At 71.4% G+C, this 115,060-nt stretch carries 99 protein-coding genes and 2 riboswitches (2 of these 101 only partly in view); of the genes, 43 read left to right on the top strand and 56 right to left on the bottom strand.

Annotated features, from left to right (window positions below):
* Together ACZ60E_RS01165 and ACZ60E_RS01170 are read left to right on the top strand one after the other, a co-directional pair.
* Nucleotides 1-22 carry the end of a DinB family protein gene (locus ACZ60E_RS01165; RefSeq protein ID WP_384803074.1) on the top strand. Its footprint begins 566 nt before the window's first position, so the window shows 22 of its 588 coding nt (coding positions 567-588); the start codon falls outside the window, past its left edge; it ends in the stop codon at nt 20-22.
* 3 nt (nt 23-25) lie between these two features.
* Nucleotides 26-1,144: a winged helix DNA-binding domain-containing protein gene (locus ACZ60E_RS01170; RefSeq protein ID WP_469436782.1), complete on the top strand. Its 1,119-nt coding sequence runs from the start codon at nt 26-28 to the stop codon at nt 1,142-1,144.
* Nucleotides 1,145-1,235: 91 nt separating this feature from the next.
* On the opposite strand, the gene argG is transcribed toward ACZ60E_RS01170, so the two are convergent.
* On the bottom strand, nt 1,236-2,690 hold the full coding sequence (argG, locus tag ACZ60E_RS01175) for an argininosuccinate synthase (RefSeq protein ID WP_107014911.1): 1,455 nt from the start codon (nt 2,688-2,690) through the stop codon (nt 1,236-1,238).
* Nucleotides 2,691-2,882: 192 nt separating this feature from the next.
* On the opposite strand from argG, the gene ACZ60E_RS01180 reads away from it, so the two are divergent.
* On the top strand, nt 2,883-3,491 hold the full coding sequence (locus tag ACZ60E_RS01180; protein WP_469436786.1) for a YciI family protein: 609 nt from the start codon (nt 2,883-2,885) through the stop codon (nt 3,489-3,491).
* A gap of 31 nt (nt 3,492-3,522) precedes the next feature.
* On the opposite strand, the gene ACZ60E_RS01185 is transcribed toward ACZ60E_RS01180, so the two are convergent.
* The 3 genes from ACZ60E_RS01185 to ACZ60E_RS01195 all read right to left on the bottom strand — a co-directional run bounded on the left by ACZ60E_RS01185 (nt 3,523) and on the right by ACZ60E_RS01195 (nt 6,082).
* Nucleotides 3,523-3,864, bottom strand: coding sequence for an SCO4225 family membrane protein (locus ACZ60E_RS01185; protein WP_469436788.1), 342 nt, complete (start codon nt 3,862-3,864; stop codon nt 3,523-3,525).
* 156 nt (nt 3,865-4,020) lie between these two features.
* Nucleotides 4,021-5,118, bottom strand: a complete 1,098-nt coding sequence (locus ACZ60E_RS01190) for a M23 family metallopeptidase (RefSeq protein WP_453792074.1) — start codon at nt 5,116-5,118, stop codon at nt 4,021-4,023.
* Nucleotides 5,119-5,425: 307 nt separating this feature from the next.
* Complete coding sequence (locus ACZ60E_RS01195) at nt 5,426-6,082, bottom strand: TetR/AcrR family transcriptional regulator (RefSeq protein WP_469436792.1); 657 nt, start codon at nt 6,080-6,082, stop codon at nt 5,426-5,428.
* A gap of 187 nt (nt 6,083-6,269) precedes the next feature.
* On the opposite strand from ACZ60E_RS01195, the gene ACZ60E_RS01200 reads away from it, so the two are divergent.
* On the top strand, nt 6,270-7,301 hold the full coding sequence (locus ACZ60E_RS01200) for a medium chain dehydrogenase/reductase family protein (RefSeq protein ID WP_469436794.1): 1,032 nt from the start codon (nt 6,270-6,272) through the stop codon (nt 7,299-7,301).
* Nucleotides 7,302-7,349: 48 nt separating this feature from the next.
* Here the strand turns inward: ACZ60E_RS01200 and ACZ60E_RS01205 are convergent, their stop codons facing one another.
* The 3 genes from ACZ60E_RS01205 to ACZ60E_RS01215 form a co-directional block, all read right to left on the bottom strand.
* On the bottom strand, nt 7,350-8,465 hold the full coding sequence (locus ACZ60E_RS01205; RefSeq protein WP_384805545.1) for an AI-2E family transporter: 1,116 nt from the start codon (nt 8,463-8,465) through the stop codon (nt 7,350-7,352).
* A gap of 95 nt (nt 8,466-8,560) precedes the next feature.
* Nucleotides 8,561-11,779 carry an alpha-L-rhamnosidase gene (locus ACZ60E_RS01210; RefSeq protein WP_469436798.1) on the bottom strand — a complete coding sequence of 1,073 codons (3,219 nt, stop codon included), beginning with the start codon at nt 11,777-11,779 and terminating at the stop codon, nt 8,561-8,563.
* Between the two features lie 462 nt (nt 11,780-12,241).
* Entirely contained in the window at nt 12,242-12,760 is a 519-nt protein-coding gene (locus tag ACZ60E_RS01215; protein WP_469436800.1) for a P-loop NTPase family protein, read from the bottom strand.
* A gap of 516 nt (nt 12,761-13,276) precedes the next feature.
* On the opposite strand from ACZ60E_RS01215, the gene ACZ60E_RS01220 reads away from it, so the two are divergent.
* Nucleotides 13,277-13,420 (top strand): hypothetical protein, encoded by a 144-nt coding sequence (locus tag ACZ60E_RS01220; RefSeq protein WP_225890861.1) that lies wholly within the window; start codon nt 13,277-13,279, stop codon nt 13,418-13,420.
* 95 nt (nt 13,421-13,515) lie between these two features.
* Nucleotides 13,516-13,743, top strand: coding sequence for a hypothetical protein (locus ACZ60E_RS01225; protein WP_385837413.1), 228 nt, complete (start codon nt 13,516-13,518; stop codon nt 13,741-13,743).
* Nucleotides 13,744-14,017: 274 nt separating this feature from the next.
* On the opposite strand, the gene lysA is transcribed toward ACZ60E_RS01225, so the two are convergent.
* The 8 genes from lysA to modA form a co-directional block, all read right to left on the bottom strand.
* Complete coding sequence (gene lysA, locus ACZ60E_RS01230; protein ID WP_469436804.1) at nt 14,018-15,400, bottom strand: diaminopimelate decarboxylase; 1,383 nt, start codon at nt 15,398-15,400, stop codon at nt 14,018-14,020.
* A 13-nt stretch (nt 15,401-15,413) separates the two neighbouring features.
* Nucleotides 15,414-15,860: an SAV_915 family protein gene (locus ACZ60E_RS01235; protein ID WP_469436806.1), complete on the bottom strand. Its 447-nt coding sequence runs from the start codon at nt 15,858-15,860 to the stop codon at nt 15,414-15,416.
* Nucleotides 15,861-16,067: 207 nt separating this feature from the next.
* Nucleotides 16,068-16,487: a TOBE domain-containing protein gene (locus ACZ60E_RS01240; RefSeq protein ID WP_469436809.1), complete on the bottom strand. Its 420-nt coding sequence runs from the start codon at nt 16,485-16,487 to the stop codon at nt 16,068-16,070.
* A 133-nt stretch (nt 16,488-16,620) separates the two neighbouring features.
* Nucleotides 16,621-17,664: a zinc-binding dehydrogenase gene (locus ACZ60E_RS01245; RefSeq protein WP_469436812.1), complete on the bottom strand. Its 1,044-nt coding sequence runs from the start codon at nt 17,662-17,664 to the stop codon at nt 16,621-16,623.
* A 112-nt stretch (nt 17,665-17,776) separates the two neighbouring features.
* Nucleotides 17,777-17,956 (bottom strand): hypothetical protein, encoded by a 180-nt coding sequence (locus ACZ60E_RS01250; RefSeq protein ID WP_469436814.1) that lies wholly within the window; start codon nt 17,954-17,956, stop codon nt 17,777-17,779.
* A gap of 248 nt (nt 17,957-18,204) precedes the next feature.
* The gene (locus tag ACZ60E_RS01255; protein WP_469436816.1) at nt 18,205-19,323 is read right to left on the bottom strand and encodes an ABC transporter ATP-binding protein; all 1,119 of its coding nucleotides are present in this window, start codon (nt 19,321-19,323) and stop codon (nt 18,205-18,207) included.
* The gene (gene modB, locus ACZ60E_RS01260) at nt 19,320-20,192 is read right to left on the bottom strand and encodes a molybdate ABC transporter permease subunit (protein ID WP_453792062.1); all 873 of its coding nucleotides are present in this window, start codon (nt 20,190-20,192) and stop codon (nt 19,320-19,322) included. The genes ACZ60E_RS01255 and modB overlap by 4 nt, the downstream gene beginning before the upstream one ends.
* Nucleotides 20,189-21,037 carry a molybdate ABC transporter substrate-binding protein gene (gene modA, locus ACZ60E_RS01265; RefSeq protein ID WP_384805525.1) on the bottom strand — a complete coding sequence of 283 codons (849 nt, stop codon included), beginning with the start codon at nt 21,035-21,037 and terminating at the stop codon, nt 20,189-20,191. Before modA ends, modB begins: the two co-directional genes overlap by 4 nt.
* 443 nt (nt 21,038-21,480) lie before the next feature.
* On the opposite strand from modA, the gene ACZ60E_RS01270 reads away from it, so the two are divergent.
* The 3 genes from ACZ60E_RS01270 to ACZ60E_RS01280 all read left to right on the top strand — a co-directional run bounded on the left by ACZ60E_RS01270 (nt 21,481) and on the right by ACZ60E_RS01280 (nt 24,268).
* Nucleotides 21,481-21,915 carry a molybdopterin-dependent oxidoreductase gene (locus ACZ60E_RS01270; RefSeq protein WP_469436819.1) on the top strand — a complete coding sequence of 145 codons (435 nt, stop codon included), beginning with the start codon at nt 21,481-21,483 and terminating at the stop codon, nt 21,913-21,915.
* On the top strand, nt 21,912-23,210 hold the full coding sequence (locus ACZ60E_RS01275) for a methyltransferase domain-containing protein (protein WP_469436821.1): 1,299 nt from the start codon (nt 21,912-21,914) through the stop codon (nt 23,208-23,210). Before ACZ60E_RS01270 ends, ACZ60E_RS01275 begins: the two co-directional genes overlap by 4 nt.
* Before the next feature lie 89 nt (nt 23,211-23,299).
* A complete protein-coding gene (locus ACZ60E_RS01280; RefSeq protein ID WP_469436823.1) occupies nt 23,300-24,268 on the top strand; it encodes a LysR family transcriptional regulator in 969 nt (322 codons plus the stop codon).
* Between the two features lie 15 nt (nt 24,269-24,283).
* Here ACZ60E_RS01280 and ACZ60E_RS01285 read toward each other — a convergent pair whose 3' ends face one another.
* Complete coding sequence (locus ACZ60E_RS01285; protein ID WP_469436826.1) at nt 24,284-24,676, bottom strand: TOBE domain-containing protein; 393 nt, start codon at nt 24,674-24,676, stop codon at nt 24,284-24,286.
* A 59-nt stretch (nt 24,677-24,735) separates the two neighbouring features.
* Nucleotides 24,736-26,124, bottom strand: coding sequence for a glycoside hydrolase family 43 protein (locus ACZ60E_RS01290; protein ID WP_469436828.1), 1,389 nt, complete (start codon nt 26,122-26,124; stop codon nt 24,736-24,738).
* Nucleotides 26,125-26,467: 343 nt separating this feature from the next.
* On the opposite strand from ACZ60E_RS01290, the gene ACZ60E_RS01295 reads away from it, so the two are divergent.
* The 3 genes from ACZ60E_RS01295 to ACZ60E_RS01305 all read left to right on the top strand — a co-directional run bounded on the left by ACZ60E_RS01295 (nt 26,468) and on the right by ACZ60E_RS01305 (nt 29,615).
* A complete protein-coding gene (locus tag ACZ60E_RS01295; RefSeq protein ID WP_469436830.1) occupies nt 26,468-27,391 on the top strand; it encodes an SDR family oxidoreductase in 924 nt (307 codons plus the stop codon).
* Nucleotides 27,392-27,460: 69 nt separating this feature from the next.
* A complete protein-coding gene (locus tag ACZ60E_RS01300) occupies nt 27,461-27,937 on the top strand; it encodes an SRPBCC family protein (RefSeq protein WP_453792056.1) in 477 nt (158 codons plus the stop codon).
* Between the two features lie 43 nt (nt 27,938-27,980).
* Nucleotides 27,981-29,615 carry a phytoene desaturase family protein gene (locus tag ACZ60E_RS01305; protein WP_469436833.1) on the top strand — a complete coding sequence of 545 codons (1,635 nt, stop codon included), beginning with the start codon at nt 27,981-27,983 and terminating at the stop codon, nt 29,613-29,615.
* Nucleotides 29,616-29,624: 9 nt separating this feature from the next.
* Here ACZ60E_RS01305 and ACZ60E_RS01310 read toward each other — a convergent pair whose 3' ends face one another.
* Nucleotides 29,625-30,797: a PucR family transcriptional regulator gene (locus ACZ60E_RS01310; RefSeq protein WP_469436835.1), complete on the bottom strand. Its 1,173-nt coding sequence runs from the start codon at nt 30,795-30,797 to the stop codon at nt 29,625-29,627.
* A gap of 234 nt (nt 30,798-31,031) precedes the next feature.
* Here ACZ60E_RS01310 and ACZ60E_RS01315 point away from each other — a divergent pair, with 234 nt between their 5' ends.
* Nucleotides 31,032-32,825: an FAD-binding dehydrogenase gene (locus ACZ60E_RS01315; RefSeq protein WP_469436837.1), complete on the top strand. Its 1,794-nt coding sequence runs from the start codon at nt 31,032-31,034 to the stop codon at nt 32,823-32,825.
* A gap of 129 nt (nt 32,826-32,954) precedes the next feature.
* Nucleotides 32,955-33,404: a DUF6069 family protein gene (locus ACZ60E_RS01320; protein ID WP_469436839.1), complete on the top strand. Its 450-nt coding sequence runs from the start codon at nt 32,955-32,957 to the stop codon at nt 33,402-33,404.
* 93 nt (nt 33,405-33,497) lie between these two features.
* On the opposite strand, the gene ACZ60E_RS01325 is transcribed toward ACZ60E_RS01320, so the two are convergent.
* The 6 genes from ACZ60E_RS01325 to ACZ60E_RS01350 are packed head-to-tail and all read right to left on the bottom strand — an operon-like array spanning nt 33,498 to nt 39,652.
* Nucleotides 33,498-34,460, bottom strand: coding sequence for a fumarylacetoacetate hydrolase family protein (locus ACZ60E_RS01325; RefSeq protein ID WP_469436842.1), 963 nt, complete (start codon nt 34,458-34,460; stop codon nt 33,498-33,500).
* A 27-nt stretch (nt 34,461-34,487) separates the two neighbouring features.
* The gene (locus ACZ60E_RS01330) at nt 34,488-35,426 is read right to left on the bottom strand and encodes a VOC family protein (protein ID WP_469436844.1); all 939 of its coding nucleotides are present in this window, start codon (nt 35,424-35,426) and stop codon (nt 34,488-34,490) included.
* Complete coding sequence (locus tag ACZ60E_RS01335) at nt 35,423-36,448, bottom strand: amidohydrolase family protein (RefSeq protein WP_469436846.1); 1,026 nt, start codon at nt 36,446-36,448, stop codon at nt 35,423-35,425. Before ACZ60E_RS01335 ends, ACZ60E_RS01330 begins: the two co-directional genes overlap by 4 nt.
* A complete protein-coding gene (locus ACZ60E_RS01340) occupies nt 36,445-37,605 on the bottom strand; it encodes an FAD-dependent oxidoreductase (RefSeq protein WP_469436848.1) in 1,161 nt (386 codons plus the stop codon). Before ACZ60E_RS01340 ends, ACZ60E_RS01335 begins: the two co-directional genes overlap by 4 nt.
* Before the next feature lie 23 nt (nt 37,606-37,628).
* Nucleotides 37,629-38,654, bottom strand: a complete 1,026-nt coding sequence (locus ACZ60E_RS01345; protein WP_469436850.1) for a cyclase family protein — start codon at nt 38,652-38,654, stop codon at nt 37,629-37,631.
* A complete protein-coding gene (locus ACZ60E_RS01350; RefSeq protein WP_469436853.1) occupies nt 38,651-39,652 on the bottom strand; it encodes a fumarylacetoacetate hydrolase family protein in 1,002 nt (333 codons plus the stop codon). The genes ACZ60E_RS01345 and ACZ60E_RS01350 overlap by 4 nt, the downstream gene beginning before the upstream one ends.
* A 176-nt stretch (nt 39,653-39,828) precedes the next feature.
* On the opposite strand from ACZ60E_RS01350, the gene ACZ60E_RS01355 reads away from it, so the two are divergent.
* Nucleotides 39,829-40,746: a LysR family transcriptional regulator gene (locus tag ACZ60E_RS01355; RefSeq protein WP_469436855.1), complete on the top strand. Its 918-nt coding sequence runs from the start codon at nt 39,829-39,831 to the stop codon at nt 40,744-40,746.
* A 271-nt stretch (nt 40,747-41,017) separates the two neighbouring features.
* On the opposite strand, the gene ACZ60E_RS01360 is transcribed toward ACZ60E_RS01355, so the two are convergent.
* A complete protein-coding gene (locus ACZ60E_RS01360; RefSeq protein ID WP_384805489.1) occupies nt 41,018-41,728 on the bottom strand; it encodes a FadR/GntR family transcriptional regulator in 711 nt (236 codons plus the stop codon).
* A 248-nt stretch (nt 41,729-41,976) separates the two neighbouring features.
* Here ACZ60E_RS01360 and ACZ60E_RS01365 point away from each other — a divergent pair, with 248 nt between their 5' ends.
* The 5 genes from ACZ60E_RS01365 (at nt 41,977) to ACZ60E_RS01385 (ending at nt 47,110) form a co-directional block, all read left to right on the top strand.
* Complete coding sequence (locus ACZ60E_RS01365) at nt 41,977-43,218, top strand: aminotransferase class V-fold PLP-dependent enzyme (protein ID WP_469436859.1); 1,242 nt, start codon at nt 41,977-41,979, stop codon at nt 43,216-43,218.
* Between the two features lie 106 nt (nt 43,219-43,324).
* Complete coding sequence (locus tag ACZ60E_RS01370) at nt 43,325-44,629, top strand: ABC transporter substrate-binding protein (protein ID WP_469436861.1); 1,305 nt, start codon at nt 43,325-43,327, stop codon at nt 44,627-44,629.
* A 2-nt stretch (nt 44,630-44,631) separates the two neighbouring features.
* Nucleotides 44,632-45,636: a carbohydrate ABC transporter permease gene (locus tag ACZ60E_RS01375; protein WP_384805483.1), complete on the top strand. Its 1,005-nt coding sequence runs from the start codon at nt 44,632-44,634 to the stop codon at nt 45,634-45,636.
* Nucleotides 45,633-46,469, top strand: coding sequence for a carbohydrate ABC transporter permease (locus tag ACZ60E_RS01380; protein WP_384805481.1), 837 nt, complete (start codon nt 45,633-45,635; stop codon nt 46,467-46,469). Before ACZ60E_RS01375 ends, ACZ60E_RS01380 begins: the two co-directional genes overlap by 4 nt.
* A gap of 188 nt (nt 46,470-46,657) precedes the next feature.
* Entirely contained in the window at nt 46,658-47,110 is a 453-nt protein-coding gene (locus ACZ60E_RS01385; protein WP_453792043.1) for a MerR family transcriptional regulator, read from the top strand.
* Between the two features lie 13 nt (nt 47,111-47,123).
* On the opposite strand, the gene ACZ60E_RS01390 is transcribed toward ACZ60E_RS01385, so the two are convergent.
* The 8 genes from ACZ60E_RS01390 to ACZ60E_RS01425 all read right to left on the bottom strand — a co-directional run bounded on the left by ACZ60E_RS01390 (nt 47,124) and on the right by ACZ60E_RS01425 (nt 56,850).
* Nucleotides 47,124-47,558, bottom strand: coding sequence for a cupin domain-containing protein (locus ACZ60E_RS01390; RefSeq protein ID WP_385838127.1), 435 nt, complete (start codon nt 47,556-47,558; stop codon nt 47,124-47,126).
* 138 nt (nt 47,559-47,696) lie between these two features.
* Complete coding sequence (locus ACZ60E_RS01395; protein ID WP_384805475.1) at nt 47,697-47,963, bottom strand: hypothetical protein; 267 nt, start codon at nt 47,961-47,963, stop codon at nt 47,697-47,699.
* A gap of 58 nt (nt 47,964-48,021) precedes the next feature.
* On the bottom strand, nt 48,022-49,017 hold the full coding sequence (locus ACZ60E_RS01400; protein WP_384805473.1) for an AraC-like ligand-binding domain-containing protein: 996 nt from the start codon (nt 49,015-49,017) through the stop codon (nt 48,022-48,024).
* Between the two features lie 214 nt (nt 49,018-49,231).
* On the bottom strand, nt 49,232-51,550 hold the full coding sequence (gene metE, locus ACZ60E_RS01405) for a 5-methyltetrahydropteroyltriglutamate--homocysteine S-methyltransferase (protein ID WP_469436868.1): 2,319 nt from the start codon (nt 51,548-51,550) through the stop codon (nt 49,232-49,234).
* Between the two features lie 165 nt (nt 51,551-51,715).
* Nucleotides 51,716-51,933: riboswitch (cobalamin riboswitch) on the bottom strand.
* Between the two features lie 30 nt (nt 51,934-51,963).
* Nucleotides 51,964-52,743, bottom strand: coding sequence for an SDR family NAD(P)-dependent oxidoreductase (locus ACZ60E_RS01410; RefSeq protein WP_469436871.1), 780 nt, complete (start codon nt 52,741-52,743; stop codon nt 51,964-51,966).
* A gap of 159 nt (nt 52,744-52,902) precedes the next feature.
* On the bottom strand, nt 52,903-53,556 hold the full coding sequence (locus ACZ60E_RS01415; protein WP_384805565.1) for a maleylpyruvate isomerase N-terminal domain-containing protein: 654 nt from the start codon (nt 53,554-53,556) through the stop codon (nt 52,903-52,905).
* Between the two features lie 98 nt (nt 53,557-53,654).
* Nucleotides 53,655-55,823, bottom strand: coding sequence for an RNA polymerase recycling motor ATPase HelR (gene helR, locus ACZ60E_RS01420; protein WP_469436875.1), 2,169 nt, complete (start codon nt 55,821-55,823; stop codon nt 53,655-53,657).
* Nucleotides 55,824-56,001: 178 nt separating this feature from the next.
* Nucleotides 56,002-56,850, bottom strand: a complete 849-nt coding sequence (locus ACZ60E_RS01425) for an alpha/beta fold hydrolase (RefSeq protein WP_469438287.1) — start codon at nt 56,848-56,850, stop codon at nt 56,002-56,004.
* 207 nt (nt 56,851-57,057) lie between these two features.
* Here ACZ60E_RS01425 and ACZ60E_RS01430 point away from each other — a divergent pair, with 207 nt between their 5' ends.
* Nucleotides 57,058-57,465 (top strand): winged helix-turn-helix transcriptional regulator, encoded by a 408-nt coding sequence (locus ACZ60E_RS01430; protein WP_469436877.1) that lies wholly within the window; start codon nt 57,058-57,060, stop codon nt 57,463-57,465.
* An 82-nt stretch (nt 57,466-57,547) separates the two neighbouring features.
* On the opposite strand, the gene ACZ60E_RS01435 is transcribed toward ACZ60E_RS01430, so the two are convergent.
* Nucleotides 57,548-59,080, bottom strand: a complete 1,533-nt coding sequence (locus ACZ60E_RS01435; protein WP_469436880.1) for a glycoside hydrolase family 43 protein — start codon at nt 59,078-59,080, stop codon at nt 57,548-57,550.
* Between the two features lie 505 nt (nt 59,081-59,585).
* Nucleotides 59,586-61,064 (bottom strand): glycoside hydrolase family 76 protein, encoded by a 1,479-nt coding sequence (locus ACZ60E_RS01440; RefSeq protein ID WP_469436882.1) that lies wholly within the window; start codon nt 61,062-61,064, stop codon nt 59,586-59,588.
* Between the two features lie 277 nt (nt 61,065-61,341).
* Here ACZ60E_RS01440 and ACZ60E_RS01445 point away from each other — a divergent pair, with 277 nt between their 5' ends.
* The 10 genes from ACZ60E_RS01445 (at nt 61,342) to ACZ60E_RS01490 (ending at nt 73,800) form a co-directional block, all read left to right on the top strand.
* Nucleotides 61,342-62,445, top strand: coding sequence for a LacI family DNA-binding transcriptional regulator (locus tag ACZ60E_RS01445; protein WP_469436885.1), 1,104 nt, complete (start codon nt 61,342-61,344; stop codon nt 62,443-62,445).
* A 142-nt stretch (nt 62,446-62,587) separates the two neighbouring features.
* Nucleotides 62,588-64,201: an FAD-dependent oxidoreductase gene (locus ACZ60E_RS01450; RefSeq protein ID WP_469436888.1), complete on the top strand. Its 1,614-nt coding sequence runs from the start codon at nt 62,588-62,590 to the stop codon at nt 64,199-64,201.
* 94 nt (nt 64,202-64,295) lie between these two features.
* Nucleotides 64,296-66,440 carry a hydantoinase/oxoprolinase family protein gene (locus tag ACZ60E_RS01455; protein ID WP_469436890.1) on the top strand — a complete coding sequence of 715 codons (2,145 nt, stop codon included), beginning with the start codon at nt 64,296-64,298 and terminating at the stop codon, nt 66,438-66,440.
* On the top strand, nt 66,437-67,030 hold the full coding sequence (locus tag ACZ60E_RS01460; protein WP_384805453.1) for a hypothetical protein: 594 nt from the start codon (nt 66,437-66,439) through the stop codon (nt 67,028-67,030). Before ACZ60E_RS01455 ends, ACZ60E_RS01460 begins: the two co-directional genes overlap by 4 nt.
* 3 nt (nt 67,031-67,033) lie before the next feature.
* Nucleotides 67,034-68,320: a TRAP transporter large permease gene (locus tag ACZ60E_RS01465; RefSeq protein ID WP_469436893.1), complete on the top strand. Its 1,287-nt coding sequence runs from the start codon at nt 67,034-67,036 to the stop codon at nt 68,318-68,320.
* 52 nt (nt 68,321-68,372) lie between these two features.
* Complete coding sequence (locus tag ACZ60E_RS01470) at nt 68,373-69,410, top strand: hypothetical protein (RefSeq protein ID WP_385838820.1); 1,038 nt, start codon at nt 68,373-68,375, stop codon at nt 69,408-69,410.
* A gap of 187 nt (nt 69,411-69,597) precedes the next feature.
* The gene (locus tag ACZ60E_RS01475) at nt 69,598-70,785 is read left to right on the top strand and encodes a glycoside hydrolase family 64 protein (RefSeq protein WP_385838819.1); all 1,188 of its coding nucleotides are present in this window, start codon (nt 69,598-69,600) and stop codon (nt 70,783-70,785) included.
* A 107-nt stretch (nt 70,786-70,892) separates the two neighbouring features.
* Entirely contained in the window at nt 70,893-71,405 is a 513-nt protein-coding gene (locus ACZ60E_RS01480) for a hypothetical protein (protein WP_469436899.1), read from the top strand.
* A 155-nt stretch (nt 71,406-71,560) separates the two neighbouring features.
* Entirely contained in the window at nt 71,561-73,072 is a 1,512-nt protein-coding gene (locus ACZ60E_RS01485) for an MFS transporter (RefSeq protein WP_469436901.1), read from the top strand.
* On the top strand, nt 73,069-73,800 hold the full coding sequence (locus ACZ60E_RS01490) for a TetR/AcrR family transcriptional regulator (RefSeq protein ID WP_469436903.1): 732 nt from the start codon (nt 73,069-73,071) through the stop codon (nt 73,798-73,800). Before ACZ60E_RS01485 ends, ACZ60E_RS01490 begins: the two co-directional genes overlap by 4 nt.
* Nucleotides 73,801-73,878: 78 nt before the next feature.
* Here the strand turns inward: ACZ60E_RS01490 and ACZ60E_RS01495 are convergent, their stop codons facing one another.
* The 6 genes from ACZ60E_RS01495 to ACZ60E_RS01520 all read right to left on the bottom strand — a co-directional run bounded on the left by ACZ60E_RS01495 (nt 73,879) and on the right by ACZ60E_RS01520 (nt 82,276).
* Entirely contained in the window at nt 73,879-75,903 is a 2,025-nt protein-coding gene (locus ACZ60E_RS01495) for a flavin monoamine oxidase family protein (RefSeq protein WP_469436905.1), read from the bottom strand.
* A gap of 246 nt (nt 75,904-76,149) precedes the next feature.
* Complete coding sequence (locus ACZ60E_RS01500; protein WP_469436908.1) at nt 76,150-77,346, bottom strand: exo-alpha-sialidase; 1,197 nt, start codon at nt 77,344-77,346, stop codon at nt 76,150-76,152.
* 88 nt (nt 77,347-77,434) lie between these two features.
* Nucleotides 77,435-78,952, bottom strand: coding sequence for an arabinosylfuranosidase ArfA (arfA, locus tag ACZ60E_RS01505; RefSeq protein WP_469436910.1), 1,518 nt, complete (start codon nt 78,950-78,952; stop codon nt 77,435-77,437).
* A gap of 59 nt (nt 78,953-79,011) precedes the next feature.
* Nucleotides 79,012-79,899, bottom strand: a complete 888-nt coding sequence (locus ACZ60E_RS01510; protein WP_469436912.1) for a carbohydrate ABC transporter permease — start codon at nt 79,897-79,899, stop codon at nt 79,012-79,014.
* A 2-nt stretch (nt 79,900-79,901) separates the two neighbouring features.
* The gene (locus tag ACZ60E_RS01515; protein WP_384805433.1) at nt 79,902-80,810 is read right to left on the bottom strand and encodes a carbohydrate ABC transporter permease; all 909 of its coding nucleotides are present in this window, start codon (nt 80,808-80,810) and stop codon (nt 79,902-79,904) included.
* Between the two features lie 98 nt (nt 80,811-80,908).
* Nucleotides 80,909-82,276 (bottom strand): extracellular solute-binding protein, encoded by a 1,368-nt coding sequence (locus ACZ60E_RS01520; RefSeq protein ID WP_469436915.1) that lies wholly within the window; start codon nt 82,274-82,276, stop codon nt 80,909-80,911.
* A 336-nt stretch (nt 82,277-82,612) separates the two neighbouring features.
* Here ACZ60E_RS01520 and ACZ60E_RS01525 point away from each other — a divergent pair, with 336 nt between their 5' ends.
* From ACZ60E_RS01525 to ACZ60E_RS01535, 3 genes are all read left to right on the top strand, one after another.
* Nucleotides 82,613-83,635 carry a LacI family DNA-binding transcriptional regulator gene (locus ACZ60E_RS01525; protein WP_385835308.1) on the top strand — a complete coding sequence of 341 codons (1,023 nt, stop codon included), beginning with the start codon at nt 82,613-82,615 and terminating at the stop codon, nt 83,633-83,635.
* A 126-nt stretch (nt 83,636-83,761) separates the two neighbouring features.
* Nucleotides 83,762-84,457, top strand: a complete 696-nt coding sequence (locus tag ACZ60E_RS01530; protein ID WP_469436918.1) for an HAD family hydrolase — start codon at nt 83,762-83,764, stop codon at nt 84,455-84,457.
* On the top strand, nt 84,454-85,116 hold the full coding sequence (locus ACZ60E_RS01535) for a hypothetical protein (protein ID WP_384805425.1): 663 nt from the start codon (nt 84,454-84,456) through the stop codon (nt 85,114-85,116). Before ACZ60E_RS01530 ends, ACZ60E_RS01535 begins: the two co-directional genes overlap by 4 nt.
* 31 nt (nt 85,117-85,147) lie before the next feature.
* Here the strand turns inward: ACZ60E_RS01535 and ACZ60E_RS01540 are convergent, their stop codons facing one another.
* From ACZ60E_RS01540 to ACZ60E_RS01555, 4 genes are all read right to left on the bottom strand, one after another.
* The gene (locus ACZ60E_RS01540; RefSeq protein WP_469436920.1) at nt 85,148-85,993 is read right to left on the bottom strand and encodes a class I SAM-dependent methyltransferase; all 846 of its coding nucleotides are present in this window, start codon (nt 85,991-85,993) and stop codon (nt 85,148-85,150) included.
* Nucleotides 85,994-86,082: 89 nt separating this feature from the next.
* Nucleotides 86,083-88,029: a glycoside hydrolase family 9 protein gene (locus ACZ60E_RS01545; protein WP_469436922.1), complete on the bottom strand. Its 1,947-nt coding sequence runs from the start codon at nt 88,027-88,029 to the stop codon at nt 86,083-86,085.
* Between the two features lie 85 nt (nt 88,030-88,114).
* The gene (locus ACZ60E_RS01550; protein ID WP_469436924.1) at nt 88,115-89,482 is read right to left on the bottom strand and encodes a cation:dicarboxylate symporter family transporter; all 1,368 of its coding nucleotides are present in this window, start codon (nt 89,480-89,482) and stop codon (nt 88,115-88,117) included.
* A 69-nt stretch (nt 89,483-89,551) separates the two neighbouring features.
* On the bottom strand, nt 89,552-90,718 hold the full coding sequence (locus tag ACZ60E_RS01555; protein WP_469436926.1) for a mandelate racemase/muconate lactonizing enzyme family protein: 1,167 nt from the start codon (nt 90,716-90,718) through the stop codon (nt 89,552-89,554).
* Between the two features lie 110 nt (nt 90,719-90,828).
* Between ACZ60E_RS01555 and ACZ60E_RS01560 the strand changes: the two genes are divergently transcribed.
* On the top strand, nt 90,829-91,521 hold the full coding sequence (locus ACZ60E_RS01560; RefSeq protein ID WP_469436928.1) for a GntR family transcriptional regulator: 693 nt from the start codon (nt 90,829-90,831) through the stop codon (nt 91,519-91,521).
* Nucleotides 91,522-91,553: 32 nt separating this feature from the next.
* Here the strand turns inward: ACZ60E_RS01560 and ACZ60E_RS01565 are convergent, their stop codons facing one another.
* Both ACZ60E_RS01565 and ACZ60E_RS01570 read right to left on the bottom strand, forming a co-directional pair.
* On the bottom strand, nt 91,554-92,867 hold the full coding sequence (locus ACZ60E_RS01565) for a sensor histidine kinase (protein WP_469436931.1): 1,314 nt from the start codon (nt 92,865-92,867) through the stop codon (nt 91,554-91,556).
* A gap of 32 nt (nt 92,868-92,899) precedes the next feature.
* Complete coding sequence (locus tag ACZ60E_RS01570) at nt 92,900-93,607, bottom strand: winged helix-turn-helix domain-containing protein (protein WP_469436933.1); 708 nt, start codon at nt 93,605-93,607, stop codon at nt 92,900-92,902.
* A 170-nt stretch (nt 93,608-93,777) separates the two neighbouring features.
* On the opposite strand from ACZ60E_RS01570, the gene cbiE reads away from it, so the two are divergent.
* Together cbiE and cobM are read left to right on the top strand one after the other, a co-directional pair.
* Nucleotides 93,778-95,109, top strand: a complete 1,332-nt coding sequence (gene cbiE, locus ACZ60E_RS01575) for a precorrin-6y C5,15-methyltransferase (decarboxylating) subunit CbiE (protein WP_469436936.1) — start codon at nt 93,778-93,780, stop codon at nt 95,107-95,109.
* Nucleotides 95,106-95,855 carry a precorrin-4 C(11)-methyltransferase gene (cobM, locus tag ACZ60E_RS01580; protein ID WP_469436938.1) on the top strand — a complete coding sequence of 250 codons (750 nt, stop codon included), beginning with the start codon at nt 95,106-95,108 and terminating at the stop codon, nt 95,853-95,855. Before cbiE ends, cobM begins: the two co-directional genes overlap by 4 nt.
* 34 nt (nt 95,856-95,889) lie before the next feature.
* Here the strand turns inward: cobM and ACZ60E_RS01585 are convergent, their stop codons facing one another.
* Nucleotides 95,890-97,056, bottom strand: a complete 1,167-nt coding sequence (locus ACZ60E_RS01585) for a cobalt-precorrin-5B (C(1))-methyltransferase (RefSeq protein ID WP_469436940.1) — start codon at nt 97,054-97,056, stop codon at nt 95,890-95,892.
* Between the two features lie 18 nt (nt 97,057-97,074).
* On the opposite strand from ACZ60E_RS01585, the gene ACZ60E_RS01590 reads away from it, so the two are divergent.
* Entirely contained in the window at nt 97,075-97,818 is a 744-nt protein-coding gene (locus ACZ60E_RS01590; RefSeq protein WP_469436942.1) for a cobalt-precorrin-6A reductase, read from the top strand.
* An 82-nt stretch (nt 97,819-97,900) separates the two neighbouring features.
* Here the strand turns inward: ACZ60E_RS01590 and ACZ60E_RS01595 are convergent, their stop codons facing one another.
* The 3 genes from ACZ60E_RS01595 to cobG are packed head-to-tail and all read right to left on the bottom strand — an operon-like array spanning nt 97,901 to nt 101,441.
* Entirely contained in the window at nt 97,901-99,391 is a 1,491-nt protein-coding gene (locus ACZ60E_RS01595) for a precorrin-2 C(20)-methyltransferase (RefSeq protein ID WP_469438289.1), read from the bottom strand.
* Between the two features lie 14 nt (nt 99,392-99,405).
* A complete protein-coding gene (locus ACZ60E_RS01600) occupies nt 99,406-100,068 on the bottom strand; it encodes a precorrin-8X methylmutase (RefSeq protein ID WP_385835295.1) in 663 nt (220 codons plus the stop codon).
* 35 nt (nt 100,069-100,103) lie between these two features.
* Nucleotides 100,104-101,441: a precorrin-3B synthase gene (gene cobG, locus ACZ60E_RS01605; protein ID WP_469436945.1), complete on the bottom strand. Its 1,338-nt coding sequence runs from the start codon at nt 101,439-101,441 to the stop codon at nt 100,104-100,106.
* A 101-nt stretch (nt 101,442-101,542) separates the two neighbouring features.
* A riboswitch (cobalamin riboswitch) is annotated at nt 101,543-101,617 on the top strand.
* 92 nt (nt 101,618-101,709) lie between these two features.
* On the opposite strand from cobG, the gene cobN reads away from it, so the two are divergent.
* Both cobN and ACZ60E_RS01615 read left to right on the top strand, forming a co-directional pair.
* Nucleotides 101,710-105,303 (top strand): cobaltochelatase subunit CobN, encoded by a 3,594-nt coding sequence (gene cobN / locus ACZ60E_RS01610; protein ID WP_469436947.1) that lies wholly within the window; start codon nt 101,710-101,712, stop codon nt 105,301-105,303.
* A 167-nt stretch (nt 105,304-105,470) separates the two neighbouring features.
* Entirely contained in the window at nt 105,471-106,112 is a 642-nt protein-coding gene (locus ACZ60E_RS01615) for a superoxide dismutase (protein WP_384805395.1), read from the top strand.
* A 22-nt stretch (nt 106,113-106,134) separates the two neighbouring features.
* On the opposite strand, the gene ACZ60E_RS01620 is transcribed toward ACZ60E_RS01615, so the two are convergent.
* Nucleotides 106,135-106,587, bottom strand: a complete 453-nt coding sequence (locus tag ACZ60E_RS01620) for a flavodoxin family protein (protein WP_384805393.1) — start codon at nt 106,585-106,587, stop codon at nt 106,135-106,137.
* A gap of 258 nt (nt 106,588-106,845) precedes the next feature.
* Nucleotides 106,846-107,001 carry a hypothetical protein gene (locus ACZ60E_RS01625; protein ID WP_469436950.1) on the bottom strand — a complete coding sequence of 52 codons (156 nt, stop codon included), beginning with the start codon at nt 106,999-107,001 and terminating at the stop codon, nt 106,846-106,848.
* 370 nt (nt 107,002-107,371) lie between these two features.
* Between ACZ60E_RS01625 and ACZ60E_RS01630 the strand changes: the two genes are divergently transcribed.
* On the top strand, nt 107,372-107,701 hold the full coding sequence (locus ACZ60E_RS01630; RefSeq protein WP_384805389.1) for a hypothetical protein: 330 nt from the start codon (nt 107,372-107,374) through the stop codon (nt 107,699-107,701).
* An 11-nt stretch (nt 107,702-107,712) separates the two neighbouring features.
* Here the strand turns inward: ACZ60E_RS01630 and meaB are convergent, their stop codons facing one another.
* The 3 genes from meaB to ACZ60E_RS01645 are packed head-to-tail and all read right to left on the bottom strand — an operon-like array spanning nt 107,713 to nt 112,690.
* A complete protein-coding gene (gene meaB / locus ACZ60E_RS01635; protein ID WP_469436952.1) occupies nt 107,713-108,711 on the bottom strand; it encodes a methylmalonyl Co-A mutase-associated GTPase MeaB in 999 nt (332 codons plus the stop codon).
* Nucleotides 108,708-110,882 (bottom strand): methylmalonyl-CoA mutase, encoded by a 2,175-nt coding sequence (gene scpA, locus ACZ60E_RS01640; protein WP_469436954.1) that lies wholly within the window; start codon nt 110,880-110,882, stop codon nt 108,708-108,710. Before scpA ends, meaB begins: the two co-directional genes overlap by 4 nt.
* A complete protein-coding gene (locus ACZ60E_RS01645; protein ID WP_469436956.1) occupies nt 110,882-112,690 on the bottom strand; it encodes a methylmalonyl-CoA mutase family protein in 1,809 nt (602 codons plus the stop codon). Before ACZ60E_RS01645 ends, scpA begins: the two co-directional genes overlap by 1 nt.
* 352 nt (nt 112,691-113,042) lie before the next feature.
* Here ACZ60E_RS01645 and ACZ60E_RS01650 point away from each other — a divergent pair, with 352 nt between their 5' ends.
* Together ACZ60E_RS01650 and ACZ60E_RS01655 are read left to right on the top strand one after the other, a co-directional pair.
* On the top strand, nt 113,043-113,285 hold the full coding sequence (locus tag ACZ60E_RS01650) for a hypothetical protein (RefSeq protein WP_469436958.1): 243 nt from the start codon (nt 113,043-113,045) through the stop codon (nt 113,283-113,285).
* Nucleotides 113,285-115,060 carry the 5' portion of a heavy metal translocating P-type ATPase gene (locus ACZ60E_RS01655; protein WP_469436960.1) on the top strand. 558 nt of this gene lie beyond the right edge of the window, so only the first 1,776 of its 2,334 coding nucleotides appear in the window; the start codon lies at nt 113,285-113,287; its stop codon lies off the right edge, out of view. The genes ACZ60E_RS01650 and ACZ60E_RS01655 overlap by 1 nt, the downstream gene beginning before the upstream one ends.

Consider the following 115,060-nt stretch of genomic DNA (forward strand, 5'->3'; position numbering starts at 1 on the left):
CGACGGCCAGAAGTCGACCTGAGCGGTGGGTACTTCGACCGCTCTCGTGCTCGGCACCCGGGCGCTCAACCGCGCGACGCTGGCTCGGCAGCTGCTGCTCGACCGTGCCGGCCCGCCGGTCCTCGACGCGGTCGCCCACCTCGGCGGTCTGCAGGCGCAGGAACCGCAGGAACCGTTCGTCGGGCTCTGGTCCAGGCTGTCCGCGTTCGACCCGTCGGAGCTCTCGGACCTGCTGACCGGGCGCAAGGTGGTGCGCACCCACCTCATGCGCCGGACCGTCCACCTGGTCACCGCCGACGACGCCCTGGCCTGGCGGGGCCGCCACACGGCCATGCTGCGCCAGCGTGTGCTCGGGACGTACCGCCAGGAACTCGGCGGGGTGGACCTCGACGAGCTCGCGGCGGCCGGCCGGGCCGTCATGGCCGACGGCGAGCCCCGCACGATGACCGAGCTGGCGCGGGCGGTCGCAGAGCGCTGGCCGGAACCGGGGCCGCGGGCCCTGGGCGAAATGCTGATCGCCGCCCTCGTCCCGATGGCGCAGCTCCCGCCGCGCGGGCTCTGGCGGACGAGAGCGGGGGTCCGCAATGTGACGCTCTCCGCCTGGCTGGGGCGCGAAGCCGACCCGCCGGACAGGGACGGTTCCGATCCGGTGGGCCAGGCGCTGGTCCGGCGCTATCTGGCCGCGTTCGGCCCCGCCGCCTCGGCCGATCTGCGCGCCTGGTGCGGCCTGGCGGGCCTGCCCGCCGCGATCGCGGCCGTCCGCGGAGAGCTGGTCGCCTTCCGTGACGAGCGGGGCCGGGAGCTGCTGGACCTGCCCGACGCGCCGCGTCCCGACCCGGACACACCGGCCCCGGTGCGGTTCCTGCCGGCGTTCGACAACGCGATCCTCGGCTACCAGGACCGCGGCCGGATCATCGACGACGCACACCGCGGTCTGTCGGTCGCCGGTGAGCGTGTCGTCCTGGTCGACGGCCGGGTCGCCGCGACCTGGACGGTCGGCAAGGACGCCACCGTGACGGTCACCCCGTTGCACGGTTTCTCCCGGACCGACCGCACCGCCGTGGCGGACGAGGGGGAGGCGCTGGCCGCGTTCCTGTCCGACGGCGACAGCCACGACGTCCGGATCGCGGAGGCCGCCCGCTGATCGATCCGGCCGCTGAACAGACTGATGGGTGGGCCCGGCGCCAACAGCGCCGGGCCCACCCATCAGTCGTTCGTCGCGCTGCGGGGGGACATCAGTCCGTGCCGAACTCCATCGCCGCGCGGTCCAGCAGCTCGTCGTCCTCGGAGACCTCGCCGCGGGAGGCGATGGCCTCGGCGCCGCCCTGCGGCATCTCCGGCATGCTGCCGATCAGCCCGGTCGAGGCCGCCTGGGCGGCACCGATGGAGGGGCTGCCCGTGCCGATCAGACCGAGACCGGCGTACTGCTCCAGTTTGGCGCGCGAGTCCGCGATGTCGAGGTTGCGCATGGTGAGCTGGCCGATCCGGTCCACCGGGCCGAACGCCGAGTCCTCGGTGCGCTCCATGGACAGCTTGTCCGGGTGGTAGCTGAACGCCGGGCCGCGGGTGTCGAGGATCGAGTAGTCCTCGCCGCGCCGCAGCCGCAGGGTCACCTCGCCGGTGATGGCCGCGCCGACCCAGCGCTGCAGCGACTCGCGCACCATCAGGGCCTGCGGGTCCAGCCACCGGCCCTCGTACATGAGCCGGCCGAGGCGCCGTCCCTCGTTGTAGTACTGGGCGATCGTGTCCTCGTTGTGGATCGCGTTGACCAGACGCTCGTACGCGGCGTGCAGCAGGGCCATGCCCGGTGCCTCGTAGATACCGCGGCTCTTGGCCTCGATGATCCGGTTCTCGATCTGGTCCGACATGCCCATGCCGTGGCGACCGCCGATGGCGTTGGCCTCCATCACCAGATCGACGGCGGAGGCGAACTCCTTGCCGTTGATCGTGACCGGGCGGCCCTGGTCGAAGCCGATCGTCACGTCCTCGGTGAGGATCTCGACCTCGGGGTCCCAGAACCGGACGCCCATGATCGGCTCCACGGTCTCGACGCCCGTGTCCAGGTGCTCCAGGGTCTTGGCCTCGTGGGTGGCGCCCCAGATGTTGGCGTCGGTGGAGTACGCCTTCTCCGTGCTGTCGCGGTAGGGCAGGTCATGGGCGACCAGCCACTCCGACATCTCCTTGCGGCCACCGAGCTCGGTCACGAAGTCCGCGTCGAGCCAGGGCTTGTAGATCCGCAGATGCGGGTTGGCGAGCAGCCCGTACCGGTAGAACCGCTCGATGTCGTTGCCCTTGAAGGTCGAGCCGTCGCCCCAGATCTGGACGTCGTCCTCAAGCATCGCCCGCACCAGCAGGGTGCCGGTGACGGCACGGCCCAGCGGCGTGGTGTTGAAGTAGGCACGCCCGCCCGAGCGGATGTGGAACGCCCCGCAGGTGAGCGCGGCGAGTCCCTCCTCGACCAGCGCGGCACGGCAGTCGACGAGACGCGCGAGTTCGGCACCGTAGGCCTTGGCGCGGCCGGGCACCGAGGCGATGTCGGGCTCGTCGTACTGGCCGATGTCGGCGGTGTAGGTGCAGGGAACGGCGCCCTTGTCGCGCATCCACGCGACCGCGACCGAGGTGTCGAGTCCGCCGGAGAAGGCGATACCGACGCGCTCGCCGGCGGGAAGGGAGGTAAGGACCTTAGACATAGGAAGATTATGCATCAGTTCGCATGAACATGCAACGAGGGTCGAACGGCGGGCCCCGGCCCATGGATGCCCGTCTCCGAGGGCCGCTGTCCGCCGTAATTCCGTGCCGCGCGGAACGGGCGTTGGTACGATCCGTTGCCGCCCGGCGCGGCCGAACGGGTGAGCCTGTGGAGGGTGAGGTGCGGAGGCGGGATGGAGTACTTCTTCTACTGCCGTGACCGGCCAGGATCCATGCCGCTGCGGTGGGAGCTGAACGAGGCGCACTGGGCATTCATGGACCGCTACGCCGAGGAGATGATCGCGCGCGGTCCCACGCTCGGCGCCGACGGCGAGACGGCGACCGGCAGCATGCACATCGTGGACCTCCCCGGCGCGGCAGCCGCGCACGCGTTCGCGTTCGACGAGCCCAACTACAAGGCCGGTGTCTACGAGGATGTCCTTATACGCCGCTGGAAGAACACCCTCGGCCGCACGATGTGGCAGTACGGGAGCGGGACGCCCGGCTTCCGGCGCTTCCTGGTCATCGCGCACGGGGTGCCGGGCGCGACCGCGGCCCGCGACGCCCTGGAGGCGGACCACCACCGCCATCTCGACCACGGCCACCGTGAACGCCTCATCGCGTACGGCCCGTTGCTCTCCCAGGACGGCACCGACTGGATGGGCACCGCCCTGCTGGTCGAACTGCCGGACCGGGACGCCGCCGAAGCCATGATGGCGGACGAACCGTACGCACGAGGCGGGCTGTACCGGAGCGTCGAGATCCACGACTGGCGGTTCGGCGGGCGCCCCGCCGCCGAGTGAGGCGCCGGACCCGGCCGCATCCGGGCCGGGTTCAGGCGCGGTGCTGGCGGAACCTGCCCCGCAGGCGGGTGCGTACGGACTGCTGGAGCAGGCCGAGGGCGAACGACTGGAACAGGCCGGAGGTGACCATCCCGGCCGTGTTGAACGCGACCGACGCCCTGGTGTCGAGCATCGGGTCGAGCCAGATGTCCACCACCGTCACCAGGCCGGAGGCGGGCGCGGTGAAGAGCGCCGGCCACACCCAGATCAGGCCGGGATCCTCGGCGAACCTCGTGACGGCCGAAGCGACGACGATGGACCCGCCCACGACGGTCAGGTAGACCGCCGACGTGGGATTGGCGAAGGTCAGACGGGCGACGGTACGCGTGTTCATGAAGTCCTCCCCCAGGACTCGGAACGCGGATCTGCCCTCATGGTCCGGCGGAGGCACGGCTTCGTCCTGAGTACGCGTACTCAGGACGAAGGGCGGGGGACGGCGGACGAGGGACGGCGGGAGGACCGCCGGGTCACCGCGCCGGAACCGCCAGGCTCAGGCGCTGGGCCTGAGCCACGGCAGGGGATCCGTGTAGTACCCGTCGAGAACCACCTCGAAGTGCAGATGCGGGCCGGTGGACAGACCGGTCGAGCCGACCAGCCCGACCGGCGTCCCGGCGTCCACCGCCTGGCCGACGGACACCTGGAGGGCCAGCAGATGGCTGTACGTCGTCTCCAGCCGCTTGCCGTCGATGGTGCCGTGGTCGATCACCACGCGGTTGCCGTACGCCTTGGTCATCGCCGCGAACACGACCTGGCCCTTCGACGCGGCGGAGACCTGCGCCCCCTGGGGCGAGGCGAAGTCGACGCCGGTGTGCAGTTTCGTCACGCCGGTCAGCGGGTGTTCGCGTGATCCGAAGGGCGAGGTGACGGTGAGGTTCGCGACCGGCGCGGCCAGTACGGCGCCCGGCACCTGGTTCACGGCGCCGCCGCCCGAACTCTCCCGGTCGACCGACTTGTAGCGCGAGGACAGCGACTTCACCTCGTCGATGTAGGCCTCCGCGTCGCCGGGTACGCGGCCTGCCTTCACCACGGCGTCCGTGCCCGACGCGTACGCGGCGAGGGTGAGGTTCACCAGGTCCCCGGTGACGGTTCCCTCGGTCCTGAGGTCGGTCACCTTCTCGGCGAGGGAGCAGTCCTGCCGGCCGAGCGCCATCATGGCGTCCGCCGGATCGCGGGGGGAGGAGCGGCCGTTGCCGTCGTCGTCCTTGCCCCACTTCTTCCACTGGGCGTCCGTGAACGCGGCGATGCCCTTCTCGCCCGACAGTGCTCCCGTGTCGTTGCTCCACCCGGAGAGCCGGTCGATCTGGGCGGCCAGCACCGACGGCTTGACGACCTTGCAGTCCGCGACCGCCTTGCGGAGCCAGGGGATGTACGAGGCGTCCACATGGGTCGTGGCGGTCGGATCGGGGTCGGACCCCTGGGGCCAGGCGTCGTCGAGACCGCCGGTGTAGGCCAGGAAGCCGGCCACCCCCATCAGGGCGACCAGCCCCGGCAGGACGAGCAGCGTGAACGGTCCGGGGCCGCGGCGGGCGCGCTTCGGGCGCTGTTTCTGTGACTCCTCGACGGGCTCACCGGCCGCCGCTTCGGCCACTGGCCCGGATACCGGTGCGGCTGCCTGTGCGGCTGCCGGTCCGTCCCCGTCTCCGGATACCGGTCCGGCTGTTTTCCCTACTGTCTCCTCGGCTTCACTCCCGCCGGCCGGTGCCGTGCGGGTGCCGGCCGTCCCCGTTTCGTCCAACCGGCCGTCAATCACCGGCGAACTCCCCCTGCACCGCGCCGAGTTCCGCGGCGATCCCTGTGGTCATGATGCTCACGCGCACGAGGCTAACGTGCCGCCCCGCGGGTATCACGAGCCGCAGAGGCACAGGCGCTTGCCCGAACGGGCAGACCTTCCGGGGTCAGTGTGCCGACGCCTTGATCAGCTCGTCGAGTTCGGCCGCGAAGAACAGCGCGGGGTCGAACTCCATGCCGGTGAACTGACCCGCGAGTTCCAGGGACAGCACACCGTGCAGCCGGGTCCAGAAGGTCAGCGCCCGGTGCAGGGTCGCGGGCCCGGCGGGATGGTCGCCCGCCCACTGCCGGTGCTCTTCGAGGTGCGAACCGAACGCCGTCGCGGGGGAGTCCGAGGGCAGCGCGGCGCAGGCGTCCAGCAGGGTCGTCATGATCTCGCGCGCGATCCCGGTGATGTCGTCGGGCGCGTGGTAGCCGGGCACGGGCGTGCCGTAGATGAGGAAGTAGCGGTGCGGGTCCTGAAGGGCCCAGCCGCGCAGGGCGTACGCCAGCGCGGACACGTCGGGGCCGTCGGCGGCGGTCGCGCGGAAGGTGTCGGCGAGGCTGCGGTACGCGTCCCGGATCAGCTCGGTGATCAGTTCGTCTCGGTTGGCGAAGTACCGGTAGAGCGCGGGTCCGCTCATGCCCATCCGCTTGGCGATCGCGTTGAGGGAGAGCGCGGACGCCCCCGCCGCGGCGAGCTGTTCCCAGGCGTGCGCCTTGATCTCCGCGCGCACCTGGGCGCGGTAGCGCTCGCGCGGGGTCTCGGTGCCCGTGTCCGCCATGGCCTACCGCCTTCCGTGTCCGTCTGTCTCTGTGCCTGCCGGTGTCTGTGTCTGCGCATCGTATTTAGTTAGAGGCTATCACCAATGTTATTGACTCTATCGCTCTTCTTGCGTTACAACTTCTAACGAACGCAAGAAGCAGTCAGTCGAGCGTGGTGCAGTCGAGTGCGCCGCGATGGAGGTCGTCATGAACGCCGAAGGACTCGTCGAGGTCGTCCTGCCGGGCAAGGTGGCGCCGGAAGGGCTTCAGATCAGGCGCGGAGCCGTCCCCGTCGCGGGTCCCGGCCAGGTCCTGATCCGGATGGAGGCGACCGGGGTCTCCTTCGCCGAACAGCAGATGCGCCGGGGCCGCTACTACGACCAGCCGCCGTTCCCCTTCGTACCCGGATACGACCTGGTCGGGACGGTGCTGGCCACGGGTGAGGGCGTCGAACCGGGCCTGACCGGCACCCGGGTGGCGGCCCTGCTGAAGGTCGGCGGCTGGTCCACCCATGTGCTCGTCGACGCGGCCGACGTGGTGGAGGTGCCCGACGGGATCGGCGCGGCACAGGCGGAGACCCTGGTGCTCAACGGCATCACCGCCTGGCAGATGCTCCACCGCAAGGCACGCGTCAGCGCGGGCCGGACCGTCCTGGTCCTCGGTGCCAACGGCGGTGTCGGCTCGGTCCTCGTCCAGCTCGCCCTGGCCGCGGGCGTGAAGGTGATCGGCACGGCGTCCGCACGCCACCACGAGGCGCTCGTCGCGAAGGGAGTCGTCCCCGTCGACTACCGCACGGAGGATGTCGCCGCGCGCGTCCGGGAACTCGCCCCCGGCGGAGTGGACGCCGTCTTCGACCACGTCGGCGGCCGGGGCATCGTCGACTCCTGGCGCCTCCTCGCACCCGGCGGGACCCTCGTCGCCTACGGCAGTGCCTCCACCCGCGACGACGAGGGCTCCAAGCAATGGCCCGTGTTCAAGCTGCTCGGCCGGGTGTGGCTGTGGAACGCGCTGCCCAACCGCCGCCGCTCCTACTTCTACAACGTCTGGGCCGGCCGGGCCCTGGGCAAGAACCGGTTCAGGGCCCGGCTGCGCACCGACCTCACCCAGGTCTTCGCGGCGTTCCGGCGCGGGGAGGTCACGGCCCAGATCGCCGCCCAACTCCCTCTCGCCAAGGCCGCCGACGCACTGCGCCTGGCCGAATCCGGCACGGTCGCCGGCAAGGTCGTACTGAACCCGTAGGCGGCCGGGTCGCGCCTACGGCAGAGACCGGCCGCGGCGCGGGGGCCCTCAGGAGGGAACGGTGCCGTCGCTCTGCGGTTCTCGGGCGTCCGGTTCCTGGGGTGGCTCGCTGAGCTGCTCGCGCAGGTAGTTCCAGAACACGGCGATCATCGCGGCGACCGGGACGGCGAGGAGACTGCCCACCACGCCCGCCAGGCTGCCGCCGAGCGTCACCGCCAGCAGGATCACCGCCGCGTGCAGCCCGAGCCCACGGCTCTGGATCATGGGCTGGAAGACGTTCCCCTCCAGCTGCTGCACCGCGAGGATGATCGCCAGCACGATCAGCGCGTCCGTCAGACCGTTCGACACCAGGGCGATGAGCACCGCGACGAACCCGGCGAACAGGGCGCCCACGATCGGCACGAACGCCGAGACGAAGGTCAGCACCGCCAGCGGGAGCACCAGCGGCACGCCCACGACCCACAGGCCGATACCGATGAACACGGCGTCGAGCAGACCCACAGCGGCCTGTGACCGTACGAACGACCCCAGGGTGTCCCAGGTGCGCGAGGCCACGGTCGGGACGTCGACGGCGAGCCGGCCGGGCAGCTGACGGGCGAGCCACGGCAGGAACCGCGGGCCGTCCTTGAGGAAGAAGAACATCAGGAACAGCGCGAGGACGGCGGTGACCAGACCGTCGACGACGGCGCTCACGCCCGAGACGACGGTGCCGACCATACTGCCGGCGCTCTTCTGGAAACGCTCCACCGCACTGTCCACGGCACCGGAGATCTGGGCGTCCTCGATGTTCAGCGGCGGTCCTGCGGCCCAGTCACGGAGCTTGTGCACGCCGTCCACGACCCGGTCGGTCAACTCCCCGGACTGGGAGGCCACCGGGACCGCGATCAGCGCGACCACCGCGGCGGCGAGCACCAGGAACAGCACGGTCACCAAGGACGCCGCCAGGGCGGGAGGCCATCCGCGCCGGCGCAGGAAGCGGGCCATGGGCCAGGTCAGTGTGGTCAGCAGGAGGCCCACTATGAGCGGCCAGACCACGGACCACATCTGGCCCAGGAGCCAGAGAGCCACCGCGGTCATCACCAGAACCAGCAGCAGCTCGACGGAAATACGCGCCGATGCGCGCAGCGCGGCGCGGGATCTGGCGGAACTCAACGAGGCAGACATGCGAGCACCTTATGGGCAGGTCGGCGCGCTTCCGCGGAGCCCCGCCAACGCGGCGGCGTCCAAGGTGTGTTGGACTCCGCCGCGTGACGGCCGTTCTACGCCCTGAAGCGGTGGGTGCCGGAACCGACCCGGTACACCGCGCAGCCGTCCTCACTGCGGAGGAAGGCCGCGGTGGTGTGGGTGACCTTGTTCGGAGCGTCCGCGGGGATCCACACCTCGGCGGTGGTGTTGGGCGGCACGGAGCACGTCAGGACGAACGTGCCGGACCGCAGCCGCCACTCGGTGGAGACGGGCCCGCGGACCGAGGCGAACGTGGCGCGGGCGGAGGTGACGCCCCCGCCCGGCCGCGGCCGGACGACGATCTCCCGGTAGCCGGGCCGGCCCGCCGCGATACCGGCGATGTTCGTGTACATCCACTCGCCCACCGAGCCGTAGGCGTAGTGGTTGAAGGAGTTCATGCCCGGGTCCTCGAAGCTGCCGTCGGGCCGGATGGAGTCCCAGTGCTCCCACATCGTGGTCGAGCCCTTGTCGATCTGATAGCCCCAGCTGGGATAGGAACGCTGCGCGAGCAGCCGGTGGGCGACATCGGTGTGCCCGGTCTCGGTGAGCACGGGCAGCAGCCGGGGCGTACCCAGGAAGCCCGTCGACAGATGCCAGTCCCTGGCCTCGATCAGCGCGACGAGCCGGTCGGCCGCCGCCGTCCGCAGCCCGTCCGGCAGCAGATCCATCGACAGGGCCAGCACGTACGCCGTCTGCGTGTCGCCCTTCACCCGGCCCTCGGCGGTGACATAGGCCTTCTGGAACGCGGCGCGTACCCGCCCGAAGAGATCGGTGTAGGGGGCGGGGTCCTTGTCGAGTTCCTTCGCGATACGGGCCGCGAGGTCGGCGCTGTGGGCGAAGTAGGCGGTGGCGATGACGTCCTTGGGCGTCTCGTCCTCGACGTTCAGCCAGTCCCCGTACCCGGCGGCCGGCCGCAGCAGCCCGCTGCTGTTCTTCTCCAGGTACTTCAGCCAGGCCTGTACGGAGGACCACGCGTCCTCCAGGACCTGCCGGTCGCCGTACGCCTGGTACAGCGACCAGGGGACCGTGACACCGGCGTCGCCCCAGCCCGCCACACCGTTGCCGACCGTGCCCACCATGGGTGCCACGTCGGTGAAGGCGCCCTCCGCGGTCTGTCCGTCGCGCAGGTCCACGAGCCACTTGGTCAGGAAGCGGGCGGACTCCATCGTGTAGGCGGCCGTCGGCGCGAAGACGTTGATGTCACCCGTCCAGCCCAGACGTTCGTCACGCGCGGGTGTGTCCGTCGGGATGGAGAGGAAGTTGCCGCGCTGCCCCCAGGTGATGTTGCTGTGCAGGGTGTTGAGCATCGGGACATCGGTCTCGAAGTCGAACGTGAAGGGCGCGGACGTGTGCATCACCCGGCCGGTGAGGTCTCCCGCCGAGGGCGTGCCCGGATACCCGGTCACCTCGACATAGCGGAAACCGTGGAAGGTGAACCGCGGCTCGTACGTCTCCCGCCCACCGCCCTTGAGCGTGTACGTGTCGGTCGCCGCGGCGGTGCGCAGGTTCGCCGTGTAGAGGGTGCCGTCGGAGTTGAGCACCTCGGCATGCCTCAGCCGGACGGTCGTGCCGGCCGCGCCCGAGACCCGCAGCCGCACCGAACCGACCATGTTCTGGCCCAGATCGAAGACGAAGACACCCGGCTTGGGCTGGGTCACCTTCCGGACCGCGAGTTCCTTGGCCACCCGGACCGCGCCGTCCACCTGGGCCTCGATCCGGGGCGGAGCGGCGTCGGCGGCGGTGCGCACCGCGTCGAGCCAGGCCCCGTCGTCGAAGCCGGGCGAGGTCCAGCCGGCGGTCTCCTTGCGCGCGTCGTACGTCTCACCGCTCAACAGGTCGGCGGCGACGATCGGCCCCGCGGCGGCCCGCCAGTCGCTGTCCGAGACGATGCTCTCGCGCGTCCCGTCGGTGTACTCGACCTCCAACTGGGCCAGCAGCGCCGGGCGTTCGCCGTACTGGTGCGGCCCGAACATACCGACGTTGCCCGCGTACCAGCCCGGTGCCACATACGCGCCGATGGCGTTGGCCCCGGACCGTACGAGCGAGGTGACGTCGTAGGTCTGGTAGTGGACGCGTTCGCGGTAGTCGGTCCAGCCGGGCGCGAGCTGGTCGCGGCCCACCCGGCGGCCGTTGAGGTGGGCTTCGTAGACGCCGAGGGCCGTGGCGTACAGCCGGGCGCGTTCGACCTTCTTGCGCGGGAGCCTGAACTCGTGCCGCAGCTGGTTGGCCGCGTACGAGGCGGGGACGACCCTCCCCCACGGGCCGGCGCCCCACGCGGCCGCCACCTTCGCCGCCGGCCAGGCACCGTCGTCGAAGTCGGTGCCGCGCCAGCCGGCCGCGGGCTCCTTGTCGGTCGATCTCCAGGCGTCGTTGGTGACGATCCGCCGCTCGCCGGACGCCGTGTGGAGGGTGAGGGTCGCGACCAGCCCGGCAGGCCCCTCGGACGCGTTGGTCGCCGACACCGCGAGAACGTTCTTGCCCGTACGCAGTTGGGCGAGGACCTCGACGACGGCCGGGCGGCGCCAGCCGTCGTGGTCCGTCTCAAGATCGGTGCGGGCCACCTCGGTGCCGTTGACGGAGACGGTGTAGACGTTGTCCGCGCTGATGGCCAGCGTCGCCGCCGTGACCGCGTCGGGGAGATCGAGGGTGCGGCGGAACCAACGGGTGACCGCGGGGGCGCTGTTGGCGGGATCGCCCTCGGGGAACCAGATCCAGGAGCTGCCTTCGAGCGTCGGCGCGTCGGTGAGGACCGGGGGAGCGGAGACCCACTTCGCGGTCCACTGCGCGGAGTCCAGGAGCCCGGTCTCCCACCACGACGGCTCGCTCCAGTCCGAGGCGCCGCCGTTCGCGTCCCACACGCGCACGGACCAGAAGTACCGGGTGCGCGGCTTGAGTTGCGGGCCCGCGTACGGGACGAGGACGGACTCGGCGGACACGACCTTTCCGCTGTCCCAGACATCCGGCTTCGGCAGCCGCGAGGCGCTGGAGGCCACGCGTATCTGGTAGCCGCTCTGGCGCGCGCCCGGCTCGTCCGAGGCCATCGGCCAGCTCAGCCGGGGGTGTTGTGCGTCGATGCCCAGCGGGTGTCGCACGTACTCGACGGTCGGCGCGGTGACGCGCAGGGCGCTGCGACGGGCACTTGCCCCGGCCGGTGCGGACGAGGGGGCGGCCATGGCGGATCCGGCGCCGGCGGCGGTCGCCGTGACGGCCATCGCCGCCGCCGTACCCGCCAGAATGTTCCTCCTGCTGATCACTGCGGCTCCTCAGGAAGTAATGATGAATCGATTCACTGCGGGTGAACGTAGGGGCGTGCGAGGCGAGGGTCAATGAGCGTGCAACACATTCTTGACGGGACGTCGGATGCGGTCGCTGCTCCGGAGAGGCCTGATGCGTCGGGGGCGTCGGCGATTGAACGGTTTCAATCGGTCGGCGCTTTTTCGATGCTGTCGCGATGGTTGCGCTCGGCCGTGCGGAGGTGATTCTGTGAGCGGTCGGTGAGCCGGAAAGCGCCCTGGGTGCGGGGGAGTCCACCGGCATGTCGAGGGCTGCCTCGGCGCTGTGGCGAGGCCGTGGCGAGGTTCTGGCCAGGTAGGATCGGAGACCGCTGGAGGGTGGTGGCGGCCGGGGGTGGAACCGGTGGGGCTGTCGGCCGGGTGCGTTTCGTGCATGATCCCGCGCCGTGTCATGCCGTGTCGCGTCGGGCCGCTTCGGTCAGATCACATGGACGCCAGCCACGCCGCGGTGTCGCGGGGGCGGGAGAACCGGAGCGTGTCGAGGGGCGTGAAACGGGGATCGCGCGTCCGGCGTTCGATCTCCTGGCGTCGGCCCGCGTGTTGGGACCAGGCCCACCAGGCCGGGTGCTCCTTGCTCAGCCAGCCCGCCCAGGTCTCCCTGTTGCCGCCGAAGAGACTCTCGCGGGTGACGGTGCGCCGCACGGAGCGGCGAAGTACCCGGGGCATGACCACGCGCTTCCCGTAGTCGAGCCACAGGACGGTGTCCGCCCGGTCCCAGAGCAGATCCCGCACCTCGGGATAACCGAGCGAGTCGACGATCCAGCGGGGTTCGGACGTGAGGTGTGCAACCTCCTCGGTCAGGGTGTCGTTGGCAGCCCAGTCCGGACCCGTGAAATAGAGCGCGTCCATCTCGTAATAGGGCAGGTCCAAGCGCTCGCCCACCGCCCGGGCGAGTGTGGACTTGCCCGCACCCGTGACACCCACTACCAAGATCCGATTCACGGGCGCAGCCTATAGCGGTGCCGGTTCGGCCGAATCGGGGGTCTTCGCACCGGGTTGCGCGGCGGACACGGCGGCGCGCAACCCGGCACGAAACGGCTGGGCTCCCGGCCGGCCCGGCGGCCACCCGCGGTGGATCACCGCGCGCGCCGGTCGGGCCGACCCGCTCCGGCGCCGATCGACCAGAAAATGGCCCTGACCTGCTGAAACGAGGCTCGGAAGCCCGCTCCGGCGGGTGGTTCGCAGGCGCCTTCGACGCCCCGCGGCCTCGGCCGCGAGCGTCGCCCCGGAGACACGGATCACCCATCCACATCACTTCGCGCACCGCGCCCTTTCGTTCTCGGGGCGCCGATAGGATCTAATGGGCAGTAGCGCGCGAGGTAGGCAGGTACCGATGCTCATCGGTCGACAGCTCCGCCTCTGATCCGCGCGACTCCCGACTCCGGATGGTTTTGGATGCCTGCCTCTTCGCATCGCGACCCTGCACGTCCCGTTCAGGACGCGGCGGCCTCGTCTGCCGTGCCCCAGCACCACGGTCTGTTCCTCCAGCCGCAGTACACCATCGAGCTGCCGCCGCTGGACGAGGACGAGGGCGACGACACCTTCTCGCCGCCTTCGCCCCCGCCGGCGCAGCGGCGACGGGGGGCACCCCGGGCCCGCTGACCGCTCCCGCCGCCCGTCCCACCGTGCTGTGACCAGCGATGTGTGTGCCCGGACCGGGCGGCATCGACCTGAGGGGGAGAGACACCCTGGATCCCGTGGAACGCGCACTGATCGTGGTGCACCGGCCCGCCGCGAGCGGCGGCCGACGCGTGAGCGTGCACCGGGACGGCGGGGCCGAGATCCTGGGGCTGGCCCACTCCGACCACGATCTGATCGTGTTCCTGGAGGCCGCCGGACTGTCCTCCCCGGCCGAGCTGCTGGACGATCCCGGCTGGGTGGAATGGCGTGGCGGGGGACCGCACGAGTGGGGGTCCGCGCCGTAGGCGCGGTTGCCCCCGATGTCAGCTCGTCTCCGAGCGTCCCGCACGAATGTGTATGAATCGGCGCCGGTCTGTGCGTGCGTCGTTCCCCGCGCCCCTCAGGGGGTGAGGGGAACGTTTGTCCGTTGGCTGCGGACCGGTCGTGGCCGGGCGCGCAGTTCCTCGCGCCCCTTGGGTGCGTTGAAGCCGCTGCCCTCAGGGGGTGAACCCGGCCCTCCGTCGGGGAATCGGCGGGGGCCGGGGTGGTGCTGAGGGGTGTCGCGGGCGTATCCGGGTGCTACAGCCCCACGTCGCGGCGGCTCATGTCGTCCAGTGACTCGCGGCGCACCAGCACGCGTGCGATCCCGCCCGACACCGCGACGACCGGGGGACGGCCGACCAGGTTGTACCCGGACGCCATGGACAGGTGGTAGGCGCCGGCCGCCGGGACGGCGAGGAGATCGCCGGGGCGTACGTCGCCCGGGAGCTCCACCTCGTCCGCGAGGACGTCACCCGCCTCGCAGTGCCGGCCCACGACCGTGACCGTACGGGGCGGCGCGGACGAGTGGCGTCCGATCAGGCGGGGCGCGTACCGGACCCCGTACAGCGCGGGTCTCGGGTTGTCGCTCATGCCGCCGTCGACGGCGACGAAGGTGTGCGCGCCGGTGCGCTTGACCGCGAGGACGTGGTAGACCGCGACCCCGGCGGGTCCGGCGATCGCCCGGCCCGGTTCCAGCATCAGCCGCGGTACGGGCAGGCGGGCCCGGGCGCAGCCGTCCGCCAACTCCGCGTGTACGCGGTCCGCGAGGACGCGCACGTCGAGGCTCGCCTCGCCGGGCCGGTAGGCGATGGCATGCCCGCCGCCGATGTTCAGCCGGGGCAGCACGACGCCGTGCTGGTCCCGGATCCGGGCCAGCAGCCCGACCAGCCGCCGTACCGCGGCCACGTAGGGCTTCACCGAGTCGATCTGCGAGCCGATGTGGCAGTGCAGGCCGACGAGTTCCAGGTGCGGCTGGTCGAGTATCCGGGCCACCGCGTGCTGCGCCGACCCGTCCGTGATGGACAGGCCGAACTTCTGGTCGTCCGTACCCGTGCGTACCTTGGCGTGCCCGCCGGCCGCGATCCCCGGCACGACCCGCACCATGACCTCCTGGCGGACGTCGGCGGGCGTGATCGCGGCCAGCCTGGCGATCTCCGAGGCGCTGTCCACGACGATGATCCCGACGCCGAGCCGCAGCGCGGTGCGCAGGTCGTCGGGGCTCTTGGCGTTGCCGTGCAGCACGATCTTCCCCGGCGGGAAGCCCGTGGTGACGGCGAGCGCCAGTTCTCCGGCGGAGCAGACGTCCAGGCCCAGCCCCTCCTCCCGCACCCAGTGCGCCATCGCACGGCACAGGAACGCCTTGGCCGCGTACACGACGTCGGCCTCCGGGAACGCGGCGCGGTAGGTACGGCAGCGCTCCCGTACCTCCTGTTCGTCGAGGACGTACACGGGGGTGCCGAAACGGTCGGCGGCCTCGGTGAGGGAGACGCCGCCCACGGAGACGTCCCCGCCGGTCTCGGGGCGCGCGGAACGGGGCCAGACGGACAGTCCGTCGGTCCCACCGCCGCCGGGGAGCCGGGACAGGGCGCCGGCGTCAGCGGGCAGGGAGGACGGGAGGGACGAGTGAAGGGAAACGGTCATGGCGGGCGCCTCCTCAGCCGATCAGCAGGTTCAGGTACGAGACGACGGCGGCGGCGCCGGTCACGCGCAGCGCACGGGTGTGCGGCGGGCGCCGGGCATGCCACGGACGCCTCAGCCTGCGGGCACCTGCACCTGCACCTGCGCTGGCGTCGGCGAGGGAGGCCGCGGCTGCGACCGGGGGAGCGGAGAGCTGCGGGTCGACCGTGAGGGCGGTGATGCCCAGCGGTGCGGCGAGCGCGCGCAGCGCGGGTTCGGAGAGCCTGATGCAGGGCTGCTCCGTGCCCAGCGTGGCGGCCAGCCGCGCCGCCGAGGTGAATCCGACGGCCGTACGGCCGCCCAGGGGAGTGCGGAAGAACCGGGCCGTGCAGCCCGCGGGCCCCGACCGGACGGGGACGAAGAGAAGTCCGGCCGGGACGCGTTCGGAGGGCTCGGGGTCCTCGCAGTGGTCGATCGCAGACATCAAGCTGCTCCTCGCAGAAGGCGATGTGCGCCGCGCGGCCGGATCGGCCGGGCGCTCCAGCGAAGCTATGCCCGCCGACCGGGGGCCGAGCCGCCTCCCTGACGGATGCTTGACGCGCGCCCCCGCTCTCGTAACGCGATCATGACGCGGGTGCCGACGCGGACGAAGGCGCGGACGCCGATGTTCTGGCTCCCCCGGCGCCGTCTCTCACGCCGTCGCGAGCGAGACCTCCGTCGACTTCATCAGGGCGACGACGGAGGAGCCGGTCGTCAGACCCAGGTCGGTGACGGCGTCCTTGGTGATTGCCGCGGTCAGTTCGCCCCCGTCGACCGTGATCCTGACGGAGGCCATGGCGCCGCCGGTGGTGACGTCGGTGACCGTACCGGGCAGCTGGTTGCGGATGGACAGGCCCTCCACCGGGCCGGTGGCCACCGAGACCTCCGTCGCCTTCACCAGCGCGCGGACGGCGGAACCCTCGGTGAGGCCGAGATCCTTGACGGACTCCAGCGTGATGGCCGCGGTGAGGACCTGGCCGCCGTCGAGGCGGACCTTCACCGTCGCCATCGCCTCACCTGCCGTGACGGAGGTGACGGTGCCGGGGATCTGGTTGCGGATGCTCAGGCTCATGACGGAACGCCTCACAGGGGAAGGGGTGGTTTGTCGCCTTTGGGTGTTGCTGGGGCCACCGTAGCCGGGCCCGACCGGGTGGCGGTTCAGGCTCCGGCGACTTCCGCGCGCCCGCGCCCGCTCAGGCTCCGGCTCAGGGCTCGACCAGGACCTTGAGACTCCTGCGGTCGGCCATGTCCTGGTAACCCGCCGGAACGCCGTCGAGGTCGGTGGTGGCGTCGAAGACCTTCCCGGGCTCGATGACTCCGTCGAGGATGTCGGGCATCAGTTCCTCGATGTAGGCGCGGACGGGCGCGGGTCCTCCGGCGAGTCGGACGTTGTGCCGGAACAGGCTGCCGAAGCCGATCGGCGCCTCCTCGTACTGCGGGACGCCGACGCGGCTGATGACACCGCCGGGGCGGACGACCCCGAGGGCCTGCTCGTACGCGGGCAGATGGCCGACGGCTTCGAGGACCACGTGCGTGCCGTGGCCGCCGGTCAGGTCGCGGACCGCCTCGATGCCCTCCTCGCCCCGGGCCGGCACGACGTCCGTGGCGCCGAACGCGCGCCCGAGGTCCGTACGTGCCTGGTGGCGCCCCATGAGGATGATCTGCTCGGCGCCCAGGCGCTTGGCCGACAGGACCGCCAGCAGGCCGACGGCCCCGTCGCCGATGACGGTGACGCGGGTGCGCTCGCCGACGCCGCCCGCCACGGCGGCGTGATGGCCGGTGCCGAAGACGTCCGAGAGCGTCAGCAGGGACGGGAGCAGGGCCGAGTCCGGGGCGACGGGCAGCTTGACGAGGGTGCCGTCGGCGAGCGGGACACGGATCGCCTCGGCCTGGCCGCCCTCCGCCGGTTCGCCGTCCCAGAAGTTGGCCTGCGGGTGGGAGCAGGAGGTGTGCAGGCCCTCGCGGCAGAACGCGCAGGTGTTGTCGGAGATGGCGAACGGGGCGACGACCAGGTCGCCGCGCCGGACCGTGGTCACCTCGGAACCGGTGTCCTCGACGACGCCGATGAACTCGTGGCCCATCCTGGCGGGACCGTCCTCGGGTTTCATCGAGCCGTAGGGGTGCAGGTCGCTGCCGCAGACGCAGGACGCGGTGATACGCACCAGCGCGTCGGTGGGCTGCTTGATGACGGGGTCGGGCACGTTCTCGACGCGGACGTCGCCGGCGCCGTACATGAGGGTCGCGCGCATGAGGTGCTCTCCAGTGCGGTCAGTGACGGTGATGGCGTTTCGGCCAGGGCGTGGGGGAGTGGTCGGCGGGTGACAGGGCCGGGCGCGGCCTCGCCTTCGGCCGTGCCTCGGGTCAAGCCTGTTCGGCACCGGCCGGGGCCGCACTTCGGACGCCCGCAGGACCGGGCGCGACGGAGCGGTGTCGCCGGCGCACGGCGATGGTGAGGGCGACGGTGGGGACGAGGGCCAGCGCGGCGATGGCGGCCACAGTGGGATCGGTGGCCCCGAACGGCGTGCCGAGGGAGAGCCCCACGAGCCAGGAGCCGACGGCGGTGCCGGGATTGAACGCCGGGGCGGTCCGCGCTGACGCCAGGAGAGGGGCTCTACCGGCGTGCCGGACGGCCGGGGCCGTCAGCACCGGTTGCCGCCGAGCCTGGCAGCACCTCCGCGGAACGCCTCAAGATCCTCGCCGGCCTGGCAGTCACCCAGGTCCCGGCGGCCACCCCGGCGCCTCTGGCCGTGCCCACCGACCGGCCGCGCTGAGCGTCCCGCGTAAGCCGGTCAGACCGGATACGCGTGGGTCTGTGTGGCCTTCACCGCCGCCCAGACCGCCGCGCCCGGGTGCAGGTCGAGTTCGGCGGCGGCGACCGTGGTCAGGTCCGCGGCGAGCGGCAGTTCTCCGGTGAGGTCGGCGCGGATCTGGTCGCCGTGGGTCTCGAGCCCCGCGACCTCGCAGGCCCAGAGGTTACGGGCGCTGACCCCGGTGGGCCGGTCGCGGTACAGGGTGACCGAGCCGGGCGGGAAGGCCACGAAGACCGGGCCGCGCAGGGCCTCCGTGGTCGTGATGGACGGACCGGCGTCGAGCTGGACGGCATGCCCGTCGGCCTCGCCCCGATAGAGGTTCAGGCCGACGAGCTGGGCGATGTAGTCCGTACGGGGACGGCGGGCGATGTCGGACGGGGCGCCCTCCTGGACGACCCGGCCGTCCTCGACCACGACGAGCCGGTCGGCCAGCACCATGGCGTCCAGCGGATCGTGCGTGACCAGCACGGCGACCGCCTCGAACTCGGCGAGATGGCGGCGCAGCTGGGCCCGTACCTCCAGCCGTGTCCGGGCGTCCAGGGCGGCCAGTGGCTCGTCGAGCAGGAGCAGCCGGGGGCGGGTGGCGAGCGCGCGGGCCAGGGCGACCCGCTGGGCCTGACCGCCGGAGAGCCGGCGCGGCTTGGCGCCGGTGTGGTCCGCGAGCCCCAGGCGGCCCAGCCACTCGGCGGCCTGCGCCCGCGCCTCGGCCTTGCTTGCGCCCTGGCAGCGCGGTCCGAAGGCCACGTTGTCCAGGGCGGTCAGGTGGGGGAACAGCAGGTAGTCCTGGAAGACGACGCCGACCGGGCGGGACTCCGGCGGCGTACGCTCCAGCGCCGTGCCGTCCAGCCGCAGCCGGCCGCCGGTGAGCGGTGTCAGACCGGCCAGGGCCCGCAGGGCGGTGGTCTTGCCGGCGCCGTTCGGGCCGAGGAGGGCGACGACCTCGCCGGGTGCGACGCGCAGCGCCACATCGAGTCGGAAGGTGCCGCGCTCGACGACGAGATGCGCGTCGAGACCCGCGTCGAGGCCCGCGTCGGAGATGTCGGCGCGTACGTCGGGGGTGGCATCGGCGGCGTCGGAGGCGTAACGGGGCTCGGTCATCCTGCTGTCATCCAACGGTCGCGCAGGCCCGCCAGCACCGCGACGGACACGGCCAGCAGGACCAGACTGAGGGCGATGGCGGCCTCCGGGTCGCTCTGCAGGGCCAGGTACACGGCCAGCGGCATGGTCTGCGTACGGCCGGGGAAGTTGCCCGCGAAGGTGATCGTCGCGCCGAACTCGCCGAGCGCCCGCGCCCATGCCAGGACCGCGCCGGCCGCGATACCGGGCGCGATCAACGGGAGCGTGACCCGGCGGAACGCGGTGAAGCGGGAGGCGCCGAGCGTGGCGGCGGCCTCCTCGTAGCGCGGGTCGGCGGCGCGGAGCGTGCCCTCGACGCTGATCACGAGGAACGGCATGGCGACGAACGCCTCGGCGATGACGACCCCGGTGGTGGTGAAGGGGAGCGTGACCCCGAAGGAGGAGTCCAGCCACTTGCCGACGATGCCGTTGCGGCCGAGCGCCATCAGCAGGGCCACACCGCCGACGACCGGCGGCAGCACGAGCGGCAGCGTGACCAGGGCCCGTACGAGGCCGCGGCCGGGGAACTCGACGCGGGCCAGCAGCCAGGCCAGCGGCACGCCGATGACCAGGCTCACCGCGGTCGCCGCCGTGGCGCAGACCAGGGACAGCCGGAGCGCCTGCCACACCTCGGCGCTGGTCAGCAGGTCCGGCAGACTCCGCCAGGGGGCGCGTACGAGCAGGGCGATCAGCGGGACGATCAGGAACGCCAGGCCGATCAGCGCGGGCACCAGCAGAGGCAGCGGAACGCCCCGGCCACCGGCGCCGTCGCCCGTCCGGACACGCCGGCGCCGCGGCCCGCCCCGGAGGGTGTCGGCCGCGGCGCCGGACTTGTCGACGGGGACGGTCACGGCTTGAGGAACCCGGCCTCGGTCAGGACCTTCTGGCCCTCGGCGGACTGCACCAGCGCGATGAACGCCTCGGCGCCCTCGGTGTTCTGCGCGTCCTTGAGGGGGACGATCGGGTAGTCGTTGATGGCGTCGTCGGACTCGGGGAACTCCACGCCCTCCACCTTGTCACCCGCCGCGTGCACATCGGTCTTGTAGACGACCGCCGCGTCGGCCTCCTTCAGCTCGACCTTCGTCAGCGCCGCCTTGACGTCCTGCTCGTAGGAGACGGGGGTGAGCTTGAGCTTGCTGGCGTCAAGGGCCTTCTGCGCGGCGGCGCCACAGGGCACCTCCTTGTCGCACAGCACGACCTTCAGGCCCGACTTGGTGAGGTCCTTCAGGGAGGCGATCTTGTCGGGGTTGCCCGGCAGGGTGGCGATCTCCAGTTCGTTGCGCACGAAGGTGGCGGGCGTCCCCGACGCGTCCCCGGCGTCGGTGACGATCTTCATCGTCTTGGGGCTGGCGGAGGCGAACACGTCCGCCGGGGCGCCGCCCGTGATGCTCGCGGCCAGCGAGTCGCTGCCGCCGAAGCTGAAGGTGACCTTCGTGCCCGGGTGCTCCTTCTCGAACTGCTCGCCCAGCGTCGTGAAGCTCTCCTTGAGGGAGGCGGCGGCGAACACGGTCACCGTGCCGGACAGCTTGTCCGACGAGGAGGCGGACGCCGACGAGTCCGACTTCGCCGACGAGGAGTCGGACGCGTCGTCGTCGGACGACGAGCAGGCGCTCAGCGCCAGCAGGGCGGCGGCGCCCGCACCGGCCGCCTGAAGGGTCCGACGGGTCCTACGGGTCCGGCGCGCGGTACGGGTCATTACGGGTCCACTCCCTCTGGTCCTCACGGACACCATCATCTGTGGTCCTGGCGGACCTTGTGCCATCTGTGGTCCTGACGGACCGTTCGCGTCGTTCCCCGCGCTCCTGAAAGGCGGGGCTGCGCCCCGGCCTGGCCCTTCGTCTGCGGGCCGGTGGGGGTCGTTCGCGCAGTTCCCCGCGCCCCTCAAAAGCGGGGCTGCGCCCCAGCTTTTGACCTTGGGCGCAGCCCTCACCGGCCGGACGGGGAACAGCAGGTGTGCACGCGTAGATGATACTGCCGCAGATGCAAGGTCAAAGTCTCTTGTCGCTTCGCACCAGCGGGGTCAGGGATCAGACCAGCTGGCATGTGCGTTTGCACGGGGCGTGCGTCCGGGTACGGTCATCCGGGAGGTGGTGCCCGTGAGTCAGTTCCCTCGCAGTCGCCGGTACGGCCGCCGGTCCGGTGGCGGAGCTCGCCCTCGCCGGTGATCTGAGCCGTCCGGCCCGGCTGACGGTGTCCGACCTGCTCGCCTGGCCGCAGCACGAGACCGAGGTCAGCTTCGAGTGCGCGACCAGCGGCATCCAGCGGCACCGGTTCACCGGACCCCTGCTGCACGACGTACTGATCGCGGCGGGCCCCGGCTTCGACCCCGCCCGCCGCAAGGAACGCCTGCGCTTCCTGATCGCGGTGTCCGGCAGGGACGGCCACCACGCGCTGCTGTCCTGGGCGGAGATCGACCCCGACTTCGGCCGCGCCCCCGTCCTGCTCGCGGCCACCATCGACAACAGCCCGCTCGACGGTCCGGGACCGCAGCTGGTGCTGCCTCAGGACCGCTGCGGCGCCCGGCACATCAGCGGCATCAGCGCGATCCGCGTGGACGGTGGCTACCTTCTGTGAGCTGGACCGAACCGACGGGCGTCCTGGTCGTCCAGCACCTGCCCCACGAGGGCCCGTACGCGCTCGGCACCGCGCTGGAGGCGGCGGGACTGCCGGTGCGCGTGTGCCGGACCTGGGCCGGGGACCCGGTGCCCGGGTCACCCGCGGGACTGGCCGCGCTGGTCGTCATGGGCGGCCCCATGGCGGCGTACGACGACTCCCCGGCCTTTCCGACCCGCGCGGCCGAACTGTCGCTGCTGCGGGCCGCGCTGGACGCGGAGGTGCCCGTGCTCGGGGTGTGTCTCGGCGCGCAACTGCTGGCCGTCGCGGCGGGCGGCACGGCCCGTCCCGGCGCGAGCCGGCAGGTCGGCTGGGGAGAGGTGCGGACGGCTCAGGCCGCGGTCACCGATCCGCTGTTCGCCGAAGTGCCCGAGCGCCTGCGCGTGTTGCACCGGCACGACGACACCATGGACCTCCCGGCCGGCGCGACCCTGCTGGCGTCCTGCGACCGTTACCCGGTCCAGGCGTTCCGGATCGGCGGCTCGGCCTGGGGTACACAGTTCCACCTGGAGGTGGACAAGGAGGCGGTCGGCGCCTTCGCGACGGCTTTCCCGGGAGAGGCGGCGACCGCCCCGGACCTCCAGGACGCCGCTCCCGCCGAACTCGCGGCACTGGCCCCGCACCGGGACACCGCCTTCGAACGCTTCGCCACCCTGGCCGCGTCCCGGGCGACCGCGACCACGACCCGCGCCTTCTTCACCCCCCGGGCCGCCGCGTGGGAGGAGCGCTTCGCCGTCGACGGCCCCCGCTACACGGCCGCCGTCTCACGTATGCGACTGCGCCCCGGAAAAAGGGTGTTGGACGTGGGCTGCGGCAGCGGCCGTGCCCTGCCCGCGCTGCGCGCCGAGGTCGGCGCCGGGGGTGTCGTGCTCGGCGCGGACCTCACCCCGGCGATGCTCACGGCCGCCGCAGGGAAGGGACGCACCGGACTTCTGCTGGCCGACGCGTGCCGACTCCCCCTGCCCGCAGGGTCGTTGGACGGCATCTTCAGTGCGGGCCTGGTCGACCATGTCCCCGATCCCGCGACCGCCCTGCGCGAATGGGCCCGGGTGACCGCTCCCGGCGGTGTCCTCCTGCTCTTCCATCCCTCCGGCCGCGCCGAACGGGCCGCCCGCCACGGCCGCGCCCTGGACCCCGACGACCCGCTGGCCGAGGAGAACCTGGGTCCGGCGCTGCACGCGGCGGGCTGGGACCTGGACTGTTACGAGGACGCGGCCCACCATTTCCTGGCACGGGCCGTGCGCCGCACGGACTGACGCGCACCGGCCGGCTCCTACGTCTCCTTGCCGAGGCGCGGATGCCGGGATCCGGACACTGAGGGCCCGGTGCCCCTGGGAGGTCACGCGTGCAACTGCGCCAGCTTGAATACCTCGTCGCGCTCGCCCGGGAGCGTCACTTCGTCCGCGCGGCGGCCGCCTGCCATGTCTCCCAGCCCTCGCTGTCCGCGGCGATCCGCCGTCTCGAACACGAACTGAACGTGCCGATCGTGCGACGCGGCCGGCGCTACGAGGGCCTCACCCCGGAGGGCGAGGTGGTGCTGGCCTGGGCGCACCGCATCCTCGCCGAGGGTGACGCCCTCCGCCAGGAACTGTCCGCCCTGGGTGACGGACTGACCGGCACCCTGCGCCTGGGCGTGGTCCCCACGGCCCTGCCCACCGCCTCGCTCCTGACCACGCCGTTCTGCGACCGCCACCCCCGGGCCAGGGTCAGCATCGAGTCGCTGTCCTCGGTCGACATCACCCACGGTCTCGCCGAGTTCGAGCTGGACGCTGCCATGACCTACCTCGACGACGACTCCTTGCGAGGGGTGCGACGGCTTCCCTTGTACGAGGAGCGGTACATGCTGCTGACCCCGGTCGCCGGCCCACTCGGGAGCGCCCCGACGGCGAGCTGGTCGGCCGCCGCCGCGCTCCCGCTGTGCCTGCTCAACTCCCGTATGCGCAACCGCCGCATCATCGACGAGTGCTTCGCCGCCGACGGGGCCACCGCGGCCCCCGCGATCGAGTCGGACAGCGTCGCCGGCCTCTACGCGCACCTCCCCGGCGGTCGTTGGTCGAGCGTGATCTCGCACGCGTGGCTGCACATGTTCGGCGTACCGGACGGAATGCGGGTGGTACCGCTGGACGGACCGGCGCACGGGCCGCGGGTGGGCCTGGTGACCGGCCCCGACGACCCGCCGTCCGTACTCGCCGGGGCACTCCTGACGGAGGCGCGCCGGGCAGGCGTACGGGAGGCACTGGACGTACTGCTGCGGACGTATCTCGACTCGACCGCCACCGGTTCCCCGGGACGGTCGGACGCGAACCGGACCTGACCGCCCGCGAACCGCTCAGGCCCGGTCGATATGTACGTTCGTCGACTTGACCCGGGCGGTGGCCTCCACCCCGACCTCAAGACCCAGCTCCTCCACGGCCTCCCGCGTCAGCAGCGACACCAGCCGGTGCGGCCCGGCCTGGATCTCCACCTGGGCGGCGACATCACCGAGCTTCACCGCCGTGACGATGCCGGGAAAGGCGTTACGGACGGAGGTGTACGAGGTGTCGTCCTCGCAGTCGCTCTTGGCGAGCTCGACGGAGAAGGCGGCCAGGTCCTTGCCGTCGATGAGGCGCCGCCCGCCCTCGTCCCGGTGCGTGACCATCCGGCCCGCGTCCGCCCAGCGCCGTGCGGTGTCCGGGCTCACCCCGAGCAGACGCGCCGCCTGGCCGATCGTGTATGACTGCATACGCGCCAAGATAGGCGATCACTGACGCGCGGTACGCGACGCGCCCGGTTGCCCGGTTGTCAGTACCCGACGCGGAACGTGGCGTCCTGCTGCTCGGTGGCCGTGGAGACCGGATCGATGCGCAGCACGTAGTTCGAGTGGCGGATGTGGCGCGTGGGGTTGTTGTACGAGCGGAACGACGCCCAGGAGGAGTCGGCGAGGCCCGCCGTACGGTAGAAGGTCGCGTCGCCCGCGAACGCCGACGTGCTGTCGTTGACGTCGAGTTGGAGTGCGTAGTTGTAGTGCCGCAGATAGCGGGTCGGGTAGTTCACCGACTGGAAGGAGACACCGGAGCTGTCGGCCAGGCCCGGGACGAGCTTCCACTGCGAGTCGGTGTACAGGTCGAAGGGGTAGGTGTCGATGCGGGCGGCGTAGTTGGCGTGGCGGACGTAGCGGTCCGGGTAGTTGTACGACTTGAGCCGGTTCCAGGCCGGGGCGCCCCACTTGGTGAGCAGGTTGTTGTACTCGGTCGTGGTGATCGTCGCTATGCCGCAGTGCTTGGAGTTGACCGGCTGGGTGTAGGTCCTCTGGTCGAGCGCGGTCCAGGTGCCGGAGGCCAGGTTGCTGGACTGCCAGGCGTAGAAGACCCCGTTGGGTGTGTAGGTGTCACCCCAGAGGTACCAGTTGTTGCTGGTCAGCGACTTGAACACGGTCGGGGCCTCGGTGCCGCCGTGCGCGACGCCCGCGCTGAACTCGGTGAAGCTGCCCGGGTTGAGGGAGGTGGACCTCGCCGCCACCAGCGTCCCGCTCTTCTTGAAGAAGAGGTAGTTGTAGCCGTTCACACCGACGGCCATGTCACCGTCGATGACGTCGTACCCGGGGTCGAAGAACACCTGAGGCGCCGACGCGGTCACGAAGTCGCCGGTGTAGTTCACCATGATGACGTTGTGGCCGCTGGAGTTGACCGACGAGTAGATGACCGCGTACTGACCCCGGCCGGCGTCCCAGAACGCCTCGGGTGCCCAGCTGTGCGTGGTCATGTCGTGCAGCTTGAGCCGGCGGTAACCGGTGAGGGTGCGCAGGTCGGCGGAGTCCCAGACATGGATGTACTGGCTGTTGTAGCTCCAGTCCGTGCCCTTGAGGTCGGTGGCGATGACGACGAACGTGCCGTCCTGCTTGCGCATGAGGAACGGGTCGCGCAGGCCGAGGGCGCCCGCCGTGGGGGTGACCAGGGGGTTGTTCTGGTTGAGCGGCGTCCAGTTGAGGGAGTCGGTGCTGACGGCGAGATGCAGCCCGTAGTCGGTGCCGAGGCCGAGGCTGGTCGACTCGGTGAAGTAGCACATCACGTACGCCGAGTCCGCAGCGTGGGCGGTACCGGCGCCGAGGGTGAGTACGCCGGACGCGGCCAGGGGAGTGGCGGCGGCCATGCCGAGGAAGAGGCGCCGGGACGGCTGGGGTCGTGCGCTCATCGTGGTCTCCAAGCGGGTGCGGGCGTGACGAAGGGCCCCGGCGAATGCCGTGGGTCGGTATGTCGAACGCGGTTCGGGAGATCGATCAGAAATTAGGGTCCAGCCCCGACCACGTCAATGACTCTGACGAGACCCCTGAGTTCCCTGATACCGCCGCGCCCCCGTCCGGGCCGCGACAGGCCCCCACCGGCCCGCAGCCGACGCACGACCCGACGCCGGGCGGTGCACACCGACTCGTGGTCCGATGGAAACGGGCGCCCCCACCCGCATCCGGACAAGCCCGTCACCGGGAATCGTCCCCATCGGATCGGGAGCCGACAGGAGCCCGTACGAAGGGAGACCCGTGCAACACGACCCCCTGCGCGGCCGGACCGTGGTGGTGACCGGCGCCGCCCGCGGCCTGGGCGCCGCCCTGGCACGGGACCTGGCCCGCCGAGGCGCCCACCTCGCACTCCTGGGTCACGAGAAACCGGCCCTGGAGGCCCTGGCGGCCGAACTGCCGACCCGCGCGGTCGCCTGGGAGGTGGACATCACCGACGACGCCGGTATGGCCGACGCGGCCCGAGGTGTGCGCGCGACCCTCGGCAAGCCCTCCGCGGTGATCGCCAACGCGGGGATCGCCGAGGGCGGCCCCTTCGCCGAGTCGGACGCCGCGTCCTGGCGCCGGGTGATCGACGTCAACCTCACCCGCAGCGCGATCACCGCACGCGCCTTCCTGCCGGACCTGGTGGACACGGCGGGCTACTACCTCCAGGTCGCCTCCCTGGCCTCGATCGGCGCGTCACCGATGATGAGCGCCTACTGCGCCTCCAAGGCGGGCGTGGAGGCCTTCGCCCACTCCCTGCGGGCCGAGGTGGCGCATCAGCGTGTCGCGGTGGGCATCGCCTACCTCAACTGGACCGACACCGACATGATCCGCGACGCCGACCAGCACGCCGTGCTGCGCGAACTGCGCGGCCACATGCCGCCCCCGGCCCGCCGCGTCCATCCCGTGGAGCACGTCGCGGCCAGGCTGGTGCGGGCCGTCGAGCGCCGCCGCACCGCGGTGTACGTGCCCGGCTGGCTGCTCGCCGCCCAGCTCGGCCGGGTCGCGCTGCCGCCGGTCGTGCTGCGCGTGTCGCGCCGTGCGCTGCCCCGGCTGGCGGCCCGGGAGGCCTTCCGCCCCACCGGCCTGCTCGGCGCGGGCGGCCGGGCGGACGACTCCGGCAGCACCGGGACCCCCGGCGCCCCCGACGGCATCGGCAGTGGCAGGTCGCCGGTCGGTTGAACCGCGGATGCCGGGGGACTCGGCACCGATCACTCCGCTACCGACGGGTGCGACACGAGGGAGGCAGAGGTGGCCGTACGCCACAGGCTCATCAAGAAGAGCCCGCGCGAGGTGTGGGCCGTCCTGGCCGACGGCACCCGGTACGCGGACTGGGTCGTGGGGACGGCGTCCTCGTACCCCGTGCGCGGTCGGTGGCCGCAGGTGCACGCCGCGATCGGTTACGAGGTGCGGGTCGGGTTCTGGACCCTGCGCAACGAGTCCGTCGTCCGGGCGTGCGTCGAGGAGCGCGAGCTGGAACTGGAAGCGATCGCGGGCCCCCTCGGCACGGCTCGTATCGCCATCGAACTGCGGCCCTGGGGCGAGTACACGCTGGTGATCATCGACGAGCATCCGCTGCAGGGGGCCGGCGGCGCCCTGCACAACGTGGCCGTGGAGGGGCTCATCCAGGTGCGGCACCGGGCCATGCTCAAGCGGCTGGCCGACGTGTGCGAGGAGAACGGGACGAGCGAGTCGCGGCCCGCCCGCGCGGAGCCGAGGCCGGCATGACCGGCGTCGGCCGTGCGACACGGGACCGGGACGGGAGGCATTCATGCCGGACGCGGTAGTCGTCGGAGCCGGTCCCAACGGGCTCGTCGCCGCCAACCTCCTGGCCGACGAGGGCTGGAGCGTCGAAGTCCTGGAGGAACAGGACGAGCCCGGAGGCGCGGTCCGGCACGACCACGGGGTCGACCCGGACTTCACGAACGACCTCTTCAGCTCGTTCTACCCCCTCGCCGCCGCCTCCCCGGTCCTCTCCGGACTCCACCTGGAGCGGTACGGGCTGCGCTGGAGCCATGCGCCCCGCGTACTGGCCCACCCGCTGTCCGACGGCCGGTGCGCCGTGCTCGGACGAGACCTCGACGACACCGCCGCGTCCCTGGACGTCTTCGCCGACGGCGACGGCGACGCCTGGCGCGAGCTGCACCGGGTCTGGGAACGGCTGCGCCCCGACCTGCTGGAAGCGCTGTTCACCCCCTTCCCGCCGGTCCGCGCGGGCGCCCGGCTCGCCCTGCGCCTGCGGACCGCCGGCGGGCTGCGCCTGGCCCGGTCGATGATGCTGCCGGTACGGCGGCTCGGCGAGGAGGAGTTCCGCGGCGAGGGCGGCAGACTGCTGCTGGCGGGCAACGCGCTGCACGCCGACCTCGCCCCCGAGGCCGCGGGAAGCGGCGGCTTCGGCTGGCTCATGTCGATGCTGGGCCAGACATACGGGTTTCCCGTCCCCGTCGGCGGTTCGGGCGCCCTCATCGGGGCGCTGACCCGGCGGCTGGAGGAGCGCGGCGGGGTGCTCCGGTGCGGGGAGCGCGTGAGCCGCGTCGTCGTCCGGGAGGGCAGGGCCGTGGCGGTGCGCACGGCCGGTGGCGAGACGGTGCCCGCAGCCCGTGCCGTACTCGCGGACGTGTCCGCCCCCGCGCTGTACGGCGAACTGGTGGACAGCGCCGACCTGCCCCCGCAGGTGCTGGCGGATCTGCGCCGGTTCCAGTGGGACTTCGCCACCTTCAAGGTCGACTGGGCCCTCGACGGCTCCGTGCCGTGGCAGGCCCCCGGGGCCGTCGGCGCGGGGACCGTGCATCTGGCGGACGGTGTCGACGAGTTGACCCGGTTCGCGGCACAGGTCGCCATGGGACAGGTACCGGACCGGCCGTTCGCGCTGTTCGGGCAGATGACGACCGCCGACCCCACCCGGTCGCCCGAGGGCACCGAGTCGGCCTGGGCGTACACCCATGTCCCGCACCGCATCAAGGGCGACGCGGGCGACGACGGACTGACCGGGAGCTGGGACACCAAGGAGCAGGAGCTGATGGCCGACCGGGTCGAGCGGCAGGTCGAGCGCTTCGCGCCCGGGTTCCGCTCCCTGATCCGGGCCCGGCGCGTGCTGGCACCACCCACCCTCCAGGCTCTCGACGCCAATCTGCACGGGGGCGCCATCAACGGCGGCACCACGGCCCTGCACCAGCAGCTCGTGTTCCGGCCCGTCCCGGGCACCGGGCGCCCGGAGACCCCGGTCAAGGGCCTCTACCTGGCGTCGGCCTCCGCGCATCCGGGAGGCGGGGTGCACGGGGCCCCGGGCTCCAACGCCGCCCGCGCCGCGCTGCGCAGGAACCTCCCGAACGGTCTGACGCGCGCCCAGCGTCTGCTGGCCCGCCGCGACCGCAAGGGGGACCGCAGGCCCGAACTCGGCAGCTGACCGCGGTGGTTACAGCGGTTCCGGGTCCTGCCGCAGCCAGGTGGTCAGGGCCCACCACCAGTGCAGGGTGCTCAGCGGTTCGGCCAGGGGGCCGGACGCGAGGTCGGTCAGCGGGTGCCCGGTGATCTGCTGGAGGCGGCCGAGCCGGTAGCGGACGGTGTTGGGATGGGTGAACAGGGCCGTCGCACTCTGGTCGAGACGGCGGCCGTTGTCGAGGAACGTCAGTGCGGTGACCGCGAGTTGGCGGTGGAAGGCGTCCGACTCGTCGAGGGCGCCCAGGAGTCGGGCGCTCAGGTGCGCGCCCAGGAGCGGCTGGTCGGCGAGGGCGATCTCGGCGGCGAAGTCGGTCAGTTCGTACAGGCCCTGACGCCCCTGCCGTACACCGATGTCGACGGCCCGGACGCAGAGCCGGTACAGCGGGCGGATCTCCTCCAGAGGGGCGGCCGGCGAGACCACGACCAGCGCCGACGTTCCCGCTTCCCCGATCCCGGGCATCCGCCGGCACAGGCCGGCCGGTCGCCCCTCGATCAGGCCGGACACCGCGCCGAGACCGGAGAGCCGGTCCGTGAGGAGGCGTACGGCCGCGGGGTTGCCGGCGTCCGCGACGACGCAGTGGTGCGGTCCGCCGCCCGGCCGCATCCCGGCGCCCGCCATCTCCAGGGGCGACGGCACGACTCCGCCGACCAGCAGCCTGCGGAGGACGTTCGTGCGGACCTCGGCGCTCTCGTGCGGGGTGGCCCGCTCGGCGGCCCGGTAGCCGTTGATCACATGGCGTTCGATCGCGTTGCCGTACTCGTTGAGGCGCAGGACGACGCCGAGCAGGGTGCCGTCGGGAACTCCCGCCGCCCGGCAGCGCTCGACGGTGATCTCCAGTGCCCGGCCCAGCCCGGCCTGGACTCCGCGCAGCACCGCGGTCATCGCGACACCCTGGCCCGCCCGGTCGGCCCCCAGTAACAGGGCTGCTGTGAAGTCCTGTTGCTCGACCCCGTCGAAGGTGGCGAACCACTCGCCGGCGGCGCGGATCATGGCCCTCACGTGGGAGCGGCTCTCCGCCTCGGTGAGCCGGGCGACCTCGGGGGAGTGGGCACGGGCCGCGCGGACGAGTTCGCCGCACACGTCGTCGTCGACGGCCATCGTCCGCAGGATCTCGGTGACCGGTTCGCGCTCGTGGACGACAGCCATGCGTCGATTCTCCCTCCGCGGTCCGCGCGTGGTCGGTCGGCGCCGCTGTCGCCGGGCCACAACGAAGCCGTCCGCACGTTGGTGTCCGGCCACTACCACATCGCTGTGACGACCTGGTTCCCTGTGGGCTACCGACGGTAACAGTGCGGCAGTCCCAGGAACATCCCCCGTATCCCGTATCCCGTCTCACCTTTCCCGTCCTGCAGCTCCTCCGTCTCCTCCGGAAGGCAGTCCATGGAGAACTCACCGGCCCTGGCCGCGATCACTCGGCGCCGTGCCCTGACGGCGGCGGGCGGCGCGCTCGCCGCCACCGCCCTCGCGCAGGCCACCGCGCCTGCTTTCGCGGCCTCGGCCGCCGCCTCGGACGCGGACGCGATCGTCGTCGGAGGCGGACTGGCCGGCCTGGTCGCCACGGCGGAACTGGCCGCGGCGGGCCGCAGGGTGCTGCTCCTCGACCAGGAACCGGCGACCAACCTCGGCGGTCAGGCGTTCTGGTCCTTCGGCGGCCTGTTCCTCGTCGACTCCGACGAACAGCGGCTGATGGGCATCAAGGACTCCCAGGAACTGGCCTGGCAGGACTGGCTGGGCACCGCCGGCTTCGACCGCGGCATCACCGAGACGTCGGGGCAGGACCACTGGGCCTACAAGTGGGCCGAGGCGTACGTGGACTTCGCGTCCGGGGAGAAGCGCTCCTGGCTCGCGGGTCTGGGCGTGCAGTGGTTCCCGATCGTCGGCTGGGCGGAGCGCGGCGGCGGCCTCGCGGACGGACACGGCAACTCGGTGCCGCGCTTCCACGTCACCTGGGGCACGGGTCCTGCGGTCGTCGAACCGTTCGAGAAGAAGGTGCGGGCGGCGAACGCGGACGGGAAGGTCACCTTCAAGTTCCGGCACCGCGTAGACGGGCTCGTGACGACCAACGGGGCCGTCACCGGCGTCCGGGGCGCCGTTCTGGAGCCGAGCGACGCCGCCCGCGGGAAGCCCAGTTCCCGCACGGTGGTCGGTGAGTTCGAGCTGCGCGCCCCGGTCGTCATCGTCACCTCCGGTGGCATCGGCGCCAACCACGACCTCGTACGGCAGAACTGGCCGACCCGGCTCGGCACCCCGCCCAAGACCATGATCACCGGCGTGCCGGCGCATGTGGACGGCCGGATGCTCGCGATCACCGAGAAGGCGGGCGGCCGGATCGTCAACCCCGACCGGATGTGGCACTACACCGAGGGCCTCAGGAACTACGACCCCATCTGGCCGGGGCACGGCATCCGTATCCTGCCGGGCCCGTCGTCCATGTGGTTCGACGCCACCGGCAAACGGTTCAGCGCGCCGGACATGCCCGGCTACGACACCCTGCACACGCTGAAGTCGATCACCGCCTCCGGGTACGACTACTCGTGGTTCGTCACCACGCAGAAGATCATCGCCAAGGAGTTCGCGCTCTCCGGCTCCGAGCAGAACCCGGACCTGACCGAGAAGAACATCTGGAAGCTGCTCTCGCGCATCTGGCAGACGCCCGAGCCGATCGAGAAGTTCAAGAAGAACGGCGTGGACTTCATCGTCGCCACGACCCTGTCCGAACTCGTCCGCGGCATGAATAAGCTGACCGGCGACGGACTGATCGACCTGGCCGGCCTGCAGCACCAGATCGAGGCGCGCGACCGGGAGATGGACAACCCTTACACCAAGGACCTCCAGGTCATGGGCATCCGCAACGCCCTTTCCTACCCCGGGGACAGCATCAGCCGGACGGCGGCGGCGCACAAGATCCTGGACTCAAGTGCCGGTCCGTTGATCGCCGTTCGCCTCAACATCCTCACCCGCAAGACCCTGGGCGGCCTCCAGACCGACCTCTCCGGCCGGGTCCTGAACGCGGCCGGCACGCCGGTGCCCGGCCTGTACGCGGCCGGGGAGGTCGCCGGGTTCGGCGGGGGCGGCGTCCACGGCTACCGGTCCCTTGAGGGAACGTTCCTGGGCGGGTGCCTCTTCTCCGGACGGGCGGCGGGGCGGGCCGCCGCGGCGGTGACGGGAACCTGAGCCGGGGCCCGACCCGGCCCCGGCCCGACCTGAAAAATGTTGCCCGGTGACCGCTCAGTTCCTGGCCTCGCTCCGGTCTGACTCCATGTAAGGCCAACCACCCAGGAATTGCCGACAGGAGACTCTGCCATGAGCGTCATCGCGTCCCGGAACCAGTCCTTCGCCCAGTCCCTCGGCACGCGTCCCGTGTGGCAGGTCGGCGTCCTCGCGGTGCTCGCCGGAGCCGTGGTGACCGAGGTCTTCGCTCTCGTCGCCCGCGGCGCCGGTGTGCCGATGGAGGCGGCCGGTCCCGGGGCGACGGAGGCCGCCGAGATTCCGGTGGGCGGCTTCGCCATGGGCGTGCTGTTCTGGTCGGTCGTCGGGGGCGTCCTGGCGATGGCTCTCGCCCGCTGGGCCGGGCGGCCCGCCCGCACCTTCGTGGTGATCACCGTCGCGCTGACCGTGCTGTCCCTGGCGGGCCCGGCCGTCGCCCCGCACACCGCCACGTCCACGCAGATCGTGCTGGCCGTGTCCCATCTGGTGGCCGCGGCCGTCGTCATCCCGCTGCTGGCGGGGCGGCTCGCCCGTGGGCGGGCCTGACCGGCGCGCCTGAGGGGCGCTTCTGAGGGGCGCGGGGGACTGCGCGGCCGGCCACGGCGGACCCGCGGCCGGCCGGACAGTCCCTCGCGCCCCTCAGGCGCGCCGCTGCCGGGCCGGTGGCAGGGGGACCGGCTCCACCCCCGGGACGACGGTGTTGGTGAGTGTGCCGATGGCCTCGGCGGTGAGGGTGACCGTGTCTCCGGGCTTCAGCGGTGGCGGGTCCTGCTCACCGCGCAGGCCCCACAGTTCGGCGAGGCAGCCGCCGTTGCCGCAGGTGCCGGAGCCGAGGACGTCACCCGGTACGACACGGGTGCCGCGGGACGCGTACGCGGTCATCTCCTCGAAGGTCCAGCTCATGTGGGACAGCAGGTCCCTGCCGACCACCCGGCCGTTGATCTCGGCGGTCAGGGCCAGCCGCAGGAAACCCTCGGCGTCCCGGTGCGGCTCCAACTCGTCGGCGGTGACGAGGTACGGGCCCAGCGTGGTCGCGGTGTCCTTGCCCTTGCACGGACCGAGCCCGACCTTCATCTCGGCGGACTGCAGGTCGCGGGCGGACCAGTCGTTGAGGACGGTGTAGCCGACGATGTGGTCGCGGGCCCGTTCGGGTGTGAGGTCCCGGCCCTCCCGTCCGATGACGGCGCCCACTTCGAGTTCGAAGTCCAGGGCGACCGACCCGGGTGGCACGGGTACGTCCTGCCCGGGGCCGTGGATGGCGTGCGGGTTGGTGAAGTAGAACGTCGGCGCCGCGTACCACTGCTCGGGCACGCCGGAGGTACCGTCCACGGCACGGCGTACGCCTTCGACGTGTTCCTCGAACGTGACGAAGTCCCGTACCGACGTGGGCCGCAGCGGCGGCAGCAGCCGTACCTGGGAGACATGCGGTCCGGGCGGCCCGCCGAGAGCCGCCGCCCCCGCCGCCAGCAGTCCTGGCAGACCGTCCGTCGCGTCGAGCAGGTCGGTCAGGGAGCGGACGGCGGGCAGGGGGTACAGGGTGTCGTCCGCCGCCACCACGGCGACCTGGGTCCGGTGGTGGTGGACGTACGTGGCGAAGCGCATACGGGCTCTCCTGACGGGCCGGGCGGATCAGACCGGCGGGGCGATGAACACACCCCGGTCGGGGTCGTTGAAGGACTCCTTGGCGATCAGTTCGTTCATCGGGTTGGCGGTGCCCCACTGGTCGGTGACCTCGGGCTGCGAGAAGTCGTAGACGTGCGGATGCCAGGTGTCCTCGTCCAGCTCCTCCAACTCCGTCGTGTACTCGACGGTGTTGCCGTGCGGGTCGAGGAAGTACGTGAACGTGTTGTCGCCCGCCATGTGCCGTCCCGGCCCCCAGATCTTCTTGAAGCCCGCGCGCATGACACGGCCCGAGCCGCGCATGTACTCGTCGAGGCCGCGCATCTCGAAGGAGACGTGATGCAGGGCGGTGTGCGGGCCCTTGGCCAGCGCCATCGAATGGTGCTGGTTGCTGATCCGCATGAAGTGCATGACCTCGCCCATGTGCGGCGAGCTGAGCGTGTCGGAGAGCAGGAAGCCGAGGTGGCGCTCGTACCAGCGCCGGGTGCGGTCGAGATCGGGGGAGTTGAGGACCACGTGCGACAGCTTGACCGGAATGGCCTCCTTCTCCTCGATCCTGCGGTGCCCGCGCACCTCCACGTCCGCGGAGACCTCGACGGTGCGGCCGTCGACGTCGAAGAAGCGGAAGCCGTAGCCGCCGCCGGGCGTGTCGACCCTGCCCGGCCGGGATATCAACTGCACGCCACCGGCGAGTAGTTGCTCGGCGAGAGTGTCGACGTCCGCCGGACTGGCGGCCCCGTAGGAGACGAGGTCGAGGCGCTTCTCCTCAGCCCTGCGCAGCCGCACGACGTACTGCTCCGGGGAGCCCTCGGCGGCCAGGAAGGAGATACCGGAGTCCTCGGCGACCTTGGTCAGGCCCCAGACGCCGGAGTAGAAGTCGAGCTGCTTGTCGTAGTCGGGCACGGCGAGGTCGACGTGCCGCAGATGGGTGAGCAGGCGTGCGCTCATGGGTGTCGGTCCTTCCTCAGGAGGGCGGTCGCGTTGCCGCCGCGTACGGCCTCGAAGTCGGCGTCGGGGAGCCGGGCCGCGCGCAGGGCGCCGACCGGGTCCTCGGTGCCCATGTCGAAGGGGAAGTCGGAGCCGAGCAGCACCCGGTCCGCGCCGGCCACCCGCACCAACTCCCGCAGGATGTGCGGGTCGTGGACGAGCGAGTCGAAGTACAGGCGCCGCAGGTAACTGCTGGGCCGCTGGGCACAGGCGGCACCGGCGTCGGAACGGGTCGACCACGCGTGGTCGGAGCGGCCGATATGGGTGGGCAGGTAGCCGCCGCCGTGGGCCGCCAGCACCTTGAGACGGGGATGGCGGTCCAGTACGCCCGAGAAGATGAGGTGGGAGAGGGCGACCGCGTTCTCGGTGGGCTGGCCGACGGTGTTGGACAAGTACCACCGGTCCAGGCGCTCGTCGAGCGTGCACCCGAAAGGATGCAGGAAGACGACCGCGCCGGTCTCCTCGGCTCGCCCCCAGAAGGGTCCGTAGGCCGGGTCGGACAACTCCCGGCCGGGCGCGTGGCTGGAGATCTCCACCCCGGCCAGGCCCTGCGCGAGGGCGTGGTCGAGGGCTTCGACCGTCCGGTCCGGGTGTTGCAGGGGTACGAGCCCGAGGCCGCGCAGCCGGTCCGGTGCGGCCGAACAGTGCGCCGCCGTCGCCTCGTTGGCCGTCCTGTACACCTTTTCGGCCGTGTCCTCGTCCGCCCAGTAGTGGTAGTGCGACGGGGAGGGGCTGACCAGCTGGATGTCCACGCCCTGGGTGTCCATGGCGGCCAGACGTACGGCCGCGTCGGTCAGCCGGGGCAAGCGGTCGCGCACCATGGGTCCGCTCACCGCGAGGGCGGCCGGACCGTTGCGGCGGGCGTCCACGCCCCGCGCCTCGGCGAGCCCCGGACGCCCCTCCACCAGCGCCTCGATCTCGGGGATCAGGACGTGGGCGTGGACGTCGACCGTGGGGGCAGCGGCTTGGCCGTGGGCGGTCACGGCAGCTCCCGCAGCATGGTCATGGTGCGGTCCATCAGGCCGGGCACATCGGCGTCGCGGACCCCGTCCAGCTGCCACTGCCCGAGCTGTACGGACGCCTCCACGACCGGACGCACCCGGGCGATCCGCCGCTCGTAGTACGCCTTGAAGAGCGCGTCGTCCCACGGGTCGGACCCGGTGAGCAACTGGGCGAGCACCCAGGCGTCCTCCAGGGACAGTGCGGCACCCTGCGCGAGGGTGGGCGGACAGCAGTGGGCCGCGTCGCCGATCAACACGACCCGGCCGCGATGCCAGGAACCCTCGACCAACAGCCTTTCGAACCAGGTGTAGTTGACCTGCGCCGGATCGGTGATGTGCGCGGTGATCTCCGGCCAGAAACCGCCGTACGAGCGGGCCAGGCGCCGCATCTCGTCGGCGTGCGACCTGGCCGGTATCGAGGCGCGGTCGCGGTTGGCCTCGACGACATAGGCGTACAGGGAGTCGTCGCCGGTGGGGCAGTAACCGGCGATGTGGGCGGGACCGCCGTAGGCGAGGTCGGTGCGGGTCAGTCCGGCCGGGCGCGGGGCGGCGATCCGCCAGATCGCCATGCCGGTCGGCTCGGGCCTGTCCGCGATGCCGATCGCGGCGCGGGTCGCGGATCCCAGGCCGTCGGCCGCGATCACCAGGTCGTAGCGCCTTGCGGTGTCCTCGGGTGCCTCGGAGCCGTCGTCCGGGCTTCCGCCGAAGCGGACGGACACACCCTCCGCGTCCTGGTCCAGGATCTCGGCGGTGGTGCCCAGACGGACCGAGGCGCCGCTGGCGCGCACGGCCTCGATCAGGATCCGCTGAAGGCGGGGGCGCTGCATACCGACGGTGGCGGGCAGGTCGTCGCCGCCGGTCCGCAGGTCCTCCTGCACATGCAGCACGGTGCCGTCGGGAGCGGTGATGCCGACCGAGGCGAAGCCGAAACCGGACGCCTCCACCTCGTCCCAGACGCCCAGCTCGCGCAGTACGCGCAGGGCGTTGCCCTGGAGGGTGATGCCGGAGCCGGCGGTGGCGTTCCAGTCGCTCCTGGCCTCGATCAGGTCCACCGCGAGGCCGGCGCGGCGCAGCAGGATCGTCACGGCGCTGCCGGCCGCGCCGCCGCCGATCACCAGGACCTTGCGGGGTGTGTTCATGGGGAACTCCCTTGTTCCTGTTGCTACTTGATGGCGATGGGGTTGACGGGGGAGCCGACCGCGCCGGTGATGGGCAGGGGTGCGGCGGTGAGCCAGAACTCGTACACCCCGTCGGCCGCGCAGTCCCGCGCGAGCGCGTCCAGGTCCCACATCTCGCCGATCAGCAGGCCGATGTGCGGGATGGCCACCTGGTGCAGCGGCTGGAAGGCGTGCTCGAACTCGTTGGGCCGTACCTCGAAGCCCCAGGTGTCGGTGGCGATCGCCGCGATCTTACTGCCATGCAGCCAGCCGGCCGTGGTGAAGGACAGGCCGGGCGCGGGACCGCCGGCGTAGTCGCCCCAGCCGTCGCGGCGGGCCCGGGCGAGCTGCCCGGTGCGGACGAGCACGATGTCGCCGCGGCCGATCGCGACCCCCTGGGCCTCGGCGGTCGCGGTCAGGTGGCGCTCGGTGACGGCGAACCCGTCGGGCAGTTCGCCGACCGCACCGCCCGAGCCGCCCGCCCCATCTGCACCGGCCATCCCCTCCACGCCACTCACGCCGTCCGCGCCGATCATGCGGCCGACGTCCAGCAGTACGCCCCGCCCGGCGACGTGCGACGCCATGTGTTCGATGCCCGTCACCAGATCGCCGTCGGAGGTGACGACCCGCTCGGCCGGACGCCCGTTCCACGCCTTGCCGTGGTCGAAGATGTGCCCGAGCCCGTCCCACTGCGTGGAGCACTGCAGCGGCATGGCGATCACGTCGTCGGCGCCGCCGATGCCGTGCGGGAAGCCCTGGTTGCCGAGCGCCGCGTCGGTGCCGGTGTCCAGCATGGTGTGCACCGGATTGGTGCGCCGCCGCCAGCCCTTCTGCGGGCCGTTCATGTCGAACCGCTGGGAGAGGGAGAAGCTGACACCCCTGCGCACCAGCGCGGCACCCTCGCGGCGCTTGGCCTCGTCGAGGTGGTTCAGTGTGCCGAGCACGTCGTCCGCGCCCCAACGGCCCCAGTTCGAGTACGCCTTGGCGGCCCGCGCGATCGTGCCCTCGGGGTCGGCGGGGTCCAGGTTCACCGGGCCGCCTCCGCCACACAGCGGGTGCGCTGGGCGCCGAGACCCGTGATGGAGCCGTCCATGACGTCACCGTCCCGCAGCAGCCGGCCGTGATGCATGCCGTTGCCCGCCGGGGAACCGGTCAACACCAGGTCGCCGGGCAGGAGCCGGGCGGTCCGGGAGGCGTAGGACACCACCCGGGCGACGTCGAAGAGCATGTCCTCGGTGGACTCGTCCTGCATGGTCTCGCCGTTCAGCCTGAGCACCAGGCGCAGGTCGCCGGGGTCCGCGACGGACTCGGCCGGCACGAGCCAGGGGCCGAGCGGGGTGATGCCGGGGGCGTTCTTGCTGCGCAGCCAGTCGGTGCCGATCTGGGGCATGTCCCGGCGGAAGACGGTGGCCCGGTCGGTGAGGTCGTTGGCGATCGTGTACCCGGCGACATGGTCCAGCGCCTCCTCGACGGACACCTGATGCGCAGGCCGGCCGATCACGGCGGCCAACTCCAGCTCCCAGTCCGGCTTCTCGGCCCAGGAGGGCAGCACGACCTCGTCGTACGGGCCGGTGATCGCGCTCGGCAGCCCGACGAAGACGTACGGCAGGTCCTGGGCCGCCCGGCGGTCCATGATCTCGGCGGCCTCGGCGCGGCGCTCCTCCTCGGACCGGTCGTCGGCCGGGTCGCGGTGCGCCACATGCAGGTCGATGACGTGCTGCCGGTAGTTGGCGCCGGACTGGAACACCTGACGCGGCTCCACGGGGGCGTGCACCCGGAAGTCCGCCAGCTGCCCGCTCCGCGGACCACCCTGGCCGGCCAGCGCCGACAACCGCTCCTTCGCCCCGTCCCAGTCCTCCAGGAGAGCGCGGACGGTCAGGCGCTCGTCGCCGAAGTCGGTCCGGAGGTCGAGCACCCTGGCGTCCGCCGTGACGAGGGCGGGGAAGGGCGGCCCGTCGGGGACCGAGAGCGTGGCGAGGGCGAAACGTCCGGCGAAGGGTGCGGACGCGGCTTCGGGTTTCACGGACATGTCCTCCTGATTGCGGTGGGACCAATCTGGACCCGGCGCCCGTGATCAGGGAAATAGATTGTGTGGATGACAAGCATCCACGGGGTTTATTCCTCCCTGGTCAACGCCATACTGTCGGCCGTGTCGCCAAGGGAACCGACAAGTGAAATGCCAAGGGAAGTGGCAAGGGAGACGCCGTGAATCTGGCCCGCCTCGATCTCAACCTCGTCGTCGCCCTGCGCGCCCTGCTGGAGGAGCGCAACGTCACCCGCGCCGGCGAGCGCATCGGGCTCAGCCAGCCGGCCATGAGCGCCGCCCTCGCCCGGCTGCGCCGCCACTTCGACGACGACCTGCTCGCACGGGTGGGCGCCCACTACGAACTCACCGCCCTCGGCCAGGTACTCCTGGACCGCACCTCCACCGCCTACGACCTGCTGGAACGCCTCTTCGCCAGCCAGGCCCACTTCGACCCGGCCAAGGAGAACCGTGAGTTCAGGCTGATGGCGTCCGACTACGCCGTCGCCGTCTTCGGCACCGAACTGGCCCGTGTCGTGCACGAGGAGGCCCCCGGTATCCGGCTGCGATTCAGCCAGACACCGCCCACCGTGGTCGACGACACCGCCACCCTGCTCAGTGCCACGGACGGACTGCTCATGCCGCACGGGGTCGTCAGCGGCTTCCCGGCCACCGACCTGTACGAGGACCGCTGGGTCTTCGTCGTGTCCGCGGACCACCCCGGTGTGGGGGACCGCCTGACCCGCGCGGACCTGGCCCGGCTGCCCTGGGTCACCTATCAGCGCACCTACGACTCGCCGGCCGTACGCCAGCTGGGCATGCTCGGGATCGAGCCCCGCGTCGAGGTCTCCGTCGACAGCTTCCAGCTGCTGCCGCTGCTGGTCGCGGGCACCCGGCGCATCGCCCTGGTCCAGGCACGCCTCGCCCGCCTCCTCGCACCCCTCGCGGCCGTCCGCGTGGTGCCGCCCCCGTACGAGGCGGTCCCCCTGCGCGAAGCCCTGTGGTGGCACCCCGTACACACCCACGACGCGGCCCACATCTGGCTACGTGAGACCGCGGCGAGGGTGGGCAAACGGCTGACGGAAACGCCGGGCGTCTAAGGGGCGCGGGGAACGGCGCGAGCAACCACGAGGCACCCGCAGACAACGATCCACCCCGTCAGGGGCGCGGGGAACGGCGCGAGCAACCACGACGCACCCGCACCCGACGATGCACCCCTTGAGGGGCGCGGGGAACGGCGCAATCAACCACAACGCACCCGCACCCGACGATGCACCTCTTCAGGGGCGCGGGGAACGGCGCAATCAACCACAACGCACCCGCACCCGACGACCCACCCAACGTTCCAGCCGCCGCCGCCCAAGGCACCCGTCACGCAGGGACGCCGTCGTCGTCCACCTCCTCCACGGGCGGCATGAACGCCCGCAACCACCGCTCGGTCTGAGCGACATGCGCCTCCGCCGCGCCGGCGGCCGCACCGGGGTCCCGGTCGGAGATCGCGGTCGCCAGCACGCGATGGTCCGCGTCGCTCTTGCGCCGCAGCTCCGGCCCCTCGGGCAGCGTGAAGATCTGGTACTTGCGGGAGCGGGCACGGAAGACCGCGAGCAGCGACGCCAGCGTGGGATTCTCGGCCGCCCGCGCGATCTCCGCGTGGAAGCGGTGGTCGAGGTCCGACGCCTCGGTGGGATCCTCGGTCGCCTCCATGGCCTCGATGAGGGAGAAGAGCGACTGCACCGTCTCGGGGGTCCGCCGCGCGGCGGCCTTGGCCGCGACATGCGCCTCCAGCACCCGCCGGATCTCGTACACCTCCAACAGGCCGGTCAGCGGCAGGAGTTCGAGGGTCAGTGAGAGGCTGCCGATGATGTCCTCCGGCCTCAGCTGGGACACATAGGTGCCCGAGCCGTGCCGTGGTTCGACCACGCCCAGCGCCGAGAGCATCCGTACGGCCTCGCGCAACGGGCCCCTTGAGACACCGAGTTCCTCGCCCAGCTCCGCCTCGGGCGGAATGCGTTCACCCGGCCCGAGCCGCCCTGTCGCGATCATGTGGCGCAGGCCGTGGAACGCCCTGTCGACTGCGGACATCCGATTCCTCCCGTGGCGGGCCGGCGGCAGCACCGTAACCCTCGGGCACTCTAGCGACTCCGAGTCGTCAGATGTCTCCGATGTATCGGTCCAAAGTCATCTGATGACTATCGCTGCACACCTCTTGCGTGGCGCAAAAATGCCGTGCAGGATGCCGAGTCATCATACGTGTCCCACCCGATGTCAGATGTCTGCGGACTGCAGACGGGATGTCGGCGGGCACTCGGGTTCGGTAGATGTGGAGTGATGTGAGCGAGACCGAGGTCACCACCGCCCCGCGTCCCTTGCTGCTGGCGGACGGCCGCCCCGCGGCGCGGGCGTGGTCGCTGGACCCCGTCATGAAGCACCTCAACCATGGCTCGTTCGGAGCGGTGCCCCTGGTGGCCCAGGAGCGGCAGAACGAGTTCCGGGCCGAGATGGACAGTTCGCCGGTGGTGTGGTTTCCGGCCCTGCCGCAGCGGATCGCCACCGCCCGGATCGACCTCGCGGCCTTCCTGCGGGTCGCCCCCGACGACGTGGCCCTGGTGCCGAACGCGAGCGCCGGCATCAGCGTCGTGTTCGCCTCGCTCCAGCGGCGCAGGGGCGGCGCGATCGTCGTCACCGACCACGGCTACGGCGCGGTGACCATGGGCGCCGAGCGCCTCGCCAGGCGCTGGGGCGGCGAGGTGCGTACCGCCAGGGTGCCGCTGGAGGCGAGCGAGGAGGAGGCGTACGAGGCCGTCATGGCCGCGGTCGACGACGACACGGACCTGATCGTCCTCGACCAGATCACCTCCGCCACCGCACGCCGGCTGCCGGTGGAGCTGGTCGGCGCGGAGGCCCGGCGGCGCGGTATCCCGCTCCTGGTGGACGCCGCCCACGCCCCCGGTCTGATCGAGGCCCCGCTGGATGGCCTGACCTGCGACTTCTGGGTGGGCAACCTGCACAAGTGGGGCTGCACGCCCCGCGGCACCGCCACGCTGGTCGCCCGTGGTGAGCTGCGCGAGGAGCTGTACCCCCTGATCGACTCGTGGGGCGCCGCCGATCCGTACCCCGACCGCTTCGACCAGCAGGGCACGATCGACGCCACCGGTTATCTCGCGGCCCCCTCGGCCCTGGACTTCGTCGAGAGCACCTGGGGCTGGGACACCGCCCGCCGGTACATGGACGAGCTGGCCGGCTACGGCGAGCGTGTCATCGGCGCCGCCTTCGCCGAACTGACCGGTGTCAACGGCACCGTCGACGTGGGCATGCCGGTCCCGGGCATGCGGCTGGTACGCCTGCCGGACGGTTTGGCCGGCACCCGGATCGAGGCCGACGCGCTGCGCGACCGGGCCGCCCGCGAACTCGGCGTGGAGGCGGCCTTCACCAGCTTCGACGGCATCGGCTACATGCGGCTGTCCGCGCACGTCTACAACACCGCCGCCGACTACGAGTACTTCGCCGAGGACTGCGTCCCCCTCCTCGGCCGCTGGGCCCGCGCGGCCCGCGAACAACCGGGCGCGTCGTAGCCCCCCCGGCACCCCGCCCCCGGCACCCCGCACCGGCATCCCGAACTTTCCCCGGCGCTCCGTAACGCCTGTCCCCGGCACAGCAGCACAGAAAGAGGTCGGCACGATGAGAAGAAGGACGGCAGCTCTCGCCCTCGGCACCGCCGCCGCGATGGTCCTGACCGGCTGTAGCAGCATGAGCGGCTCCCAGGCCGACGGCACGGTCACCCTCAACATGGTGGAGAGCCTGACGAACCCGGCCCGCACGGACCTGATCAAGGGCCTGATAGCGGACTTCCAGAAGCAGAACCCCAAGATCAAGGTCAACCTGATCTCGCCGCCCACCGAGCAGGCCGACCAGAAGATCCAGCAGATGCTCCAGTCCGGCAGCGGCGTCGACACCCTCGAAGTACGGGACACGACCGTCGGACCCTGGTCGAACAACGGCTGGATCTACGACATGAAGAAGGACCTCACCGGCTGGAAGGGCTGGGAGGCGATGACGGAGAACGCCGTCAAGGCCTCCCAGGACGCCAAGGGCAAGACGTACTTCGTCCCGTACGGCTTCTACGGTCTGAGCGTCTTCTACCGCACCGACCTGATCAAGGAGGCCGGCTTCAGCAAGCCGCCGGTCACCTGGGACGACCTGCTGGAACAGGCCTCGGCCATCCACGACCCGGGCAAGCGCAAGTACGGGTACGCCTTCCGCGGCGGAGCCAACGCCCAGGGCAACGCCACCGCCATCATCGAGGCGTACGTCGCCGACGAGATCGACGCGGCCGACGGCTTCAAGCTGAAGAGCGGCAAGACGATCTTCTCCGCGCCCGAGGCGCTCGACGCGATGGAGACCTACCTCAAACTCTTCAAGGACGCGTCCCCGAAGTCGTCCGTCTCCTGGGGCTACCCGGAGATGGTCGAGGGCTTCTCGAACGGCTCGACGGCCTTCCTGCTGCAGGACCCCGAGGTCATCGCGACCGTCTCGGAGTCCAAGTCCATCAAGAAGGACCAGTGGAGCACCGCCCCGCTGGTGGCGGGCCCCAGCGGCAAGACCGTACAGCCGCTGGCCACCGCCGGATGGGGTGTCGCCAAGGGCAGCAAGCACAAGAAGGAAGCGGTCAAGCTCGTCGAGTTCCTCTCCGAGGGGGAGGCGTCGACGAACTTCACCAAGACGAACAGCCTGGTGCCGATCCTGAAGTCGGCCGCCGAGGACCCGTTCTACAAGACCGGCCCGTGGTCCAGCTACGTCACCATGACGGAGAACCCGGACACCTACCTCAACGTCAGCCAGCCGCGCGGGGTCGCCTGGTGGGCCGAGTGGCAGCAGCGCGCCGACGCCGACATCCAGAAGATGGTCCTCGGCAAGACGACGCCCAAGGAACTGCTGGCCGGCTGGGACACGTACTGGACCGAGAAGCGGCAGCAGGAGAACTAGCCATGCCCACCGCGTCCGAAACGACGTCCACGACGGAGACGGCGAAGACGGCCTCGGAGGGGGCCTCCGGCAACGGGGGCTCCCGGCCCGTCCGCAAGGTTCAACCAGGCCGCCGCAAGCCCGAGTTCACCGCTCGGCGCGGTTTCCTCATCACCCTCTTCATGACCCCGGCCGCGATCTTCGTGGCGGTCTTCACGTACTACCCGATGATCGCCGGCAGCCAGATGGCCTTCCGCCACTGGAACCTGACGGACCTGACCGACACCTCGTGGGTGGGTCTGCAGAACTTCCGCGACGTCTTCGCCGACCCCGCCTGGGGCACCGTACTGAGCAACACCGCCATCTGGGTGTTCGGCTCGATCGTGCCCCAGCTGGTCATCGGCTTCGCCCTCGCCCTGTGGCTGCGCCGCAGGTTCCGCTTCCGCGGCCTCTACCAGGCCCTCATCTTCTTCCCCTGGGCGATCTCCGGCTTCCTCATCGGCATCCTGTTCCGCTGGATGTTCAACAGCGAGTTCGGTGTCGTCAACGACCTGCTCCAGAAGGTCGGCCTGATCGACGAGCCGGTCGCCTGGCTGGCCGACCCGAAGACCGCGATGTTCGCCGTCGTGGTCGCCAACATCTGGTACGGGGTCACCTTCTTCACGATCATGATCCTCGCCGCGCTGCAGTCCATCCCCGAGGAGCTGTACGAGGCCTCGGCCCTGGACGGCGCCGGCAAGGTGCGCACGCTCTTCCAGATCACCATTCCGTACATCCGGGTCACCCTCGCGCTGACCGTGCTGCTGCGCGTCATCTGGATCTTCAACTTCCCCGACCTGATCTTCGGGATGACCGGCGGCGGACCGAACAACGAGACGCACATCGTGACCACGTGGATGATCAAGATCACGCAGCAGGGCGACTACGGCAGAGCCTCCGCGCTCGGCCTCATCGTCGTCGCCACCCTGCTGGTGTTCGCGGTCTTCTTCCTCCTGGCCACGCGCGAGAAGCGAGAGGTGAAGCCGTGATCGGCAAGGAGTCCACGGCGGGCCGGGTCACCAAGTTCACCTTCCTGGGGCTGTGGCTGGTCTTCACCGTCTTCCCCCTCTACTGGATCACCATCACCTCGCTCAAGGCGCCCGGCGACATCTTCGCCTTCCCGATCGCCTACTGGCCCGAGCACTTCTCGCTGGAGAACTACAGCGGACTGTTCGGCAAGGCCGACTTCGGCGTCTACCTCACCAACAGCCTCATCGTGGCGACCGTCGCCGCCTCGATCGCCACGGTCATCTCGATGCTGTCGGCGTACGTACTGGCCCGCTTCGAGTTCCGTACGAAGTCGGCGCTGCTGATGGCCGCCCTGGTGACCCAGATGATTCCGACGTTCATCGCGCTGGGGCCGCTGTACCTGCTGATGACCGACCTCAAGATGGTCGACAACCGGCTCGGGCTGATCCTCGTCTACATCGCGGTCTGCATCCCGTTCTGCACGGTGATGCTCCGGGGTTTCTTCGAGAACATCCCGGACGCGCTGGAGGAGGCCGCGATGATCGACGGCCTGTCCCGGTTCGGGGCGCTGTTCCGGGTGCTGCTGCCGGTGATGCGGCCCGGGATCATCGCGGCGTTCATCTTCAACTTCGTCAACTGCTGGAACGAGCTGTTCCTGTCGGTGACGCTGATGAACAGCGACAGCAACAAGACCGTGCCGACGGCCCTGAACGGCTTCATCTCCAGCTTCAACATCGACTGGGGTTCGATGTCCGCGGCGGCGGTCCTGACCATCCTGCCCACGATGGTGCTGTTCGCCTTCGCCAGCCGGCACATCGTCCAGGGCCTCACGGCGGGGGCGGTGAAGGGCTGAGGGACTGAAGGGCTGGGGGGGGCTGGAGGGCGCCACGGGAACTTTTCTTCCGTCCCACGGAGTGGGAACGACATGGAACCGACCTGATGATCACATACTTTACCTCGACGTCACGGTAGCGATCGACGTCTACCGCCCCATGGCAAGGGCGACGGACACAGACGAGACAGACGAGGTAGGGCGCCCGGATGAGCAGCGAGCACATGCAGATCGGCGAGGTCGGCGCGCGCACGGAGCTGGCACTGCGCACGATCCGCCACTACGAGGCGACCGGCCTGGTCGCGCCCTCCGCCTGCTCCCAGGGCGGCTTCCGCCTCTACACCAGGGAGGATGTCGCACGGCTGAAGGCGATCCGCCGTATGCAGCCGCTCGACTTCAGCCTGGAGCAGATGCGCGACCTGCTGGCCGTCACCGACCGCCTCGACTCCGACGAGGAGATGACGGCGTACGAGCGGCAGTCCCTGCTGCGGCGCGTCCGCGAGTACGAGGAGCATGCCGTCTGGCAGGTGGAGAAGCTGCGCGCGCAGCTGGCGGAGGCGGAGGAGTTCGCCCAGACGCTCCGCAAGCGCCTGAGCCGGGACCGTGACCGGGATCGGGACCGCGGTCGGGACCGGAACCGCGACCGGGCCACCACGGCCTGAGCCGGCTGCGCCGCTACTCGAACGCGCACCCGGGATTCGGGGCGTCCTCGGAGAACGGGGCGCCGTGCGGCAGTACGTACAGCACCGTCAGGACGACCGGTGTGTCTCCCAGGTTGCGGCCTATGTGGACATTGCCGGCGCCGGCCGGCTCCTGGATGCTGCTGCCGCGCGGATACACACCGTCCGAGGCGCACGTGGAGTCGAAGTGGCTGAGCGTGCCCTGCTTCACGTACGCGTAGAGCGGGCCGTCGTGGTAGTGCCAGCCGGTGGCCTGGCCGGGCGGCACGGTGATCTCCCGGACGACGTAGTCGGTGCCGCCGACCGTTTTCTGGGCGATCAGGGTGCCGGTCACTCCGGGACCGGGCGGAGTTGCCCGGGCCGTTCCTCCGGCCAGGACGGTGACGGCGGCGACCGCGCCGACCACCGCGGTGCGGAACGAGGTGCGCATGGGCAGGGCCTCCAGGTTCGTGGGCTGTCGTGACGACGTGCCGCAGCGAACATAGAGGCGAGTGCCGCCCGTTGGTGCGAGAACCCGCGAATTCGAGCCGCACGTAAGGCAGTTGGCGGTGGCCGGCCGCCCGTCCGCTCAGTCCAGGACGCGCAGACGCCAGGCGCCCACGTCGTCGCAGGCCCAGGCCTTGGCCCAGCCCAGGGAGACATAGAGCTTCCCCCAGGCCTGGCATTCCGAGAGCGTCTCGTAGTAGCCGATCGTGTGCCAGACGGCGGCGGCCGAGGCCTCGGCGGTCGGCCTGACCCGCTCGACCACCCCGGACGTCGCCGCGGTGGCGACACCCGCTCCCGCGAGGCTGATTCCGATGGTCACCGCGACAGCGGCGATGAATTTCCTGAGCACGTCTACCTCCAGTCGTGACCCTTGCTCAGAAGGGTGCGCGCCACGACCGGACCTGTCGTTACGTGTGAGCGCACAGGTCTTTCGTCTCCGTGCACTGCCTGCGGAACTCGCGCGGGGACAGGCCGTAGGAGCCGCGGAACACCTGACTGAAGTGCGCGGGACTGGCGAACCCCCACCTGGCGGCGATCGCGCCGATCGGCCGGGTGGCCAGCCGGGCGTCGGCGAGATCGCGGCGGCACTGCTCCAGGCGACGCTCACGCACCCAGCCGGCGACGGTGTGCCCCTCGTCGTGGAACAGCTTGTGCAGATAGCGCAAGGAGATGTGGTGCGCCGCGGCGATCGCGTCCGGAGTCAGGTGTGCGTCGCCCAGGTTCTCCCGGACGAAGGCATGGATCCGGGCCATGAGCGCCCGCCGTGCGGTGTGCGGCGGCACCGAGCTGCGGGCATCCAGCGCGTTGGCCAGCGCGGCCGTCAGCACATCGAGGGTGAGGGTGGACAGCCTGGCGGTGTCGGCGGGACTGAGTTCCCTCATGCGCCGCGCCAGTTGCATCAGGAAGTGCGAGGACAGCGCGCCGACACCCGTCCCGCCCGGGATGCGCACCGCGCTCAGCCGCCGCACGTCCCGGTGGGGCAGTGGAAGCAGTGAACGGGGGAAGCGCAGGAGCAGCAGTTGCTGACTTCCCGGCACCTCCGGCGTGAACCCGGCGAGGTAGGGGCGGGAGGGGTCGAACAGCATCAGGTCCCCGACCCCGAAATCCGTGCACCGGCCGTCCTGGGTGATCCTGCCGCCACCGCGCACGATGCAGCCCAGCTTGAACACCTCGGGATCCGCCTGGCGAATGAGCTTGGGCGTACGGTGCACCGAGTGCGCCAGCGTGGTCATCAACGTCGCCTGCACCGGCCCGAGTTGGCTGATGCCGACCTGCGCCCGGAACGCGCCCGCCACCCGCCGCTCGCAGTGTGCTTCATAGGGCACCCAGAGCTTCGAACTCACCTCACGCCAGAAACCGAACCGCTCCTCCCGCGGTACCTCCGCGGTACTGACCACGTCCATGACTCACCCCCCCCGTGAGGTCCGCGCCTCGTCACCGGCGCGGACTGCTGTCCGGTGACCGTGCCGCCCCGCCCCCCGGCGGGGCGAGCACCGGCACGTTCAGGTGTAGCAGCTCCAGGATCGTGCGAGTCGGACATTTTGGCGACAGCCGAATAGCCCTGGTACGGGCCGGGAGCCCGGGGCCCGCGCCCCCGCTCCCGGCCCGCCGCGCGGATCAGGACGTGGACAGTTCCGTGCGGATCGTGCGGGCCGCGGCGACCAGGTTCTCCAGGGACGTGCGCGTCTCGGGCCAGGCCCGGGTCTTCAGACCGCAGTCGGGGTTGACCCAGAGGCGCTCGGCGGGGATGGCCTCAAGTCCCTTGCGCAGCAGGGCGGCGGCCTCGTCCGTACTCGGCACCCGGGGCGAGTGGATGTCGTACACACCGGGCCCCGCCTCACGCGGATAACCGTGTCCGGCCAGCTCGCGGGCGACCTGCATGTGCGAGCGTGCCGCCTCCAGGCTGATGACGTCGGCGTCGAGGTCGTCGATGGCCTGCACGATGTCACCGAACTCGGCGTAGCACATGTGCGTGTGGATCTGGGTGTCCGGGCGTACGCCGCCGGTGCTGAGGCGGAACGCCTCGGTGGCCCACGCCAGATACGCCGGACGGTCGGCGGCCCGCAGCGGCAGCGTCTCGCGCAGGGCGGGTTCGTCGACCTGGATGACCGAAGTCCCGGCCGCCTCAAGGTCGTTCACCTCGTCGCGCAGGGCGAGGGCGACCTGGCGGGCGGTGTCGCCGAGCGGCTGGTCGTCGCGGACGAAGGACCAGGCGAGCATGGTGACGGGCCCGGTCAGCATGCCCTTGACCGGCTTGGCGGTGAGCGACTGGGCGTACGTCGTCCAGCGCACCGTCATGGGTTCCGGGCGGGAGATGTCCCCGGCGAGGATCGGCGGGCGGACGTACCGCGTGCCGTAGGACTGGACCCAGCCGTGCTGGGTGGCGAGGTATCCGGTGAGCTGTTCGGCGAAGTACTGGACCATGTCGTTGCGTTCGGGTTCGCCGTGCACGAGCACATCGAGGCCGGTCTTCTCCTGGAACGAGATCACCTCGCCGATCTCGGCCCGGATGCGCTCCTCGTACCCGGCGCTGTCGATCCGCCCGGCGCGCAGGTCGGCCCGTGCCGTGCGCAGTTCCGTGGTCTGGGGGAACGAGCCGATGGTGGTGGTCGGCAGCAGCGGCAGGCCGAGGTGGGCGCGCTGGGCCGCGGCCCGCTCGGCGTACGGCAGGGAGCGGCGGGCGTCGGCGTCCGTGACGGCGGCGGCCTGGGCCCGTACGGTGGGGTCGCGGGTGATCGCGGACCCGGCGCGGGAGGCCAGGTCGGCCCGGTTGGCGGCGAGTTCGGCGGCGATAGCGCCGGTGCCGCCCGCGAGGCCCTTGGCGAGAGTGACGATCTCCGCGGTCTTCTGCCGGGCGAAGGCGAGCCAGCGGCGGATCTGCGGCTCGATGTCGCGTTCCGCGGAGGCGTCGAGGGGGACGTGGAGGAGGGAGCAGGAGGCGGCCACGTCGACCCGGTCGGCCAGCCCGAGCAGGGTGCCGAGCGTGCCGAGGGACTTTTCCAGGTCGTTGACCCAGATGTTGCGGCCGTTGACCACTCCGGCGATCAGACGCTTGCCGGGCAGTCCGCCCACGGCGGCGAGCGCGTCCAGGTTGGCGGCGGCCGACTCGGTGAAGTCCAGCGCGAGACCTTCCACCGGGGCCTTGGCCAGCACCGGCAGGGCGTCGCCGAGCCGGGCGAAGTAGGACGCGACCAGCAGCTTCGGGCGGTCGGCCAGGGCGCCGAGGTCACGGTAGACGCGGGTGGCCGTGTTCAGCTCGGCGGGTGTGCGGTCCTGCACCAGGGCGGGCTCGTCGAGCTGGACCCACTCCGCCCCCGCGGCGCGAAGATCGGCGACGATCTCGGCGTACACGGGCAGCAGCCGGTCGATGAGGGTGAGCGGGTCGAAGTCGCCGGCGACACCCGGGGCGGGCTTGGCGAGCAGGAGGTAGGTGACGGGTCCGACGAGGACGGGTCGTGCGGTGAGCCCGAGCGCCAGGGCTTCCTTCAGCTCCGCGACCTGCTTGCTCGAGTCGGCCGTGAAGACGGTGTCCGGACCCAACTCGGGCACCAGATAGTGGTAGTTCGTGTCGAACCACTTCGTCATCTCCAGCGGCGCCACGTCCTGGGTGCCGCGCGCCATGGCGAAGTAGCCGTCGAGCGCGTCGGCCTCGACGGCGGCGCGGTGGCGTGCGGGGATCGCGCCGACCATGACACCGGCGTCCAGGACGTGGTCGTAGTACGAGAAGTCGCCGGTGGGAACCTCGTGGATGCCGGCCTCGGCCAGCTGCCGCCAGTTGGCCCGGCGCAGCTCGGCGGCGGTGGCCCGGAGGGCGTCGGCGTCGACCCGGCCCTTCCAGTAGCCCTCGACGGCCTTCTTCAGTTCCCGGTTCTGTCCCTGGCGGGGGTAGCCGTACACGGTGGCCCGTGCCGCCGCGGCTGCGGACTGCGCTGTCACGGAAATCTCCTTCGCGAGATATCTCCCTGGGATCCCGGGACGGGACGCGAGCGCGAAGGGGTGACGGACCGGGCGGAAACCGAACCGCGCGCAGAGCGCGGTCGTCCGCCGGATCAAGTACGCCGACCCGCCCACGAGGTCACCGGGATCTCCGCGCACGAATGGTTCGCGCACGGGCAGTTGGCAGGTCTTCGGACTCGCGGGCACGTCCTCCCTGCGGAGGACACCTACTGGCCGTCGCTTCCCAGACCCGGCCGGGCCCAGTGCGTGTGACGGCGGTCGTTCCCACTCACCGCTGCGGGGCAGTCCCGGATTCCCACCGGGTTCCCTCTTGCGACGCACCCGTCTGGCGGACGGGGCGAACCAGCTGCACCGGCCACCCTACGGGGCACACCCCGGTCGTGGAAAACTTTTCAGTGCACGGAGAAGCCGCCGTCGACGAAGACCGACTGCCCGGTGACATACGAGGAGGCGGCGCTCGCCAGGAAGACCGCCGCGCCCGCGAAGTCCTCCGCGAGGCCGTTGCGTCCGACCATCGTGCGCGCCGCCAGGGCCGCCACCTTCTCCGGGTCGGACGACAGCCGCCTGTTCAGCGGTGTCATCACGAAGCCCGGCACCAGCGTGTTGACGGTGACCCCGTACGGCGACCAGGCCTCCGCCTGTGAGCGGGCCAGTGACTCCAGCGCCCCCTTGGAGACGCCGTAGGCACCGCTCTGGACGAAGGCGCGGTGGGCCTGCTGCGAGGTGATGTGGATGATCCGCCCGAAGCCCCGCTCGGCCATGGCCGGGCCGAAACGCCGGCCCAGCAGGAAGGGCGCGTCCAGGTTCAGGGCCATGGTGGTGTCCCACACCTCGTCGCTGAGCTCGCTCATCGGCGGCCGGAGGTTGACGCCGGCGCAGTTGACGAGGATGTCGGGTTCACCGAAGGCCTCGACCGCCTGCTCGGCTGCCTCGCGCACGCCTTCACGCGTACCGAGATCCGCGCCGACCCAGGCCGCACGGCAGCCGAGCGCATGCAACTCCTCGACCGTCGCCCGCAGTTCCGCTTCCTTGCGTGCCACGACGACGACGCTCGCCCCGGCGCGGGCCAGCGCCTCCGCCATGCCCCGCCCGATGCCGGAGCTGCCGCCGGTCACCAGGGCGACCCGGCCGTCCAGGGAGAACAGTTCTGAGAGGTAGTGCTGCGAGTCCATGGCGGCACCCTAGAAGGGCAGCGCCGGGAGCGCACCGGCGGGGGTGCGATGCGGCCGTACGGTAACGGTCCAGGTCAGGCGCTTGCCCCCAGGCCGGGAGCCTGGCACGGCGGGGCTGCCGATCGGCCGGCCTATCTCGTACCCGCCCCGGGTGCCGGCTCAGCCCAGTACGAGCGGCAGCCGCCCGGCGAGGGTGCCAAGGGCGGTCTTCTCCGCATCGGTCGGCGTCCGCCGTCCGGTGCCGATCAGCAGCGCGGCCTTGTCGGAGAACGAGGCCGGGAACGGGGTCCCGGCGATCTGCTCCAGCGACGCGCGGGCCGCCGCCAGGGTCGCGGCGGGCGGCTGGGTGGTCGAGGTCAGCCGGGAGATCAGGTCGAGGTGGTGCAGGGTCGCTTCGAGGACGTACACGGACAGGTAGTCGCCGACGGTCAGCACCTCGTCGCGGGTGCCGACGCGGGCCGTGGGATCGGCGAGTCCGGCGGCGCGGCCCGCGGCGGAACCGACGTCGTCGAAGTGGAACTTCAGCAGCTCCGGCTCCCCGTACGCGGCGGCCAGCCGGGGGATCAGCGCGTCCAGCGGATCCTCGCCGGCCGGGGTTCCGCCGAGCTGCCAGTAGGTGACCGCGTCCACGGTCGGTCCGGTGTCGGCGGGGGTGACCAGGGTGATCAGGATGTCCTGGGCGTCGATGACCAGGTGGCACACCAGATCCCGCACGAGCCACCCCGTACAGCCCGACGGCTGCTCGAAGTCCTCGTCCGGGACTTCGGCGACCGCCGTGCGCAACGCGGTCCAGGCGAGCGAGAAGAGCTTCACCGCGGCACGGTAATGCCGGACCACGGCGGCGGACAAGCGCATACGGGCGGCGGGGCCCTTGTGGTCACCGCCCGGCGACCACAAGAACCCCACCGGCCTCAGCCGCTGGTGAGGACGACCAGTTGCCGGGTCGCGCGGGTCATCGCGACATAGCGGTCGACCGCCCCCGCGACACCCGTCCCGTACGTATGCGGGTCGACGAGGACGACCAGGTCGAACTCCAGCCCCTTCGACAGCTCCGGGGTCAGCGACCGGACGCGAGGCGTGGCCCGGAACGTCGGATCGCCGATGACGCACGCGATCCCGTCCGTGTGCGCGGCGAGCCAGGTGTCCAGGACCGCGTCCCGGTCCGCGACCGATCCGTGGACCACGGGGATGCCGTTGCTGCGGATGGAGGTCGGCACGTTGGCGTCCGGGAGCGCGGCCCGGATGACCGGCTCGGCCTCCGCCATGACCTCCTCCGGAGTCCGGTAGTTGATGCTCAGCGAGGCCACCTCGATCCGGTCGAGACCGACCCGCTCCAGCCGCTCCCGCCACGACTCGGTGAACCCCTGCCTGGCCTGCGCGCGGTCCCCGACGATGGTGAAACTCCGCGACGGGCAGCGCAGGAGCAGCATCTGCCACTGCGCGTCGGTCAGCTCCTGGGCCTCGTCCACGACGACGTGCGCGAACGGACCGGCGAGCAGATCCGGTTCGGCGGTGGCCAGTTCGGACTCGTCGACCATGCTGACCTTGGCGTCCTCGCCGCGCAACATCGTCACCAGGCCCTCGCCGTCGTCACCGTCGGCGCCCGAGTCGGCCGCGGCCTCTATCAGGTTGTCGACGACCTGGGCCATGCGCTCGCGCTGGGCGGCGAGGGTGGCCTCCTGCCGGCGCCTGCGCCGCGCCGACTCCGGATCGCCGAGCCGCTGCCGCGCCGCGTCCAGGATCGGCAGATCGGACACCGTCCACGCCTGCGGCTCCGCGCGCTGCAGCCTGCGTACGTCGTCGGGGCCGAGCCAGGGAGCACACATCCGCAGATAGGCGGGCACCGACCACAGGTCCCCGACGATGTCGGCCGCTTCGAGCAGCGGCCACGCGCGGTCGAGGGCCCCGGTCAGCTCCTCGTCGTGCAGCAGAGCCCGGCGGAACAGGTCGGGCGGTACGTCGTCGTCGTGCTTGTCCAGCAGGATCGTCAGCAGGGCCTCCCAGATCTGCTCACGCGCCTCGTTGTGCGGGACGCCGGGGCCCGGCGTCCCGAACGCCTCGGTCCAGTCGTCGGCGCTCAGCCGGACGTCGGACCAGGGGGTCGAGACCGTCATCCCCTTCGCGGGCGGCTCCTCGTAGAACCTGACGGCCGTCTCGACCGCCCCGACCATGTGCGCGGACGACTTGAGTGAGGCCACCTCCGCATCGGTCTCGTCCGGCGCTCCGGCTCCCTCGGCGACGAGGTCCCGCAGCGTGCAGGTCTGCACACCCTCCTCCCCGAGGCTGGGGAGGACGTCGGCCACGTACGCCAGATAGGGCTGGTGCGGGCCGACGAACAGCACTCCGCCCCGACGGTGACCGAGACGGGGGTCGGAGTAGAGGAGGTAGGCGGTCCGGTGCAGGGCGACGACCGTCTTGCCCGTGCCGGGACCGCCGTCGACGACGAGCGCGCCCCGGGATCCCGCGCGGATGATCGCGTCCTGGTCGGCCTGGATGGTGGTGAGCACGTCCCGCATCCGGCTGGAGCGGGTGCTGCCCAGACTGGCGACGAACGCCGAGTGGTCGTCGAGCGCCGCATGTCCTTCGAGGCCGTCGGCGGTGAACACCTCGTCCCAGTAGTCGCTGATCCGGCCCCGGGTCCAGCGGTACCTGCGACGGCTCGCCAGCCCCAGCGGGTTGGCGTGGGTCGCCGCGAAGAACGGCTCGGCCGCGGGGGAGCGCCAGTCGATCAGCAGCCGTCGCCCGGCGCTGTCGGTGAGGCCGAGCCGTCCGATGTACAGCGGTTCGGGGTCGTCCGCACCGACGACGTGCCCGAGGCAGAGGTCCAGGCCGAAGCGGCGCAGGGCGCGCAGCCGAGCGGTCAGCCGATGGATCTCCGCGTCACGCTCCATCGCCTCCCGGCCGATGCCTCCCGGTGCCTTGCGCTCGGCGTCCAGCCGGTCGGACAGTTCGGTGATCGCCTGGTCGAGGCTCTCCGCGATGGCCGCGAAGTGCCTCTCGTCGCCGCCGATCAGCAGCGGATCGGCCTTGGGGGAGAGATGGTCGGGAAGGTCGAACGCGCTCGTGAGCAAAGAGTCCATGTCACCGGCTCCTCCCGGTTCGACGTCACCGCGCGGACCGTCGAGCGGCAAAAACGCACGCACTTCGTGAATCACCTTTTTCCGCAGTTACTCGCCTTGAGTGCGAGATTCTGCAGCAGAACGGGGGCCTTGCCGCAAGCCCCCCGGTGCGCTATAAGTTGAGAGTGGCGAGGAGTGGCTATACCTGCTTGCCCTCATCGCCCGCCGCCAGGAAGGGCCTCAGAAGCCCGAGCAGTTCGTCGGGGCGATGCAGCGGAATGATGTGGCCGCAGTCCTCGATGACATGGCCCACCAGATGATCCGCCACAGGCCGTAGCTGCTGTTCCAGCGCTCTGCCCACCGGCCGGGCGCCGATGGCCAGGGTGGGGACGGTCAACCGCGCCGTACGGACGGCTTCCTGCACCTGCCGGGCGCTCGTGGGCAGTGCGCGATAGTACGAGAAGGCACAGCGCAGGGCCTCGGCGCCGGTGTACGCGTCCACGAAGGCGTCCCGGAGAGCGGGGCGCACGCCGTGCCCGAGCGTTCCGGCGTCGAGGAACCAGTCGATGTACTCGCCCTCGTGCCCGGTGAGCACGGATTCCGCGAGGCCGGGCGCCGAGTGGAAGCCGAACCACCACGGTGCCCCATGGGCGAGGAACTCCTCGGCACCCGGCAGTGTGCCCAACAGCGACTCCATGAGCACGAGTTGCCGGACGAGACCTGGACGGCGCATGGCGAGCAGGAAGGCCGGCGGGGTGCCCGCGTCGATACCGATCACCGCCGCGGAACTCACCCCTAGGGCGTCGAGAACGGCCTCGGCGTCGGTCGCGAGCGTCCCGGCGTCGTACCCGCTCTCCTCCCGCGCGCTCGCACCGAATCCTCGGAGGTCCGGTGCGATCACCCGGTAGCGGCCGGCCAGCTCGGGGAGGACGTCGGTCCACAGCTGCCAGGTGTGCGGGAAGCCGTGGAGCAGCAGGACGGCCGGGCCCTCACCGGCCAGGGCCACGTTGAGGTCGACGCCGTTGGCGGTGATCCGCCGGAGTTCCACGGCGGGCCGGTCATGACTGGGCGGTGCGGACGGGCTGGACGGGCTGGGCGGGCTGGACGGGCTGGACGGGCTGGACGGGCTGGACGTACGGCTCGATGTGGCGGGCACATGGACCTCTCAGGTGGTTACCAATGGTGACGACAAAACGATAGGTGCGTAGTGTGAGAGATCCAAGACCGCACTTCTTCGACAGGTGGTGAGCCCGAGGTGACCCCTCCGTCCGTGCCCGCGACCGGGCAAGGTCGGGGAGACCTGTTCTCCCCGCAGTGTCCGACCCGCCGACTGCTCGACCGGATCGGCACCAAGTGGACGTCGATGGCCGTCAAGGTGCTGGCGGAGGCCTCTCCGGACGAGGTGCGCTTCGCCGAGCTGCAGCGCAGGATGGCCGGCGTCTCACAGAAGATGCTCTCGGTCACCCTGCAGAACATGGCCCGCGACGGCTTGGTCAGCCGCCGGGTGGAACCGACCGTGCCGCCCCGCGTGCACTACCGGTTGACCCCGCTGGGCCTCTCACTGGAAGGGCCGCTGGCCATGGTCCGCGCCTGGGCCGAGGAACACATGGCGGAGATCGACCTCGCCAACCGGCGCAGCGAGGAAGCCTCCGCGACCGGCTGAGGCGACCAGGAGCGGGGTCGTCCGCGATCCCTGACGACCCCGGGCGACCCCTGAGGACTCCGACGACCCCTGACGGGCCCTGTCAGGCGGACCGCAGCTCGAACCAGTCGAAGGCCGCGCTGCCCCGGGTGGCGTACATGCCGAGGACGCGGCCCGTGAAGCCTCCGGCGACCTCGGTGGTGAGGTAGCGGCCGTCGAGTTCGGCGAGGACCTCGAAGGCGCCGCCGTCCGTCTCGTACCCCAGGCGGAGGGTGTCGGGGCCGCCCGTGCGCAGGCCGGGCGGGGGAGGTGTCGCCGGGTCGCGGGAGGTGACCGTGGGCGGCAGGACGTCGGAGGTGGTGATGTCGATGCGCAGCCTCAACGGACCTGCGGGCACGGCCCGTTCGGCGACCGACCGGCTCAGCGGGCCGATCCTGGCGACCGCGCGGACCGTGCCGTCGGCCACCTCCACCTCGTAGTGGTGTGCCTCGTCCAGGCGTACCGCGAGCCCGCCCCGGCCGCCGTCGGAGACCTCGATCTGCGTGCGCGCGGTGCAGTCGGGGTCGCGCTGCCGCCGTCCGACGAAGAGCGCGCCCGGTGTGTCGAGACTGTCCGCGCGGGCGTGCAGGGTCAGATGGCCCGGGCGTTCGTCGAGCCGTACGGCCTCCGGGTCGCTCCGTCGCAGTGACACCCAGCACGGCGCGAGCGCGGGGGAGTCGAAGTCGTCGCGGTCCGCCTCCCGCGGCCAGGGGTGAGGGGTGAGCGCCGGAGCCTGCGCACGCGGTTCCAGCGGTCCGGGCAGTGGCCAGCCGTCCTCCCACCGCACCGGCGCCAGGAACGTCTCCCGGCCCATGCCGTGGTACATCGGCGTGTCACCGCGGGGCCTGGTGCCCAGCAGCACCATCCACCAGGTGCCGTCCTGCGCCTCCACCAGATCGCCGTGGCCGGTGTTCTGCACCGGATGGTTCGTACTGCGATGGGACAGGACGGGGTTGGCCGGATGCGCTTCGAAAGGACCCGGCAGCGTACGCGACCTGGCCACCGACAGCGCGTGACCGCGCTCGGTGCCGCCCTCCGACAGCAGCAGGTACCACCAGTCGTCGATCCGGTAGAGGTGCGGGCCCTCCGGGTACTGCAGTCCGCTGCCCGACCACATCGGCACGGGATCGCCTCGCAGCTCGCCGGACTTCGGGTCGATGCGGACGCCGTGGATCCCACCGTCCGAGAACACGCACCAGCAGGTTCCGTCCTCCTCCCAGGCCAGGTCCGGGTCGATGCCCGGAACGCCGACCGGCACCGGATCCGACCAGGGCCCCGCCGGGTCCTCGGCGGTCACGAGAATGTTGCCCGCCCCGGCGACCACGGTCGTGATCAGCCAGAACAGTCCGTCGTGATGGCGCAGCGTGGGCGCGTACACCCCTGTGGAGGCGGCGGCCGTGTCGGGCAGCGCCAGCTGCGACGGCCGGTCCAGCGCATGCCCGATCAGCCGCCAGTGCACGAGGTCACGGCTGTGCCACAGGGGTACGCCGGGTACGTACTCGAAACTGGACGTCGCCAGGTAGTAGTCGTCGCCGACCCGGCAGATGCTGGGGTCGGGGCTGAAGCCGGGTATGACGGGATTGTCGAAGTACGTCATGTCCGTCCCTGAGGAGTGCGGCCGGGCGAGTGCCCTCGGGAGCCTATGTCGAAGCGCTTCCGCAAGCACCGCCCTTTCCGGAAAGGCCGTCGAGATGAGCGGCCCTTCAGGGACGCGGGGAACGGCGCGCCCAGCCACGACGGACCCGCACGGCCGCGACTCCGCCCGGCGCCGGTCGCCGGTCGCCGGGCGGTGCAGGGTGCGCGGCCCTTCAGGGGCGCGGGGAACGGCGCGCCCAGCCGCGACGGACCGGCAGGTTCGTGACTGCGCCTGGTGCTGGTTGCTGGGTGGAGGTGGTCAGGTCCGCGGGCACTGGCTTGTCGGGGAATGCCGCCAGGGTGCGCGGCCCTTCAGGGACGCGGGGAACGGCGCGCCCAGCCACGACGGACCCGCACGGCTGCGACTCCGCCCGGCGCCGGTCGCCGGGCGGCGGGCGGCGGGCGGTGGTCGTCGCGTCCACCGGCCCGGCCCGCTGGGCGACCCGCCGGACGGACGCCGCGTAACCTCAGGACGCCGCGTTCATCAGATCGAGAGCACTCTGCTGCCGCGCGGCATCCGTCTTGTCCAGCGGGCCGTACCAGCGCAGACCGTACTGGTCGAGCGGATTGCGGTCGGCCGCGTACGCCTGGGCGGCCTGCTTCTTGAGGTACGCGGTGTACGGCCGGTCGGAAAGCGCAGCGTTCAGCTTCGCAAGACCGCGCACGTCGGCGCCCTTGAACGACGCTCCGTCCGCGCCGCAGTCACCCGACTCGCAGGGGTCCCTGAGGATGCCGGCCGAGGTGTTGAGCTTGCCGGAAACGGTGTTGGCGTCGGCGATCCGGCGGGCGGCGGCGAGCACCGAGGAGTCACCCGTGGCCTTGTGCAACTCCACCAGGCCGCCGACGAGTTGGCCCTGGTTGTAGGACCAGACCGTGCTGTCGCCGACCTTGCAGGTGCTCATGCTGAGGCCGTCGCTCACCGTCTGATCGGCGTTGATCATGCCCGTCCCCTGGAACCAGCTCCAGTCCGCCTTCGCACGCTGAAGATAGGTGGTGTCGCCCGGGATGCGGTTGTGCAGGGCCGCGTTCAGCTCGATGTACAGGGAGTTGGGGATGGCGTTCTTCACCGTCTTCGCGGTGCTCCACCACACCCCGCCGCCGCAGGTGCTGTCCCAGTAGGAGGCCATGTAGTCCGCGTCGGCCCGTGCCGTGGCCAGATAGCGGGGATCGCCGGTGAGGTCGTACGCCGCGATCCAGGTCAGCCCCCACCAGCCGGTGTCGTCGATGTAGTCGTTGCGGAACTGCCCGTCGGCCGCGCCCAGTTGCAGGTCGTAGGTGCGGCCGACGGCGTACGCGTAACTCTGCATGCCGGTGACCCGGATGTTGTCGATGATCGCGTGCAGCGCGTTGGCGGAGTTCCACCAGCCGGTGGTGTCGAACAGGCCGGTGCCGTAGTTGTAGAACTGCATCTGTGCGGTGGCCGCCGCGGTGCGCCGCTCGCCGGCGTTCCAGGTGGACCGGGCCCACGGTGTGCAGACGATGTCGGTCCGGTCGGCGGCCTTGCCGCAGGCGCGCAGCGCGCCGACGCCGTGGCCCGCCCAGTCGTCGACGTTGTACATCAGCGTCCGCCAGCCGGTCTGGCCGGCCGGGATCTTCGTGGCGCCGAGACGGCTGTTCGCGGACCAGCTGCGCCCGCCGTCGTAGGAGCGGTCCAGCCACACCTCGTCCCCGGGGCTGCCGTTGCCGACGGAGGCCCAGCCCATGGCGTCGGCGTCGTTGAAGTGCAGCTCGAACGTCCGCGAGAAGAGCGTGGCGGTGACAGGTCTGCGGTCCTGCCCGCTGAGGGCCGGATCCCGCGCGTCGCAGTACTTGTTGCACACGGTCGCCGCGGGCGCCGCCGCCGTCCCGGAGGCCGCGACGGAGGAGGGGGCGGCCTGGATCAACAGGGCCGACATCGTTGTCAGAGCAAGGGCGAGGGCTGCGAGTGGGGATCGTCTGGCGCGCATGGATGAACTCCCGAAGGCTTGCCGAACACTGCGGTGGGGGCACAGGGGCTGGTCCTTGGAAAGGCTCGGCGTGGACGTTAACCGGAACCGGTTGACGGGTCAATGGCCCGGTTGAATCTTCATGTTCGACCGCCCTCCGCGGGAGAGCCCGTCGCGCGAAGAAGTCGTGTCACACCTCTTGACCGTTGCGGTGAAAGCACTCCACAGTTCTGGCTAATGCGCATTACTTATACGCATTAGCAAGCTGGTGTCGGCCCTCCGCGGCCGGGTGAGGAGCATGGTGGAGCAGCCCAGGAAGGGACCCAGGCGCGGGCGGACCCCCGCGGCGGCCGGACGTACGTCCCGGCCGCGGCAGGCGGAGGTCGCCCGGCTGGCCGGAGTGTCCCAGGCCACGGTGTCGCTCGTGCTGTCGGCGAAGGCGCAGGGTGCGGCGATCTCGGACGAGACACGGCAGCGGGTGCTCGACGCGGCCCGCAGCCTCGGCTACGTACCGGACCCGGCGGCCCAGCGGCTGGCGGCGGCGCGCAACAACCTGCTCGGCGTCTACAGCTTCACGGCCACCTTCCCGACGGACGTGGAGCACTCGTACTACCCCTTCCTCGTGGGGGTGGAGCGGGAGGCCGCCGCGCGCGGTTACGACCTGGTGCTGTTCACGGGTTCGAGTTCCGGGGGTGCCAAGGCGACCGGACCCGAGGCGCTCAACCGGGTCCGGTTGGCGGACGGCTGTCTGTTCCTCGGCCGCCATGTACCGATCGCCGAGCTGAAAAGGATGGTCGCCGACGGGTTCCCGGTGGTGCACCTCGGCCGCCGCGAGGAACTGGAGGGACTGTCCTGGGTCGGCGCCGACTACGTGAGCGCCAGCAGCGAAGTGGTCCGGCACCTGGCGTCCTTGGGGCACCGCCGGATCGTCCTGGTCCGTGAGGACGACGACGCACCCGCCTCCACCGACCGTCAACAGGGCTTCCTGGAAGGGCTGGAGGCGGCCGGACTGCCCGGCGGGTCCGAGGCCGTCTTCCGCTGCGCCGACCCCCGGCGCGACGTCACCCCCGAACGGCTGCGGAGCTGGCTCGCCGAGGGCGTCACCGCCTTCGTCGCGGAGGAGACCGACACCGGGGGCGCCTGGCGGGCCCTGCGCACCGCCGCCGACGAGGCCGGCCTCACCTGCCCGGGTGACCTGTCCCTCGCGCTCCTCGGCAGCCCGCCGTCCGACCTCGCCGGGGACCCGCAGCCCACCGGATTCGACGTCCCACGGCACCAGTTGGGCGCCGCAGCGGTCCGCATGCTCGCCGCACTCGTGGCGGGGGAGGCGGCCGAAGAACCCCTGGTCGCCTGTGCCTTCCGGCCCGGTGCGACCACCGGGAGCCCGCCCGAGCAGCCCTGACACCGGCGCGCGTTGCACGAGATCAACCAGCAGACGAGACCAGCAGACGAGACCAGCAAACGAGACCAGCAGACGAATCACCGGCCGCACCAGCGGGCGAACCACGGCTGAATCAGCAGCTGAACCACCAGCAAGGAGAAGCGTGATACCGAAAGCCGACATCCTCATCGTGGGCGGCGGACTCGGCGGCGTGGCCGCCGCGCTGGCGGCCTGCCGCGCCGGACGCACCGTCGTGCTCACCGAGGAGACCGACTGGCTCGGCGGACAGCTCACGTCGCAGGCCGTGCCGCCCGACGAGCACCCCTGGGTCGAGCAGTTCGGCACCACCGCCTCGTACCGCCGACTGCGCGAAGGCATCCGGCAGTTCTACCGGCAGTGGTATCCGCTGCGCGCCGAGGCGCTGGCCCTCACGGACCTCAACCCGGGCGCCGGACGCGTGAGCAAGCTCTGTCACGAGCCGCGCGTCGCGCTCGCCGTCATCGAGGCGATGCTCGCGCCCCACCGGGCCGCCGGCCGACTCACCGTCCTCACCGACCACCGGCCCGTCGCGGCCGAGGCCGACAACGATGTCGTACGGTCCGTGACGCTGGAGCACCGCCAGGACGGCGGCCGGCAGGTCACCGTCTCCGCCCGGTACGTGATCGACGCGACCGAGACCGGTGAACTCCTCGACCTCGCGGGTGTCGAGCACGTCACCGGGGCCGAGGCGCGGTCCGAGTACGACGAACCGCATGCCCCGGACGAGGCACAGCCGCTCAACCAGCAGGGCATCACCGTGTGTTTCGCGCTCTCCCACCACGAGGGCGAGGACCACACCGTCGAGCGGCCCGCCGACTACGACTTCTGGCGGGCGTACCGGCCCGACTTCTGGCCCGGACCGCTGCTGGGCTTCCAGGCACCGGACCCCCGTTCGCTGGAGTCCGTACCGCGGACCTTCGAGCCCAATCCTGAGCTGGACCCGCTCGCCGTGAGCGCCGACCAGAGCGCGGACGCCGGTGACAAGGAACTGTGGGGCTTCCGCCGCATCCTGGCGCGCAAACTGCACAGCCCCGGCGCCTTCGACTCCGACATCACCCTCGCCAACTGGCCCCTCAACGACTACTGGCTGAAGCCGCTCGTCGGGGCGGACGCGGAGACCGGAGCCGAAGCGGTCGCCGGAGCACGGCAGTTGTCGCTGTCGGTCCTGTACTGGCTGCAGACCGAGGCGCCCCGCCAGGACGGCGGCACCGGATTCCCGGGCCTGCGCCCGCGCCCGGACGTGACCGGCACCCCGGACGGCCTCGCGAAAGCGCCGTACGTCCGTGAGTCCCGCCGCATCAAGGCCGTCACCACCGTCACCGAGCACGATGTGGCGATCGACCTGGTCGGACCCTACGGCGGCACCAGGTACCGGGACTCCGTCGGAGTCGGAAACTACCGCATCGACCTGCATCCCTCGACCGGTGGTGACAACTACATCGACATCGGCTCGGTGCCCTTCGAGATACCGCTGGGCGCACTCGTACCGAGGCGGGTCCGCAACCTGCTGCCCGCCGGCAAGAACATCGGCACCACCCACATCACCAACGGCTGCTACCGGCTCCACCCCGTCGAGTGGAACATCGGCGAGGTCGCCGGCGCGCTCGCCGCCCACTGCCTGGCCGAGGACGTCGAACCCCACCAGGTGCAGGCCGAGGACAAGCGGTTCGAGGAGTTCGCCCGCGGCCTCGACCGGGCCGGCGTACAGCGCCACTGGCCCGACGTACGGGGCTACTGAGATCGAGGGGAGGGCCGGACCGGCTGCTCGGCGCCCGCGTCCGGCCCCACCCGGTGTCGCGCATGACTGACAGAGCACAAGGAGGTGCCCAGACATGACCACCCACAGAATCCGCGTCGGCATCGACGTCGGCGGAACCTTCACCGACGCCGTGGCCGTGGACGCCACGACACTGAGCCTGCTCGGACAGGTCAAGGTCCCCACCAGCCACCACCACGAGGACGGTGTCGCCCACGGCATCGTCGAGGCGCTGGACCGGCTGCTCCGGCAGATCGGCCGCGATCCCGCCGACGTCGCGTTCCTGGCCCACGGCACCACCCAGGCGACCAACGCCCTGCTGGAGGGTGACGTCGCCACCGTCGGACTGATCGGCATCGGCACCGGCCCCGGCGCCGTCCTCACCCGCCGGCTCGCCGCCCTCGGCCGACTCGAACTCGCCCCCGGCAAACGGCTTCCGCTCGCCTACGCCCACGTGGCCGACCCCGACGACACCGGCGCCGTACGCGCCGCGGTCGAGCAGGTCACCGCTGCGGGGGCCCAGGTCCTCGTCGCCACCGAGCCGTTCGCCGTCGACCGGCCCGAAGGCGAGCAGACCGTACTGGAGACCGCGCGCACCGCCGGGCTCCCGATGACGGCCGCGCACGAGATCACCTCGCTGTACGGGCTGCACAAGCGCACCCGGACCGCCGTCGTCAACGCGGCCATCCTGCCGCGCATGCTCGCCACCGCCGACCTCGTCGACGCGTCCATCACCAAGGCGGGCATCACCGCGCCGCTCATGGTCATGCGCTGCGACGGCGGAGTCATGGCGCTCGACGAGATGCGCCGGCGCCCCCTGCTGACCGTGCTGTCAGGACCGGCGGCCGGAGTCGCCGGCGCGCTGATGCAGGAGCGGATCAGCGAGGGCGTCTTCCTCGAAACGGGCGGCACCTCCACCGACATCAGCGTCGTACGCCGGGGCAAGGTCGCCGTCCGGCACGCCACGATGCTCGGCAAGAGCTCCTACCTCAACGCCCTCGACGTCCGCACGGTCGGTGTCGGCGGCGGCTCGATGGTCCGCGTCGACCTGAACCACGGCGGCCAGGCCCGCGTCACGGCCGTCGGACCGCGCAGCGCCCATATCGCGGGGCTGCCCTACGCCTGCTTCGCCGACCCGGACGAACTGCGCGACGCCACCCTGGCCACCGTGCGTCCGATGCCCGACGACCCGGCCGACCACGCCGTCCTGGACGCGGCGGGCGGCCGGTACGCCCTCACCATGACCTGCGCCGCCAACGCGCTCGGCCGCGTCCCGGAAGGGGACTTCGCGCGCTGCGACCAGGAGGTGGCGAAGGCCGCGATCGCCCCGCTCGCCGCCGCCCTGGGCGTGGACGTGCCGACGGCCGCCGCCCGCATCCTCGACGCCGGCGCCGAGCAGGTGAAGTCGGTGGTGGACAAGATCGTCCGTGACTACCGGCTCGACACCGACACCGCGGTCCTCGTCGGCGGCGGGGGAGGGGCCGCCACCGTCACCCCGCATCTCGCGGCGCTCACCGGCATGGAGGGCAGGATCGCCCGGCACAACGAGGTCATCAGCCCGATCGGGGTGGCCCTGGCCCTGGTGCGCGAACAGATCGAACGGATCATCCCCGGCGCCACCCAGGAACAGATCCTCGCCGTACGCGCCGAGGCCGAGCAGGCCGTCGTCGCCCAGGGCGCCGCCGCCGACGGGGTCGAGGTCGAGGTGACCGTCGACCCGCAGACCAGCACCGTCCGCGCCATCGCCACCGGCGCCACCGAACTGCGTACCCAGGACCGTTCGCACAGCGCCGACGACGGCGAACGCCTCGCCGCGGCGGCCGCCAGCCTCAAGACCGACCCGGACCGGGTCAGCGTCCTCGCCGGCACCCCCGCCCACACGGTCTACGGCACCGAGGTGCGCCGCAGGCTGCGGGCTCCCCGGCATCCCGTGCGTGTCGTGGACGCCGACGGTGTCGTACGGCTGCACGCCTCCGACGCGCAGGTGGCCGCCACCACCGTCGGGGCCGCCCCCGAACTGCTGAGCAACCTCGTCCGCGAGGCCACGTCGTACGGCGACGGCGGTGTCCGGGCGCCCGCGCTGCGGCTGCTGCTCGGCTCCCGGATCGCCGACCTCTCCGGGGTCCTCGACCCGCAGCCGCTGCTCGCCCTGGCCCGCAGCGAGATGCGGGACCGGGCCGCCGACGAGCCCGTGGTCGCCGTGGTGGAGGTGCGGTCATGAACCGCGCCCTCGCGACCACCGCGGACCCGGCCGCTCACCAGGCCACCGACGACCTCGATCTCGCGGTACGCCTGCTCGCCGGCACCCCCACCCACGAGGGCCGCGACCCCGCCCTCCTGCGCCGGTGGGCCGAGGCCGCCGACGCGTTCGGCGCGGCCCTCGAACCCGGGCCGTGCCGCGCCCGGATCGTGGAGCGCGACGACGGCCTCGAAGAACTGCTGCTCGCCCGCTACACCTCGCGTCCCGCCACCGTCGAGATCTACACCGACACCGTCGACCGCGCCGAGCGGCTGATCGACGATCTCGGCTGGCGCTCCTGGTACCCCGAGGGTTCCGTGCGGGCCGCGGCCCTCGCGCACGAGAGTGCGCACGAGCACTTCCACCACAAGGACACGCGGGCCGCGCTCAAGGAGGCGATCGGGCACACCGCGCTGCGGCTCGGCCGCCTCCGGGTCCTCGCCCATGTCGCGGGGGCCGAGGAGATCGCCGCCCACGCCTACGCCCGTACCGTCTGCGGACTCGGCCGCAGCCCCCTCCTGCTGACCGCCGCGCTGGCCGCCGCGGTCGGCGCGCCAAGAAGAGAGAACTGAGCCATGGGTGTCGTCATCCTGCTCGTCATGGCCGCGGGTGTCGCCGCCATGCTGACCCGCAAACTGCCCACGGCGTTCGCGCTCGTCCTCCTCGCCGTCGTCATCGCCTTCGTTGCCGGCGCACCGCTGACCGGCGAGAACAGCGTCATCGACACCGTGCTCCAGGAGGGCGCGCCCGCGCTCGCCGCCACCATGATCGCGATCGTGCTGGGCTCGTGGCTCGGCAAGCTCCTGGAGGAGACGGGGGTCGCCGCCACCCTCGTACGCAAGATCGTCGAGTTCGGCGGGGACCGCCCGGTCGTCGTGGCCCTCGGTGTTCTCGCGGTCTCCGCGCTCGTCGGCACCGTCACCGGGTCCGCGCCCGCCGCGATGCTCGCGGGCCTCATCGGCATCCCCGCGATGATCGCGGTCGGTATCCCGAAGGTGACCGCCGCCGGGACCATCCTCATGGGCATCGCCGTCGGCATCCCCTTCGAACTGCCGCTGTGGCAGTTCTTCTCCACCGCCCTGGAACTGCCCGTCCCGACCGTCCGCGGCTTCATGGTGAAGCTGTTCCCGTTCGCCCTGGTGGCCGCCGTCCTGTACGTGTTCGTCGAGTCGCGGCGGCGGGGCGTCGAACACACCTGGTCCCTCAAGTCCGTTCAGGACAAGCCCCGTTCACCCAGCCGTCGGCAGCGGCTCGGCGACGCCCCCTGGTACGCCCTGTTCACCCCGGCCGTGCCGCTGATCCTCGCCCTGGGCTTCGAACTCGCCATCATCCCCTCGCTGTTGGCCGGCGTCCTGTACGCGCTGGTCACCACCACCCGCCCCCGCGAGATGAACAAGCGCCTCCTGCGCACCCTGTACGGCGGATTCGAGGTCGCCGCCCCGCCGATCGCCCTGTTCATCGCCATCGGCATCCTGCTGGCCGCGGTGAAACTGCCCGGCGCGGTCGAAGCGCTCGAACCGCTGGTGAAGGCGGTCAGCCCGCAGAACGCCGTGCTGTTCGTGGGTGTCTTCACGCTGCTCGTGCCGCTGTGCCTGTACCGGGGGCCGCTGAACGTGTTCGGGCTGGGCGCCGGTATCGCCGGTGTCCTCATCTCCACCGGGATCTACCCGGCCGCGGTCGTCCTCGGCATGGCCACCTCGTACAACCAGGTCTTCGGCGTCGCCGACCCCACCAGCACCCAGACCGTGTGGGCCGCCCAGTACGCGGGCGTCACCCCGCAGCAGGTCATGGTGCGCACCCTGCCGTACGTGTGGGCCGTCGCGCTCGGCGGGCTGTGCGTCACCGCCGCCACCTACCTCTGACCCGTCTCCGACCCACCTCCGACCACTTCCGCTTCTCTTCCTGGAGTCGACCATGAATGAGCCGCGTCCCGCCCGTCGTCTGTTCCTGCGTGCCGGTGCCGCCACCGGCGCCGCCCTGACCGTGGGCGGGCTCACCGCCCCGGCCGCGTCGGCCCTCACCGCGGAGGGGGCCGCCGCCCCTGCGGTGGCTGCCGCACCCGGCGGATTCCCCGACTACAAGTACGTCCGCACCCTGCTCACCCCGTCCCAGCTGAAGTACAACCCGACGGGCGAGATCATCTTCCCGTGCATCCGGGGCACGGCCGGCCGGCTCGCCAACCCGCTGGGCAGGTACTACCTGTACTACGGGCCGCACGACGCGCCCGGCGGCATCTGCCTGGCGTACGGCGACTCCCTCGAAGGCCCGTTCACGGAGTACCCGAACAACCCGATCGTCTCCAACAACTGGCAGCCGCACTACAAGGTCAGTCATGTCGCGTCCGCGCACGTGATGTGGATCGAGGCCTCCAAGGAAATGTGGATGTACTTCCACGGGGAGAACACGACGACCCGCCTGGCCCGCTCCAAGGACGGCATCAACTTCACCTACGACAAGGTCGTCCTGTCCACGTCCATGCTGCCCAGCGGTACGACCGAGACCTCGTACGCCCGGGTCTTCCCGCACGAACTCCCTTCGCGTGGCGCCCACTTCGTGATGGTCTTCATGCTGAACAACACCTCCAACCACCGTGACATCCACTGGGGCTGGTCGGCCGACGGACGCAACTGGACCTTCGACCAGCAGCCGCTCGTCCGGCACGCGGACGTCGGCGCCGTCAACGTCGGCGGTCCCCACCTGCTGTACCGCAACAACAGCACGTACGTCGTCTACAACAAGGACAAGGCGAGCGGCGGCGACATGATGATCACCGAGGTCGGCAACGACTTCAGCAAGCGCACGCACCTCGGGATCTTCTACAACTCCCGCAGCGCCGCGCCGGAGAACGGCCGCGCCGCCGCCCCGTCGTTCGGTACCGACGGTGGCGTCCCGTACATGATCTACGAGGCGGGGGAGCGGCTCGCGGGGTCGATCGCGATGGCCCGCGGCTGACGTATCCGCATCCGCACCGCACGCATCTGCACACGCATCGGACCCGTTCCGCCGAGGTCGGCCCACCAGCACCAGTCGATGTTGGTCTAGACCTTGACGTGTTCGCCTCATGGGAGCACTCTGAGAGCGCTCTCATGAGGATCCGAACGGTCCGCTTCCACCTGTTAGGAGGACGAGCGTGCTAGCCATGCGAAAACTGCTGGTGCCCCTGGTCGCCGCGGCGGCTGTCGCCACGGGACTCACGACCGTGGGACCCGTGTCCCACGCCGAGGCCGCGGTGCCCACGACCATCCCGCTCGAACTCAAGAACAGCTCCGGGCGCGGCGACCAGGTCTACGTCTACGTCATCGGGACCCTGCTCTCGACCGGCCAGCAGGGATGGGCCGACGCGAACGGCACCTTCCACGCCTGGCCCGCGGGCGGCAACCCGCCGACCCCCGCACCCGACGCCTCGATCGCCGGACCGGCCAACGGCCAGACCAAGACGATCCGCATGCCGAAGTTCTCCGGCCGGGTCTACTTCTCGTACGGCCAGAAGCTGGTCTTCAAGCTGACCACCGGCGGTCTCGTGCAGCCCGCGGTGCAGAACCCGTCCGACCCGAACGCGAACATCCTCTTCAACTGGACCGAGTACACCCTGAACGACGGCGGGCTGTGGATCAACAGCACGCAGGTCGACATGTTCTCGGCCCCGTACGCGGTCGGCGTCAAGACGGCCGCCGGCACCGTCAAGACCACCGGACACCTCAAGGCCGGCGGCTACAACGCCTTCTTCAACTCCCTGCGGAGCCAGTCCGGCGGCTGGGCCAACCTCATCAGGACCCGCTCCGACGGCACCGTCCTGCGCGCGCTCGCACCCGGGCACGGCATCGAGGCCGGCGCCCTGCCGAGCACCGTCATGAACGACTACATCAACCGGGTGTGGACCAAGTACGCGAGCTCCACGCTGACGGTGACACCGTTCGCCGACCAGGCCGGCACCAAGTACTACGGCAGGGTCTCCGGCAACGTCATGAACTTCACCAACAGCGCCGGCGCGGTCGTCACCTCGTTCCAGAAGCCGGACTCGGACAGCGTCTTCGGCTGCTACAAGCTGCTGGACGCGCCCAACGACCTGGTCCGCGGCCCGATCTCCCGCACCCTGTGCGCGGGCTACAACCGCTCCACGCTCCTCACCAACTCCAACCAGCCCGACAGCGGTTCGGCCGGCTTCTACCAGGACGCGGTGACCAACCACTACGCCAAGAAGATCCACGAGCAGATGGCCGACGGCAAGGCCTACGGCTTCGCGTTCGACGACGTCGGTGCCCACGAGTCGCTGGTCAACGACGGCAACCCGCAGACGGCGTACATCACGCTCGACCCGTTCAGCTGAGCGAGCCGACAGCTGAGCGAGGCCGGTGAACGGCCGGCACTCCTTCTCCGTATCCCTCTGGAACACCTGCCCGCTCGCGCGGGACCGGAGCGGATACGGAGAGGCACGTGCCACAGGAGCGACAGCAGCCACAGCGAGGACGTACCGGCCGCCCCCTCGTCGCCCGCGCGGTGCGCGGCGTCGCCCTGGTCGGCGGCCTGGCCCTGCTGCCGCTGGCCACGGCCTGCGGCGGGGGCACGGACAGGAGCGCGGACGACAAGCCGTCGGAGACCTCCGCGATGTCCGCCCCCTCCGCCGGCGTGGTGGCCCCGGCCAAGGTCGAGGTGATCGCGGACCTGACCGGCTGCAAGGTCAAGATCCGGACCGACGCGGACGAACTGCGCGAGGGCGTCTGCGACACCGCCGACGGCGACTACCTCATCACCACCTTCCCCGCCGAGAAGTACAAGCTGACCTGGCTCGACAGTGCCTCCATGTACGGAGGCAAGTACCTCGTCGGCCCGCAGTGGGCCATCAGCGCGAAGCCGAAGATGCTGGAAACGCTGCGCACGAAGGTCGGCGGGACCATCCAGGACCTGGACGCCGCGCGCACGGCGGCCCCCGGCCCGAAAGCCTCGTAACGAGACGCATTTCCCCGGATCCGGGATCATGAGCAGCTGGTGAATAGGAATTCACCGGCCATCCGAGCCCGACCTCATTGGGTTGGTGAACGGCCATTCATCCGCTATGTTGAATGGCCGTTCACCTTGCCATGTCTCGTGCCCGAGGAAGTGCCATGCAGGAGCCGATACCCAGGGAGCCCGCCCGCGCCGGGGGCTCCGCCACCCTGGAGAAGCTGCGCACGCGTCTGACGGTCCCGGTCCTCGCGTACGGCGGCATCCTGATGGCGGTGATGCAGACCGCCGTCGTACCGCTGCTCCCCGACCTGCCGCGGCTCACCGGATCGACCGCCGCCGTCGTGTCGTGGACCGTCACCGCGACGCTCCTCGCGGGCGCGGTGCTGACGCCGGTGCTCGGCCGCGCCGGAGACATGTACGGCAAGAAGCGCGTCCTGCTCCTCGCCCTCTCACTGATGACCGCCGGGTCGGTGCTGTGCGCGCTGACCTCGGACATCCGGGTGCTCATCGCGGCGCGGGCACTCCAGGGGGCCGCCGCGGCCGTAGTGCCCCTGTCGATCAGCATCCTGCGTGACGTGCTGCCGCCCGAGCGGACCGTCTCCGCCGTCGCCCTGATGAGTTCCACGGTCGGTATCGGCGCGGCGCTCGGCCTGCCGCTCGCGGCGCTCATCGTGCAGTACGCGGACTGGCACACCATGTTCTGGGTGTCGGCCGCGCTGGGCGCGGCGGGCGTGGCACTCGGCTGGTGGGCGGTGGACGAGTCGGCCGTACGCCACCCGGGCCGGTTCGACATACTCGGGGCGCTCGGCCTGGCCACGGTTCTCATCTGTCTGCTGCTGGCGGTCTCGCAGGGCGGTGAATGGGGCTGGGGCAGCCTGCCGGTGATCACGCTGTTCGCGGGCTTCGTGGTCACCCTCGCCCTGTGGTGGTGGCAGCAACTGCGCGCCGAACGGCCGCTGGTCGACCTCAGGCTGGCCGCCCGGCCCCGGGTGGCGATGCCGCACCTGACCGCCCTGCTGGTCGGATTCTCCTTCTACGCCAACTCCCTGGTCACGGCCCAGCTCGTCCAGGCGCCCACGGAGACCGGGTACGGGGTCGGCCTGTCGATCGTCGGCGCCGGACTGTGCCTGCTGCCCAACGGCGTGCTCATGCTGTTCCTGTCACCGGTCTCCGCCCGGATCTCGACGTCGCGAGGTCCCCGGGTGACGCTCGCCCTGGGGGCCGTCGTCATCGCGTGCGGGTACGGCATACGGATCCTGGACAGCCGCGACCTGTGGGTGATCATCCTGGGCGGAGCCATCGTGTCGGCGGGTACGGCTCTCGCCTACTCGGCGCTGCCCACGCTGATCCTGGCCGCTGTGCCCGCCGCGCAGACCGGCTCGGCGAGCGGCGTCAACGTGCTGATGCGGACCATCGGCCAGGCCGTGTGCAGCGCCGCCGTGGCCGCCATACTGGTGCACCACATCAGCCCGGTCGGCGGCTTGCTGCTGCCCAGCCTGCGGGGTTATCTGCTGGCCTTCGCGATGGCCGGGGCGGTCGCGCTGGCAGGATGCGCGATGGCCCTGGCGATACCGGGGGGCACCGGGCGGGAGAAGCCCGGCCGGTCGTCGCGCCGGCGGCGCGACGGACAGGCGGCGGGAAAGCTGCTGGAGGGGGCAGGGGAATCATGAGGTCCGCGAAGTCCTCGAAATCCTTCGAGAGGTCCACCGTGAAGTCCGTCGAGGAGTCCGCCGCGATGTCCGTCGGGGAGCCCGCCGCGATGTCTGTCGGGGAGCCCGCCGCGATGTCTGTCGGGGAGCCGAAGGGCGCCGGGGTGGCCGGGACCGCCGCGGCGACGGACGGCGGCGGTCCGAGCCGCCGGGACGCCGAGGCCACCAAGGCGGCCATCCTGCGCGCGGCCCGCCACCTCCTCGCGCGCCACGCCCACGCGGACATCACGCTCAAGGCCGTCGCCGAACGGGCCGGTGTCAGCCCCCCGCTGATCATGAAGTACTTCGGCAACAAGGAGACGCTCTTCGCACGGGTGATGTCCTTCGAGGAGGACGCGGCCCTCCTGCTGGACGCGCCGCTGGCCGGCCTCGGGCGCCACATGGTCCGCCACGTCCTCGTCAGCCAGAGCGAACGCGGCGCCGACCCCCTGCTGAGGATCGTCTTCGCCCCCCTCCACGGCACCCAGGGAGACACGCTCCGCGCCAACTTCCGCACCCAGGTGAGCGACCGGCTCGCGCTGCGCCTCGGCGGCCCCGACGCCGGACTGCGCGCCGAACTCGCCGTCGGCATGCTGCTCGGCCTCGGCGTGATGTACGGCATCGCGCGGGGCGGCGAACTGCGCACGACACCGCTCGACGATGTCGTTCAGCGGTACGCACCCGCCGTCCAGGCGCAGCTGACACCGTGAGCCGGCGACAGGGCCGACCGGCCGGGAGGACACCCCGGCACAACGGCCCTGTCGGCCCTGTCGACCGGACGAACACCGTCAGCCCGTATGGACCTTCAGCGCCGTCCTGACGGCGGACTCCAGGGCGCCCTCGATCCAGGCGGGCTTGATGGACGTGTGGCACCCCGCGAAATGGATGGGCCCTTCCGAGGTGGGGATGTCCGGGAACAACTCCGTGTGCTGGCCCGGAAAGAGCACCGAGGCCTCGCCGTAGGCGTAGTGGTCGCGCATCCACGACTGGGTCTTGCACTTGGTCGTGAAGAACACCTCGCAGCGCCGCCCGAAGACGGCCTGCACTCCGGCGAGCGCCCGCAGATACCGCTCCTCGTCGGCGTACGCGTCCCACTTCAGGGCGTCGTCGGACCAGCTGTAGGAGGCGAGGACGATCCCTCCGTCACTGCCCTCCATCGGATGGGCGTGCTCGAAGAACATGAACCGGTTGGCGTTGTCGCTCACCGAGCCGCCGCCCCGGACATGGGCGGCCTCGGGGTCGTCGAGCACGGCGGGCCGGAAGGCGCCGAAACACTCCTTGAGTTCACCGGGGACGGTCACCCCCAGGTCCCGTACGGTCCGGTGTGCGCCGAGGTGTCTGCCGTCCCTGACCTGCCCCTTCTTGTACCTGGTGTACAGGCCGTCCTCGATGGAGTTCAGTGCCTCCTCCCACTGCTGCTCGGTGAACTCCCACCAGCGCTGGGAGAACTCCAGCAGCACCTTGGTCGCGGCGTCGTAGTGCAGCTCGGTGACGGCCCGGCGCTTGCCGTACGTCAGCGGCGGGTCGAAGGCCACATGGCGCAGCCCGGAGAACGGCACCGTGACGATCACCTCGTCGCCCTCGAACACCTCCGTGGCGCCCCCCTTGCCGGTCTGGCAGTCCTCGGACACGGTGTGCACCCGCACCTTGCCGCCGCCGCGCTCGATGCGTACGGCACGCCTGTCGAGCCGCACCTTTCCCTTCACCGGCGCGTACAGCGCGTCGACGAGCTTCGCGGTGCCGCCCTTCAGCTCCCAGAACTTGGTCTTGGGGTCGATCAGCGCGCTGCCCAGGAAGCTGTGCAGGAAGGAGAGATGGAGCCGTGAGGTCAGGTTCTGGACGGTGCCGACGAGGTCGATGGTCCTGGTGTCGAGCCCGGCGACCTCGGTGAGGTAGCGGTACATGGACCAGTGGCCGTACCGCTTGAGGACCTTGACCCAGCCCTCGACGAGAGCCGGTCCCTCCTTGCCGCGGATGAGCAGGTGTGCCGGTTCGAGGGCGTCCGCGAGGATGGCGGCGGCGGTCCTCGTACGGTTGGGGCCCGTGACGCCGAAGGTGTCGTTGATCTTCGCCGGGTCCTCCTCGTACTCGGCCTTGCGCAGATGGACGCCGTTGATGTGCATCCAGGTGCGGTTGGCCCGCTTGGCCGGGTTGTCGACCTCCACGTCCACCAGCAGGAACTCCTGGCGCGGCAGGTCGAACTTCTTGATCAGCGCCATGAGGAGCGGGTGGCTCTCGGGCAGCCGCATCGCCCCGGCCTCCGCGTACTGGGCGGGGTCGGCGAAGGGCTGTTCCCCGTTCTCGTGGCCGCCCTTGCGGAAGGTCTTGATCCGGCCGCCGACGCGGTTGTCGTTGGCCTCGATGACGACCACGTCGTGACCCACCCGGTTGAGCAGATCGGCGGCGAGCAGACCGGCGGGACCGGCCCCCACGATCAGGACCCGCTTCGAGGCCTTGGCCGCGCTGGACGGCAGCCCGCTCTCGATGGCCTTCAGATAGGACGGGATCAGCGACTTGTCGTTCTTGTCGAAGACCACGATGGCGCGGGCGACCGTGGTGTACGCCGCCGGATCGATGCCGGGCGGCACGGCGGCGGGTGCCGTCGAGGGTGCGATGGCGGGGCTCAGCGCGGTGGCCGGAGCGGCCGTGGCCGCGGTGAGCCCGGCGGCAAGGACCGTGGCACCGGTCACCGTGACCACCGAACGCCGTGTCGGCGGCCCGCTGTTCGCGTCGGGCAGCCCCGATGTGGTCACGTCCGAGGTGGCCGGGGCTGCGGTGGTCGAATCCGGAGTGTTCGTGTCGTGTGTACTCATCAAGATCATGCTTGGCGTACGACCGTCGCGGAACCAGGGCATTCACACGGACGGGGAGCTCAAACCACTCGTTCCGTCATATGACGAGATCCTGGTCAACGTCCTTGGGAGAACCGGAGGTTCACCCTGGAATCCGAGGTGCCGGCCCGTCTTCTCCGGGAACCGGACCCGGACAGCCAGGGCACAGCCGTGGGCCGACCGCGACGACGTGCCGCGGTCGGCCCACAGGTCATGCTGCGAGGAGACTCAGGAGGACGGTACGGACCTGGTGGCGAAGTACGGCTTGCACGTACCGCCGTCCCAGTCGGTGGCGATCTCCAGCAGGCTGGTGCCGTCCGCCGACGGCAGCAGGGCCGAGCTGTAGTTGGGGCAGTAGTCGACGACCGTCGACGAGACGGTGACGGGCGCGGGGATCTCCCGCCACGTGCCGCTGCCGCCCGCGCTGTTGACCCACACCGTCTTGTTGTTCCCGGCGGCCACGCTGCCGTCCTTGTTGTACAGGACCTGGCCGATCAGGAAGAGCCTGCCGAGCGGGTTGCCGGCCTCGGGGGACCAGGCGACGGTCGGGGCGTGCTTGAAGTACTTGCCGTCGGCCGTCTCGGGCCGGTGGCCGAGGAACGGCCCGCTCGACCAGTCCCAGCCGTCGGGCGAGGTCCGGTAGTGCACGACGCACTGGTACTGGCCGGGGGCGGCGCAGATCTCGTACGACATGAAGTAGGTGCCGTTGCCGAGCTTGCGGACGACCGCCATGCCGGGCCGGTCGGAGACCAGGGAGCTGACGACGGTGGCGTGGTGGCCCGTCCAGGCCGTGCCGTTCGAGGTGCGCGCGGCCATCAGCTTCTGGCTGTGGGCCGCGTCGGTCTCGTCCGAGTAGTGCGCGACCAGCTGCCCGGAGGCGTCGACGGAGAACTCGGGCTCCCACAGGCCCCCGGTGCTGCCCGCGGTGGCGATGGTGGACAGGTAACTCCAGGTGCGGCCCACGTCGTTGCTCCTGAAGACGCGCAACGCCATGCGGCGGTTCGTCTCGTCCTGGCCGACCGAGGCCGCCCAGAGCAGGGTGCCGGCGGGCAGGCTCCCGATGGCCCGCGGGAGTTCGAAGAGCGTGGAGCAGCACAGGCCCTGGCCGCCCGCCGCCTCCGGGTCGGCGACCGCGCCGACCTGGCGGAAGGACCCGCCCGAGTCGGTGCTCTCGTAGATGGTCCCGAGTCCGTTGTTGCCGGAGAAGGTGACCACCGACGACAGGACGCGGCCGTTGGCGCTCCCGTTGTACGCGAGACGGATGGCCCGCGGGTACAGGCCGGTGTCGTTGCGCAGTACGGTGCCGCTCGCCGCGCCGGCCGTGCCGGTCTGCGCGGTGAGCAGCGCCGCCAGGAGCGCGACCAGCGCGGAGAGGAGGGCGGCCAGGCGGAGTGGGGGTATGGGGGTACGTGGTCTTGCCGACATCAGATGCTCCCAATGGGGTGGGGGTCGGATCTGTTCGGTCGGTGACGCCGAAGGCGACGTCACACAGCGGGGGGCGGCGAGGCGGGGGTCAGGCGCCGGGGACCAGGCGGATGACGTTCCAGGACACCGGGGCCAGCTCCGCCTCCAGTGCGCCGTCGGCCGACACCTTGGCTCCGCCGTCGGCGCGCGGGGTCACCCGGTCCGGCTCGGCCTGGGTGTTGACGGCGTCCGGGTTCTGGTCGGCCAGGACGAGGTGTTCAAGGACCCGGTAGCCGGACAGCGCGCCGCGCAGCTCGGCCCGCAGGTTCAGTGACTCCTCCTGGCCGCGGTTGACGGCGAGGACGGTCACCGCGCCGCTCTCCTCGTCGTACGTCACCACCGAGTCGAGCGCCGGCACGTCACCGTGCCGCTCGGTGTCGATACGGGACCCGGTGACCTCGGTGCGCAGCACCTTGCCCGTCGCGAACCGGGCCGCCTGGGCGAACGGGTGGAAGATGGTCTGCCGCCAGCTGGGGCCGCCCGGTTCGCTGCGGATCGGGGCGATCACGTTGACGAGCTGGGCCAGGCACGCGATGGCCACCCGGTCGGCGTTGCGCAGGAGCGTGATGAGCAGCGAGCCGACCACCACGGCGTCGGTCACGCTGTAGGTGTCCTCGATCAGCCGGGGTGTCTCGGCGGTCTCCAGGTTGCGCTCGCCGACGAACCGGGCCGCGTACCAGACGTTCCACTCGTCGAACGAGAGCCTGATGTGCTTCTTGGCGCCGCGCGCGGCCCGTACGTGGTCCGCGGTGGCGACCACGTCGCGGATGTACTGGTCCATGTGCGCCCCGGAGGCCAGGAAGCTGGCGCGGTCGCCGTCGAACTCCTCGTAGTAGGCGTGCAGGGAGAGGTAGTCCACCTCGTCGTACGTCTGCTCCAGGACCTCGCGCTCCCAGGTGCCGAAGGTCGGCATGGCCGCGTTGGAGCTGCCGCAGGCGACCAGTTCGATGGACGGGTCGACCTGCCGCATCGCCTTGCCGGTCTCGGCCGCGAGACGTCCGTACTCGGTGGCCGACTTGTGGCCGGTCTGCCAGGGGCCGTCCATCTCGTTGCCCAGGCACCACAGCTTGACGCCGTGCGGCGCCGAGTAGCCGTGCTTGATCCGCAGATCGGACCAGGCGGTGCCACTGGGCTGGTTGCAGTACTCCACCAGGGCGCGGGCGGCGTCGATACCGCGCGTGCCGAGGTTGACCGCCATCATCGGGTCGAGGCCCTGCTCCTTGGCCCAGGTGAGGAACTCGTTGGTGCCCACCTGGTTGGTCTCGATGGAGCGCCAGGCCAGGTCGAGCCGGCGGGGCCGCTCGGCGGCCGGCCCGACGCCGTCCTCCCAGTGGTAGCCGGAGACGAAGTTGCCTCCGGGGTAGCGGACCAGGCCCGTACCCAGCTCCCGTACCAGGTCGGCGACGTCCGTGCGGAAACCGGCGGCGTCCGCCGAGGGGTGCTCGGGCTCGTAGATACCGGTGTAGACGCAGCGTCCCATGTGCTCGACGAACGTTCCGTACAGGCGCGGGTCCACCTCCCCGACGGTGAACTCGGGGTCGACGGTGAACCGTGCGGTGTGCGGCATGCTGGAGCCTTTCTCAGGAAGGAAAACGGTGGAACGGTGGAACTGCCCTATGTGCGGGGCTACTTGAGGCCGGTTCCGGCGATGCCCTCGACGATGCGCCGCTGGAACAGCGCGAACACGGCGAGGAGTGGGATGGCGCCGAGCACGGCGGAGGCCATCAACTGGGCGTAGGGGACGCCGAACACGTCCTGTACGGAGGTCAGCCCGACGGGGAGGGTCATCATCTCCGGGTCCGTGACGACCAGCAGGGGCCACAGGAAGTTGTTCCAGACCCCGACGAACACGAAGATCGTGACCGCGGAGATCACCGGCCGCGAGATGGGCATGACGATCTGCCGGTACACGCGCAGCCAGGACGCGCCGTCGGCGCGCGCCGCGTCGATGAGTTCCCTGGGGATGCCGTCGAAGAACTGCTTGAAGACGAACACCGCGACGACGTTGGGCACTTGGGGAAGCACGACTCCCCAGTAGGTGTTGAGCAGGCCCGCCTCCTGGAGTGCCAGGAACTGCGGGATCATCAGCACCTGACCCGGGATCATGATCCCGGCGAGGAGCATCACGAACGCGACGCGGCGCGCCCGGAAGCGGGTCTGCGAGAGCGCGAAGGCGGCGAGCGAGCCGGCGACCACCGTGAGCACGGTCGTCAGGATCGAGGTGATGAAGCTGTTCGCGTACCAGTAGGGCAGCTTCCCCGCGTCGAAGATGTCCCCGTACGCGGCGAGGGTGGGGTGGGCCGTGAACCAGCTGGTGGGGTTGGTGATGACCTCCTGCGCGGGCCGGATCGAGGTGGCGAGCGCCCAGGCGAGCGGCACCAGCCACAGCAGCGAGAAGGCGACGAGGACGCCGAGGGCCACCCGGTTGAACAGACGCTCGGCGTCGTACTTCCGGCGCGGCTCGGCCACGGGGGTCTGCGGCTCGGTCACGGGCGGTGTGGCGGTGGCGGTCATGATCAGCGCTCCTTCTCGGCGCGGCGGACGAGGGCGAACCAGACGAGCGAGACCAGCAGGATCACCACGAAGAGCAGCAGCGAGACGGTCGACGCGTAGCCGACGCGGCCCTCGACGAACCCGGTGTCGTAGATGAGCTGGAGGGAGGGCCTGGTGCTTCCGTCGGGGCCGCCGTTGGTCAGCATGTAGATCTGGTCGAAGACCTTCAGGGAGGCGACGACCTGGAGGACCGTGACGAGGGTCGTGGTGCGGCCGAGCATCGGCACGACCACGTGGCGGATGCGCTGCCAGGGCCCGGCTCCGTCGATGGCCGCGGCCTCGTGCACGGACCGCGGGATGTCCTGCAGACCGGCGAGGTACAGGACGAAGTTGAAGCCGAGCGTCCACCACACGGTGGCGGCGGCGATGGAGATCATCGCCCAGTCCGGGTCACCGAGCCAGGACGGCGGGGTGTCCACGCCGACCCAGGTCGCGGCCTGCTGGGCGAGGCCCACCTGGTCGGCGTAGATGAAGGTGAACATGAGCGCGACGACCGCCGACGGCAGCACGAAGGGCGCGAAGAAGGCGAAGCGGAAGAACCAGCGTCCGCGGACGAAGCGGTCGGCGAGGATCGCCAGCACCAGACTGAGGAGCACCAGGGGGACGGTGGTCAGCACGGTGAACCACAGCGTGTTCTTGAGCGTGCGCCAGAACTCGCTGTCGCCCAGCACGGCCGAGTAGTTCGAGAGACCGGCGAAGTCGCCGAGGCCCGACTTGAGCAGGCTGGTGTCGAAGAAGCCGGCCACGACGGTGTAGATCAGCGGCCCCACCAGGAAGAGCAGATAGAACAGGGAGAAGGGCAACAGCATCCCCGGACCGGCCCAGCGGTCACCTCTGCCTCGGGCCTTGGTCGGTGCGGTTGTCGTGGCCATGGGACGGCCCTTTCAGTCAGGACATACGGGATCTCACGACGTACGGGGGCCCGATGCGGGCCGTGATGAAGACAGTGCGAGGGGTGGAGGGCGCCGGACTACACGGGCGAGGGCCGGCCGGCCAGCTCACGCAGTTCGCGCTTCATCCGGGCGGCTCCGGCCGTCGGGCTGGTGGCTCCGGTGAACACCGAGGTCACGGCGTCGCCGATGACGATCTGCAGGCTGCTGCCCGCGCCCCCGTACCAGGCGGCCGGGTCGTAGGCGGCCCCGTTGGCGGCAGCGGCGTAGTGCGACTGCGGTTCGAGGGCCTTGTAGGACGCCGAGCGCTGGGTCGGCAGCCAGGCGGGGATGTGTCCGCCCTCCGCCCACAGCTCGCTCGAACCGAGCAGGGAGGCGATGAATCCGAGGGAGAGGTCGAGGCGCTGGGCCGAGTCGGAGGGCGCCTTGGGCAGGACGAGGGAGTGCGAGTCGGCGGCGCAGGCGTAGGGCGCGTCGTCGAAGATCCGCGGCAGGGGCCGCATGTCGAACTTCACCTTGGAGCCCTGGACGGTGAGGACCTGCCAGACGCCGTCCATCAGGAACCCGGCCTTGCCGGTGGTGAGCATCGTGATGGCACCCGGGCCGTCGGTGGTCGTCGGGACGACCTTCTCCTGGGTGAGCCGGCGAATGTACGCGAGGGCCTCCGCCGCGGCCTCCGTGTCGATGACGACCTTCTTGCCCTGGTCGGCGACGAGATCGCCGCCGCTGATCTGCCGGTAGAACGACCAGAAGAGCCGGAACTGCGTCGAGGCGTCCTTCACCGAGGCGATCGAACCGCCCCACTGCCCGGTCACCTCCTTCGCCGCGCGCAGGGCGTCGATGAACGCGTCGGGCCCGTCCACGTCCGTCAACTGCCCCTTGCCGTCGAGCAGTCCGGCCTTCTCGGCGATGTCGGTACGGAAGTAGAGCACGAAGGGGTGGGTGTCGAGCGGGATGGCGTACAGCTTCCCGTCCAGCTGCGACTTCTTCCACGGCCGCGGGTCGAACTTGTCCTCGGTCAGACCGTGCCGGGCCAGATCGGCCGGCTGGATCTCGGAGAGCAGACCCGCCTCGGCGAGCGTCGGCACCTTCGACAGATGACTGATGGCGACCTGCGGCGGCCGGTCGCCGAGCGTGGCGAGGGTGAGCTTCGTGTAGTACGGGTTGCCCCACACGAAGGTCGCCGACTTCAGGTCCGTCTTCCTGTGCCCGGCCCGGTAGGCGGCCTGCATCGCGAGCAGCCGCTCACCGTCACCGCCGGTGAAGGGATTCCAGAAGTTCAGCCGGTCCGGGGTGGGCGGCCCGCCGGTGAACCCCTGCGCGAGGGTGCTGTCACAGCCGCCGAGCGCCGCGGCCGAGGCCGCGACGGCACCGAGCGACAGGGTGCCGCGCAGCAGTCGGCGCCGGGACGGAGCGGGCGGGGAGGTGTGCGGCGTGCGGTCCCGCATGGGCATGCGTCCTTCCACGGCGGAAAACTCAAGGAATACAACGTTGGAATGGGCGATCGAACCGATCCGCTCGGTCACTGGGTCCAGGCGGTTACAACGTTGTATCCCCGGGGAAATGTGGCGTCAACACTTCTGCACGAACTTCCTGTTCGACGGGCTGTCGACGCCATATCGGTTTATATCGCCCAACTGGTAAGCGAAGCCATTACAACGTTGGAACATGGCTTACGCTGAGCAGCGCACCGGACCGACACGCGTGACGGAGCAACGCGGAAGGCGGCCGTCGGTCGCCGGCCGTCGGCCGGAAGGAAGTCGGGGGAGGGAGGGGCGACCACCATGGCAGGTGCACGCCTCAAGGACGTCGCCGAGCGCGCGGGCGTATCGATCAAGACCGTCTCGAACGTCGTGCGGGGCGAGGTCCGGGTCGCGGAGCAGACCCGGGAACGGGTGCTGCGCGCCATAGCCGAACTCGACTACCAGCCCAACGCCTCCGCACGCCATCTGCGCACCGGCCGCAGCGGCATCATCGCGCTGGCCGTGCCCGAACTGGTCGCCCCCTACTTCGCGGAACTCGCCGCCGAGGTCATCGCTGCCGCCAAGAAGCGCGGCTGCACGGTCCTCATCGAGGACACCGGGGGAGACCCCGCCGAGGAACTGCGCATCGCCTGCGGACTCAGCGACCCCCTCATCGACGGCGTGCTGCTCAGCCCGCTCTGCCTCGACGAGACGATGCTCGCCAACCGCGAGCGCCGCGTACCCCTCGTCCTGCTGGGCGAGCAGTCGTACAAGATCCCGGCCGATCACGTACTGATCGACAACTCCGCGGCGGCGCGTGAGGCGACCGAGCATCTGCTCCAGCTCGGCCGGCGGCGCATCGGAGTCATCGGTCAGCCCTCGGACCGGGCCCACGCCACGACCGTGCAGCGCATGCACGGCTTCCTGACCGCACTGCACGCCGCCGGGGTGCCGCACGACCCCCGACTCGTCCCGGACACCGGCGAGTTCACCCGCGCCGACGGGGCCGCGGCCATGCGGATCCTGCTCGCCCTGGACGAGCCCCCGGACGCCGTCTTCTGCTTCAGCGACCTGCTCGCCTCCGGCGCGGTGCGCACCGCGCACGAACACGGCCTGCGTGTGCCGCAGGACCTGGCGGTCGTGGGCTTCGACGACATCCAGGAGACCCGCTACAGCGTCCCGTCGCTGACCACCGTGTCACCGGACAAGCGCGAGATCGCCGAACTGGCCGTGGACGCCGTGCTGCACAGGATCACCACGGACGCGGAGGCCCCCCACACACGACTCATCGCGGGGTACGAACTGGTCGTACGGGAGAGCACGCGGACGCCGGAAGCGGAGTGACGGGCGGGGCATGGCCCCTGGACGGCTCCCGTCGGCCGCCCGGGGTGCGATGCGTGGGCATGCTAGCGTCGCGCTTCCCGGCCGCCGCCTGGTGAGCCGCTGCGACAGAGCGAAGGGGGCCCGCAGGTGAACGCGCATCCCGGTGCCGCGGGAGCCGGCCGTCCGTCGGTGATCCTCTTCGACCTCGGCAACGTCCTGTTCAGCGACCCCTGGGAGTCCTTGCTGCTGACCCCGGGCGCGGGTCTCGGGGACCGTCTGGGGCTCGACCGGTCCGCCGTACTGGACGCGGGCCGCCACTGCTGGCGCACGTTCAGTGTGCGCGAGGCCGATGAGGCGGAGTACTGGAGCGAACTGTCCCGGCAGTTGGGCTGCGACATCCCCGCCCAGCTGGTCAAGGAGCTGGAGGAGGAGCTGCTGCTCGCGAACCCCGCCGCCGGAGCACTGCTCGCCGCGGCCTCCGCCGACGGAGTCCGGCCGGTGGGCATCGCCTCCAACAACACGTCCTTCTGGTACGCGAAGCAGGCGGACCGGCTGCGTCTGGACCGGTGGATCGACCCGGGACTGGTCTTCCTCTCCAGCGGGCTCGGCGTCTCCAAGAGCACACCCGGGCGGGGCCTTCTGGAGATCGCCGCGGAGCACGTCCGCCCGTCCGCCACCTTGTTCGTGGAGGACCGCGGGGCCAACCTGGCGCGTGCCCGGGAGCTGGGTTTCCGTACCGTCGAGTACGCGTTCAAGGACGAGTCCGGTGACGAGTCCCGTCACGAGTCCGGCGGTGTGTCCGGTGTGTCGGTCGCGGAGTTGCTGGACACAATCACAGGGTGACCGATCCATCCCCGCCAACTCCCGCCCCACGCAAGGCGATTCCCGTCGTACGGTCCACTTCCGCCGCTCCGGGCCCCGCGGATCATGCCGCTCTGACGGCGCTGCTCGCGGAGTACAACTCGCTGCGCTCGGAGAGTCTGCAGGCGATCAGCAACCGCATCCAGATCATGAACTTCGCGTTCACCTCCCTCGCGGTCGTCACCGCCGCCATGATCACCTCCGATCTGCCCCGGGGCTTCCTGATCCCGGCCTGTCTGCTCTTCGTCCCGGGAGCCGCGAAGGCGAGCCTGCTGATCTGGCTGGGGGAGTACCACCGCTCCCAGCGGGCCGGTCAGGGCGTCGCGGCGGTCGAGCGCCGGATCAACAGCCTTCTGGGCACGGGAGACGTCCTCAGCTGGGAATCCCGGCTCGTCTCCTCCGGTACGCACATGGGTTACCCGTACATCGCCACCGCGGTGTTCATCCTCAGCACCGGCGTGCTCGCCGAGAGCCTCGGCGGCTATTTCCTGGTCGGACGGCTGGAGCCCAGCCCGACCCTCCGGGACGACCTCGCCGTCGTGGGCGGCGTACTCCTCTACGCCGTGCTGTGCGAGACGCTCTTCCTGCGGTTCTTCATCCGCCGCTGGCGGGCGATCCGCAGCGCCACCCACAGCGGTTAGGGCCGCCCTGGAACACAGGAGGCCTTGCGGCTCAGGGAGCCTTGCGCCAGACATGGATCTCCGTGCCCGGTTGGCGTGCGGAGAAGAGGCCCGTCGGGGACGTCGTCCGCAGCAGGCGGCGTACGTCGTCCTCGAAATCGTCCCGGCCGGCGCCGAACAGGTGCGGGGCCGAGAACGACATCGAGAAGACGCCCGCGACGACGTCGTCACTCGTGCGCTCCAGAGCCTGTCCGCCGGGGACGACATGCCGCTGGGGGCCGGTGAATCCCGCCCGGTCGAACACCGCCGCCTCGCCACCGGGGGTCCCGTGCGGCAGCAGCCCCTGGCCGGCCCGGCGGACCGGCCCGAGACAGCCGCCCACCAGCTCTTCCAGGGCCGCGTACGGCACCGGCGGATGCGGCAGACCGTCGGCGCTCCGGGTCTCCGTCTTCAGGTCGGAGATGTGCACCAGTGCCCCACCGGGCCGGAGCATGTCCCTGACGGTGGCCGCCACCAGGTCCCGGTCCATCCAGTGGAAGGACTGGGCGAAGACCGCGACGCTGAACGTCCCGAGTCCGGCGGGCAGTTCCTCGGCCCGGGCCCGCACCCACCGCGTCTTCCCGCCCATCCCGCGCTCGGCGGCCTCCCGGGCGGCCTCGGTGATCATCCCGTTGTCCGGGTCCACGCCGACGACCTCGCCGAACAGGTCCACCAGGCCCAGGGCGACGGTGCCGGGTCCGCAGCCCACGTCGAGGAGGCGGCCTCGCCCGTCGAGTTCCAGGATCCCGGCGAGCGCGTCCGCCAGCCCGGGGGCGTACGGGAGTCTGCCGCGCCGGTAGTGGGCGGCCGTGCCGAGGAACAGGGTGTCGTCCCACTCCCACTCCGGGCCGGAGGTCATGTCTGTCCCTCGCCGTTCACTGAGATCACGGTCCTGTCGGGTGTGTCCGGTCTGTCCGTCGGATCGATGATTTCACGGGTCCGGTGCGGTTACCGTTCATCGGCCTGCGCGGTGAGAGCGAAGGCCAACAGGGCCGTCGTGGTGAAGTCCAGTGAGGGCTCCACGGTCTGCCAGGCGCCCACGTCGTCCAGGTAGCGCGCGCCCTTGCCGTCGAAGTCGCTCCAAGCTCCCTCCGGCGGGGCGGCCGTGCACTTCTTCATCGTGGGAAAACTGTTCAACTCCTCTAGTTTCGCGGCGGCGTTGGGGCCGTTGACGACCGCTCCCCGCAGGATGGCGCCCTTGTCGTCGAGGCTGCCCCCGAGGTTCGCCAACTGGTGTTCCGGGCAGTGCGGATAGACCTCACCCGCGCCGATCATGAAGCTGGTTCCCCAGGGGTTGGCGCCGAGGGCCCAGCCGCGCTGCCGGCCGGCGAAGGCCGCGTACTCCGTGTCCCCGGTGGCCCTCGCGTAGAGGCGGGCCGTTGCCACCAGCCCGAAGGTGTGCGGGACGGCGTCGAAGTCGTCGTAGACGGCACCGGCCCCGAACGGGTCGTCCCCGGCGCGGTCGACCCCGTCCTCCAGCTGACGCCGAAGATCCTCGTACAGGTCCGCCGCCGCGATCCCGTGCGTCCGCCCGCCGTCCAGGACGGTGGCCAGGTCCACGTGGGCCAGGGCACTGACATCCGCGACGCCCAGCGTGCCCTGGACGTCGGAACGCAGATACGCCCCGGCCCAGCGGGCCGCGTCGTCGGCCCAGTCGCCCTCCCGGTCGTCCCCGAGCTCCCGTGCGGCCAGGGCCAGTTCGGCGCCGCCGAACTCCATGTCGTCCTGCCAGGAGTCCTCGGGATAAAAGTTCCCGGGGATCGCGGTGAGGGGCGGCTCGTCGGGGTCGGGTGCGGTGTCGGCCAGGGCGTAGACGGCGGCGGCCTTCTCCAGCCACTCCTGGGCCTGCTCGGGGTCCGTGCCGGCCGCGCGCTGTGCGGCGAGGGCGAAGGCCGCGGCCACCCTGCCCGCCAGACTGGCGCTGACCCCCTCGCCCGGCTCGGCCGCGCGGAAGACCGGCCGGTGCTTGATCGTGTAGTCCGGGTCACCGGGCGACACATCGAGCCGGTCGTCGGCCTCCGGAAGCCGCCACACATCGTGATCCGTCCGTACGGAGTCGTTGCCCGCCCCGATGCCGACCTGTACATAGAGGGTCTCGCTGTCCCCGTCCCACATCTTGTCCAGCCAGGCCAGGCCGTGCGAGGCCTCGTCGGACAGCTCTGTCATCCCGGTCAAGTCACGTTGCGCGAGCAGGAGTTCGGCCACCGAGTAGGAGGTGGTACCGGTGAACTTGAGGAAATCCCCCGCGTCGAACCACCCTCCCGAGACGTCGACCTGCTCACCGGCCGGAGTCAGCTCCTCGTCGAGCAGTTCGGTGCCCTCCTCGTCGTACTCCGGCGGTTCGTAGACCGTCGCGTCCTCGTCGGCCAGATGGGACGGGCCGTGCCGCAGCGCGCTCCGGGGGCCGTCGGTGATGACATCGGCCCCGTCGCGCTGCGCCTGCAGGAAGCGGACGTTGTCGCGCACGAGCGGGGTCATCAGCGCGCGGGTCCCGGCCACCCGGAAGGCGGGCGAGCGGCCGGCCGCGCTCCCGGTCACGACGATGCGGTAGGTGCCGGGCGTGTTCAGCGCGGAGAGGTCGATGGTGCGTACCGAGGGGTACTTGGCGTTCCAGCGGCCCGTGACGGCTCCGAGCCTCCCCGCCGTGACCACGTCGTCGTTCCCGGCGTCGACGACCTTGAAGCGCGCTCCCGCGAGTGCTGCCGCGGGCCCCATGACGTAGGCCCTTTTCGCCTCGCCGCGCGCGTAGCCGACCTGGTCGACCCTGATGGCCACCTCGGTGGAGCCCGGCCCGTCGCCGCCGAAGGGCAGACCGTGCAGGCTCGCGGCGAGGAGCAGGGTGCCGAGTCCCGCGGCTGCGGCGACCAGCAGCCGGGGGGTGCGCGGAGAGTTCATGCGTCCACCCTGCCGGAGCCTTCATGAGATGAAGATGAGGACGGGTGGGGGAGGTCTCCGTCGTCGGACGGGGACCGACCGCGGGTCAGGCGTCGGCGGGGACCTTGCCCGAGCCGGAACCCGTGTCGCTCCCGGTGCTCCCGGTGCCGGCCGACGGGGGCGGCGCGGTACGGGAGTTGAGGATCGAGCGGGCCTTGTCGATGTCGAGGTCCTTCTCCCATTTACCGATCACGATGGTGGCGACCGCGTTGCCGAGGACGTTGATGAACACGCGGCCCTCGTTGAGGATGCGGTCGATGCCGACGATCAGGGAGAGGGCGGCGAGCGGGATGTGGCCCACCGCGGTGACGGTGCTGGCGAGCACGATGAACGCACCGCCCGCGATGCCGGCGGTGCCCTTGCTGGTGAGCATCATGACGCCCACCATGATCAGCTGCTGCTGCCACGACAGATCGATGCCCATGGCCTGCGCCAGGAACAGGGACGCCATCGTGAGGTAGACGGCGGAACCGTCCAGGTTGAACGAGAACCCGGAGGGGATGACGATGCCGACCACGGGCCTGCCGATGCCGAGGGTCTCCAGCTTGCGCACCAGCTGCGGCAGGACGGCCTCACTGGAACAGGTGCTCAACGCGATGAGCAGTTCGGCCTTGAGGAAACGCATGAGGCCGAACAGGCTCAGCCGGCAGGCCCGCATGATGGCGCCGAGCACGACCAGGACGTACACGACGCAGGTCGCGGTGAACAGGACGATCAGGTAGCCGAGTTGTCTGAGGCTCTCGGCGCCGTAGGTGGCGACCACCGTGGCCAGCGCGCCGAAGGTGCCCAGCGGAGCCAGCCGCATCACCCAGCCGACGATCCGGAACACGACGTCCGACAGCGCCTTGATGCCGCGGGTCAGCGGCGCCCCTTCCTCACCGGCCATGTTCAGGGCGACGCCGAAGACGATCGAGACCATCAGCGCCGCCAGGATCGCGTCTCCGGTGATCGCGCCCAGCAGGGAGGAGGGGATCAGGGAGGAGACGAACCCGGTGAAGGTGGCGTGCTCGGTGGCGGTCTCCGGCACGTCCTCGGCGTTCAGCGACGAAGCGTCGACGTGGAGCCCTGAGCCGGGCTGGAAGAGGTTGGCGACCACCAGCCCGATCAGCATGGACACCAGGGACAGCACCAGGAAGTAGCCGATCGCCTTCACACCGATCCGGCCGGCCTTGCGCAGGTTGTCCATGGAGGCGATGCCCGTGGTCACCACGCAGAACACGACCGGGATCACGATCATCTTGACCAGCGCGATGAACCAGTCGTTGAGCGGCTTGAGGTCCTCACCCAGCCCGGGGGCGAGGACGCCGACGGCGATGCCGAGGACCGCGGCCAGCACGACCTGGAACCACAGTTCACGTATCAGACGGTTCAGCCGTGACCGCTGCGGGCGGCCTGCGGCAGTGGTGGAGGTCATCGTTGGTGCTCCTTTGCACGACGATCGTGTCCGGCCTTGTCCCATGGGTGGTCGTACGGGGTGTCGCGATCAGCTGTGCAGGTCGCGCAGCACCTTGTGGAACGCGGCCTTGCCCTCGAAGCCGATGCCGGGGATGTCGGTGAGGCCGACGCGGCTCTTCTCGACGACGGCGTCGTCGGCGAAGCCGCCGGTGGGCTGGAACTCGCCCGGGTAGGACTCGTTGCCGCCGAGCTTGAGGGCGGCGGCGATGTGCAGGGAGAACTGGTGTCCGCCGTGCGGGATGCAGCGCCGTGAGGACCAGCCGTGCTGCCGGAGCATGTCCTGGATCCGCAGGTACTCGGTGAGGCCGTAGGACAGCGCGGGGTCGACCTGGATGGTGTCGCGGTCGGGGCGCATGCCGCCGTAGCGGATCAGGTTGCGGGCGTCCTGGAGGGAGAAGAGGTTCTCGCCGGTGGCGATCGCGCCCGCGTAGTGCTCGGAGACCGTGGCGTTGAGGTGGTAGTCGAGCGGGTCGCCGATCTCCTCGTACCAGAACAGGCCGTAGGGCTCGATGGCCCGCCCGTACTCCAGGGCGGTGGTGAGGTCGAAGCGGCCGTTGACGTCGACGGCCAGCCGCGATCCGTCCCCGTCCAGGACGTCGATGACGGCCTCGATACGCCGGAGGTCCTCCGCCAGGTCGGCGCCGCCGATCTTCATCTTGACGACGTCGTAGCCGAGGTCGAGGAAGCCGCGCATCTCGTCCTGGAGATCGGTGAGGGTCTTGCCCGGCGCGTAGTAACCGCCGGCGGCGTAGACGAACACCGAGTCGTCGGGCTGTCCGTCGCCGTGCCGCTCGGAGAGGTACCGGTACAGCGGCTTGCCCTCGATCTTCGACGCCAGGTCGAACAGGGCCATGTCCACCACGCCGACCGCGACCGAGCGCTCACCGTGCCCGCCGGGCTTCTCGTTGCGCATCATCAGGTCCCACGCCCTGGCAGGGTCCAGGCCGCCCCGCTCGTCCAGCAGGCTGCCGGGCTCGGCGTCCGTCAGCCGCGGCAGGATGCGGCGGCGCAGGATCTCGCCGGCGCTGTAGCGGCCGTTGGAGTTGAAGCCGTAGCCCACGACCGGCTTGCCGTCACGGATGACGTCGCTCTCGATCGCCACGATCGAACAGTCCATGGAGCTGAAGTCGATCCACGCGTTGCGGATCGAGGAGCTGATCGGGACGACGCCCTCGTAGACGTTGGTGATCTTCACTGAGAATCCCTTTCTCATATCTTATAAGATGTGCGCCGCTGCTAGGCTGGGGTGACACGGTGGGAACTGTCAAGGGGGTGCGAGCACCCGGAAAGGATTCACCGGGGGCCATGACCGGCACGAACCTGTTCGTCAGCAAGAGCGATCTCGCCTACGCGGAACTCCGCGACCAGATCCTCTCCGGCACCCTTTCCGCGGGCACGCGACTCGCGCAGTACGACCTCGCCGCGTCCCTCGGCATGAGCATCACGCCCCTGCGCGAGGCGATCCGCCGCCTCAGCAGCGAGGGGCTGGTCACGGTCGAGACCCACCGTGACGTCCGGGTGTCCGTCATGAACTCGCAGGAGGCACGCCAGCTCTTCGAGGTCCGCCTCTCACTCGACCCCACCGCCGCCGAACTCGCGGCGCGGCGGCGCACCGACGAGGACATCGCCCTCATGCGGGCCGCCGTCGGCAACCTCCTGCCCGTCACCCGCCAGTGGGGCGAGGAAGGGCTCACGGCCCACCGCGCCTTCCACCAGGCGCTGTACCGGGCCTCGCACAACGACGTCCTCATCCATCTCCTGGACGACCTGTGGGACAAGTCCGACCGTTACCGCCGCCTGGGTCTCGACCTCCCGCCCGGCGACGAACCTCGCACCCGGGACCTGGAGGAGCACCACCAACTCGTCGACCTCATCGAGGCCGGCCGGGCCGACGACGCCGCTCGGCTGATGCGCGACCACATCACGCACAGCCTCACGGCCACGGCGATCAGCGCTCTCGAAGACCGCGAAGACCGCGAGGGTGTCCGCACCACGTGACGTGATGTGAGGCGACCGAGGTGCGGGGACGGTTACGGGGCCGACGGCGTCCGGGGCGGGTGTTCCGGCAGCCGGAGTTCGGCGATCAGGCCGCCGCCGGGTGCGTCCGTGAGGTGGGCGGTGCCGTGGTGCAGTTCGGCGACCCAGCGGACGATGGCGAGGCCTGCGCCTGTGCCCGGGACGGCCGCTGATTCCGGGACGGGCTCGGCTCCGGGCCCGCTTGCGGCAGTTGGTGCCGACCCGGCGCCCGGAGCCCCCGTGACGCCCCGGGCGAAGACCCGCTCCCGGTCCGCGAGAGGTACGCCCACTCCATGGTCTCGGACCTGTACGAGCCCCGGGGCGACGGTGACCTCCACCGGCGCCCCGGCCGGACCCCCGTGCCGCTGAGCGTTCTCCACCAGGTTCCGTACCGCCTGGGCCAGCAGGTCGGGGTCTCCCAGTACGACCACCGCTTCCTCGGAGTGCACCGTGACACTTCCGTGGTCGGGCAGCTCCTCGACCGTGGTCTCCACCAGCTGGTCGAGGCGCAGGGGCACCAGCTCGACCTGCTGCGTTCCGGCCTCCGTACGGGCCCGGGTCAGCAGGCCGGTGACCAGGCGGCTCAGCCGGTCCACCAGTCGTAGTGTCCGGTCGGAGGAACCGTCCCGCTCCGCCACCAGCCGCAACGTCGCCAGTGGTGTGCGCAGTTCGTGCGCGGCCTCGGCCAGGAACTCTTCCTGCCGGCCCAGCGCGACGAGGGCGGGACGCATGGCCCTGCCGGACAGCAGATGGCCGACGGCCGCCGCGCAGCACACCAGGGCCGTACAGCCGAGGGCCAGCCAGCGGACGAGGAGGTCGTGATCGTGTTCGCTGCGCGCCAGTGCCGTGCCGACCAGTACGGCCGCGCCGATCCGGTCGCCGTCCCAGACGGGAGCGGCAGCCCACCTCAGACGCTCGCCCTCCTCGGAGGGGGCGCTGACGGAGACGGTCTCCTGCTCCTTCAGGACGTCCCGCCAGACATGGTCGAGCCAGTCCTCCCGGGGAAGCGCCGTGCGGGCGGGAACGACGTTCCACACCGACGGTGACTCTCCTGGAGCGACCTCCAGGACGGCCAACACCTCGGCGCTGCGAGCGAGTTCATCCTCGCGCAGCGGCTCCAGATGCAACGCCCCGTCGTCGAACCAGACCGCCCGCGACAGACCGACCGCCCGGCTGCCGACCTCGTGGTCGAGGCCGGACCGGCGGGACTCGGCATCGATGCGGACGGCGACCGTGGCGAGTACGACGAGACAGGCAGCGGTCGTCCCGGCGAACAGCAGCGTCATGGACCGACGGGTACGCCGCAGCCGGGCGACGGCGGGTGACATGGAGGACATGGCTGTTGGGCGGCGGAGGCGGATCACGTCCGCGTCCCCGTGGCCCGTTCCTGCCCGGTGCCGCCCGGGTCCGCGCCGTCCAGCCGGTAGCCGACGCCGCGTACCGTCCCGATCGGATCGGGCGGGCCGAGCCGGCGTCGGAGCTGGCCGATCAGGACGTCCACCACGTTGGACATCGGCTCGCTCGCCTCGTCCCAGCAGCTCTCGATCAGCTCGGTGCGCGTGACGACCTGGCCCGCGCGCAGCATCAGCACCTCCAGCACCGCGAACTCCTTGGCGGAGAGGCTGAGCAGCACCCCGGCACGGGACACACGGCGTCTGGGCAGATCCACCTCCAGGTCGCCCGCCCGCAGGACCGGCAACCGTGCGGGCTGCTCCCTGCGGCACAGCGCCCGCACCCGTACGACCAGTTCGGCGAAGGCGAAGGGCTTGACCAGGTAGTCGTCCGCGCCGTGCTCGAAGCCGGCCACCCGGTCGCTCACCGCGTCCAGCGCCGTCAGCAGCAGGAAGGGCAGCGCCGAACCCTTGCGCCGGTGTGCGGCGAGCAGCGTGAGAGAGTCGCCGTCCGGGACCGAGCGGTCGGCCACGACACAGTCGTAGCCGTTCACCGCGAGTTTCAGGTCGGCCTCGGCCAGCATCCGTGCAAGGTCCACGGCGAACCCCGCCTCGCGCAGCCGAGCCGCGACGACGGGCCCCAGATCAGGATCGTCCTCCAAGACCAGTACGCGCATGACCTGGAGCTTAGACGCTGCTGATGACAGGTCCACGGCGGCCCCGACCCGCGTACCCGAGCGTAGGTGCGCAGGTCGGCGCCCCGTAAAGTGCGTTCCTGTTGCCCCTCCCGACGCCCGTTCGTGAGCTCCCTCCCGAGACCCGCCGCCGAATTCCGAGGTACCGAGCAGTGATCCCCGCGCGACCTGGACCGCAGCCCGCCGCCACCGCTGTCACCGTCGTCGGGATCGGGGCCGACGGCTGGGAAGGCCTGCCGGGCCCCTCCCGTACGGCACTTCGCGACGCCGAGGTCCTGATCGGGGGAGCGCGCCAGCTGGACCTGCTGCCGCCGGACTGCGCCGGGGAACGGATCACCTGGCCCTCGCCCCTGCGCCCCGCCGTCCCCGGCCTCCTCGCCGCGCACTCCGGCCGCCGGATCGCCGTGCTGGCCAGCGGCGACCCGATGTTCTACGGCATCGGACGCGCCCTCACCGAGGTGTTCGACGAGATGCCCGACGCCGAACTCGGCGCACTGCGCGTCCTGCCCCATCCCTCCTCCGTCTCCCACGCCGCCGCGCGCCTCGGCTGGCCCGTGGAGGACGTCGAGGTCGTCACCCTCGTCGGCCGGCCCGCCGCCCGCCTCGCCGCCGCCCTGCACGACGGCCGACGGCTCCTCGTGCTCAGCGCGGACGCCACCACCCCCGCCGAGGTCGCCGCCCTGCTGCGGGACCGCGGCTTCGGCCCCAGCCGGATGCGGGTGCTGGAACAACTCGGCGGCGCGCAGGAACGTACGACGGCCGAGGCGACCGCCGACGGCTGGGCGCACCCGTCGGGCGACCCCCTCAACATCGTCGCCGTCGAGTGCCGGCGGGCCCCGGACGCCCTGCGGCTCGGCGCCGTACCGGGGCTGCCGGACGAGGCGTACGAGCACGACGGACAGCTCACCAAGCGGCACATCCGCGCCGCCACGCTCGGCGCACTCGCCCCCGCACCCGGCGAGCTGCTGTGGGACATCGGCGGCGGCTCGGGCTCGATCGCGATCGAGTGGATGCGTACGCACCCCTCGTGCCGTGCGGTCACCGTCGAACGCGACCCGGTACGGGCCGGGCGCATCGCCCGCAACGCCGACCGGCTCGGGGTACCCGGGCTGCGGGTCGTCACCGGTTCCGCGCCCGCCGTCCTGGCCGAACTCCCTTCGCCCGACGCCGTGTTCATCGGCGGCGGGCTCACCGCGCCCGGCCTCCTCGACGCGTGCTGGGAGGCGCTGCCCGCGGGCGGACGGCTGGTCGCCAACACCGTGACCCTGGAGTCGGAGGCACTGCTCGCCGACGCCTACCGGCGCCACGGCGGCGAACTGGTACGGCTCGCGGTGGCGCACGCCGTGCCGGTGGGCGGTTTCACCGGCTGGCGGCAGGCGATGCCGGTGACCCAGTGGGCCGTACAGAAACTTCCCCAGACGCCCGTGCGGAAGACGTCCGACCCGTCCGCCGCAGCCGACGATTCCGCAGGAGCAGACAGATGACCGTGTACTTCATCGGCGCCGGACCCGGTGCCGCCGACCTGATCACGGTGCGCGGCGCCCGTACGCTCGCCGCCTGCCACGTCTGCCTGTACGCGGGCAGTCTGGTCCCGCGTGAACTGCTGGCCGAGTGCCCGCCGGACGCCCGGCTGATCGACACCGCGCAGCTCAACCTCGACGAGATCACCGCCGAGACGGTCCGCGCGCACGAGGAGGGGCACGACGTGGCCCGGCTGCACTCCGGGGACCCGTCGGTGTTCAGCGCGATGGCCGAGCAGATGCGGCGGCTGGACGCGGCCGGAGTGCCGTACGAGGTCGTCCCCGGCGTTCCCGCCTTCGCCGCGGCGGCCGCCGCCCTGAAGCGGGAGCTGACCGTGCCGACCGTCGGCCAGACCGTCATCCTCACCCGCGTCGCCCACAGCGCCACCGCCATGCCGGAGGGGGAGGACCTGGCCACCCTCGGCCGCAGCGGCGCCCTCGTCGTGCTGCACCTCGCCGTCCGGTACGCGGACCGGGTCGTCGACGAACTGCTTCCGCACTACGGCGCCGACTGCCCCGCCGCGGTCGTCGCCTACGCCTCCCGGCCCGACGAGCTGGTCATCCGCGGCAGGCTGGACGAGATCGCCGGGAAGGTGAAGGAGGCCGGCGTGCTGCGGACCGCCGTCATCATGGTCGGGCGGACCCTGGGCGCGGAGCAGTTCCGCGACAGCCACCTGTACTCGGCCGACCGGGACCGCCACGTCTGCTGACGCCGGATGAGCGCGCTACAGCCATGTGCGGCGCTCACACCACCGTGCTGCGCCCCACCACCGTGCCCGCCCGGTCGATGCAGATCACGTCGACCGCGACCGGCGCCCCGCGCAGCACGGCCAGCGCCTCGTCACGGGCGGTCGTCGCGACCAGCTCACCCAGCGGCACCCCGGCCGCCATGCACAGCTGGAGCGCGGCCAGCCCGGTGTTCGCCCCGGCCACCTCGGCGACCAGCGACTCGCCCGCCCCGCCGCGCCGGGCGAGTTCGGCGAGGAACCCCTTGTCGACCTGGGACCGGGCGGAGTGCAGGTCCAGATGTCCCGCGGCCAGCTTGGACAGCTTGGCGAAGCCGCCGCAGATGGTCAGCCGGTCGACGGGATGCCGGCGGATGTACTTGAGCACCGCGCCCGCGAAGTCACCCATGTCGAGCAAGGAGTCCTCGGGGAGCCGGTACTCGGCGACGACCGTCTTCTCCGACGTCGACCCGGTGCACCCGGCGACATGCGTACGCCCCGCCGCGCGTGCCACGTCCACACCCCGCCGGATCGAGTCGATCCAGGCCGAGCACGAGTACGGGACCACGATGCCCGTGGTGCCGAGGATGGACAGGCCGCCCAGGATGCCCAGCCGCGGGTTCCAGGTGGAGCGGGCGATCTCCTCGCCGTGGTCGACGGAGACGGTGATCTCGACGTCGCCTGTGCCGCCGTGCCGGGCCGCGACCTCGGCGACGTGCTCGCTCATCATCCGGCGGGGGACCGGGTTGACGGCCGGCTCACCGACGGCCAGCGGCAGCCCGGGACGGGTGACCGTGCCCACGCCGGGGCCCGCCCGGAAGACCACCCCGGCACCCGCGGGAAGCCGCCGGACCGTGGCCCGTACCAGCGCGCCGTGCGTGACATCGGGATCGTCACCCGCGTCCTTCACGATCCCCACCATCGCGTACGTGTCCGTCAGCTCCTCGGCCGCGAGAGCGAACGACGGAGTCTGCCCCCTGGGCAGCGTGATGGTCACCGGGTCGGGAAACTCCCCGGTCAGCAGCGCGGTGTACGCGGCCGTCGTCGCCGCGGTCGCACAGGCGCCGGTGGTCCAGCCGGGCCGCAGCCCGGTGTGCTTGAGTTGGGCCCCGCGCCCGCCCTTCGCCTCACCGGCACCGACACCGGTATCGGTACCGGCACTGGCACCCTGCTCTTCGCTGTTCATGAACGGACCCGGATCTCCATGCACGTACTGATACTCGGCGGAACGACCGAAGCCCGACAGCTGGCCGGGCTACTGCACGGTACCCCCGGCCTGGAACTGACGAGTTCCCTGGCGGGGCGGGTCGCCAGCCCTCGGCTGCCCCCGGGCGAGGTCCGCGTGGGCGGTTTCGGCGGTGCCGAGGGGATGGCCGCGTGGCTGCGCGAGCACGCGGTGGACGTGCTCATCGACGCCACCCACCCCTTCGCCGGAACGATCAGCTTCAACGCGGCGAGAGCCGCCGCCACCGCCCATGTTCCCCTGCTCGCGCTGCGCCGCCCCGGCTGGACCCCGGTCGAGGGCGACGACTGGCACGAGGCCGCTTCGCTGGAGGCGGCGGCGCTGCTGCTGCCCGGACTCGGCCGACGGGTCTTCCTCACGACCGGCCGCATGGGCCTGGCCACGTTCGCGCACCTGGACGACCTGTGGTTCCTCGTCCGGTCCGTCGACGCCCCGGAACCCCCGTGTCCCGCCCGCATGGAGGTACTGCTGGACCGGGGCCCCTTCACCCTCGACGGCGAGCGTGACCTGTTGCGCCACCACCGGATCGACGCCTTGGTGACCAAGGACAGCGGAGGCACCGCCACGGCACCGAAACTGACGGCGGCACGAGAGGCGGGAGTCCCGGTGGTGGTGGTCCGCAGGCCGCCGACTCCCGAGGGCGTCCAGGTGGCCACCGACCCCGAGTCGGCGGCCCACTGGGTCAGGATGAGGCGCGCCCAGTAAGGGGCGCGGGGAACTGCGCGACCAGCCACGACGCACCCGCAGCCGACTCACCACACCGAGCCGGCTGCACCGCAGCCGAGGCTCATCCCTCCGGATACCGCCGAGGAGTCCAGACGACGTCCTCAGAACCCCCGCGCCGCACGGCAACCCGAGTCTGCGAAGACCCGACCAACAGCACCGTACGCATGTCGACCTCAGCCGGGTCCAGGTCGACGAGCCGCACGATCCGTACGCGTTCGCCCGCGCCGCCCACGTCCCGGGCGACCACGACCGGCGTGTCCGGGGCCCGGTGCTCAAGCAGCAGCTCGCGGGCCTTGCCCACCTGCCAGGTACGGCTCTGCGAGCCGGGGTTGTACAGGGCCAGCACCAGATCCGCCGAGGCCGCCGCGCGCAGCCGCTCGGCGATGACCTCCCACGGCTTGAGCCGGTCGGAGAGGGAGATGGTGGCGTAGTCGTGGCCGAGGGGGGCGCCCGCGCGGGCGGCGGCGGCGTTGGCCGCGGTCACCCCCGGCAGCACCCGCACCGGGACGTCCTCGTACTCCTTCTGCGAGGCGGCCTCCAGCACGGCGGTCGCCATCGCGAAGACACCCGGGTCACCGCCGGAGACGACGGCCACCCGCCGCCCCCGCAGGGCCAGTTGGAGCGCGAACTCGGCGCGCTCGGCCTCCACCCGGTTGTCCGAGCCGTGCCGGAGCTGCCCGGCCCGCTCCGGTACCCGGTCGAGGTAGGTGGTGTAGCCGACCAGGTCGTCGGCGGCGGCGAGGGCGCCCCGCGTCTCGGGGGTCAGCCACAGCGGTCCGGCGGGCCCGGTGCCGACCACGACGACCTCGCCCTGCTCCCGTACGGGCCGCTCGGCGTCGACCCGGCTGGGCAGCACGGCCACCGAGAAGTACGGCACCGACTCCGGTTCCACGTCGGCCAGTTCGGCGACGCGCTCCCCGTCCATGGTGGCCCGCTCGACGTACCGGGCCTCGTCCAGCCGCCCCGAACTCTCCAGCGCGCGCCGCACCTTGGGGAACGTACGGCCCAGCTTCATCACCACGGCCACGTCCGTCGCGGCGAGCCGCGCGGTCAGCTCCTCCTCGGGCAGGGTGCCCGGCAGGATGGTCAGCACCTCCTCGCCCTCGGCGAGCGGGGTGCCGAGCCGGGCCGCGGCGGCGGACACGGACGTGACACCGGGGACGACCTCGGTGTCGTAACGGTCGACGAGCCGCTTGTGCATGTGCATGTACGAGCCGTAGAACAGCGGGTCGCCCTCGGCGAGGACCGCCACCGTGCGCCCCGCGTCGAGGTGCGCGGCGAGCCGGGCCGAGGCCTCGGCGTAGAACTCGTCCATGGCGCCCTGGTAGCCGCCGGGGTGATCGGTGGTCTCCACCGTGAGCGGATAGACCAGCCGCTCCTCGATGTGGTCCTCGCGTATGTGCTTGGCAGCGATCGAGCGGGCGATGGACCGCCCGTGCCGGGCACTGTGGTAGGCGATCACGTCCGCCTCGGCGATGACCTCGACGGCCCGCACGGTCATCAGGGACGGGTCACCGGGGCCGAGCCCGACCCCGTACAGCTTGCCGGTCATGCCGTTCTCGCCGTTCACTCTTCCTCGCTCGCGATCGCGTTGAGAGCGGAGGCGGCCAGGGCGCTGCCTCCGCGACGGCCGCGTACGACCAGGTGTTCCAGACCGGACGGGTGCGCGGCGAGTGCGTCCTTCGACTCGGCGGCGCCGATGAAGCCGACCGGGACGCCGATGACGGCGGCCGGACGGGGCGCGCCCTCCTCGATCATCTCCAGGAGACGGAAGAGGGCCGTGGGGGCGTTGCCGATGGCGACCACGGAACCCTCAAGACGGTCGCGCCACAGTTCCAGCGCGGCGGCGCTGCGCGTGGTGCCCAGCTTCGCGGCCAGTTCCGGGACGGACGGGTCGGACAGCGTGCAGAGCACGTCGTTGTCCGCGGGCAGCCGCTTGCGCGTCACTCCGCTGGCCACCATCTGGACGTCGCAGAGGATCGGCGCACCGGCGCGCAGGGCCGCACGGGCCCGCGACACCACGTCCGGGGTGAAGGCGAGGTCGCGTACGAGGTCGACCATTCCGCAGGCGTGGATCATCCGTACGGCGACCTGGCTGACGTCGGGGGGCAGCGCCGCGAGGTCCGCCTCCGCGCGGATCGTGGCGAAGGACTGGCGGTATATCGCCGCGCCGTCCTTCTCGTAGTCGTACGTGGTCACGGTGTTCTTCTCACTGCTCTCGGTCGTCATACGGCTCAGGTTCGGGCTCGGAATCGGGCTCAGGTTCATGGCATCTCCGCCAGGGCGGCGGCGAGACGGGAAGGGTCGTCCAGGGAGACCGTGCGTGCTTCGTCGTGTCCGGGTGCGGCGACGGACAGCCGGTAACCCCCCTCGGGGGCGGCGACGACGTCGATCCGTTCGCCCCGCGGGTGCCCGCAGCGGCGCTCGCATCCGGACCAGTACAGGGGAAGGCCGCTCCGGTGGTTCACCTCGTCGACCGCGCCGAGCGTGGCGGTCGCGTCCGCCCGTACGTCGGCCCGCGACTTGGCGCAGCCCGGCCGCCCGATGCACGCGCCGACGCGCAGCCAGGGCGAGTCCGGATCGGTGACGAGGCCGACGGCGGCGAGGCGGGCCAGCGCCTCGGTCCGCTGCGCGGCGCTCGTCCCCGGAGTGGGAAGAACCACACCGCGCCACGGGGTCAGCCGCAGCTCCCCGAGGGCGACCCGCGTCAACTCCCGCCACTGAGGAGCCGAGAAGCGGCCCAGCGGAACGTGCACGGACAAGGCGTCCCCGACAACTCCCGGCAGCGGGCCCTCCGAGCGGCCGGTCACCCGTACCTGCCGCTCGTGGCCCATGCCCTCCGCGGTCAGACGGCGACCGACCAGCGCGGTCAACTCGTCGTCCGCGAGCGCCAGCTCGGCCACCCGCCAGGCACGTGTCCCACCGGCCCGCTCGGCCTCCAGGAACGCTTCCGCCGCCACCAGCGCGGCCCGTGGCGCGTCCTCGGCGGACACGTGCAATGCCTGGGCCGCCGATCCGAGAGCGAGCTGCGCGCCGCCGTCCGCCGTGGCCCGTACCGTCACGTCGGCTTCGAGATCGGCCAGATCCCCGCGCCCGTCGTCCAGCGCGAACAGGAACCGACCCGACAGGGCCTGCGCCGCCTCGCTCGCGCACAGCGCGGTGTCGAGGGCCGACAGCCAGGGCCGCACGTCCCGCAGCCCCTGTCCCCCCAGCCCCCGTCTTCCCGGTCCCTGGGCGTCGAGACCGGACAGCGGGGAGGCGACGATGTTGCGGACCCGCTCGTGCCCGCGCGAGGGCAGCAGACCGGCGGCGGTCAGCGACTCGGCCAGTGCGGCTCCGCACCCGTCCGCCAGCCCCCGCAGCTGTACGTTGCCGCGCGAGGTGAGATGCACGTCACCGTCGCCCAGGCGCTGTGCCGCGTCGGCGAGCACCTCGGCCTGGCGGACGGTCAGCACACCGCCGGGGATCCTGACGCGGGCCAGCGCCCCGTCGTCCGCCGCATGCAGCCGCAGGGTCCCCGGGCAGGCGTCACCGCGGTCCCGTGAGACCGCTGTGGCCTGGGACGATGGACGGAGGGCAGCCGAGGACATGGCGGCGAGCATACCTACGTTCCCGCAGGCTGTATGCCCCGCCCTTTTTCCCCGCCCCTTACTATTCCTTTCGGTGGATCATCCGATCCGCCACCGCCACCACGGCGACAGGGGAGGAAGCCGGTGCGAAGCCGGCGCGGTCCCGCCACTGTGAGCCCGGCCAGAGAATCCGGGTGAGCCAGGAACTCCCTTTCCCCAGCTCACGAGTTCCCGCGTGAGCACGGGGAGACCCAGTCCACCACCGCCCGGGGCGCGGACCCCGAGGAAGGCCCGACGCCACATGATCCTCCTGCTGTCGACGTCCGACACCGACCTGCTCAGCGCTCGCGCGGCCGATGGTCCGGTGCCCTACCGGTTCGCCAACCCGGCCCGCCTCGACATCGACGCCCTCCCCGCCCTCCTCGACGGCGCCGACCTCGTCGTCGTACGCCTCCTCGGCGGTCTGCGCGCCTGGGAGGACGGCCTCGACCTGCTGCTCGCCGACGGCCGCCCGGTCGTCGTCCTCACCGGCGAACAGGCCCCCGACGCCCAGCTGATGGCCGCCTCCACCGTGCCCATCGGCATCGCCGCCGAGGCCCACGCCTATCTCGCCCACGGCGGCCCCGACAACCTCGACCAGCTGGCCCGCTTCCTCTCGGACACGGTCCTGCTGACCGGCCACGGCTTCGACCCGCCCGCTCCCGCCCCGACCTGGGGCCCGCTGGAGCGCACGGCCCGCGAGATCCCCGGCGCCCCGACCATCGCGGTGCTCTACTACCGCGCCCACCACATGAGCGGCAACACGGCCTTCATCGGCGCCCTGTGCGACGCGGTGGAGGACGCCGGCGGTCGCGCGCTGCCCCTGTACGTGGCCTCCCTGCGCGCCCCCGAGCCGGAGCTGATCGAGGAGCTGCGGGCGGCCGACACGATCGTCACGACCGTCCTCGCGGCCGGTGGCACCAAGCCCGCCGAGGCCTCCGCGGGCGGCGACGACGAGTCCTGGGACGCGGGCGCCCTCACCGGCCTGGACATCCCGATCCTGCAGGCCCTGTGCCTGACCGGCTCGCGGACCGCCTGGGAGGAGAGCGACGAGGGCGTCTCCCCGCTGGACGCGGCGAGCCAGATCGCGGTCCCGGAGTTCGACGGCCGCCTGATCACCGTGCCGTTCTCCTTCAAGGAGATCGACGAGGACGGCCTCCCCGCGTACGTCGCCGACCCCGAGCGGGCCGCCCGGGTGGCCGGGATCGCCGTACGCCACGCCCGGCTCAGGCACATCCCGGCCGCCGAGAAGCGGCTGGCGCTGGTGCTGTCCGCGTACCCGACCAAGCACTCCCGGATCGGCAACGCCGTCGGCCTCGACACCCCCGCGAGCGCCGTCGCGATCCTGCGCCGACTCATCGGCGAGGGCTACGACTTCGGGCCCGAGCAGGACATCCCGGGACTGGTCTCCGGGGACGGCGACGAACTGATCCGCGCGCTGATCGAGGCGGGCGGCCACGACCAGGACTGGCTCACCGAGGAGCAGCTGGCCCGTAACCCGGTCCGTATCCCGGCGGCCGACTACAAGCGCTGGTACGCGACCCTGCCCGAGGCGCTGCGCACCGCCGTCGAGCAGCACTGGGGCCCGGCGCCCGGCGAGATGTTCGTCGACCGCAGCAGCAACCCGGAGGGCGACATCGTGCTCGCGGCCCTGCGCCGCGGGAACCTGCTGGTCCTCATCCAGCCGCCGCGCGGCTTCGGCGAGAACCCGATCGCGATCTACCACGACCCCGATCTGCCCCCCTCGCACCACTACCTCGCTGCCTACCGCTGGATCGCCGCCGCGCACGCGGACGGCGGTTTCGGGGCCGACGCGATGATCCACCTCGGCAAGCACGGCAACCTGGAGTGGCTGCCCGGCAAGAACGCCGGGCTGTCCGCCGCGTGCGGTCCGGACGCAGCCCTCGGCGATCTGCCGCTCGTCTACCCGTTCCTGGTCAACGACCCGGGCGAGGGCACCCAGGCCAAGCGCCGCGTCCACGCCACGCTCGTCGACCACCTGGTCCCGCCGATGGCCCGCGCGGACTCCTACGGGGACATCGCGCGGCTGGAGCAACTGCTCGACGAGCACGCCCAGATCGCGGCCATGGACCCGGCGAAGCTGCCCGCGATCCGCGCCCAGATCTGGACCCTCATCCAGGCCGCGAAGCTCGACCACGACCTGGGACTCGAGGACCGCCCCGAGGACGACGGCTTCGACGACTTCCTGCTGCACGTCGACGGCTGGCTGTGCGAGATCAAGGACGCCCAGATCCGCGACGGCCTGCACGTCCTCGGCAACCCGCCGAAGGGCGCGGACCGCGTCAACCTCGTCCTCGCGATCCTCCGCGCCCGCCAGATCTGGGGCGGCGCCGCCGCTCTGCTCGGCCTGCGCGAGGCGCTCGGCCTGGACGAGTCGGCCGCGACCCGCACCACCGCCGACGAGGCGGAGGACAAGGCCCGCGCGCTGGTGCAGGCGATGGACGACGCCGACTGGGACCCGGCCGCCGTCCCCACCGACCAGGGCGAACAGGTCGCCGCCATCCTGGAGTTCGCCGCCCGCGAGGTCGTGCCGCGCCTCGCCGCGACCACCGCCGAACTCGACCACACCGTGCACGCCCTGAACGGCGGCTTCGTCCCGGCCGGCCCCTCCGGATCGCCCCTGCGCGGTCTGGTCAACGTCCTGCCGACCGGCCGGAACTTCTACTCGGTCGACCCCAAGGCCGTCCCCTCCCGGCTCGCCTGGGAGACCGGCCAGGCCCTCGCCGACTCCCTCCTGGAGCGCTACCGCACCGACAACGGCGACTGGCCCACCTCCGTCGGCCTCTCCCTGTGGGGCACCAGCGCGATGCGCACGGCCGGCGACGACGTGGCCGAAGCACTCGCCCTGCTCGGCGTCCGCCCCGTCTGGGACGACGCCTCACGCCGGGTCACGGGCCTGGAGGCCGTCCCGTACGAGGAGTTGGGCCGCCCCCGTATCGACGTGACGCTGCGCATCTCGGGCTTCTTCCGCGACGCGTTCCCGCACACGATCGGCCTGCTCGACGACGCCGTACGCCTGGCCGCCTCGCTCGACGAACCGGCCGAGGCGAATTTCGTCCGCGCCCACACCCAGGCCGACCTGGCCGAACACGGCGACGAACGGCGTGCCACCACCCGTATCTTCGGCTCCCGGCCCGGTACGTACGGCGCCGGGCTGCTGCAGCTCATCGACTCCCGCGACTGGCGCACCGACGCCGACCTCGCCGAGGTCTACACGGTGTGGGGCGGCTACGCCTACGGCCGTGAACTCGACGGCCGTCCGGCCCGGGACGAGATGGAGACCGCGTACAAGCGCATCGCGGTCGCCGCCAAGAACACGGACACCCGCGAGCACGACATCGCGGACTCGGACGACTACTTCCAGTACCACGGCGGCATGGTGGCCACCGTGCGGGCGCTGCGCGGCACCGCCCCCGAGGCGTACATCGGCGACTCGACGCGCCCCGAGACGGTCCGCACCCGCACGCTCGTCGAGGAGACCTCCCGGGTCTTCCGCGCCCGGGTCGTCAACCCCAAGTGGATCGAGGCGATGCGCCGCCACGGCTACAAGGGCGCCTTCGAACTCGCCGCCACCGTCGACTACCTCTTCGGTTACGACGCGACCACGGGCGTGATCGCCGACTGGATGTACGACAAGCTCACCGAGACGTACGTCCTGGACCCGACCAACCGCGAGTTCCTGCAGCAGGCCAACCCGTGGGCCCTGCACGGCATCGCCGAGCGGCTGCTCGAAGCGGAGTCCCGCGGCATGTGGGAGAAGCCCGACCCGGCGGTGCTGGAGGCGCTGCGCCAGGTGTACCTGGAGACGGAAGGGGACCTGGAGGGCGAGGACTGAGAGCGGGCGCCGAGGTCGGGGAGTACTGACCGAGGACCGTGACAGAGCGAGGGCCGGAGGGGAAACCCCTCCGGCCCTCGCTGTGTTGATCGGCGGCGCCCCGCCCCTTCTGCTGCTAGCGTGCAACTGCATACTGGTTGCAATAACAAGTCCGAAGGATGTTGGACATGGCTGTTTACACGCTCCCGGAGCTTCCGTACGACTACGCGGCGCTCGAACCGGTCATCAACCCGCAGATCGTCGAGCTGCACCACGACAAGCACCACGCGGCGTACGTGAAGGGCGCGAACGACACCCTTGAGCAGCTCGCGGAAGCCCGCGACAAGGAGTCGTGGGGCTCGATCAACGGCCTGGAGAAGAACCTCGCCTTCCACCTCTCCGGGCACATCCTGCACTCCATCTACTGGCACAACATGACCGGTGACGGCGGCGGCGAGCCCCTCGCCGCGGACGGTGTGGGGGAGCTGGCGGACGCGATCTCGGAGTCGTTCGGCTCCTTCGCCGCGTTCAAGGCGCAGCTCACCAAGGCGTCCGCGACCACCCAGGGTTCCGGCTGGGGCGTCCTCGCCTACGAGCCGCTCAGCGGACGGCTGATCGTCGAGCAGGTCTACGACCACCAGGGCAACGTCGGTCAGGGCTCGACGCCGGTCCTGGTCTTCGACGCCTGGGAGCACGCCTTCTATCTCCAGTACAAGAACCAGAAGGTCGACTTCATCGACGCCATGTGGGCCGTCGTCAACTGGCAGGACGTGGCCCGGCGTTACGCCGCCGCCAAGGAGCGCGGCGACAGCCTGCTGCTCGCGCCGTGACGCCGTAGGCACACCACCACGGTCAGTCCATGAGGCCGGCGGCGAGGGAGGCGCCCAGTTCCCGGCACGCCTCGACGTCGGCCTTGTCCGGCTCGCCCGTCACGGTCACGGCCTCGGCCGAGCGCCGCCAGCCCAGGCCCTTGACGATCGACTCGATGCCCCGGACCGCGCCGGTGACGTCGTTGCCCCCGTGCACGTAGTAGCCGAAGGGCCTGCCCCGGGTCGTGTCCAGGCAGGGGTAGTAGACCTGGTCGAAGAAATGCTTCAGGGCGCCGGACATGTAGCCCAGGTTCGCCGGTGTGCCGAGCAGATATCCGTCGGCGGCCAGCACGTCGGCGGCCGTCGCGGCCAGCGCCGCCCGCCGGACGACGCGTACGCCCTCGATCTCCGGGTCGTTCGCCCCGGCGACGACGGCCTCGAACATCGCCTGGCAGTGGGGCGAGGGCGTGTGGTGCACGATCAGCAAGGTAGCCACCCCCGAACCCTGCCGTGCGGACGCGCCGGGCCGCAAACGGAGGCCTCCGCGTCGGACGGCGTGGGACCGTCCGCGGGCCGTGTGCGCCGGGGGCCGCCGCCCTCGCCGACCGGAGCGGCGGCCTCTGTCACCCTCCCAGGAAGGCCGGAATCCGTCGCCGTGCCCCGGCGGGGCATTTCGTGGCACTTGGCGCGACGCGGTGGGCGCGGCGGGCGCGGGGCGGACGCGCGCCGCACGGCGCCGTCGCCGCGCGCCCGCTCAGCCCCACACGGCCAGCGCCAGCACGGCCAGCACGGTGAGCGCCGCCAGCGGCAGCATCACCGGCCGTACCCGCTCCGGCCAGGTCCGCAGGCCGTCGGCGCGCCACTCCGCGGACCGGGCGCGGCCGTGTTCCCCCGGTGCGGACCCCGGCACGGCGGATCCCGAGACAGGGGCGGGGCCGAGGAGGATGCTGCACCAACGGCAGTCGCCCCCTTCGTCCGGCCAGGACCCGGCCGGTGCTCGTGCGAAGAAAACCGGGGGACCGCCCTCGTCACACATCGTCATGGCACGTTCAACGAAGCCCCACGCGACCCGCTACGCCTGAGGAGGCCATCGTGATGCGGTCGTCACCGGCCCGTGGCCAGGCCGTTTGCGAGCACGTAGCTCCGGCAAACCGCTCTGGCATACCCCTCGCGGGGCGACGCGGCACAGGGTTCGGGCACACCGTCGGAGATCGGTCCTGGTTGCACGGAAGCCACATCGACCGCGTACCGTGAAGACATCACGACCGGAGGTCACACACATGTCCGCGCTACCGCACGAGCCGAGCTCAGAGGCATCCTCGGACCCGTACGAGTTCGAGTTCGCCGAGGGACCGCAGACGCTCGCCGAGCTGCGCACCGCGCTCGCGGCGATCAGCCCCGAGCTGCTGACCGCCTTCAACGCCCGGCTCGACGCCGCGACCTTCGGCTGGGACCACGACGAGGTCATCGCCAAGGCCCGCAGGACCGTGGCGTTCAAGAAGCGCGCCAAGGAAGCCGCCGCCGAGGCTGCCGCCCAGGAGGAAGCGGCCGGGGCACAGCAGGTCGACGACCCGTGGGCCCACCTCGACGTACGGGACAGCACACCGTGACCCGCTGACCGTCAGCCCGCGCCGTCGCCCGCTCCCGGCCCGTTGAACGCCCGCAGGATCCGCTCGGCGGCGAGCGTGGCCGTCAGCTCGCCGTTGCGCACCTGTTCCTCCAGGGACGGCGTGAGGGCGCGTACGGCCGGATCGGCGTGCAGCCGGCCCAGCAGCTCGTCGCGGACCATGGTCCAGGTCCAGTCGACCTGCTGGTCCCGGCGCTTGGCGGCGAGCCGGCCGGTCGATTCGAGCAGCGTGCGGTGCTGTTCGAGGCGTTCCCAGACGGTGTCGAGACCGGCCGATTCGCGGGCGCTGCAACTCAGTACGGGCGGCGTCCAGGCCGCGTCCTTGCCGTGCATCAGCCGCAGGGCGCCCGCCAGTTCCCGCGCGGCGGCCTTGGCGTCACGTTCGTGCGGCCCGTCCGCCTTGTTGACGGCGATCACGTCCGCCAGTTCCAGGACGCCCTTCTTGATGCCCTGGAGCTGGTCGCCGGTGCGGGCCAGGGTCAGCAGCAGGAAGGAGTCGACCATGTTCGCGACCGCGGTCTCCGACTGGCCGACGCCGACCGTCTCCACCAGCACCACGTCGTGGCCTGCGGCCTCCATGACGACGATCGACTCACGCGTCGCCTTCGCCACCCCGCCGAGGGTTCCGGCGGTGGGGGAGGGGCGGATGAAGGCCGCCGGGTCGACGGCCAGCCGCTCCATCCGGGTCTTGTCGCCCAGGATCGAACCGCCCGTGCGGCTGGACGACGGGTCCACCGCAAGCACCGCCACCCGGTGACCCAGTCCCGTCAGCATCGTGCCGAACGCGTCGATGAACGTCGACTTGCCGACCCCCGGCACCCCACTGACGCCGATCCGCCGCGCCCGCCCGCTGTACGGAAGCAGCTCGGTGAGCAACTCCTGCGCCAGCGAACGGTGTTGGGGCCGGGTGGACTCGACGAGCGTGATGGCGCGCGCGATCAGCGCCCGCTTCCCGTCGAGTACGCCCTTGACGTAGGTGTCGAGTTCGATCACAGGTCGTGCCCGAGGCCGGCCGACAGCCGCTGCACGAGGTCGTACGCCGCTTCCGGGATCACCGTCCCGGGCGGGAACACGGCCGCCGCGCCCATCTCCAGCAGCGTCGGCACGTCCTGCGGCGGGATCACCCCGCCGACGACGACCATGATGTCCTCGCGGCCCTCCGCCGCCAGCTCCTCCCGCAGCGCCGGTACGAGCGTGAGGTGCCCGGCGGCCAGCGACGAGACGCCCACGATGTGCACGTCCGCCTCCACCGCCTGACGGGCCACCTCGCCCGGGGTCTGGAACAGCGGGCCCACGTCGACGTCGAAGCCGAGGTCCGCGAAGGCGGTCGCGATCACCTTCTGGCCGCGGTCGTGCCCGTCCTGGCCCATCTTGGCGACCAGGATGCGCGGGCGGCGGCCCTCGGCCTCCTCGAAGGAGTCCACGAGCGTACGGGTGCGGTCCACGGACGGGGACTCGCCTGCTTCGTTGCGGTACACACCGGCGATCGTACGGATCTGGCCCGCGTGCCGCCCGTACACCTTCTCCAGCGCGTCCGAGATCTCCCCGACGGTTGCCTTGGCACGGGCCGCGCGCACCGCCAGCTCCAGCAGGTTGCCCTCGCCGCCGGCCGCCCGGGTCAGCGCGTCGAGCGCGTCCTGGCACGCGCCCTCGTCGCGCTCCGCCCGCAGCCGCCGCAGCTTCTCGATCTGCTGGGTGCGCACGGAGGAGTTGTCGACCGTGAGGACGTCGATCTGCTCGTCGGTCTCCACGCGGTACTTGTTGACGCCGATCACCGGCTGGCGCCCCGAGTCGATCCGCGCCTGCGTACGGGCCGCGGCCTCCTCGATACGCAGCTTGGGGATGCCCGCGTCGATGGCCTTGGCCATCCCGCCCGCCGCCTCGACCTCCTCGATGTGCTGCCAGGCCCGCCGCGCGAGGTCGTACGTCAGCTTCTCGACGTACGCGCTGCCGCCCCACGGGTCGATGACCCGGGTCGTGCCCGACTCCTGCTGGATCAGCAGCTGGGTGTTGCGGGCGATGCGCGCCGAGAAGTCGGTGGGCAGCGCGAGCGCCTCGTCGAGGGCGTTGGTGTGCAGCGACTGGGTGTGGCCCTGCGTCGCCGCCATCGCCTCCACGCACGTACGCGTCACGTTGTTGAACACGTCCTGCGCGGTCAGCGACCAGCCCGAGGTCTGCGAATGGGTGCGCAGGGAAAGGGACTTGGCGTTCTGCGGATCGAACTGCCGCACCAGCTTCGCCCACAGCAGGCGCGCCGCCCGCAGCTTGGCGACCTCCATGAAGAAGTTCATGCCGATCGCCCAGAAGAACGACAGCCGCGGTGCGAACGCGTCCACGTCCAGGCCCACTTCACGGCCCGCCCGGATGTACTCGACACCGTCCGCGAGGGTGTACGCCAGCTCCAGATCGGCCGTCGCCCCGGCTTCCTGGATGTGGTAGCCGGAGATGGAGATGGAGTTGTAGCGGGGCATCCGCTGCGAGGTGTACGCGAAGATGTCGGAGATGATCCGCATCGACGGCTTCGGCGGATAGATGTAGGTGTTGCGGACCATGAACTCTTTGAGGATGTCGTTCTGGATGGTCCCGGCCAGCTTCTCCGGCGGTACGCCCTGTTCCTCCGCCGCCACGATGTACAGCGCGAGCACCGGCAGCACGGCGCCGTTCATCGTCATCGACACGGACATCTTGTCGAGCGGGATCCCGTCGAACAGCTGCCGCATGTCGAGGATCGAGTCGATGGCCACGCCCGCCATGCCGACGTCACCGGTCACCCGCGGGTGGTCGCTGTCGTAGCCGCGGTGGGTCGGCAGGTCGAAGGCGACCGACAGACCCTTCTGGCCCGCGGCCAGATTGCGGCGGTAGAAGGCGTTGGACTCCTCGGCCGTCGAGAACCCCGCGTACTGACGGATCGTCCAGGGCTGGTTGACGTACATGGTGGGATACGGGCCGCGCAGATACGGCGCGACGCCCGGGTAGGTCTCCAGGAAGTCGAGACCCTCCAGGTCACGGCCGGTGTACAGCGGCTTGACCGCGATGCCCTCCGGCGTCTCCCAGAAGGCTTCGTCGCTGCCGGTCGCGTGCTTGACGGCCGTGCGCCAGTCGTCGGGGCCGCCCTCGGCGGTCGGGGTCCCCAGCCGGATCCCGGAGAAGTCGGGGATTCCCATCAGGACACTCCCATGCGGTCGAGGGTGGCGGAGAGCACGGCGACGGCGTCGCAGCCCGCGAAGACGTACGCGTCGACATCCGTGTACTGCCCGGGACGGCCGGCGAGGAACACGTGCCCGGCGCCCGCCGCCTTGAGGTCCCGGGCGGTGCTCGCGGCCTGCTCCTCGTACAGCGCGTCGCTGGAACACAGACACGCCTCGGTGGCCCCGCTGTCCTCGAAGGCGCCCTCGGTGACGGGTTCGATGCCGCCGGCCTGGAAGAGGTTCGAGACGAAGGAGGTCCGTGCGGTGTGCGCGGCGGCGGGGCCGATGGAGGCCAGGTAGACGCGCGGCCGGCTGCCCGTGGCGGCGAGATGCGCGTCGGAACGGGCCCGCAGCACCTCGAACGCCTCGTCGCGGCGCACCTTCGGGAGCCCGCCTGACGGCGGCTCGGGGACGGGCTCACGCTGCGGAACGCGCTCGCCGAGGTTCGGGAACTCACTGACCCCGGTGATGGGTTCGCGCCGCTTCGCGAGCTTCGCGCTGCGCGCCTCCCAGGTCCTCGCCAGGTCCTCGCCGAGACGGCCCGAGCGCAGGGCGGTCGCCTGACCGCCCAGGCCCTCGATCCGCTGGAAGAACTCCCAGCCCGCGTGGGCGAGTTCGTCCGTGAGCCGCTCCACGTACCAGGAGCCGCCCGCCGGGTCGATCACCCGGGCCAGATGCGACTCCTCGACCAGGATCGTCGAGGTGTTGCGGGCGATACGGCGGGCGAAGGCGTCCGGCAGCCCGAGGGCGTGGTCGAAGGGCAGCACGGTGACGGCGTCGGCGCCGCCCACCCCGGCGGCGAGCGTGGCGATCGTCGTGCGCAGCATGTTCACCCAGGGATCGCGGCGCGACATCATCACCGGCGAGGTCACGGCGTGCTGCACCTGCGCCCCCGCCCGCGGCGCCCCGCACACCTCGGCGACCCGCGCCCACAGCCGGCGCGCGGCGCGCAGCTTGGCGATGGTGAGGAACTGGTCGGCGGTGGCCGCGTACCGGAACTCCAGCTGCCCGCAGGCCTGTTCGGCGGACAGGCCCGCCTCGGTCAGCTCCCGGAGGTAGGCGACACCGGTCGCCAGGGAAGCACCCAGTTCCTGCGCGGCCGAGCCGCCCGCCTCGTGGTACGGCAGCGCGTCCACGGTCAGCGCACGCAGCCCCGGATACTCCTCGGCACACCGCCGTGCGAGAACGGCGGCCGGTGCGAAGTCCAACGCCTCGCCGCTGCGCGCCTCGTGGCCCAGCGGGTCCGCGCCGAGACTGCCGCGCACCGCGTCCTTGGCGACGCCCCGCTCCCCGTACAGCCGCAGCAGCTCCCGCGCGGCCGGCTCGGTGTCGCGTCCCGCGTCGAGGACGACGGGCGCCAGGTCGAGGAGGACACCTTCGAGGGCCTGAGCGAGCGACGACACCGGGAATCCGCCCTCGCCGACGACCAGCCAGAGCGAACTGACGCCGTTCTCCAGGTCCGCGAGGACCGCGGCGCCGTCGGCGGTCGTGTGCCGCTGGCGTACGCCCCAGCCGCCCACGGTGCTCCCGTCGGGCCTGCCCCCTCGTACGAAGGGCGCGAAGCCGGGGAAACCGGGATCAGGGGCCTCGTCGTGCGCCGTGTACAGAGGCCGGGTGGCGAGCCCGTCCTCCAGCGCGGTGGACAGGGCTGCCTCCGCCGTCTCGTCCGAGACCTCCCTGCCCGACTTGTTCAGTACGCCCGCCACGAGGCGTCGCCACTGTTCATGTGTCGCGGAAGGAAACTCGGCGGCCAGCGAGAGCCCGTCGTTGGGCAGGACCGTCATGCTCGGATGCTAGGGCAGATTGCTTGAGCCACAGCAGAGGCGAGGACTGTGACCTTCCCCTCGCGGCCTGGGTGACGTCCCTCACTGGTCGGGCACACCGGGTTGAGGACCGTGCGACACGGCTGCGGGAGCACCGGCGTGTCCGCCGACGCCGGACGTCTGCGCGCCTCTGAAGCCACGCCCGGAGCAACCGCCACTCGTGTGACGCGGGCCACAGGAGCACCGAGGAACCCCGCTCGCGGCCGGCCCGACTACTGAGGCGGTTCGGCGCGATCCCGGCGACGCCGTACGACGTGACCTGGAGACGCGGTTGATGGACGAGCCCCGGCGATCCCCCGCAAGCGGTGCGGCCGTGTTCCTGCGGAGAACGGCACCCCCGCCCGCCCTCTGCGGCTTCTTCCTGCTGCTGGCACTCCTCTTCACGGCCTCCTACGGCGCCGGGGTGTCCGCCGGACCCGTCGCACCCGGAATGCACGGCCCAACCGGTACGAGCGGCAGCGGCACGGACCCCGGCACCGGCACCGGAGGCGGCGACGACATGGGGGACGGCGGGGACATGGGCGGTATGGGCGACACGCATGAGGGAGACCGCTGATGGGCGCGGAACAGGTGACGATGGCCGCTCTGGTCACCACCGATCTGACCGTCGGCGGGATGACCTGCGCGGCCTGCGTGAACCGGGTGGAGAAGAAGCTGGGCAGGCTGGAAGGGGTCACGGCGACCGTCAATCTGGCCACCGGCACCGCCCGCGTGACCCATCCGGCGGACATCGGCCCAGGCGAACTCGTCGCGACCGTCGAGAAGGCCGGATACACCGCGGCCGTACCCGAACCGCCCACGCCCAGGGGCGAGCAGCGCGAAACGCCGGACGACGACGGTTCCGAGGACACGAGGTCGGCGCGCGACCGGCTCATCGTCACGGCCCTGCTCGCCCTGCCCGTACTCGTCCTGTCGATGGTGCCCGCACTCCAGTTCCGCAACTGGCAGTGGCTGTGCTTCGCCCTCACCGCACCCGTCGCCGTGTGGGGCTCCTGGCCCTTCCACACCCGCGCGGTACGCGGTCTGCGGCACTCCACGGCGACCATGGACACCCTGGTGTCGCTGGGTGTACTGGCCTCCTTCGCCTGGTCGGCGTACGCGCTCTTCCTCGGCGGAGCCGGCGACCCCGGGATGCGGATGCCGTTCACGCTCGTGCCCTCCGTCCCGGACGGCGTCCCGCACATCTACCTCGAAGCGGCGGTCGGCGTACCGCTGTTCGTCCTGGCGGGCCGCTTCCTGGAGGCGAGGGCCCGGCGCGGGACCGGGGAAGCACTGCGATCGCTGGCCTCACTCGCCGCCAAGGAGGTGGCGGTCCGCGTCGACGGCACCGAACGGCTCGTCCCCATCGCCGAGTTGCACGCAGGGCAGGTCTTCGTGGTGCGGCCGGGGGAGCGGGTCGCCACCGACGGGACGGTGACGGAGGGCAGTTCCGCGGTGGATCTGTCCCTGGTCACCGGCGAGGCCGAGCCGATCGAGGTCGGGCCCGGTTCGGCCGTCGTCGGCGGGGCCGTCAACTCCGGCGGACTGCTCCTCGTACGGGCCACGGCGGTCGGCGCGGACACGCAGCTCGCCCGTATCACCCGGCTGGTCACCGAGGCGCAGACCGGCAAGGCGCGCGCCCAGCGGCTCGCCGACACGGTGGCCGGTGCGTTCGTGCCCGTCGTGCTGGCACTGGCCGTGACCACCCTGGGCTTCTGGCTGGGCGCCGGTGCCGACGCGCAGGCGGCCGTCACCGCGTGCGTGGCCGTCCTGGTCGTGGCCTGCCCCTGCGCGCTCGGCCTCGCTACCCCGACCGCGCTGCTGGCCGCGACCGGCCGTGGCGCCCAGCTCGGCGTGCTGGTCACCGGCCCGCAGGCGCTGGAGGGGCTGCAGCACGTCGACGTCGTCGTCCTGGACAAGACCGGCACACTCACCTCCGGCCATATGAGCGTCACCGCGGTCACCGCCGTACCGGACGGACTCGGCAGGGACGCCGTGCTGCGGCTGGCGGGGGCCGTGGAGCAGGGCTCGGAGCATCCGCTCGGCCGGGCCGTCACGGCGTACGCGCGGCGCGAGTCGGCCGCGGGCCGACAGCGGCCGGGAGGAGCGGGAGTTTCGGAAGCGGTTCAAACGCCCGAGGTTCATGGGCCGCTCGGGGTGAGCGAGTTCCGTGCTCTGCCGGGGCGGGGGGTGCGCGGCCGGGTCGAGGGGCGGCTCGTCGAAGTACTCACCCCGGACGACGAGCTGCCCGCCGCGCTCGCGGACGCCCTGTCGGCGGCCGAGGCCGCCGCCCACACACCCGTCATGGTCCGGGTCGACGGCACGGTCGAAGCCCTGATCGCGATCGGCGAC

The sequence above is a fragment of the Streptomyces sp. NPDC102514 genome, from assembly GCF_055584525.1.

Bases quoted from the DNA above. Each gene is read 5' to 3' on its own strand.
- ACZ60E_RS01235 (WP_469436806.1), bottom strand. From the start codon at position 15,860: ATGTCTGCGATCGACCACTGCGAGGACCCCGAGCCCTCCGAACGCGTC.
- ACZ60E_RS01185 (WP_469436788.1), bottom strand. From the start codon at position 3,864: ATGAACACGCGTACCGTCGCCCGTCTGACCTTCGCCAATCCCACGTCG.
- modA (WP_384805525.1), bottom strand. From the start codon at position 21,037: ATGACCCGTACCGCGCGCCGGACCCGTAGGACCCGTCGGACCCTTCAG.
- ACZ60E_RS01590 (WP_469436942.1), top strand. From the start codon at position 97,075: ATGCACGTACTGATACTCGGCGGAACGACCGAAGCCCGACAGCTGGCC.
- ACZ60E_RS01350 (WP_469436853.1), bottom strand. From the start codon at position 39,652: ATGTCCGTGAAACCCGAAGCCGCGTCCGCACCCTTCGCCGGACGTTTC.
- ACZ60E_RS01205 (WP_384805545.1), bottom strand. From the start codon at position 8,465: ATGTCTGCCTCGTTGAGTTCCGCCAGATCCCGCGCCGCGCTGCGCGCA.
- ACZ60E_RS01550 (WP_469436924.1), bottom strand. From the start codon at position 89,482: ATGACCTCCACCACTGCCGCAGGCCGCCCGCAGCGGTCACGGCTGAAC.
- ACZ60E_RS01500 (WP_469436908.1), bottom strand. From the start codon at position 77,346: ATGTCGGCAAGACCACGTACCCCCATACCCCCACTCCGCCTGGCCGCC.
- ACZ60E_RS01385 (WP_453792043.1), top strand. From the start codon at position 46,658: ATGAGCAGCGAGCACATGCAGATCGGCGAGGTCGGCGCGCGCACGGAG.
- ACZ60E_RS01340 (WP_469436848.1), bottom strand. From the start codon at position 37,605: ATGAACACACCCCGCAAGGTCCTGGTGATCGGCGGCGGCGCGGCCGGC.
- ACZ60E_RS01315 (WP_469436837.1), top strand. From the start codon at position 31,032: ATGGAGAACTCACCGGCCCTGGCCGCGATCACTCGGCGCCGTGCCCTG.
- ACZ60E_RS01540 (WP_469436920.1), bottom strand. From the start codon at position 85,993: ATGACCTCCGGCCCGGAGTGGGAGTGGGACGACACCCTGTTCCTCGGC.
- ACZ60E_RS01545 (WP_469436922.1), bottom strand. From the start codon at position 88,029: ATGAACTCTCCGCGCACCCCCCGGCTGCTGGTCGCCGCAGCCGCGGGA.
- argG (WP_107014911.1), bottom strand. From the start codon at position 2,690: ATGTCTAAGGTCCTTACCTCCCTTCCCGCCGGCGAGCGCGTCGGTATC.
- ACZ60E_RS01525 (WP_385835308.1), top strand. From the start codon at position 82,613: ATGGCAGGTGCACGCCTCAAGGACGTCGCCGAGCGCGCGGGCGTATCG.
- ACZ60E_RS01645 (WP_469436956.1), bottom strand. From the start codon at position 112,690: ATGACGGTCCTGCCCAACGACGGGCTCTCGCTGGCCGCCGAGTTTCCT.
- ACZ60E_RS01515 (WP_384805433.1), bottom strand. From the start codon at position 80,810: ATGGCCACGACAACCGCACCGACCAAGGCCCGAGGCAGAGGTGACCGC.
- ACZ60E_RS01475 (WP_385838819.1), top strand. From the start codon at position 69,598: ATGCGAAAACTGCTGGTGCCCCTGGTCGCCGCGGCGGCTGTCGCCACG.
- ACZ60E_RS01360 (WP_384805489.1), bottom strand. From the start codon at position 41,728: ATGTCCGCAGTCGACAGGGCGTTCCACGGCCTGCGCCACATGATCGCG.
- ACZ60E_RS01255 (WP_469436816.1), bottom strand. From the start codon at position 19,323: ATGACCGAGCCCCGTTACGCCTCCGACGCCGCCGATGCCACCCCCGAC.
- ACZ60E_RS01330 (WP_469436844.1), bottom strand. From the start codon at position 35,426: ATGAGCGCACGCCTGCTCACCCATCTGCGGCACGTCGACCTCGCCGTG.
- ACZ60E_RS01290 (WP_469436828.1), bottom strand. From the start codon at position 26,124: ATGAGCGCACGACCCCAGCCGTCCCGGCGCCTCTTCCTCGGCATGGCC.
- ACZ60E_RS01490 (WP_469436903.1), top strand. From the start codon at position 73,069: ATGAGGTCCGCGAAGTCCTCGAAATCCTTCGAGAGGTCCACCGTGAAG.
- ACZ60E_RS01320 (WP_469436839.1), top strand. From the start codon at position 32,955: ATGAGCGTCATCGCGTCCCGGAACCAGTCCTTCGCCCAGTCCCTCGGC.
- arfA (WP_469436910.1), bottom strand. From the start codon at position 78,952: ATGCCGCACACCGCACGGTTCACCGTCGACCCCGAGTTCACCGTCGGG.
- ACZ60E_RS01520 (WP_469436915.1), bottom strand. From the start codon at position 82,276: ATGCGGGACCGCACGCCGCACACCTCCCCGCCCGCTCCGTCCCGGCGC.
- ACZ60E_RS01325 (WP_469436842.1), bottom strand. From the start codon at position 34,460: ATGCGCTTCGCCACGTACGTCCACCACCACCGGACCCAGGTCGCCGTG.
- ACZ60E_RS01600 (WP_385835295.1), bottom strand. From the start codon at position 100,068: ATGACGACCGAGAGCAGTGAGAAGAACACCGTGACCACGTACGACTAC.
- ACZ60E_RS01410 (WP_469436871.1), bottom strand. From the start codon at position 52,743: ATGGACTCGCAGCACTACCTCTCAGAACTGTTCTCCCTGGACGGCCGG.
- ACZ60E_RS01180 (WP_469436786.1), top strand. From the start codon at position 2,883: ATGGAGTACTTCTTCTACTGCCGTGACCGGCCAGGATCCATGCCGCTG.
- ACZ60E_RS01455 (WP_469436890.1), top strand. From the start codon at position 64,296: ATGACCACCCACAGAATCCGCGTCGGCATCGACGTCGGCGGAACCTTC.
- helR (WP_469436875.1), bottom strand. From the start codon at position 55,823: ATGGACTCTTTGCTCACGAGCGCGTTCGACCTTCCCGACCATCTCTCC.
- ACZ60E_RS01465 (WP_469436893.1), top strand. From the start codon at position 67,034: ATGGGTGTCGTCATCCTGCTCGTCATGGCCGCGGGTGTCGCCGCCATG.
- ACZ60E_RS01400 (WP_384805473.1), bottom strand. From the start codon at position 49,017: ATGGACGTGGTCAGTACCGCGGAGGTACCGCGGGAGGAGCGGTTCGGT.
- ACZ60E_RS01570 (WP_469436933.1), bottom strand. From the start codon at position 93,607: ATGCGCGTACTGGTCTTGGAGGACGATCCTGATCTGGGGCCCGTCGTC.
- ACZ60E_RS01390 (WP_385838127.1), bottom strand. From the start codon at position 47,558: ATGCGCACCTCGTTCCGCACCGCGGTGGTCGGCGCGGTCGCCGCCGTC.
- ACZ60E_RS01630 (WP_384805389.1), top strand. From the start codon at position 107,372: ATGTCCGCGCTACCGCACGAGCCGAGCTCAGAGGCATCCTCGGACCCG.
- ACZ60E_RS01285 (WP_469436826.1), bottom strand. From the start codon at position 24,676: ATGCAGTCATACACGATCGGCCAGGCGGCGCGTCTGCTCGGGGTGAGC.
- ACZ60E_RS01445 (WP_469436885.1), top strand. From the start codon at position 61,342: ATGGTGGAGCAGCCCAGGAAGGGACCCAGGCGCGGGCGGACCCCCGCG.
- ACZ60E_RS01560 (WP_469436928.1), top strand. From the start codon at position 90,829: ATGACCGGCACGAACCTGTTCGTCAGCAAGAGCGATCTCGCCTACGCG.
- ACZ60E_RS01440 (WP_469436882.1), bottom strand. From the start codon at position 61,064: ATGCGCGCCAGACGATCCCCACTCGCAGCCCTCGCCCTTGCTCTGACA.
- ACZ60E_RS01495 (WP_469436905.1), bottom strand. From the start codon at position 75,903: ATGAGTACACACGACACGAACACTCCGGATTCGACCACCGCAGCCCCG.
- cobN (WP_469436947.1), top strand. From the start codon at position 101,710: ATGATCCTCCTGCTGTCGACGTCCGACACCGACCTGCTCAGCGCTCGC.
- ACZ60E_RS01595 (WP_469438289.1), bottom strand. From the start codon at position 99,391: ATGACCGGCAAGCTGTACGGGGTCGGGCTCGGCCCCGGTGACCCGTCC.
- ACZ60E_RS01195 (WP_469436792.1), bottom strand. From the start codon at position 6,082: ATGGCGGACACGGGCACCGAGACCCCGCGCGAGCGCTACCGCGCCCAG.
- ACZ60E_RS01565 (WP_469436931.1), bottom strand. From the start codon at position 92,867: ATGTCACCCGCCGTCGCCCGGCTGCGGCGTACCCGTCGGTCCATGACG.
- scpA (WP_469436954.1), bottom strand. From the start codon at position 110,882: ATGGGAATCCCCGACTTCTCCGGGATCCGGCTGGGGACCCCGACCGCC.
- ACZ60E_RS01585 (WP_469436940.1), bottom strand. From the start codon at position 97,056: ATGAACAGCGAAGAGCAGGGTGCCAGTGCCGGTACCGATACCGGTGTC.
- ACZ60E_RS01435 (WP_469436880.1), bottom strand. From the start codon at position 59,080: ATGACGTACTTCGACAATCCCGTCATACCCGGCTTCAGCCCCGACCCC.
- cobG (WP_469436945.1), bottom strand. From the start codon at position 101,441: ATGCTCGCCGCCATGTCCTCGGCTGCCCTCCGTCCATCGTCCCAGGCC.
- ACZ60E_RS01510 (WP_469436912.1), bottom strand. From the start codon at position 79,899: ATGACCGCCACCGCCACACCGCCCGTGACCGAGCCGCAGACCCCCGTG.
- ACZ60E_RS01245 (WP_469436812.1), bottom strand. From the start codon at position 17,664: ATGCGCGCGACCCTCATGTACGGCGCCGGCGACGTCCGCGTCGAGAAC.
- ACZ60E_RS01240 (WP_469436809.1), bottom strand. From the start codon at position 16,487: ATGAGCCTGAGCATCCGCAACCAGATCCCCGGCACCGTCACCTCCGTC.
- ACZ60E_RS01485 (WP_469436901.1), top strand. From the start codon at position 71,561: ATGCAGGAGCCGATACCCAGGGAGCCCGCCCGCGCCGGGGGCTCCGCC.
- ACZ60E_RS01200 (WP_469436794.1), top strand. From the start codon at position 6,270: ATGAACGCCGAAGGACTCGTCGAGGTCGTCCTGCCGGGCAAGGTGGCG.
- ACZ60E_RS01460 (WP_384805453.1), top strand. From the start codon at position 66,437: ATGAACCGCGCCCTCGCGACCACCGCGGACCCGGCCGCTCACCAGGCC.
- lysA (WP_469436804.1), bottom strand. From the start codon at position 15,400: ATGACCGTTTCCCTTCACTCGTCCCTCCCGTCCTCCCTGCCCGCTGAC.
- cobM (WP_469436938.1), top strand. From the start codon at position 95,106: ATGACCGTGTACTTCATCGGCGCCGGACCCGGTGCCGCCGACCTGATC.
- ACZ60E_RS01375 (WP_384805483.1), top strand. From the start codon at position 44,632: ATGCCCACCGCGTCCGAAACGACGTCCACGACGGAGACGGCGAAGACG.
- ACZ60E_RS01305 (WP_469436833.1), top strand. From the start codon at position 27,981: ATGCCGGACGCGGTAGTCGTCGGAGCCGGTCCCAACGGGCTCGTCGCC.
- ACZ60E_RS01470 (WP_385838820.1), top strand. From the start codon at position 68,373: ATGAATGAGCCGCGTCCCGCCCGTCGTCTGTTCCTGCGTGCCGGTGCC.
- ACZ60E_RS01370 (WP_469436861.1), top strand. From the start codon at position 43,325: ATGAGAAGAAGGACGGCAGCTCTCGCCCTCGGCACCGCCGCCGCGATG.
- ACZ60E_RS01615 (WP_384805395.1), top strand. From the start codon at position 105,471: ATGGCTGTTTACACGCTCCCGGAGCTTCCGTACGACTACGCGGCGCTC.
- ACZ60E_RS01310 (WP_469436835.1), bottom strand. From the start codon at position 30,797: ATGGCTGTCGTCCACGAGCGCGAACCGGTCACCGAGATCCTGCGGACG.